The following is an 87520-nucleotide window of genomic DNA, read 5'->3' on the forward strand; positions in this document are numbered from 1 at the left end:
CGCCATTGGCTGGCCGTTGCGAACTCGAACGCCATGAACAGCCTGCGGCTCGAATGCGCAGGTTTTACAGACTGTTGCCCTGCTCCGAAGCGCCGGGGTTGGAGGCCATCCACCATGGGTTTCGCATACGATGAAACCGCAGCGCAAACAACTGTGCTGTTCCGCTTTCCGACCGTGCCGCTCCGCTTTCCCGTGCGATCATTGCACGCGGATCACAACGGTATCCGCGGCCCCCGTGGCGTCGATCACGGTGAGCCGGGCGAAGCCCGGCCCCGGCGGGTCGATCAGGCGCTGGCGCCGGCTGTCGATGTCCCCGGCTGAGACACCGTTCACAAGGACCGTCAGTGGCAGCACCCCGCCGGCAACCTTGACCGGCAGCGCGGCATTGCGGCCGCCCTCGGATTGATCGACATCGATGCGCGAGCCGTTCAGCGGAAACTGGATATGCGGAGCCTGGTCGCTGCCGCTGCGGACCAGTTCGCCGAGCGGCCGGAAGCGGCGCAGCGGCGGCGGCAGTTTCGCGTTGGAGGCGACCAGCACGCCGCGCGGCGGCTTCGGCAATGCCGCCGGGATTTTGCCGGTGCGCGCAAAGGCGTCGAACAGGATCGGTGCCGCGGCGGTGCGGCCGACCAGACCCGGCACCGGCGCGCCGTCGGGACGGCCGACCCAGACGCCGATCGTGACGCGGCCGTCGAAGCCGACCGACCAGGCATCGCGATAGCCGTAGCTCGTACCGGTCTTGAACGCGATCCGGTTGTGCACGCCGTTCTCCGGCGGCGGCGTGCCGAGCAGGACGTTGCCGACCTGCCAGGCCGCAGCCTGATCCATCAGCCGCATCGTGTCGCGGCCGTCATTGGCCTGCATGATCTCGCGCAGCGGCTTGGTCGCGCCAAGCCGCGCCAGGCCGGAATAGAGCTGGGCGAGATCCTGCAACGTGATGCCGACACCGCCGAGACCCATCGCAAGGCCCGGTGCCTCGTCCTTCGGCAACACGAGACTGGTGCCGGCCTGCTTCAGCCGCGACGACAGCCGGCTGGCACCGACGCGGTCGAGCAGCGCGATCGCCGGCACGTTCAGCGACAATTGCAGCGCCTTGCGGATCGGCACCGTGCCCTGAAACGTCATGTCGAAATTTTCCGGCGCGTAGGTGCCGAAGCGGATCGGCCGATCCTCGATCAGGCTGTCGGGATGGACAAAGCCATCCTCGAAGGCAAGGCCATAGATGAACGGCTTCAAGGTCGAGCCCGGCGAGCGCACGGCGCGCGTCATGTCGACCTGCCCGGCCCGCCGCTCGTCGAAATAATCCGCCGAGCCGACGCGCGCGAGCACATCGCCCGTCTCATTGTCGACCACGACGATCGCAACCGAGACGTCAGGCCCCTGCGCGATGGCGCGGTCGCGCGCCAGCGCCTCCAGGTTCCGTTGCAGCGTGGCGTCGAGCGTCAGCTTGATGACGGGCGCATCCTTCATCGTCGCGATCGCCTGATCGGACGAATGCGGCGCCAGGATCGGAATCTGCTTGCGCATCTTCGGCACCGCCGTCGCCGTGGCCTGCGCGGCATCGTCCTTCGACACCACGCCATCCTCGACCATGCGCTCGAGCACGCGGTCGCGGGCGGCGTGGGCGGCGTCCGGGTAACGGTCGAGCCGCCGCCGCTCCGGCGATTGCGGCAGCGCCACCAGCAGCGCGGCTTCGGCGAGCGACAGCCGCTTCGGCTCCTTGCCGAAATAGGCGATCGAGGCGGCGCGGATGCCTTCGAGATTGCCGCCGAACGGCGCCAGCGCAAGATAGATATCGAGGATCTGGTCTTTCGAAAGCTGCCGCTCCAGTTCGACCGCGCGCACCATCTGCCGCAGCTTTGCGTAGACCGAGCGCTGGTGGCGCGGCTCGATCAGCCGCGCCAGCTGCATCGTGATCGTCGAACCGCCCGAGACGATATGGCCGCTCGTGAGCAGCTGGAATGCGGCGCGCGACAGCGCCAGCGGATCGATGCCGTGATGCTCATAGAAGCGCTTGTCCTCATAGGCGAACAAGAGCTTCAGATAGGTGGGATCGACGGACGTCTTGGCGTCGACCGGCAGCCGCCAGCGCCCGTCCGCCATCGCATAGGCGCGGAGCAGCTTGCCGTTGCGATCGATCACCGTGGTCGAGACCTGCTGGGCCTTGTCGAGCGGCAGCGGCCCGAGCGACACGACCCAGGCGGCGAAGGCGCCGGCTGCGCACAGCGTCGCGACGGCACAGATCGCAAGGACCGTCTTGATCCGTGGCCAGCGCGATCCGCGTACCGGTGCTGTCCTCAACGTTCCGTTCATTTCGCCGGCTTCACCTCAACCGCACCGGTTCCGCCGCGGCCATAGCGCGAGGGATTGTACATGTCCTCGACATAGGCCTGCGGCAGCACATATTTCCCCGGCGACACCGCGCGCACGACATAGGCGACCGTGAACACCGACTTGTCGTTGGCGCCCCGGTCGATCGCCGCCGTGAAGCGGTCATCGCGGAACTCGGTGTTCTTCGGCTCGACGCCGTCCTCGATCCAACCGAGCGTGCCGGAGTCGCCCGACGACACCAGGTTCGGGTTGTCGATCTCGAGCCCGGCCGGCAGATAGTCGGCCACCATGATGTGCCCAAACTCCGGTTTTGCTTCCGTGACCTTCAGGACAACCGCGAAGCGGTCATTCTGTTTCGCCTTGGCGACATCGGCCGGCTTGCCATCGAGCGTGAAATAGCTGCGCTCGATCTTGAAACCGTTGGAGGCCGCCGGCTCCGGCGTGACCGGCGAGCCCGACACCGAGATCACCGCCTGCACCGGTGCGTCTCCGGTATTAGTGATCCTGAGCGGCTGCCCGGTCATCTCCTCGGCCTTGTAGCTGCGATAGACCGCGGTCTTGACCGGCTGGCCGTTGATGTCGAGCGCCAGCGTTTCCTTGGCGAGCGCCCGCGCCGCCAGCACCATCCACGCATTTTCCTGCGTCGAGGTGTAGGGCGACAGTCCCCGCGCCGCCTCGACCCGCAGCACGGCCTGCGTCAGCGTGGTGCGCGGTGCATTGCCCTCGCCCGCGAGCGAGACCAGCGCAGCAGCGTCGCGCAATGCCGAGCCGTAGTCGACCCGGCCGAACTCGATCACGGGTTTCGGGTTCAGCGCATCGAGCGCGGCACCATAGACCCGCTCGGCCCTCGCCTTGTCGCCCACCAGCGCCAGCGCCGCGGCAAGCTGCGCCTTGGAGATCGGCGTCGCCAGATTGTTCAGCTTGGTGTCGGCAAGATAGCGCAGATCACCGATCGGTGCTGCGCCGTTGCGCGCGAGCACGTAGAGGCCGTAGGCCAGATCGCGGCCGCCGTCCTTCTCCGGCTCGTTGGCATTGACCACCGAGTTCCTGACGCGGTCGAGCGCGTTCTTGAACAGCACGTCCGGCACCGCAAAGCCCTTTTCGCGGGCCCGGGTCAGGAAGTCTGTGACGTAGGCATCGAGCCAGGCGTCGTCGCCGCCCGCCGACCACAGGCCAAACGAGCCGTTGGACCCTTGTCGAGCGAGGAGCCGTTCGATCGCGTCGCGGATGCGCTGGTCGACCGCGGTGTCCATCGCGAGATGGGCGCCGGCGGCGAGATCGTTGACATAGAGCAGCGGCAGCGCGCGGCTCGTGATCTGCTCGGAGCAGCCATAGGGATAGCGATCGAGCGCCTTCAGAATGCTCGCGGCATCGAGCGCGGTCGACAGGCTCGCCGAGACCGACACGCTGCCGGTGCCCGGCACGAGATCGGAGAACATGTCCGAGGTCAGTGTCAGGCTCTCGCCCTTCGCCAGCGTGCGGATCGAGCGGCGCGCCAGCACTTGCGTCGCCGGCTTGACGTCGAGCGCATAATGCCGCGCCAGCGTCAGCCCGTTCGGCCCGGAGATGTCGACGTCGAACTCGGCGCGTCCGGCGCCGCCGGCCTCGAGGCCCAGCGACAGCGAGGAGCGCTGCTTGGCGGCGAGCTTCACCGTCGTGGTCGAATTGCCGGAAGCCTTGATCGGGCCGCTCGCCTTGACGCTGATGGCGTAGTTGCCGGCTGCGCCTTCGACATTGTCGATATCCATGCTGATGGTGCCCTTGTCACCGGTCAGCAGGAAGCGCGGCAATGTCGCGGTCACCACCACGGGATCGCGCACGATCACGTCAACATTGGCGCGGCCAACCTTGGTTGCGCTCCACGCCACCGCCATCACCCGCGCGGTACCGGCGAATTCCGGGATGTCGAAGCTCACCTCGGCAGTCCCGTCAGGCCCGACCGTGACGATGCCGGAATAGAGCGCGAGCGGCTTCTGCGTCGGCGGCGAGCCCTGCAGCTCGGCGCCGGCGGAGTCGCCGCCGCTGCGGATCTGGCCGCGGGTGCCCTGCATGCCGTCGATCAGCTGGCCGTAGAGGTCGCGGATCTCGGCGGTCAGGCGGCGCTGGCCGAGATAGTAGTCGTCCGGCGCCGGCGGCTTGTAATTGGTCAAATTGAGAATGCCGACATCGACCGCGGCCAGCACCACCTTGGCGTCCTCGCCGGGATTGAGCCCACCGAGCTTGACCGGGATCTTCAGCGTCGAGCCCGGCCGCACCAACGCGGGCGGCGACAGTTCGACGGCAAGCGTGCGCGCCTTCTTGTCGATGCCGAACCATTTCAGCCCGATCGCGCGGCCGGGCATGCGCCCGGCGGCGACATCGAGCGGACGACGCAGCGTCGTCATGACATAGGCGCCGGTGCCCCAATCCTTGCCGACGGGGAGCCTGACCTGCTGGGTGCCCTCCCTGACGTCGACGCTTTGGGTGGTCAGCAGCCGATCGCCAAGCACGTAGACCGTCAGCTTGCCTGATGTGCGGGCATTGACCGACACCGTCATGGTGTCGCCCGAGGAATATTCCGGCCTGTCGATCGAGGTCTCCAGCAGATCGGGCGTGTCGGCGCTGCCGTCGGAATACCAGCCGACGTCGAACTGCACTGAAGTAACGGGACCGTCGGCGTCGGTCGATTTCACGTCGAGCCGGTAGCGGCCGGGCTGCGGCTGGAAGGTCAGGCGCATCGGCTTGTCGGCGGCAAGATTGACGTCGCCATCGGCAACGCGGCGGGTCGACTTGACCGGCTCATACTGCCAGGACGAATTCTGCCGGTACCACTGGTAACGCGACTCCAGCTTCAACAGCTCGTAGCGCAGCCCGTTGCGCGGCAGCTGCTTGCCGTCGGGCGCGACGAACACGACGTCGAACTCGGCCTTGTCACCCTCGGCCACGCTCTTGTCGCCGAACAGCGGCTTGACGCCGATCAGCGAGGCCACCGGGGCCACCGGCAGTACGATCTTGCGCTCCACCGAGCGTCCGCCGGTCTCCGCCATGCGGATGTAGATCTGGGCCTCCTGTGGCCGCGTCGAGGTCGGCACCTTCTCGAGCTTCACCGGGAATGTCGCGGCGCCGTTGGCATCGGCCTCCGGCAGGTCCTCGATCGGGGTCCGCTCGTTGCTCGCCGTCTGCTCGTCGTCGACGCCGAACTGATAGCCGGCATAACCGGGCCGGCCGTTCGCCGCGGGCGCCACCAGCATGTCGCCCTCGAGCTGCAGGCCCGAGGCCGGCGCGCCGTAGAGGAAGTGGCCGGAGACCTGAAGTTCCACTGGAACTTCAGCTTTGATCACCTTCTCCTTGCTGGTCAGATCGAATTCGACTCGTTCGGGGATGTAATCCTCGACCATGAAGGTGGTCTCGCCGACCGAGGAGCCCTTCGGATCGGTAAAGACGCGGGCGCGCCAGGTGCCGGTCGGCACCGCCGAATTGAGCGCCACCGCCAGCATGCGGCCGCCGGCGCCCTGGTCGGGCAGCACGGCGCGGCGGAATTCGACGCCGTCGGGGCGCTCGATCACCATGGTCAGCGGCGTCCCGGTCAGAGCATTGCCCTGCCCGTCGCGCAGCAGCGCGGTCAGATAGACGGTCTCGTTGGAGCGGTAGACGCCACGCTCGGCGTAGACGAAGGCGTCCGCGCCGGCCGGGATCGCCCGGCCCGCGACGCCGCGGTCGGTGAGGTCGAACGCATTGGTCTTCAGGCTCAGGAAGGCGTAGTCGGCCTTCTCGCCCATGACAGTCAGCAGCGCCGGCGACAACCCGCCCTCGCCGCGGGCCAGGCCTTGCTCGAACAGCACGTGGCCGGCGGCATCGGTCTTGCGGGTGGCCAGGATCTCGTTGTTGCGGGCGACCAGCTTCACGTCGGCGTTGGCGACCGGTTCGGTCGAAGCCAGTGAGTTGACGAAGACGTGGATACCGTCATTGCCGGAGAAGGCCGACAGGCCCATGTCCGAGACGATGAACCATTGCGTCGCCAGCGTGCCGTCGTCGTCGGTGCCCGGCCCCTTGGCCGCGGCGGTCATGACATAGACACCGGGCTGCAGGTCGCCGAGCGCCTGGTCGACCGGAAACGCCGTGACGACGTCCTGGTTCAGCGTGGTCGCCGTCGCAAGCTCGCCCGACCACACCTTGACGCCGCGCTGGTCGCCGAGATCGGAGAGCTGGTAGCGGCTCAGCGTGCTCTGGAAGTCGCTGTCGATCACCGTGTTGATCAGGTTGCGGTCGCCGATCCGGAAGACGTCGACCTTGACCGCCGGCGTGTTGACGCTGACCACCGGAATACCGCGCTGTCCGGTCCGCGGCAGCACATAGGCCCGCCCGCTGAACCGCACGAACGGCTTGCGGTCGCGGACATAGATGTTGAACTCGGCCGATTTCGGCAGCGTCTCCTTGACGGTCGACGGCAGGCCGGCGCGCAGATTGATGTTGTAGCGCTCGCCGTGCCTCAGCCCGTCGACGCAGAGCTGCTGGCCTTCCGCCGACAAGGCCGGCTTGTCGGTGCCGGCGAGCGCCAGATAGGGCGCGAAGTCGACGCGCTTGGCGAGCTCCTCAGAGAACTGGAAGCAGGCGCGCGGCGAGGCCGCGTCGGAATCGACAGTATAATCGAGCAGCCGGAAACCGTGCTCGTCGCGCATCTTCTCGTACTGGCCGCGGACATCGGCGACCTCGCGCATGTCGAGCGACAGCCGCAGGCTGTCCAGCGCCGGGCGCCACAGCTTGCGCTCGGCAAGCGCTTTGCCGAGCACGGCGAGCGCGTCCGCCTCCTCGCCCGCATTGCCGGCGCGCTGATAGGCGATGTAGGCGGCGGTGGAGGCGCGCTCCATCAGGAACGTCTGTTCGCTGGAGCTCGCCGACCGTATCTGGAAGATCGTCCTGGCGAGGCGCAGCCAGTTGGCGCCGTCCTCCGGCGTGGTCGCCGCGATCTGGCCGAGGATCTGCAGCCCGCCGCGGAAATCATTGCGCCTGAAGGCGGCGTCGGCGTCGATGCGCAGGGTCGCGGCCGATTTGTTGACCGCGCCGGCCTCGCTCTTGATCTGGGCTTCCAACTTGATCGCGGAATCGGCGAGATCGTCGCGCTTGAAGGCCTTGTCCGCGGCCTGGGCGCTCACCAGGGCGAGCAGCAGCGTGGCGCATATCGTGGCGGCACGAACCAATCCGATCATGATGGAGCTCCTGAACGCCCCGCGGTCGAACGCCGCGTTGGGGCCAAAAGTGCGCGAAAAGGTGACGGAGTGAAGGCGCGGACATGAACGGACGAAAACGTCGCAGATCGCATTGCCGACATTCCTTTGACCAGCCCCGGCGGCAGCATCGTGCGGCGCGACGGGCTGGACAGGCCAACGCAGGGCGGGTCCCTGCTCGCCTTTGTCGCTCGACCACAAAAATCGGTTCGGCCGGACTTGGCGGAAAGGCGGATTTTTCATATTGGCGGTGCTACAAGGCCGCCACGGTCCCGTAGCTCAACTGGATAGAGTAGCGGATTTCTACTCCGCGGGTTGCAGGTTCGAATCCTGCCGGGATCGCCAGACGGCTTTTCCTGATAATGATTTCAATGACTTATCGGCACTTTTGCCTAACTTATCGGATGGGTTAGGCAATTTCTTATCGAAACCGTTTTGCAGTTTCGCCATGGCCGCAACGGCCAATTTCTTCTTCGCCGCCTCGCGGCAGTACCGCTCGATTTCGCGGATGTCGGTGTGGCCGGTAATGGACATGATTTCGAGCGCGCTGCATCCCGCCTCGGCCAATCGACGGCATGCGGCCTTGCGGACGCCGTGCGGGCTCGAGCCTTCTGGCAAGCCAGCGTCACCTGCAGCTTCGCTAATCCAACTGGAAAACGCCTTCTCGCTGCGCGCGCGGCCGTACATGGTTGCAATGAAGGCCGGGCCGTCCTTCGGGCAGTCGGCGATGTAGCGCGCCAGATCCGCGTGCACCGGAATGCAAAGCTCAACGTGGCCTTGGCTCTTTTTGGTGCTGATAGCGAACCCGTCTTTCGTGAAGTGCTGCCAGCCAAGCCGCACGGCATCAGAGCGCCTGAGGCCGGTGTGTAGCAGCACTTCGAAGGCAAGTCGCAACGGCGTGCCAACCTTGTGCTGCTTTCTAAATTTGGTGATGTCTTCCTCAGTCCAAGTGCGGTGGCCTTTGGTTTTTAGCTTCACGCGCTTGGCCACAACGACCGGATTGTCGCTGCGCAGGCCAGCCGAAACCGCGTAATCCATCACGGCCTTGAGGCGTTTGCGAAAGTTGGACGCGGCCGAAGGCGTGTCGGCCATCTCGTCAATGATAATGTTGATATTCTTCGGCTGCATGGTGGCAATCGGGCCGTCGCCATGCCTCTCAACGAATCTATTCAGCACGCCGCTGTAAACGTCCTGCGTGCTCTTCGCCAAACCCTTGAATTCAGTTGAGCGGTAATAGCCGTTGACGGCGGCGGCAATAGAGCCAGCCTTGACGCGCCTCACGGCAGGCGTCTCTTCACCGCCCATGGCCGCGCGGTATGCCGTCCAAAATTCCTCGGTGTACAGCGGCGCCGGTAAGGCAAGTTGAGGCTTGCCCGGCCGTCGCAAATAGACACGGGGCTTCCCGTGCCTATCCAGATATTCATTCACATATTTCGGTTTGCGCTGGCGCAATGCTGTTCCCAGTAATCGTTTTCATTGGCGACAGCGGGTGCCTTGCCGTCAAACAAGGAGTCTAGTTCGTGTCGGTCCCACAGCAAAACGCCCAGCATTTGCCTGGGAGCCGGGATTGCGCCCGCCTCTCGCTGCTTATCGAAATGGCTCGGGCTGATGCCGAGATATCGCGCCGCGTCTGTACGGCGTAGGCCGCGAGGGACGATGCCCCCGCGTTGATTATCGTTGGCAGAACTGGGCAAGAGCGTGCCCCTAAGAAAATTGCTCTGCTTACCTCGCCGGCTAAGGCCAGCGCACAGGTGGGTTAGTTGGCCGCTGGAGGCGACTCAGACCACCCATGCCGATTATACCGTACCCGTTCGGGCCACCCCGCTAGCCGACGCCAAGCAGAATGACGCTGTCATCCGATGCCCGCTTCGCCCATGCCGCGCGCGCGTACTCGAGCCGTACCGAGCCATTTGGGTCATGCAGTGCAGCCCATCGGTCGGCATCCTCCGCCGAGCCAACAAGCATATGAAGAGCGCCACCACGGAGCGTCGGATCGCATCCCTCGGCCCGCAGGTGGGCGTAATAGGCGTGTGCGCAAAAAGACGTGGATGGGCCAACGCTCGCGCTAGCATTAAGATTAAGGTCAGACATTCATATTCCCCTGTCGAACCGGCTCATTTGACCGGCCCCGAAACTGTGTTAACACAGATTCTATGAAACGTCAAACCGTGATAACACAGAAAAAGCGCGGACCCGCCCCTACGGGCAAGGGCACGCTCATTGGCGTGCGCATGCAGCCTGACGACTTGTCAGCGATCGACAAATGGATATCAGAGCAAGACGCCGCCCCAACGAGGCCAGAGGCTATCCGCCGGCTGGTTGAGATCGGGCTGAAAAGGGGTAGCTGAACCGGTCGTGGGGATAACAGGGATTGCCGCGCGATCCATGCGGCGTGCACGCTTTCCGTGTGTCAGCTTGCCGACCTGATCCGAAACACACGGGGTGCAAACTTTGGCGTCCTCTCCCAAGGCTTTGAGAGCCTTACGCGCTTGGCTATCGGTCTACCGCATAGACACCCTTCAGAAGGTCGTGGTGCGCCTGGCACCACCAACTTTGGCGGTGATCATGTTCGCGGTGTTCTTCCCGACCGAGTTCGCCAATCATTGGGGTAAGGCTGCATCAGCGGTGCTCGCATGGCTGGTCGTGGCGCCGATAGTCTACGTGTGGATATTTCGTACCCTCCCAGAAGAGCCAAAGCCAGTACTCGGAGGACTTGGACCGTTCTACACTGCTGAGGGGCGCAATAAAGAACGCGCCGAACAGTTGGCGATCAAGCAGCGGATTGATCAACTCTCAGCGCAAATACGGGGGCTCGATACCGAAAGGTCAAAGCTCGATCTCACGACGTCGGATGGGCAAGTACGATTTGGCCAGATCTCAACGAAGATACTTGAGATCGAGGGGCAGTTGGTGACCCTAAAAGCCTCGGTTCGCTCCCTCTATTTTGGATTTACTGGGAGGAACGGCTAATGCCACAGCGAATGGCTGGTCCTTCAGCAAAGAAAAGATGCTGCATAGTTGCCCCACCCAGCTCCCGCGATCTACAGTTGAAGCGGCATAGGGGGAGTTCAATGGGATTTTTTAGACGTAAAGAGACTTGGGAGCGGACGTTCCGGCTGAGGAGCAACCACGGCGCCTCAAAGGGAGTCCTCGCCGTTCTGTTTTGGCTCTGGGGCGTAGTCGGGCTGCTCTTCAACGCCGGCACGCTGTTTGGGCTCACGGGCAGCGTCGGTGTCGGAACGTCGGCCTATCTGGCAGCAACCTGCATGGTGTGGATTGGCGGCATGGTGCTGTTTGGCATCGGCGCCCTACTCGCTCACACAGATTTTGATGGTGAGCGGCCGAGCGAAGGTGACTACGGCGACGTGCGGGTGACAAGGTAAACCTTCCGGAGCCGGTCATGACCTTTGGATTGGGCGAATTCCTGGGGGCGGTTGGCATCGCTGGTGTCCCAGCGGCGCTCGCGCTAACCATGACGGTGGCGACCAAGGCGGGCTACCGATTCTTGAAGGCATGCCTGATCGTCTCAGGAGCGTTCGTAATCATCCCACTGCTCTTCATGCAATGGACTGTGGACTGGGGGCCAACCTATATGAAGGTTCTCGTAAACGCTGCGGTAGCCGCAATCGTGGTGGGCGGGATTTCCTACGGGCTGGAGTGGTTGCGCAAAAAAGAAACATCGGCCAGCGCAGAGACTTCGACATCGCAGCGCGGTCCCACATTGGAGGCCACGAACAATTCAACGATTGACGCTAGCGGAGCCACGATCCCGGGGGATTTGCCATTTCAATTCGGCAAGGCGGACCAGAACTCTCTTCTTTCGATGCCGGGGGCCAAGGTCACCAAGACCGAAAATGGATGGCAGATTACACCACCGGAGAACATTACCTTCGAATTTCCGGCGGCCTCTCCCAAATACGCCGCCATGACACTCCCCGATTTAAAGCGGGAGCTTCTGACAACGGCAAACTCACTTCGATTACTGCAGAACAAATACACTGCTAGTTTCAGGGAAGCGAGGTCAGATACCACGAACTTCCGCAATTTTGCCGACGCCTTTAGAAGCGAATACGAGAAGAACTTCGCTGAACGATCTTTTGCGTTGGCATCGGCCGCTCTGAGCAAGCTCGGGCCGGTCACACTGAGTCAGTCCGCGACGAATGGCGGCGCCGTCGTCTACTACAAGAAATTCGTTGGTCCGACGCCAGCTGGAGATGCCGCCTCATTTTTAGAGGCACTCTCGGAAAAGCTTCCGAAGAGATGACAATTGCACTCCAGATAACCGACTGCTGTTAGATAAATGACGCCCGACGAAGTCAAGAAGCTTCAGTTCGATTCCGCGGTGCGCGAGCATCAGCGAGCAACTGAGTTCGAAAAGGCCGCCAATCAATACGCTGTAGATAGCGGCACCGAGTCGCTAAAAGCAATCTTGCTTGTGAACGGTGGAAGCTGCGTCGCCATGCTCGCGTTTATTGGAACGCTCGCGACCAAATACAGGCCCATCTCCGAATTTGCCTTCCCGCTCATCATGTTCGCAACTGGTGCGGGCTTCGCCGTTTTGGCGAGCGCGGCTGGGTACTTCACAAACCTCTTGATAGTTGGATCATCTCGAGAAATGAACCGGCAATACGTTGAGCCGTTTCTCCGAGATAGTGACAAATCGAAACGACAACGCTTTTGGGGTGAAGTCTTGAGATGGCACGCGGTTGGATTCGCTGCCGCTGGTATTCTCAGTTTTTTTGCCGGACTTTACACAGCTTATTCTGCGTTCCGGCATCTCTGACGTATCCGAAAGGCTAATCCTCGCATTAGAAACACGCGCTATAGTTGCGGAGCGAATCACGGGAAGAGGAAAGATGATTCAATTTGGCAATCCGGCTATTACTGTTCGTGACGAACCTACTGGAATGAAAACCGTCACTGTCTCATTCAAGATCGGTGGAGCATATCCGAACGTGAACGTCACTTTTCAGGATCAAGCAAACCCTACTGAAACGAACGCAGCCGAAAGAACCAGGTTCATTGCTAGGGCGAAGGAACTTCTAACGCAGGCTGCGACTTCCTGCTGATCTGCATTCTTGCGCAACCCAATTTCCAAGACGGCAACCTTGTGAAACAGGTTGCTTTCGAGCATTACCAGAAGCGCTGAGAATGCGAGGCCGCTTGCTGCTCTAGCGCTTCAATTCGCTCCTCCAAATCCATTTAATATCCTCTCTCAAGCCAGAACCCTGCGTGCCTTGGTCATCCTTAACGGCAGCAACAACCCGGCTGGGCAACTCCGCATTCTGCTGCGCCAATGCCTGGTTAATCAGCGCAACGGTCCTCTCGCTTGGCGTCACCCGACGGTGCTTCCAGCGCGTACCTAGCTAGGCGTATGGTGGCAGTTCCACCAGCGTCCCAATCAATCGCAAGAGGGCTTGATGCTCCGGACCCTTCATACCTGCCCGCAAGAACTCGCCGAGTTCAATGTGCGAGAGCCTCCCCCCGGATGGCGCATTCGGCTGATGGATGATGAAAGCGTTTCCGCTGGTCGGCTCCCTCCCCAGAAACCAAGCATCACCGTTAGGACTGCGATAAAGCTCGCGACGTTCCGACATTGATTAGGATTTTCCTTTGTCCGAGGTATTCGCGATTTGAGCGCCTTCGCGAGCTAAACGCTCCGCCTTCAAGCGCTCTCGATTTGCATGGAAGGCATTCTGGGCACTGCTGTACTCTGACATTACAGCGGCGGCCCCGGCTTCTTTGAAGGCTTTTTGAGCGGCGCGTTGCGCTGCCGTCGATTTTTTCCAATCCTGTGTGAGCGTCATGGCTCTCTCCAGTCGTATGCAGGGAGTTTCGTTCCGCCGAGTTTGGCTAGGACATGCGGCAGAGATAGAACCGACCACTCGTGAGGCAAAAGGTTCCTAGGGCTGTGCTATAATGCAGCCGGACCAGGCCGTTCGTTCGGCTCTTCCTATTGCGCTTTTCGACGGTCTTTTTCATCGCGTATGGCGATAGCGCTTCGTTGTTTATCCAAAAGGTAATTCAGAGTGGCTGTAATCGCGCCATCGCTCTTTGCCGCCATTCGCTTACGGAAGTTGACTATCTTCTTGAAGCCAACGAGCACGTGGGAGCGGTAGCTTGTCATATCGGTGCTCGCAAGCCAGGTGAGGAAAGCCATCTATTAAGTTCAGAGGCGGCATCCATCTGACGTGCTTTTCGCAGAAGCTCGTCGCGACGAACGCTGTGAGGCATGCCTTCGGCTTGTTGACGCAAACTGATCGCTTCTTGCGTCAGACGATATTCGAATGTCAATGTTTGCTTGAAACGACGTCGCGTTTCCATGGCGGTGCTCCTGTCCGGTTGGGCGGGAGCGCAAGTTCTCTCGGTCACCGATAGATGCCACAGGCCGGGCGGTGATAGCCCCAATATAGATACTTAATCACGATCAAAACAGGCCTAACAGAAAAACATTCACGTGCTGCGGCAAATTGAGACAGCCAGAAAAGAACCAGCCCACCGCCAACCGCACTTTACCGCCGCAACCGCCCTGCCGGGCGGCTCTGGCTGGGCTAAGCCAACACCCGCCTCGCCTTGGCATCCTTCACCGCTGCAACAACCCGCAATGGCAACTCGGCATTCTGCCGCGCGAGTGCCTGATTGATCAGCGCCACGGTCTTTTCAGAGGCGTCGCCCTGAATCACCACGTCACCAGTCCGCACCGTGACGCTGCCTCCGCCCGCCCCGCCGTTGCGCAGCACATCATTTGGAATGACTTGCGCGCCGCGAGGCAGGTTCAGCAACTCTGGACCGTTCTCGCCAACCAGCGACATGCCGCCAGGCGCGAAGTCTGTACCTGTTGCGAATGCCGGCACTGTTGGGCCGAACCCGCCTATCCCATCCGTCGCATTGCTGGCCTTACCGCCACCTCCGAACAGGCTAAACAGATTGAACCCACCACCAGACGAGCCGCCGAAGGCTGACGACCAAAGATTGTCGGCAGCCATCTGGGCAAGTTTGTCCGCAATCTTGCCGAGCGCGTTGAGGCCGGCAGTCTTGAGCGCGTCCATGGCGGATGCGCCGTTGCGGATCTGGGTTTCGAAATCTACCAAGAAGCCGCTGTTGACCTGTTGGCCGAGTGTTGCCAGATCCTTGATGGTGGCATTGTAACGCAGTCCAGCCGCCTCGGCACTACGCAACGCCTCTGGAATGTCGTTGCCGTAAATGCCCTTGAGTTGGTTGGCGATGGCAAGGTCCTGTGGCGACAGAAACGCAGACTTGGCGCCGAACTGGATGTCAGATGCAACTTTAGCCTTTGCCAACGCATCGGCAGCCTCACCAGCGTCCTGCGCAAGTTCCTGAATTTGGTCCCTGACCTTTTGCGTTACTGGGATGCCGGCCAGTTGGGCAGCATTCAACAGCTGCGCCTCTGCCTTGGCCTCCTCCGTCGCCGCTGCACCTTTGCCCTGCGATTCAACTGCGGCATTGGTGGTGACGATGTACTTGTTTAGAGACTCCGTGGCGCGGTCGTACGCGTCTGCGGCCTCCTCACCATCCTTGCGCTTAGGAAGTTTCGCGGCATTCGGATCCGCATTGTTGGCAGCAGCTGGCCTGGCAGTTGGCAGCGGGATGCCGCTGGGATAGTCAATCTTGGACTGCTGATCGGAAACAGACTTCAACATGTCTGCTGCAAGTTGAGCTTTGGCTCGAATGAGTTCTAGGCCTGCCGCAATTTGAAGATTCTCAGGCTTGCCCGAAGCCTGCAAATTCTCGATCGCGCGCGTGACCTGGTCAACGTCCTGCGGCAGGCCGCGCAAGTCCTTTTGGAGAATGTCTGCTGCATCCGCCCATCTATTGAACGTGTCCTGACCACTACCAGGCTGAACGTTTTGCGACTCGAGCGCCTTCTTCACCAGATCGTTAGCTTTATCAATCAGTCCATCCAGCCACCCGCCGATATCCGCAGTCACCGACTTGAACTGAGCGGCAAGTTGCGCTGATGACTGCTTCCAGGCGCGATCAAACGCAGCAGCTTTCGCGACCGTCGCGCCATCGATCACAGCACCAGCTGCGTCCGCACTCTGCGCGAGCTCTTCAAACGACTGGCTGCCGTTACGAAGCGCCTCAACCCAACCCTGAGACAGGCCGAGCATCTGCGCGGCCTTCGTCTTCTCAGGAATGGAATCGAACCGGTTCAGCAAGTCGCCAGCTATCGTAAGAAGCTGGTTCATGCTGATAATCTGGCCGTTGCGGTCCTTGTACTTGATGTTGTTCGCATCCAGCAGCCGCGTCAGCGAATTCTCGTTTTCCTTGGCGTCCGCCAGAAGGCTCGCAACCTTCTGCAGATCGTTAGCGGCATCGGAGGTAGAAACTCCACCCTGCCCCGCAGCAAACTGGATCTGCTGAAATCGCTCGGCAGTAACGCCAGCGAATTCCGCGTTCTTCTGCAACTCAGCAAGTTGGCTGTTGACGTTGGTGAGCGCTGCCAAGAGCCCACCAACGAGGCCAGTCACGCCAGCGGCGGCAACGCCGAGCGAGGCGAAGCCACCTGCAGTTGGATTAAGGCTGGCAAAGGACTGCTCAATGCGAGCAATCGCTGCATCCGCGATATTGCCAGCCTGATCCATATCGCTTTGGAATTGATCCAGCTTCGCGCCGAGCTGGACTACGAGATCGTTGGACAATTTACTTCCCTTGAATGAGACGTGGAGGCGAGTGCCAGGTTAGCCGACCCGCTATATGATGCTGCTGGCATCGATGATCGGCGACGGATTTTCCGTCGAATTGATGTGCTGATTGCCGATTCCGGTGGGTTGGAAAAACACCTTCCCGGACGAGATTGTCCACAAGCCACTCAGTGACGGCGCCGACATTTGGACCGTATATTCGCCCAACACGTCAGAGAATGCTTTGTAGACAGTGAAAATTCCGGTGCACGTGCCATCGCCATTCTCCACGACGATAGAGGGATCGATTGCATTGGCGGCGACGTGCGCAAACTCGGCGCCAGAATACGTTGCAGGTAGCGGCAGATCGAAGGTTACCGTCGTTCCACTCTGCGAAATCGGAGTCACGATACTGGCGGCCTGGTCTCCAGACTTGAAAACCATGTACGGTTCGTTCAGGCGAACCGTTAAGCTGCTCGTGCCGGTATTCTGGTTTGCGGTGCCGGTCAGCGTACCGACCTGAGCCGTGTACGGCGAGGCAATGAGCGTAGCGGCGCCGAACGGTCCATTGGGGGACGTCGCTTCAGCATAGGCGCCATATGCTTGCGCGAGAGAGGCATTATAAGTGTTGAGCGTAACCACCCAGTGGCCATTCGGGCGCTGATAAACCGAGCTAGGAACGATGCCGCCGGCCTGCCAGGTATCCGCGCCTTGCGTGAACACGTTCCCAGCCTGCACAGTCCAGGTGGAGCAATCGGTGCTAGTGGCCAGCCTCAGGCCGGTCGGAACGCTGTTGGCGCTACGGATCCCGAGAAGCATCTTAAATGGCGTCGGGTCACCCGGAACGACATACAAGGCTGGCCCGATGATGCCATTGGTGGCGCTTAGCGATGTGGCCGTAATGACCGACGTCGGCGAACTGAACGTCACACCGCCATCGAAGCTATCCCAATAGGCGATATCCGTCCAAATCGTGCCGTTGAATCGCATCGCGAAAACACGGGTACGATCGCTGAGTTTGACCGGTGAAGGCTGGGCGACAAGCGTGATGCCGCTTCCCGCATTGCCCGCCAGCGGTCCAATAACGGCGTTCGATGGATTGGCGAAGCCGAACCTGTCGAAGCGCCAGATGTTGTAGTTTCCGCTCGTCCCATTTCCATTCAAAAAATAGAATGGCGACGAGTCTACGGCTTTTTTTTTACGCCTCGCACAATGTACGTTCCGCCGGCCGCGAAGGCTGGACTCGTCCCGCCGTTCCAGACCAAGCGCAGCTTCTGCAGTGCGGCCGTTCCGCCGAGGTAACCGCCCATGACATTCAACTGCACGGGTTGAAGGTCCGTTCCAACTTGATCCATATTGGCTCGGATCAACTTGTTGCCTGACGTGCCATCCGGCCGCGCAAGCCTGATCTTGAGTTGTGCTAATCGACCTGCAGGAAAAAGATTGCTCAGGGGAATATTGCTGCCTGTACCAGCGGCGGAATAGCCATGATAAGTCGTGTCAGCAGTCGTTATGTAGTGACCGGCATAGCTATAGCTGGATGAAAGAAAAGTTGTTCCATCCGTCGAGACCTGCAGGTTCAGACCCGCACCCGAAACGGAACAACCAAAACCGAACAGACCAATTTCGATTTCGTCATAGCCGGAGGGCAGCGCGATATCGAAATTTGCCGTCTGGGGAATGTTGCCCTGGTCAATGACTCGATCGACAACGCTCAACGTATCGAGGGCAGCATCAGCGCTGGCAGATTTAAAAACTGCCTTGCCGGTAGTCGTGCCACCAAGGTTGGTGAGAGCGGTGTCTTTGTTGGCTAGATCGGCAAGGTTATTGGCTGAACTGAGATCCCCAGCACCGGGCTCACCAGCGACGTTGAAGTTCCATGCTGTGCCGGTGCCGCTTCCGCTGAACTTGTCGGCGGTGATGGTGAGCGTGGTGCCGCTATAGGTGACTACGCCCTCAAGCCAACCCGGGCCGCCAGCCGTGGCGGTGGCGCGCACCCGAGCGCCGTTCTGGTACGCAAGGCCAGCCTGCGTGGTGAACGCCTTGGCGCCCGTGCCAATGCTCAGGCTGGTGGTTGACGTGCCGCCGTAGCCTGGCCCGGTTGCACCGGTTGCTCCCGTCGCGCCCGTGTCGCCCTTGCTGGCGAGCAAATCGTAATACGCCGCATTCGGCGGCGCATGACCGGTCGTCGGCGCAGTGACGATATACGCATTGCCAGCGGACGTCAGCACGTCGTTGATGACGTAAGACGTGGCGGGGTTATACGCGCCTTTGTACTGGAAACCCTTATAGGTGCCAGCCGGCACCCACGCGCCGCCCTGCATAACCCAGAGCGCCCCGGTGTCGATTTTCAAGATGCCCTGCCCGTCGTCTGCGGTCATCGCTGGGACGACGTCATTCGGATCGGTGTAGCCCTCGGGCAAGTACCAAAGCAGGCCACTCGAATCGAGTTTGGCAACAAGATCGTTGACGAACTGCATCGCCTGCGCGCCAGCGAAGCGCTGCGGCGAGACCTTCCAGATGGTGTACGCTACGTTGGTTTGCGCTCCGCCGCCCCACGGCGGAATCACGAGGTGGCTCGTGTCGGTCTTATCTGAGATTATCGTTTGAAAGTCAGCGATCTGGAAAACATCGCCCGGCAGAGCGTTGATGTCAGACCAAATAACACCGGCGCCAGTAACAACGGTGCCGTTCGCGGCGACCGAAACGGTGCCGGTCGAGTAACTGGATAAAGCAGTCAACGAGGGAGTCCTGTTTCTAATACGTTCTTGCGCTTCCGAGATCGGCAGCCACGTGCCATCTAATTTTTGCCACACCTTCGCGGTCGCCGGCTGAAACGCGAGCCAACCAGGCGCATCTGGCGGCGGTTCGGTTAGTTCGGGCGGTAGATTGCTGGGATCGATCATTGAAACCTTGGTGTTCATTTGCATCGCCAACTTCGCGTGCTAGAACGCCGCCACGAAAGCGAATGAAGGAAAGTTGCTTTGGCCAAAAAGAAGAAGACTATTCGTCGCTGGACGAAGGACGATGTGAAGACGCTGAAAGCGCTCGCCAAGCAGAAGGCCGGAGTCACCAAAATTGCAAAGAAGCTGAAGCGAACTCCGGCCGCTACAATGGTGAAGGCGTCGCTGCTTCAGATTTCGCTGGATACGCGGGGCTAATCGAGCAAATCGTCTTCTGGCTCTTCCGGCGCCCAATTGACCTTGCTGGCGTCAGTTGGCGTTAGCCCCATGCTGCCGAGACTTAACCGCAACAACCCGAGTGCCTGCACTCCAACGTCCTCGCCCGAAGCAAGGCGAGCACGTACAACCGTGGCGATTTCAACCAAGCCTCGGTGGCTGTAGTTCAGCCAAGGCGCCTCACCTTCAAAGGTGCGCCACACGACGGCCTGTTCCTGGCTCATCCATTTAGGCGGCTTGCCGAGTGGCGCGGCGGTCGGTTCGTTGCGCCTGCGATGACGCTCGGGGTGGACCAGATCTTTCCCCTCCACGAGGGCACGCGCCTTGGGAATTCTAGCTCGTGGCAAATTTACCCCTCAAGTTTTGAAATGGAAATGCGCGTAAAATGGATGGGCGCCGGTTTTTAAAAAGCAAAATCTTTAGACTTTGCGGGTACCCATGGCCTTGTTGATGGGCGCGCGCTGTTGTTCCCGCTCGCGCGCGCCCATCGTGCGCCGCTAAGCGACTGGCGCGACCTTCGGACTGCCAAGCAAGATGGTTGCGGCGACTGCGATCGAAGTACCACCGGCAGACGTCAGCACCGCTCGCAGATACTTCTGACTGCCCAAGTAACCCTGCTTGATGACAGTGTTGGCGACCAGCGTGCCTGGCAGCGCGCCAACCAGAAGGCCTGGCGCGATATCAGAGAAAGTGGTGCCATCTGGCGAGTCCTGAAGCTTTGCGGAAAACGCTCCGGTGACGGCGCCGATACTAACCACAAGTGCTGCTGATTCAAAATTCAGCGTATCGACGCTCGCACCATTAGCACTGGCCGTCAGAACCGATGGCGCAACGGATTGGGCAAAGCCCAGATTTTGGCTAATATCTCTCATCAAATGATTTCCTATTTGTCATATGAATTGGTGGTGGACGCCGTCTTCCCGAACGACGTCCACCTTGTCACGCCGGCAGAAAGGGAACCCGACGCGACGGCTATCTGCGCGCGGAACGCCCCGCGATGTATCGGACAATCGCCTCTTGAGAGTTCTGCGCAGGCTGACGACGCCACTTCGCTGGAGCCATATCGTAGAAAATGCAATTCGGGTCACGCGGCTGCCTGGCTGCGATTTCCGTCTCGGCACGCCTCAGGTCAGCGGCGCGCGACCCGTGCGTCCTGTGGTTCACGACATCGGCCTTAGCATCCGCTTCAAGCTTCATGAGCATCGCCGACATCTGAGCGCGCTCCGTTGGCGTCATAGATTTATATTTGTTCGTCATTTTCAAATCCTACAAATGAAGCAGTTCAATCGGCGCAGGCAATTTCCAGCGCGGCAGATCTTTCTCTGGTGCGTAGCCAAGTTCGATCGCGTGCCTAACCACATCGAACAACGGCGTTCCACCTTCTAGATCGCCGAATATCTCAACGTTGATCGGGCGAATGAATTTTCTATCGATGCCATCGAGGCGCGCCCGGTTGACAAAGTCGTAGTGCGCCAGAATAGATTCTCCGAGTGCCTTGGCGTTCTTCGCGATAGAGGCAGCGATGGACTTGTATTCCTTCGCCCCTACCTCAGCGGCTTGCTTGCTGTATTCCTTTCGCTCCCGCTCGATTTCAATCGACAACAGTTTGCGCGCTTCGGTAATAGCCTCCACCTCCGCACTCACCTCGCGCAATTCTGCGGCTCCATACCAATTTTCGGGCGGCATGGGCGGGTCCAGTTCTTCTTGCGATTGCTCGGGCAACAGTGAACCCAGCAGACTAGCTGCACCCTGATGGCGCAACTTCGGCTGCGGCTTGTGGCGTGGCTGCTGAGCCTGCCAAGCGGCAATAGTTTTATTCTGCTCTACGGTTAGCTCTCGGCCGCGTGGGCCGATCTCGTCGAGGCGCGCCGCAAGCTCCACTTCTTTTTCGAGCAAGCTGGCATAGCGCGGTGAAATAGCGCGGATGGTTTCGATGTTGTCCAAGTGTAGTAACTCCAAGTGTTAGGTCTGAAGGTCCGTGATGAGCGTGCGCAAGGCGTCACCGCTGATAGCAGTGATGCGCGTGGTGGGACTGTTCGTGCGCTCACCAAAGTCGAGCTGCGTTGCGCTGGTGAGGACAGACGCGGCAGCAGGATCGGGTTGGAAAATGACGCTGAGCACGCCTTCAAGGCGAACTCGACCACTAACAGCGTTCTCGAGCCAATCGCCAAACTGCAGGCCGTTACCCTCAAGGCGCTCAATTTCAGTCACGGTCGGCGCAGCGTAGTGCAGCCCGTTGTCCACGACCGCCGCGATCATGATACGCGCCAACTGCCGGTGGCTAAGGTCATGGCGACGGTAGCCGGACGGCACGAGGCCGGCCTCCGTCAGGTTCTGCACCAACCGGAGCACGCGGCGTTGATCGATGCCGAGCCGCACCGCGACAGCCCGACACGCGGGAGATTTTTTCACGCGATTTTCCGAATTTGGATTTTGAAGAGGAAATGAAAGGCGGCAACTTGCTGCGCCGAAAAAGGTGGCAACGCCGGTTAGGCCGGCGCGCCGAAGTCGTCACGTCAGACCACATCACTGCAGCCCCACAGGGGGTAATTGCGGAATCAGTGGCAGATTAGGGACGTGAAAGTCATGGATAAGAGCCGCTCTCACCTATTTTGCTTATAGACAACCCATGGCTGTCCATCCAAAGATTGACCCGTGCGCCCTTTGCGGACGTGGGGTGGTCCCCCACTATCCAAGAAACCCGCGCACAGCCCGTGCCTAGACCGATCAGAAACGAAAGGCCGGCGTGATCAAAAGCGCTGGCCGGGAGTTCGTTGACCCCATGGAGTGATTCCTAGAGGTCGGGAAAGGAAACCACGCGGGGCTATCTGCGGCGTTTCTAGAGCGCCAATGGTAGGCCGGTGCGCTCATGAACGACGGCTTATTCGTTCGGTGAGAGCTGAACCCGTAACCTTTTGGGTACGCGGTGCACTGCTGCCCGGAGGACACGAGATGCGAAAGCAGCTCATCATCCGGTGTTCTATCAAGGTCGACGTCGCTGCCTGCCTCAAGGCGATAGCAGCGATAGTTTACTTTCTGATGTGAACGGGCGGAGACCGGCCTTGTGCTGGTCTCCGCTTTCGCATTGGGACCTATGCCGCCTCGCGATCCGCTGTATCTCGCCTGGCGTACTCCGCCATCAGCTTGACGATCGCGCCATCAACCAGCTTTACGGCCATCCGCTCGCCGGTCTTGGACGACAGACCCAGCTCCTCGCCGATCTCCTCGCTGGTGAGCGTTCCTAGAGCTAGCTCCAAAACGCGACAAACTTCGCGACCAAGCCGACGCTTCATGGTGATATGGTCCATGCGCCTTGCCGCGTCGTCCTGAACGTCTGGCAGTTCATCTGGCACATAGTCCGCAGCGATCTTCGCCTTGTCCTGAGCCGGCCCGCGTGGCTCTGAGAAGGTCTCTTCCAAGGTGCGGTACTTTCCGCGCACCTTGACGGCGACAATCTTGTTTTTGGCGTCATAAAGGATCCGATTGGCCAGCTCAGGGCGACCCTTCTTCCTATCCTCCTCATCAGCCTCGCACGCGGCCATGATTTCATCCGCATCCGGGACTTCCTCGCCAAGCCGGGAGTCGATGCGGCTGATCTCAGCACGGCCAGTATCGTCAACAGGCGCATTGTCGTTGGCGGCATGGAGGCTGCCCTCGGGCAACGACACGCCCTCATCCTCAGCATAGCGCTCCAACGCCTGGATCTCGCGCCAGGCATCAGCGCGCTTCAGCCGGCCGAACGTGGGCCAGTGCTGGTTTCTAAAGCGAACTTCACTGGTGTCGTCTTGGGCGGCGCGCTGCTGGGCCAGAATGGCGCGGTGCTGCTCTGGGGTGCGCGGCTGATTGTCGTTTGCTGGTGTCATGTGTGCTCCGGAGCGACCTAAAAATAAGGTCAAAATTCGCGGGATTTAACGCGTGAGGGGGGACGGCGGTATGCGGTGCGGTGGCGGGAGAGTTTGCGGACACCCGGCTAGGCCGGCTCGGTGCTTACAGCGGCAAACGTGTCGCCAACCACCATGAAGGGCTTGCCGTGCAGATCGCCTGAGTCATTGACCTCGCCCAGTCCGCAAGCAGCGGTGAGCAGGTTAAAATGCGCCTGACCTGCCCTTTGGAGGGCTTCGTTATAGCCCTCCAGCAGAACGGCGACGCGCCCGTGGTCGGTTTGCATTTCAAGCCACTTGTCGCCATCCCGACTTTCCACCGCGCTAGCCATGACAGTCAGCGGAACGCCTCGCGGCACATCGATCTCGATAGCTGATCTTTGGATTTTGCGGGCGTATTCGGCGATCTCGGTTGAGGCCGTTGCAGAGGTGCGTTTCGGCACATCATCCCCCTCATCTTGATACTCGTCCGGATACTCATCGGGCCTTAGTGGTTTGGCCCTCGGCCTCACGCTGCGGTCCGCCTCGTCATACTTCTCGGCAGCCAACCACTTCTCCAGCGGCATCCGGCGCTGGCCAGGTTTTGCGCTTGCGGCCCATGCACTGGCGCGGCCTGCGATATGATCGGCGTCAGGGGTGGCTATGGCCTCAAAGGCGCGCTTGCTGGCCTGCTTGTTGCCGTACCGCCCATAGGCACGCCAGATGCGCTCGAAACCAATTCCCGCCTCGGCCGGCGCCTCAGCGCCCGGCCCGCTGGCGGATACATTACCTACCTGAAGCCGGTCGTAAGCCGGTTCAGGTAGGTAGGATTCGGTCCCCGTTTGGGCACCACTAGATGTTGCTAGTGGTGCCTGTTCAGGGACCGCCCCGGTCCCCGTTTGGGGACCACTATCGTTAGTGGTCCCCATTTTGGCACCACTAACCGATGTCACCCAATTCGGCATGTATTCCGAAGGCCGGGATCCCGCGCCAAGCACGCGTGTGACGTGGCCCCACTCATCGAGCTCGCGGCACGCCTTCACGACGGTCGTCCGCTTCATGCCCGTGGCGTTCTCAATGTATCGGAGGCTAGCGCGGCCATTGCCGTGCTTTTTCCAATATGAATTGATGATAACCCAGCCCGCCTTCATGTGGCGACCGCTGGTGCGCCGGTCAGTGGCTATCGCACCCAACGTCCACCACTGGGACAGCAAGTCGCCGGGCTTGGCGGTGCGCTGGTTAGCGTCGCTCATGCTGACACTCTCCGACCGCCACTGCGGCGCGCGCCAAGCTGTCGGCAACGCTGCGGTCGAAGGTCAGCGAGTGACCGAAAACACGCAGTGAGCCGTCAGTCTTGCGAATAACTGAAACGTCCATCGCCCGAACTCCGGGCGCAATCTCCACGTCGATGGAGGCAAAGCGCCTCCCGCCCGAACATGGGCGCAGATTAAGTATCTTCACTATTCATCCCTGTTTAGGCGACGCGAGAAAGCGCCCCATCAACTGCTGCCTTCACTTCCGTCAGCCACTCGCGCGGCATCTCGGATAGATGCGCTGTCCGCCATTCGGCGTCGTCACGACCAATCAGAACCTTCACGGTCACTGAATCCCCGCCGGCATAGTAGAGATCATCGACGTAAGAGCCGTCCCGCATAACCATCCCGCGTTCCTCTCGCCCATCTGGGTTGGACCAATACTCAACAGTGGGGTTTCTCGAGCCAAATACTAAATAGGCACCACGCGGCGGCCTCAGACAGCGCCCCAGAGCACACAATCCGGGGCCATCGACCGGGAAACCGACCTCCGACCGGGCAGCCCATGGGAGGCCGGTTTCTCGGCCCTGGGCGGCCCGCTTCCCGCAGTCGATCCCGATTAATCAAATGGGAACCTTCCAAGTGCAGAATGATTAACCGAAGTTAATCTTGGAGGCTGAGGAATGTCGGACGAAGACATCGCCCTGCGAGCCGTCAGTGCCGGCCCAAGAGATCCTTGAGGAATATCTCGAACCTCGCCCGCGCTCCAATGAGCGCCTAATCCTTGATCGACTGGTTGAGGTACTGGAGCAACCCAGTCTGATCGTTGCGGTCAATCGAAGTAAGCGAAGCCACAGCTGACCGTGGAACGGGTGCCACTGGCCGCCGGAAGGTTAGGCAGTCGCCAAAAATCGCTATGGGACTCAATGGCGCCCCAGTTGCCTAACCTTGGCGCTAACCCATTGTTTCATCTACATTCTGTCAATCCTGCCGGGATCGCCACCCCACTCCCCGTTCAATGAAACCATTTTCCGGAAGCCGCGAAGCCCGCCGGAAACAAACCCGGCGTAGCGTCCCGGCATTGGACCAAGGGGATTACGTCATGTGGGATTTCATCAACGAGTTGTATCGGGATTTCTGCCTGGCTCGCCTGCAGGAGATGCGGAAGCTCGAGCATCATATCTGATCGGGCAGAGCATTGATGGCGATCAGCCGTTCTCGCCGCACGGCTTGGATCACCCCGACAATCGGACCTTCGCCAGCGCACAAGTAGCCAACATCAGTCCACCACGGGACGCCAGTCCCCGTATGACTACGGGGGCGCTCGAACCCTGGCGCCGGTTTTGCAGACACAAACATGACTGGGATTGCGGGCCCAGATTGGAACAGGGCGCTGCCGGGACAATGCATTTCGAGCCCGGCGGCGTAATTTTTCGGGACAGGCTCACCGCCGTGATCCGAACGGCCTGGCGTCAGTGCCAGGACCGGTCGCTTTGCTTCGCCCCGTTACCTCTCCTGCCTAAAAAAACGACCTTGCGCGCGCACGCTCGTTCGACGCCGATAGATCCACCATTGAGGTGTAGCCGGGACGACGATCAAAAAGGTATCGCCGTTGGTTGATCGTCGTCTTCCTGGCCCGTCGCTCGCGAACGCCGACCGTCGGCAGCAATCAAACCAATCTCTAAGGTTCTCTTAACCACAAGCGAAGGCCGCACGCGGGGTCGTAGGCCGATTGCGCGCCGATCCGCGTTGTCCAGCACCATGCGTACGACAAGCCGTTTGATCGCCTCGGCTCTGTGTGGTGCGGCGGTTCTCGCTGCGCCGCTCGCAGCCGCCAATGCGCAGCAGGTGCAGGCCGGAACGCTTGAGTGTCGTGGCGGACCCGATACCGGGTTCGTCGTGGGTCCGGTGACCAACCTGAATTGCGTGCTGCACGTCGATAGCGCGCCGGACAGTCGTTATGTCGCGGCCATCCGCAATCTCGGTGTTCTGATCGGAGATCAAGAAGTCGCTGTGACCTGGAAGGTGATGGCGCCCGTGCCGTGGCTTGGAAGCGACGATCTCGCCGGCGGCTACGCCCATGCCGACGGCGCCGGCGTCAACGTTCTCGCCGGCGGCACGAATACACCGATCACGTTGCATCCGTTGAACGAGCAGAACGCCCCCTCAACGCCGCCCCTGAAAATCAAGAACCTCGAGATTCGGCCGGTGGACCGCTGGCCCTGAGCGCAGCCGGGTGATGGCTCGCGCGGACGCCAGAATGCACAACGCCGTCCGCTTGAAATACATGCGAACGGCGTTGGCCCTAGCCCCAGGAAGGTGATGCAAAATCCTGACAGCTCCAAGAATGCACACTTTGTGCCAGCGGCGCATGTCCCAAATTGGCTATCACGCGGCATGGCCCAAATGGGCCATTTGGAAACACAGAAACGAAGATAAGTTAGGCACCGAGGCGCCGGCGACGGTGCCTCACGACCAAAGTGTCTACTTGGCCTCAGCGTGGCCCACGCGCTGAGGCCTTTCTTTTTTTGATGTTCGCCGTGTGCCGAAATCAGTCGCCGTCTTTATCATTCAGCGCACGAAACGATTCCGTAGTTCTCCGTGCGTGAACAAAGTTCCGACGGCGATTGAGAGACCGATCGCTTTCTGTTCGTGCGTTGCAGGTTCCAACACTTGCCGTGAGCGCCGGGAGCGCGCTTCGCAATTTCTTAATCCAAGAATGCGTTCTTAGGGGATTGTGAGTGCACGCCTCGGTCGTCGATATAGCAGGGACCGCGATGGACGATTCCGGGATCGTCCTTTTTCCTCGATGAGGATTCGCACGACTCAAACATCAAGCGAGCAATGCGGACGCAGCACGCAGCGATCACGCCGCGCGCGGTCGCTTCAGTGTCACGCCGCCCTCCGATCGCCGGATCAGGACCGCCGCTTGGCTTCGACGTAACGCTTGAAGTTATCCAGGATCGCCTGCCAACCGCCGCGCTGCTGCTCGACCGAATGGGTATCCTCGCTGTCGAAGCTGACCTGCACCTTGACGCCGCCGGTCTCCGGCGTGAATGCGACCTGCGCGCTGCGATCGCCGAACGAATATTCGAGCAGACGGGGCTCCTCGACCCTGGTGTAGGTGCCCGCGAAATCGAACCCCATGCTGCCGTCCTTGGCTTCCATTCGCGACGAGAAGGCGCCGCCGGTGCGCAGGTCGACCGTCGCGGCGGTCGTGTGCCAATCGTCGGAAGCCGCGTTCCACTGCTTGATGTCGTCAGGTGTCGTGTAGGCGCGCCAGACATCCGCGATCGGCGCGGCAACGGTCGTTTCGACGGCAATCTTCATATGTATTCCCTCGTCGCGATGGGGTGAAATTGACGCGCTTCCCGGGCGGCGCCGGACCGCGGCCATTCTATTAGGGCCATAGATGCCTTCGTCAAATGACAACGCCCGGACCATCGGGAACATGAGGAGACCGGAGACGCCATTCAACCAACCAAATGGTGCGTGGCCGCCACAAGAATTTCGTCAGCAATGACCGTGTATGCAAGACGGGTCCAATGCCCGGAGAGCGCGTCATGCGGAACCTGAACACCGTCCTGAGCAAGCTGAATGACCGCCTGCTGCGGCTGGAGGGCGAACTGTTCGTGCTGCGATCGATCGCGCGCGCCGCCCTCACCGCCGGCGACGAGTCAGCCGTCCGCACCCGCAAGCTGCTCGAAGGCGCCAAGCTCGCGCTGTCAGACGAAGCCGAACGGCCGCTGGACGCCGCGACCGGGAAATACGTCGCGGCCGCGATCGCCATGGTCGAAGAGCTGCTTGAGAATCCGCGTGAGGCGGCGCCGCTGTTCAGGGTGATCGACGGCGGCAAGCGGGACGATTAGCGCGCTTGCACCGAGCCTAGCCGGCGTCCGCCACGGCCCTGTCATACGCCTCGATCGTCACCTTTGCCCTGAGAGCAATATCCGCGGCCGTCATGCCCGGCTTGTAGAGGCTGCTACCGAGACCGAAGGCGCGAATGCCCGCCTTCACATACTCGGCGAAACTCTGGTCCGAGACGCCACCGACCGCGGCGATCATCACATCCGGCGGCAGCACGGCGCGGATCGCGGTGATGCCGGCGGCGCCGAGCACGTTGGCCGGAAAGAATTTCAGGCTCGACGCCCCCGCGCGCGCGGCGAGCAGCGCTTCCGTCGGCGAGAACACGCCGGGCATCGTGATCATCGCATGGTCCCGCGCGCGCGCCAGCACCTCGACATCGACATTCGGCGACACCATGAGGCGGCCGCCGACGTCGTGCAGGCGATCGACGTCTGCGGCAGTCAGCACCGTGCCGGCGCCGATCAGAACATCGGCCGGCGCGCGCTTCGCCGCGATCTCGATCGAGCGGAATGGCTCGGGCGAGTTCAGCGGAATCTCGATCGCGGTCATGCCGGCGTCGAGCAGCGCGCTGACGATGCCCGGCGCCTCGTCCGGCTTGACGCCGCGCAGGATCGCGACCAGCGGTCGCTTCATCGGCGGAAACGGAATGCTCATGCGTTGATCCCTCAGTTCTTCCAGATCGCCGCCGCCGCGCCGGCGAGACCACGGCGAACCGCCTCCTCCGCGTCCACGGCATCGAGCGGAATCAAAAGGCATTCGAGCGCCATCTGATAGAGCCGCTGCAACCGGCCCGAGGCAATCAGCGTAACCGGCGCTCCCTGCTTTCGCTCCGCAAGGCCCGCCGCCAGCTCGACGCCGATCAGCGTACCCGAGATCGTCTCACGCGCGGCCTCGGCGCTGCCGCCGAACAACAGCTGCCGCGATCGCACGCGAAACAGCAGATTGGCCGATAGCGCCGGCGCCGCGAAGGCCTCCGCGACGGCCGCGCGGAACGCATCGCCGTCAACCGCCTCCTCTGCGCCGGCGACGGCGTGCGACAGGATGGTGTCGCGCGCGACAGCACTGAACAACTCTCCGGTCATGAAGGTCGCAAAGCGCTCGACCGTTCCACCGCGGACCCTGACCCATTTGGAATGCGTTCCCGGCATGCAGACGAGCGCCTCGCCCGGCGCGTTCAAGCCGAGCGCCCCCAGCAACTGGGTCTCCTCGCCCCGCATGACGTCGGGCGCGGCGGTATCACGCTGCGCAATCCCAGGCAGGATACGGATATCGCGCGCCTGCCCGCCGACTACGACGGCGCCGTTGAGGATGTCCGAGAGATGCGCCGGCGTATCGATATAGCCGGCCTCGACCCAGCCCTGCCGCGCGCCCGCCATGCCGCAGATCACGACCGGCAAGTCGGCCGCCGCGCCCAGCGCATCGAGATGCGATTGCAGCACGGCCGCAAAGCCGGTCCTGGCGGCTGCGGTCATGCCTTCATCGCTGCGCCGCTCACCGAGCACCCTGCCACCGGCACTCATCAGCCAGAGCCGGAAGCTGCTGGTGCCCCAGTCGACCGCGACATAGGAAAGCCCGCTCATCGCGCCCTGTTCCACGCTCTCAGTGTCCGGCGCACCGACGGCGCCGCTGCTCAGACGCGATAAAGGCGATCATCGCCTCACGCAAGGCGGCCCGCTGGCGTGACATCACGAGGCCTCGCCTGGCATCAGATGCGCGGCTGCGATTACCGCGCGCCCTTCAGCGTGCAGGAGGTCGTGCAGGTCGTAACGTTGCCGCGGTCACATTTGATGCAGGCATTGACGCACTGATCCATGACCTTGGGATTGTACTGACTGTAAAGATTGGCCGCACAGCTGTTGGTCGATCCCGTGACCTCCGGGTCGGACCAGCAACCGGACAGTAAAAATGCTGCGGCACTCAAAATGGCGACCTTGCGCATAAGGCCTCCTGCCACGCTCTATCCGAGTAACCTTGATCGGTTAGGTTAAATTCTGGTTTCAATTGCGACCTTATTCGGAAGCAGTATTGCTTATCCACCGGACATTTCCCCAAGGTCCGGGCCCACACCGGCAAGGCCGTCAGGCGACCCCGCCTGGCGGCTTTGTTGCCCAGCAATGCACAAGGATACCAACAAGATGGCCCGAAAGCCGCGGTGGTCGTTCAAGGAGGACCGACGACTGATGGAACTGGCACGCTCCTCAAAGTCGCTGGAGGAGGTCGTGAAGGCGACCGGCCGCTCGCCGGAGCGGATCAAGAAGATGGCCATGCGCCTCGGCCTGTCGATCAAGCCGCGCGGTACCACCAAGAAATAACCTGAAATGCAGCCGCTGCGGCGGCACGGCCGGCGCGCCTTCCAGCGAAATCAGCACCGCCTCGCGTGCGGACAACCCGCCAGAAAAAGGTCTAGAGCTCCGGCGGACAATCGTCCTTCGCCCGCACCGGGATCGCCTTGACCTCGCCCTGCGGCTTGGCCTCAGCCTCCGCCTCGGTCGCCCGGGTGCAGGTGGTCAGCACGAAGGCGACCCGGCTGCATTGCCATTCCGGCCCGAGCGCCGCATTGGACACCGGCTCGGGCGACGCCAGCGTCAGGGATAGATACGCCACCAAAACGGCACCCGCCGCGCCTGCGGCAGCCAGCGCCGCGCCCTTTCCGGACCACAGCTTGGACATCATGGCCTTGGTTCCCGCCGATCTCTGGGAGTCGAGGCAGCCCGCCTGTCCGCGTGTGATCGGAATCACAGCCGGGATCAAACAGTTCAGCCCGAGTCTTTGGGCTTGATTTGGGATCGATATTGCACTGCCGCAAGACGGGGTCAGCGCGCCGGCTCGATCACATTACAGTTGGTCCGGCCGGACATCAGGCAGTCCTGCATTTTGCTCGCCGCCGTCAGGTCATGCGCGAGCCAGAGGCCGACCGCGAGCATGACCGCTGCGACCAGCAGTCCGATCAGCGCGCCCCTTCTGCTGCCTCCGTCGTCGGAGTCGCTCATGCCAGCTTCGGTTCCCGATTGCCACGGTCCGCATCATGACGGTTTGCACGGTTGCGTGCGATCAATTCTGCAACAGTCGCGCAACGAAATGCACGGCCGCGGCCGTCGGCACCGCAATTCCGTTGCGCGCCAGGGGCGACTCGCGAAAGACTACTCGCTGGAGTGGAGCGCGTGTGCGGGGGCGTGCCGATGAGCGAACAAGAAACAACGACGTACAACTATCAGCGTTACAGGCAGTTGCTCTCGGAGGCTGTCGATGAGAGCAGCAGGCTGCGGCTGATCAGCCTGCTGATCGCCGAAAAGGCGCGCGACAGGCTGGAAGCCCAGCGCGCCTCGGACCGGAGCGCGATGACCGCCGAGACGGTCGCCAAGGTCCTGGGTAACGGACGACGCGAGCACCTCCAGCGCGGCTGAACTTTTCAACAGCCCTTGTTCGACAGCCCTTGGTGACCAGCCACTCACCACGCGTCCGCGGGGCGAACGATGGCCGCTTGACGCTGGCTCATATCTCCCTTGCTCCACAGCCATCCGTTCGCCACTGGCAATTTCGTCGCCATTCACTTATTGAAACGCCGAACCAACCCCATCCATCACCCGAACAGAAAGCAGCAAGGCTTCCTCTATGAGTGGCTTCAAGGAACTGGGTTTTGCCGACCGCCAGAAAGCGGCCCTGCAGGCGCGGCAAAACCTCCTCAACAAGTTTCGCTCCCAGCCGGGAGCTGACGATCCCGCTGTGAAGGCACGTGCCGAGGAGCGCGCGGCGATCGCCGACCGCCGCGCCAAGGCCAAGGAAACCCGTGAGGCCGAAAAGGCCGAGCAGAAGCGCCGCGAGGAAGAGGCCGCAGCCGCCGAGGCCGCCCGCATTGCGCGCGAGAAGGAAGAGGAAACCGCCCGCGAGGAGGCGCTACTCGCCGAGCAGAAGGCCAAGCGCGATGCCCGCTACGCGGCACGCAAGGAGCGCGGCAAGAAGAAGCGCTAAGGCGCAACCAGGCCCGCCAGAGCGGCGGGCCTGCGGACAGCGGGCGATGACGGCAGTCAGTTCTTCTTCATGGCGTCGTCTTTCTTCATCATCGCGCCGCCGTCCTTCTTCATGGCGTCGTCCTTCTTCATCATGCCACCGTCCTTCTTCATGGCATCCTTGGACATCGTGTCTTCCTTCTTCATCGCGTCATCCTTGCCCATCTTGTCCTGAGCGAAGGCGGCGGGCGCCAGCGCCAGGCTGAACGAGAGCAGCGCGGCGGAAAGGCCGAGGCGGGTCTTGGTGGTCATGGTGATGATCCCTTGTGTGGTCGAATGTGAGCGCGACGACTTGCCGCTCTCTCCTCGACGCACTTGCGCCGGCCGTCGTTACCTCCAATAACGAATTCTTGAAGCAGCACGGCTGCGGTCGCCCGGCGGCTGGTCGCGCGACGGTTGCGTGACGACGCGGCGTCGCCGCGCATCAGTGTGCACCGCAACAACGGCAAGGCTTGAACGTCAGGACTTGAACGTCAGGACTTGCAGCCCCGTATCGGCTCGCACTATCAGGGCGCCTCGAACTATCAGACTAGAGAATATTCACGCGAAGACCGGCTAAGCTAAAACTCCGCGCCGGCCTAACAGCCACTCAAGAAGCTCTCAGGGGAGAACAATGCTTACACGCCGCCACGTCCTCGCTTCCGCCCTCGCCGCACCCGCCGTCCTGCGGATGGGCATCGGGACCGCGCATGCCGCGACCACGCTGAAGATCTCCCACCAGTTCCCCGGCGGCACCATCGACAAGGGCGACTTCCGCGACCGGCTGTGCAGGATGTTCGCGGCCGAGGTCGCCAAGCGCTCGGGCGGCGAGCTGACCGCCGAGGTCTACCCGAACTCGTCGCTGATCAAGACCAACGCGCAGTTCTCGGCGATGCGCAAGGGCGCGCTCGATCTCAGCCTGTATCCGATGCCTTATGCCGGCGGCGAATTGCCGGAGACCAATATCGGCCTGATGCCGGGCCTCGTCACCACCTACGATCAGGGCCTGCGCTGGAAGAAGGAGCCGGTCGGCAAGGCGCTGACCGACTTCCTCGCCGACAAGGGCATTCTGCTGATTTCCTGGGTCTGGCAGGCCGGCGGCGTCGCCAGCCGCTCCAAGGCGATCGTGGCGCCTGAAGATGCCAAGGGCCTCAAGGTGCGCGGCGGCTCGCGCGAGATGGACATGGTGCTGCAGACCGCCGGCGCCGCCGTGCTGTCGGTGCCCTCGAACGAGCTCTACGCCGCGATGCAGACCGGCGCCTGCGACGCCGGCATCACCTCCTCCACCAGCCTGATCTCGTTCCGCCTCGAGGAGGTCGCGAAAGCGCTGACCTCGGGCGCCGGCGCCTCCTACTGGTTCATGCTGGAGCCGTTGATGATGTCGAAGGCGATCTTCGACAAGCTGCCGAAAAACCAGCAGGACATCATCCTCGCCGTCGGCACCGAGCTCGAGGCGTTCGGCCGCAAGGGGGCGCAGGACGACGATACCGAAGTCGCCAAGGTCTATGAGAAGGCCGGCGCCAAGGTCAGCGCGCTCGATGCAACCATTGTCGGCAAGTGGCGCGACATCGCGCGCGATACCGCGTGGAAGGACTATGGCGCCAAGACCGCGACCGCCGCCAACCTGCTGAAGCTCGCAAGCGACGTCGCCGCATGATGCATGGTCCGGTCCCGGATCAGCCCGAAACCGCAAGCATCGCCGCGGGCAACACGCCCGTGGCCTTGCTTGGGCGCGCGCTGTCCATCTGCAACAACATCATCGTGGCGTTCGCCGCGCTCGCCCTGGTCGCGGCCTGCGTGATCCTGAGCTACAGCGTGCTCGGCCGCGCCCTGTTCCACAGCCCGAACTACTGGCAGGACGAGGCGGCCGTGTTCCTCCTGGTCGGCGCCACCTTCATGACCTCGGCCTATGTGCAGAGCCAGCGCGGCCATGTCAGCATCGAGGCGTTCGTCGGGCTGCTCTCGGCGCGCGCCAACGCCATCAGGCTGTGGCTGGTCGACGTCGCGAGCTTCGCGTTCTGCGCCTTCTTCGCCTGGAAGTCCTGGACCCTGGCGCATGAGGCCTATGTCGACGGCCAGGTATCCAACTCGATGTGGTCGCCGCCGCTGGCCATCCCCTACGTGCTGATGGCGCTGGGCATGACGCTGCTCTGCGTGCAGATCCTCCTGCAAATCATCATTCCGCTGACGGGTGGCGCACGCCGATGACCGTGTTTGGTATTGGTATCTCCTACGGACTTGCCACCCTGTTTGCGATGTTCTCCGGCATGCCGATCGCGTTCGCGCTCGGTGCCGTCGCGGTCGTGTTCATGGCGATCTTCATGCCGGCGGCCTCGCTCGATACGGTGACGCAGAACGTCTACGAGGAGATGGCCTCGATCACGCTGCTGTCGATCCCGCTGTTTATCCTGAAGGGCGCGGCAATCGGCAAATCGCGCGCCGGCCAGGATCTCTATTCGGCGCTGCACGCCTGGCTGCACCGCGTGCCCGGCGGCCTCGGCGTCGCCAACGTGTTCGCCTGCGCCCTGTTCGCGGCGATGGCCGGCTCCTCGCCGGCGACCTGCTCGGCAATTGGTTCGGCCGGCATTCCGGAGATGCGCAAGCGCGGCTATTCCGGCGGCTTTGCCGCGGGGATCATCGCCGCCGGCGGCACGCTCGGCATCCTGCTGCCGCCCTCGATCACGATGATCCTGTTCGCCGTCGCAGCCGAGAAATCGCTGGGACGGCTGTTTCTCGCCGGCATCGGCCCCGGCCTGCTGCTGGTGACGCTGTTCGGTTTCTACGCCGTGTTCCGCTTCCGCAAGGAATACGCCATGGCCCGCGCGGTCTATGACGCGACCGGCAAGGACGCGGCGATCCTTCAGCATGACGAATTCACCATGGCCGAGCGCTTCAGCGCGCTGCCGCGCGTGATCCCGTTCGTGCTGCTGCTGACCGGCGTGATGATCGCGCTCTACGGCGGCTACGCCACGCCATCGGAAACCGCCGGCCTCGGCGGCCTCCTGGCGCTCGGGCTGATCGCCGTGATCTACAGCGTGTGGACACCCAGCGACCTGTCGCCGATCCTGAAATCGACCATCCGCGAGTCCACCATGCTGATGCTGATCATCGGCATGTCACTGCTCTATTCCTATGTGATGAGCTACCTGCATATCTCGCAGTCGGCGGCGGAAGCGATCGTCGCAATGCACCTGCCGCGCTGGGAGCTCTTGTTTGCGATCCTCGTGATGGTGATCGTGCTCGGCTTCTTCCTGCCGCCGGTCTCGATCATCCTGATGACCGCGCCGATCATCCTGCCGCCGCTCCGTGCGGCCGAGTTCGACATCATCTGGTTCGGCGTCGTCATGACCATCGTGATGGAGATGGGCCTGATCCATCCGCCGGTCGGCCTCAACATCTTCGTCATCCGCAACGTCGCGCCCGACATTCCCTTGAGCGAGGTGATCTGGGGCACGCTGCCGTTCGTGCTGCTGATGATGTTCGCAGTGCTGTTACTCTGCTTCTTTCCGCAGATCTCGACCTGGCTGCCGAATCTGATCATGGGGCCGGACGGCGGGCGCTAGACCGTTTTCGCGCAGGGGGACGCGGCAAGACGAGAGTTTCAGGCCGCCTCCTGCTCGCGTTCCGCGAGCGCCTTCTCGATCCGGCGGACCAGCAACGCCGTCGGACGCCCCTCGCGCTGTAGCCGGCGGAGTTCGTTCCACAGCCTGATGATTTCGCGGTCTCGCTCGGCGTCCATGGCGGCACTCTCCCGGAGCGCGCCAATATGAACGAAACGAGAACGAAACTCAAGGCCCCGAGATCAAGACGCAGTCGCTCGTGCAGGAACCGGAGCGACGCGGCGCGATTGGTTCCTTCATGAAAATGGCCAAGGCAATTCGCAAGCAGGCGCAGACCGCGGAGCGGGTTGCATTGACGACGGCCGACGCACTTGTCGCCAACCAGATGCGCTCCCTCGCCCGCGCCTTCAGGAGCCAGGCCGATATCCTGAAGAGGAAAGAGAAGAAAAAGAAGAAGTGAGACGCGCCTGCGGTCGCGGCTCAGGGATAGCCATCACCCGGCGTGTCGACCTCGACCACGTCGATCCGCGACGTGGACCTGCCCTTGCGTAGCTTCTCGTAGGACGTCTCCGCGCTCAGGCAGAACAGCGTCCTGCGGTCCGCGCCTCCGAGCGCGCAGGCAAGCGCGCGGCGGCCGGACAGCGTGATGCGCTCACGCTCCACACCGGTGCGATCGATCCGGACAAAAGCATCCTCCGTAAAAGACGCGACCCAGGTCGCCCCGTCGGCATCGAGGCAGATGCCGTCGGGGTCGTTGACGCTGCCGAACCGCCCGCGCAGGCTCAGGCCGCCGTCCGGCGCGATGTCGTAATCGGTGAGACCTGCGCCATCCATTTCGGCAACGACGAGCCGGCGATGGTCGGAGGAGACCGCAATGCCGTTGGGAAACCGCAAGCCTTCCGCGACGACGCGCGCACTGCCGTCGGGCGTCACGAGGATGATCCGGCCGAACGCACCGCGGCGCTCCGGCGGCGGCAGGTTGAAGCCGAGATCGCCGACATAGGCGCGTCCCTGCCCGTCGATGATCATGTCGTCGATCGTGCCGGTCGCGACCTCGGAGAGATCGGCATAGAGGGACAGTGCTCCATCGGAAAACCGCAGCAGCCGCTTCCTGAACATCGTCAGCACGACGATGTCGCCATCAGGCAGGACGCCGAGCCCGCACGGCGTGTCGTCGGTCAGCGCGGCATGCTCCTGCAACTCGCCCGATGGGCTGATGCTCAGAAGCGTCCGCGCCATGCAATCGACGAACCAGAGCCGCCGGCGATGCCAGCGCGGGCCTTCGAAATAGCGGCCGCCGTCGAGGATGGTTCTGAGGCGTGCCGTCATGGCGCACCGGCTGGCGAAAAGTGATCTGTCAGTGACATCGGCAGCCCCCACGCGTGCTCGCAACGACGATACAACTCACGAGGAACCGGTCAAAGCACGGTGCTGCCTGTCCGTTTCCGCCCGTAAAAACCCCGGTTCCCGCGGGTTCCACACGCCATATTCCATATTTCGCCGCGTTTTCCCTGTTGAGTTGCAGCTGCATTAACACTCGAGAATCGAGGGTAGTGATAATCTGCGGCGGTTGTGCCGCCGTATGACGCGTTCTGTTGTGCCTCATGGTTTCTCAGGGGGGACCAGGGAATGAACCGTTGCCTACGTCCGCTGGCGTGTTTCGCCACCGCCGCCGCGCTCGCGCTGCTTCCGGTCCAGGCGACCGCCAAGCCGCATCACCAGCACCAGGCCAAGAGCGGCCACGGGGACAAGAAAGCGCATGGCGGCAAGGCCGCGCGCGAGAGTGCCTCCGGCAAGCGGCGGCACGCCAGACATGGCGCCGATAAACGGAAATCCGCGAAGGCCAAATCCGCTCCTGCCAAATCGGCTGAGAAGGCGCCCGAGCCGGAGAAACCCGCCGGGCCGCAATTGTCGGGCGATCTCGCCACGATCAGGGACGCGATCCTTGCCGCGCGCAGAGGCAAGACCAGCGACGCGACCGACATCCAGGCCAAAATCACCGACCCGGTCGGGCGAAAACTCGTCGAGTGGTATCTGCTGCGCCACTCGGAATCGAGCGCGCCGTTCACCCGCTATGCGGCATTCGTGACGGGCAACCCGGACTGGCCAAGCGTCACGCTGTTGCGCAAGCGCGCCGAAGCGCGGATGTGGCAGGAGCGCAGCGATCCGGCCACCGTGCACGGCTTCACCCTCGATCAGCCGATCAGCGCCAAGGGCAAGTTCGCGCTCGCCCGCACGCTGCTGGCCGAAGGCGACCGCGACGGCGCCACCCGGCTGGTGCGCGAAGCCTGGCGCTCGGAGGAGCTGTCCGATCGCACCGAGAGCGACGCCTATGATGCGTTCAAGGACCTGCTGACGCGCGACGACCATCGCGCACGCATGGACAAGCGGATCGGCGCCAAGGATCTCGCCGGCGCGAGGCGCGCGGCGCAGCGGCTCGGCGGCGACGATCTGGCGATCGTGAAAGCCTGCGGCGCGGTCCGCGGACAATCCAGCAAGGCAGAGGACACACTCAACGATGTGCCGGCCGATGCCCGCCGCGATCTCGGCTACACGCTGTGCCGAATTCAGTGGCTGCTTGCGAAGAACAAGGTCGACGAAGCGGCGCGCGTGACGATCGCGGCTGAGCCCGAGACGATGGCGCAACAGGACACCGACCAGTGGTGGCGCGAGCGCCGCATCCTCTCCCGCAAGCTGCTCGACCAGGGCGAGTACCAGGTGGCCTATGACGTGATCCGGCCCGCAGCGGCGCCGGACAATCCCTATTACCGCTCCGACATGCACTTCATGCGCGGCTGGATCGCGCTGCGTTATCTCAACGACGCCAACACCGCCGCGGCGCACTTCGCGCATATCGACGAGGGCCAGACCAACCCGACCGTGCTGGCGCGCGCCGCCTATTGGCGCGGCCGCGCCGCCGAGGCTCTCGGCAATTCTGCGGCGATGCGGGCCGATTACCAGGCCGCCGCGCGCTACCCGACGGCCTATTACGGTCAGCTCGCGCTGGCCAGGCTCGGCCGTGATGGTGGCGTCGAGCTGCGCGCGCCCTCGCCGGCCGCTAGCGCCGGCAGCATGGCGGCGGATGAGCGCGTCCGCGCCGCCGATATGCTCTATGCGATCGGCGAGCCCGACATCGTGCTCTATTTCGCCGCCGACCTCGCCGAGGAAAGCACCGATGTCGGGATGCTCGAAGCGCTCGGCGAGCTGACCGGCCGCCGCAACGATGCCCGCGCCATGCTGCAGATCGGCAAGATCGCGCTCGCGCGCGGCTTTGCCTTCGACCATTACGCTTTTCCGGTGATCGGCATTCCCAAGCACACGCCGATCGCCCCCGATATCGGGCGCAGCATGACCTACTCGATCGCGCGTACCGAAAGCGCGTTCGACCAGCGCGACAAGTCGGCAGCCAACGCAGTCGGCCTGATGCAGGTGACACCGGAAGCCGGCCGTGACACCGCCAAGCGCTTCGGCGTCAGCTATGACTGGAGCCGGATGGTGTCCGATCCCGTCTACAACACCCAGATGGGCGCAGCCGAGCTCAGCGCGTTGCTGTCGGAATATCGCAACTGCCACATCATGACCTTTGCCGGCTACAACGCCGGCCGCGGCCGCGTTCGCGACTGGATCAAGGCCTATGGCGACCCGCGCGATCCCAAGGTCGATCCGGTCGACTGGGTGGAGCGGATCCCGATCTCCGAGACGCGCAACTACGTCCAGCGCGTGATGGAGAATTTCGCGGTCTACCAGGCACGGTTCGAGGACGCCGGCACGGCGGTCGCCAAGAACGGCGAGCGCGTCGTGACACAGGAGAGCAACGCGGCGCCGGCTGAGGCAATGCCGTCGCAATAATCCAGCGTCGCCCCGGCCTAGTGCGCAATTGCGCACGGGGCCGGGACGACGCGGAGAGAGCGCGGTTCAATCCACCTTCACGTTGGCGGCCTTGATCATCGGCCACCATTTTGCGATTTCCGCCTTCTGCCAGGCGCCGAGTGCATCCGGCGTGAGCTGGTCCTTCGGCGGCATCTGCAAGCCCAAATTCTCGAGCTGCTTCTGCACGGCCGGATCGGCCATCGCTTCGACCGCTGCGGCATTGAGCTTGGCCACGATCTCCTTCGGGGTACCCTTCGGCACCCAGAGGCCGGACCACAGCGTCATGTGGAAGCCCGGCAGGCCGGCCTCGTCGACGGTCGGGACGTCGGGCGCATTCGCGACCCGCTTGGAGTCGGTCACCGCATAGGCGCGGATATTGCCGGCACGGACCTGGTTGATCGAGTTCGAGGTCTGGTCGACGATGATGTCGATCTGGCCGGCGACGAGATCGTTCAGCGCCGGCCCGGTGCCGCGATACGGCACATATTGCAGCTTGGTGCCGGAGACGTTCTCGAAATAGAGCCCGGCGATATGGCTGCCGCTGCCGGCGCCGGCGGTGCCCGCGGTCGGCGGCGCCGACCGCGACTTCAGCCACTCCAGCAATTCCTTCAGCGATTTCGCCGGCACGGCGTTCTTGCTGACGATGATCATCGGGTTGCTCGGCAGCAGCACCACCGGCTCAAGATCGGTGACGAGGTCGTAGCCGAGCTTGTAGATCGCGCCGTTGGCGACATGGGTGCCGAGATGGCCAAACGAGATGGTGTAGCCGTCGGGCGCCGAGCGCACCGCACGGCCGACGCCGATCGAGCCGCCCGCCCCGGTCACGTTCTCGATTAGCAGCACCTCGCCCAGCGACTGCTTCATGCGCTCGCCGAGGATGCGCGCCATCGCATCCGAGGGGCCACCGGCAGCAAACGGCACCACGATGGTGATCGGGTGCGCGGGATAGGTTTCCGCGGAAACGGTCCCCGTCAACGCCAACATCGCCAACACGGCCAGAACCAGCTTCCGCATCACGCTCTCCCTCAATTTTCTTGTTTCCAATTATTTTTGAAGGGCCACCTTTCGACAAGACGGCCCTTCGGATGAGGCGTCAGAACTGCGAGAAGTCGATCGGCTTGTGCCGGTCGAGCGTGCGGGTGATCGGCGGCAGCGGGTATTTCAGGCCGCTGGCGCAGTTGAACAGCATCACGCGGTCGGTCTTGCTGACGCGGCCGTCGGCGAGGCTCTCTTTGTAGGCGGCATAGGTCGCGGCGCCCTCGGGGCACAGCAACAGCCCCTCCTCGCGCGCGACCTCGTTGAGGGCGGCGCTGATCTTGTCGTCGTCGACGGCGATCGCAAAGCCCTTGCTCTCGCGCACCGCACGCAAAATGAGGAAGTCGCCGATCGCCTGCGGCACGCGGATGCCCGAGGCGATGGTGTGGGCGTCCTCCCAGCGCGCGGCATGTTCGGTGCCGGCCTCATAGGCCCGCACCATCGGCGCGCAGCCGGAGGCCTGCACCGCGACCATGCGCGGGCGCTTGCTTCCGATGAAGCCGATCTTCTCGAGCTCGTCGAACGCCTTCCACATGCCGATCAGGCCGGTGCCGCCGCCGGTCGGATAGAAGATCACGTCGGGCACGTCCCAGCCGAGCTGCTCGGCGAGCTCGAGGCCCATGGTCTTCTTGCCCTCGATCCGGTACGGCTCCTTCAGGGTCGAGGTATCGAACCAGCCGACTTTCGCTTTTCCCTCACCGACGATCTTGCCGCAGTCGTCGATATAGCCGTTGACGCGATACACCGTGGCGCCCTGCAGCTCGATCTCGCTGACATTCACTTCCGGCGTGTCTGCCGGGCAGAAGATCGTGGTCTTGATGCCGCAGGAGGTGGCATAGGCCGCCAGCGCCGCGCCGGCATTGCCGTTGGTCGGCATCGCCATGTGCTTGATGCCGAGCGCCTTGCCCATCGACACCGCCATCACGAGGCCGCGTGCCTTGAACGAGCCGGTCGGCAGCCGCCCTTCATCTTTCACAATGATCTCACCGCCGCCAAGCCTGGCGCCGAGCCGCGGCAGCCGGATCAGCGGCGTCGTGACTTCGCCGAGCGAGACGATGTCCTTGCATTTGCGCACCGGCAGCAGCTCGCGGTAGCGCCACAAATCGGCGGGACGCTGGGCCAGCGCATCCTTCGTCAGCGCCTTCTTCACCCCGGCAAGGTCGTAGCGCACCAGCAGCGGCTTGCCGGCCTTGGAGAGGTTGTGCACCTGGTCCGCGGGATAATGATCGCCCTCCATCGCGCATTCGAGATGGGTGACGAAAGTCGGGCGTTCGATGGTGAGGTTGTCGTTGTCTTTCACGAGATTCTGTCCTTCTTGTTCTTCTTGAGTTCTTCCCTGCCGGATCCGTCACCCTGAGGAGCGCGAAGCGCGTCTCGAAGGGCGACGAGCCCGGCTGCTAGGTCTCGGCCGTGCATCCTTCGAGGCTCGCTGCGCTCGCACCTCAGGATGACGGAGCTGAGACTAGATATTCAGCACGCGCCCATAGGCGTCGAGCACTGCTTCCTTCATCATCTCCGACAAGGTCGGATGCGGGAATACGGTGTGCATCAATTCCTCTTCCGTGGTCTCCAGATTCATTGCCACGACATAGCCCTGGATCAGCTCGGTGACCTCGGCGCCGATCATGTGGGCGCCGAGCAGCTGTCCGGTCTTCTTGTCGAAGATCACCTTGACGAGGCCCTGGTCCTCGCCGAGCGCAATCGCCTTGCCGTTGCCGACGAACGGGAAGCGGCCGACCCGGATCTCGCGGCCGCCTTCCTTGGCGTTGGCCTCGGTGAGGCCGACGGAGGCGATCTGCGGATTGCAGTAGGTGCAGCCCGGGATCATCAGCTTGTCCATCGGATGCGGATGCAGGCCCTTGATCGCCTCGATGCAGATCACGCCTTCATGCTCGGCCTTGTGCGCGAGCATCGGCGGCCCCGCGACGTCGCCGATCGCATAGATGCCGGGAACGTTGGTCTTGCCGAGGCCGTCGATCACGACGCAGCCGCGGTCGGTTTTGACGCCAAGCTTCTCCAGCCCGAGATTCTCGATATTGCCGACCACGCCGACCGCCGAAATCACGCGCTCGAATTCCACCGCTTGCGGCTTCTCCTTGCCGTCGTCGATGGTCGCAACCACGCTGTCGGCCTTCTTCTCGAGCTTTGTCACCTTGGTCGAGGTGAGGATCTTGATGCCCTGCTTCTCGAAGCGCTTGCGGGCAAGCCCCGCGATCTCGGCGTCCTCGACGGGCAGGATCTGCGGCAGCACCTCGACCACGGTGACGTCGGCGCCCATGGTGTGGAAGAACGAGGCGAACTCGATGCCGATCGCGCCGGAGCCGACCACCAGCAGCGATTTCGGCATCCGCTCCGGCACCATCGCCTCGAAATAGGTCCAGATCAGCTTCTTGTCGGGCTCGAGCCCGGGCAGCACGCGCGGCCGCGCGCCGGTCGCCACGATGATGTGCTTGGCCTGATAGGTGCCCTCGCCACTGGCGCCCTTCGGCGCCTCGACCGCCGACTTCTTCACCGTGATCTTGCCGGGCGCATCGATCGTGGCGTCGCCCCAGATCACCGTGACCTTGTTCTTCTTCATCAGGAAGCCGACGCCGTCATTGAGGCGCTTCGAGACGCCGCGCGAGCGCTGCACCACCGCCTTTGGATCGAACGAGACGTTGTCGGCCGACAGCCCGTAATCCTTGGCGTGCTGCATGTAGTGATAGATCTCGGCGGAGCGCAGCAGCGCCTTGGTCGGGATGCAGCCCCAGTTCAGGCAGATGCCGCCGAGATAGGATTTCTCGACGATCGCGGTCTTGAAACCGAGCTGCGCGGCGCGGATCGCGGTCACGTAGCCGCCGGGGCCGGAGCCGATGATGATGACGTCAAAGGATGTGTCGGCCATGGCGGCTCCCGTTCAACTCAACGTGTGACGCCGCGGGCGCGGCTTCTTGCGATCAATGACCTGACCAGCCATTCGAGCCCGATCACCAGGGCCATGATGGCCAGGGCCGTCAGCACGATCGGCTGGGCGATGTTCCGCGCCAGCTGTTCGCCGGCGAAGAACGCGGAGTGCAGAAAATCGAACCCGACCGGATTGCAGACCAGCGCGGCCGACAGCAATAGCGAGATCCAGGGCCAGCGCGTGCGAGCCGTGCCGGCCATTCATCCGTACTCCCGCCATACCGCACCGAGGAACACGGACCACGCCAGCGCCAGCACCGCGGCGCCGATCATCATGATCCTGAACTGGATCGTCGATATCAGGTCGCGGTTGACCGCGACCAGCAACGCGACGGCGACGGCCGCGAGCAGGACGTACGGACCGTAGATCGCGTACATGGCGGATGCCCGTCACACCATCATCATCACGGGGTTTTCGATCAGCTGCTTGAAGGCGCCGATCAGCTCGGCGCCGAGCGCGCCGTCGATCGCGCGGTGATCGCACGACAGGGTCACGCTCATCATGTGCGCGATCTCGATCTTGCCGCCGCGCACCACCGGACGTTCCTCCGAGGTGCCGACCGCGAGGATCGAGGCATGCGGCGGATTGATCACGGCGGTGAAGTGGTTGATGCCGTACATGCCGAGATTGGAGACCGCGGTGGTGCCGCCCTGATATTCCTCCGGCTTCAGCTTGCGGGCACGGGCGCGCGCGGCGAAATCCTTCATCTCGTTGGAGATGGTCGAGAGCGTCTTGGTCTCGGCCTTGCGGATGATCGGCGTGATCAGGCCGCCCGGCATCGCCACCGCGACGCCGACGTCGGAATGCTTGTGCTTGAGCATGCCGCCTTCGGTCCAGCTGACGTTGCAGTTCGGAATCTTCTGCAGCGCGACCGCCATCGCCTTGATGACGAAGTCGTTGACCGAGATCTTGTAGAGCGGCTTCTTCTCCTTGTCCTTCGGCGCTGCGGCGTTGATCTCCTCGCGCGCGGCGAGCAGCTTGCCGATGTCGCAGTCGATGGTGAGGTAGAAGTGCGGGACGTTCTGCACCGAGGCGGTGAGACGCTGCGCGATGGTGCGGCGCATGCCGTCATGCGGCACCACCTCGTAGGAGCCCGGCTCGAACAGCGCGAGGATCTGCTTGTCCGACATCGACGGCGCGATGCTCGGTCCTGCGGCGGGCGCGGCCGCCGGCGCCTTCAGGCCCTTGCCGGACTTGGCCTCGTCGACGTCGCGCGCGATGACCCGGCCATGCGGGCCGGTGCCGGTGATGCGGGAAAGATCGATGCCGGCTTCTTTTGCCAGCCGGCGCGCCAGGGGCGATGAGAACACCCGCGCGTGGCCGTTGGCTTGCGCGGCCGGTGCGGCGGCCTGCGGCACCGCTGCCGGCGCTGCGGCCGGCTTCGGCGCGGGCGCCGCCGCCGGTGCGGGAGCCGCCGCAGGCGCGGCCTGGGCGGCGGGCTTCGGCGCCTCGGCGGGTTTTGCGGCCGGTGCGGCGCCCGCTCCGGCGCTGGCCGCCGCCTTCACATCCTCGCCGTCGCCGGCCATGACAGCGATGACGTCGTTGACCGGCACGTCCTGGGTGCCCTCGGGCACCAGGATCTTGGCGATCGTGCCTTCATCGACGGCCTCGACTTCCATCGTCGCCTTGTCGGTCTCGATCTCCGCGATCACGTCGCCGGACTTGACCTTGTCGCCCTCTTTCTTGAGCCACTTGGCGAGGTTGCCCTTTTCCATCGTCGGCGACAGCGCGGGCATGAGAATATTGATCGGCATTGTCAGTGACCTTGTTGCGACCGCGGTTTGGTTTGGCCCATGTCGGTCGGCCGGGCGATTTCGGCTTCGAACATCTCGACGATGCGCGCGAGCGCCTCGTCCTCGGTGTATTCGCTCTCGCGCGCATAGGCGCGCGCGGCGTGACGGGCGATGTCGACCAGCATGAGCCCCCACATGTCCGGCTCCTCGAAAGCGCGCTGGAACGCGATCGACAGGCCGCCATCGACGACGAAGGCGCGCAGCACCTCGATGGCGTCGTCGCGGCCCATCACGTCAGGCGGCAGCGGCTGCTCCTTGGGACCGGCCATCGGCGTTACCGATAGGATACGGCCTTGGCGGCGGCGACCACCTCGGCGACGGAGGGCAGAGCGAGCTTTTCGAGATTGGCAGCGTAAGGCATCGGCACGTCCTTGCCGGAGACGCGCGCCACCGGCGCGTCGAGATAGTCGAAGGCGTGCTCCATGATGCGCGACGCGACCTCGGAGCCGACGCCACTCTGCTGCCAGCCCTCCTCCACCGTCACCGCGCGGCCGGTCTTCTTCACCGAGTTGATGACGGTCTCGGTATCCATCGGACGGATGGTGCGCAGATCGACCACCTCGGCCTCGATGCCTTCCTTGGCGAGTTCGTCGGCAGCCTTCAGCGCATAGGACATGCCCATCGCCCAGGAGACGATGGTGACGTCCTTGCCGGCGCGGGCAATCCGCGCCTTGCCGATCGGCACCACGAAATCATCCAGCTTCGGCACCTCGCCGGTGTGGCCGTACAGCACCTCGTTCTCGAGGAAGATCACCGGATTGGGATCGCGGATCGCGGCCTTGAGCAGGCCCTTGTAATCGGCGGCCGAATACGGCGCGATCACCTTGAGGCCCGGGATCTGCGAGTACCACGCCGCGTAGTCCTGGCTGTGCTGGGCGGCGACGCGCGCGGCGGCGCCGTTCGGGCCGCGGAACACGATCGAGCATCCCATCTGGCCGCCGGACATATAGAGCGTCTTGGCGGCGGAGTTGATGATCTGGTCGATCGCCTGCATGGCGAAGTTGAAGGTCATGAACTCGACGATCGGCTTCAGGCCCGCCATCGCCGCGCCGACGCCGACGCCGGCAAAGCCGTGCTCGGTGATCGGCGTATCGATCACGCGGCGGGCGCCGAATTCCTGCAACAGGCCCTGCGTCACCTTGTAGGCGCCCTGATACTCCGCGACCTCCTCGCCCATGATGAAGACGTCGCCGTCGCGGCGCATCTCCTCGGCCATCGCATCGCGCAGCGCCTCGCGAATGGTCTGCGTGACCATCTCGGTCCCCGCAGGGATTTCCGGATCAGGCAGCGGCTCGGTCGCGGGCGCGGCCGGCGCCTTCGCCGCGGGCTGCGGCGCTTCCGCCTTTGCATCCCCCTTGGCTTCGGCCGGCACGGCCTCGGCGGCCTTCGGCTGCGGCACTGGTGCCGCCGGCGCCTTGGCGAGGTCGGCGGCGCTTTCGCCGTCGACGAGAATGGTGGCGATCGGCGTGTTCACCGCGACGTCCGCGGTGCCTTCCGGAATCAGGATCTTGCCGAGCGTGCCCTCGTCGGTTGCCTCGACCTCCATCGTCGCCTTGTCGGTCTCGATCTCGGCGATGACGTCACCGGACTTGATGGTCTCGCCTTCCTTTTTCAGCCATTTGGCGAGGTTGCCCTTCTCCATGGTGGGCGACAGCGCAGGCATCAGCACTTGAATGGGCATATCGGCTCCCGAAATCGGTCTTGAAATTCGTCTGCGCGGGTGGGGTCAGCGGTAGATGTCGGTGTAGAGCTCGGCCGGATCCGGCTCCGGATCGTGCTGCGCGAAGTCGGCGGCCGCGTTGACGATCTCGCGCACCTGGGCGTCGATCGCCTTCAGGTCCTGCTCGCTGGCGCCCGAGGCCAGCAAGCGGTTGCGCACCTGCTCGATCGGGTCCTGGTCGTGACGCACCTTCTCGACCTCCTCGCGCGTGCGGTACTTGGCCGGATCGGACATCGAGTGGCCGCGGTAGCGGTAGGTCTGCATCTCCAGAATCATCGGACCGTTGCCGCCGCGGCACCAGGCCACGGCCTCATCGGCGGCGGCCTTGACCGCGCGCACGTCCATGCCGTCGACCTGCTTGCCCGGAATGTTGAAGGAGGCGCCGCGCTTGGAGAAGTCCTGCTGGGCCGATGCGCGCGACACCGAGGTGCCCATCGCATAGCGGTTGTTCTCGATCACGTAGATCACCGGCAGCTTCCACAGCTCCGCCATGTTGAAGCTTTCATAGACCTGGCCCTGGTTGGCCGCGCCGTCGCCGAAATAGGTCACGCTGACGTTATCGTTGCCGCGATAGCGGTTGGCGAACGCAAGGCCAGTGCCCAGCGAGACCTGCGCGCCCACGATTCCGTGACCGCCGTAAAAGTGCTTCTCCTTGCTGAACATGTGCATGGAGCCGCCCTTGCCGCGGGAATAGCCGCCGCGGCGTCCGGTCAATTCGGCCATCACGCCCTTGGCTTCCATGTCGCAGGCCAGCATGTGGCCGTGGTCCCGGTAGCCGGTTATGACCTCGTCGCCCGGCTTCAGCGCCATCTGCATGCCGACCACGACCGCTTCCTGGCCGATATAGAGATGGCAGAAACCGCCGATCGCGCCCATGCCGTAGAGTTGACCGGCCTTCTCCTCGAAGCGCCGGATCAGGAGCATGTCCCGCAGTGCCTTGAGCTCCTGCTCCTTGGTGAATTCGGGGGGAGAACCGGCCTTCTCCTGCCCTGATTCTTTTGCGACGCTTTTCTTGGGTGCGGCCATGGCAATTCCGGGTGAGAGAAGTCGGAGAACCCTCTCTAACCCAACTCAAATCGCCTTGGAAGGATTGCGTTCGCCCGATGGAATTTTGCTATGCCGCACTGCAGCGCAGCGCGACATTTTTGTGATAGCGCGCGAGTGATTTTGAAATTTGAGAACGCGTCAGTTCTTGTTGATCCGAACGAGATCACGCGGATTGGCGTAGTCGAGCTGGAAGCGCGCACGCTCGTCCAGCATGTCGGGATCGACCCGGTCCGACCGCAACAGCGACACCCGCTGCTCGCCCTCGGCCCGCTCCTTCTTCAGCCGCGCCAACTCGGAGGTCAGCGCGATGATCTCCTGATCGAGTTCCTGCCGCGCGTTCAAGCCGTATTTGCCGGTGTAGGCGTTGACGCCGAAATAGCCGACCATCAGCGCCGCCAGCGTATAGAGGGCGAGCCCGGTCAGAATCGATTTGAGGCGTGTGCGGGAAACCATGGCCGCGAGCATGCGGCCATGGGGTTAACGAACGCTGAACCAGAGCGTTTTCGAGCGAAGTGGATACCGGTTCGCGTGAACGAAAGCGCGTCAAAACAAGTTCAGAGTCCCGTTCCGATTCAATCGGAACGGGGCTCTTGCTCAGCGGTTCTGCTTTTCGATAAAGGCCGCGAAGGCGTCGAGATACTGCTGCAGCACGCCCTTGAGCGACTCCTTGGTCAGTTCGCCGTTGTCGTCGAAGGCATCGCCGACGCCGTTGAGATAGGCTTCCGGTTGACCGAGGATCGGGCCGGAAATGCCCGGCAGGATGTTCTGCAGGTGCTTCACCGCGCTGACGCCGCCGAGCGGTCCGGGCGAATTGCCGATGATGCCGATCGGCTTGCCGATGAACGAGCTCTTGCCGTAGGGCCGCGAGGCGACGTCGATGGCGTTCTTCAGCACGCCCGGGATCGAGCGGTTGTATTCGGGGGTCACGAACAGCACGCCGTTCGACTTCTGCAGCTTCTCGCGGAAGGCGAGCCAGTCCGCCGGCGGCGCGGCCTCGAGATCCTGGTTGAAGAAGGAAATTTCCTGAAGCGTCGTCACATCGAGCTTCAGCGACGCCGGTGCAAGCTTGGCCAGCGCATTGGCGATCTTGAGCGAGAAGCTCTGCTTGCGGATGCTGCCGACGATGGTGACGATGTTATAGGCCATAGCAAATTTCCCTCGGGTTGCGCGTGAGACTGGTGGCCTTCACCTACCGGCGCACCAAGAAAGATGCAAGTGCATGGATCGTCCAATTCCGGAAACGCAGCGTTTCGCGGAATTGGTCTATGCAAAGCAAAAAGGCCGCCCCTGTCGGGACGGCCCTTGTGTTTCGATCCTCAGCCCTTGTTCGGGTTGATCAGGAATTTCTCGCCGGTCGCGCGCTTGTTGTAGACGGCGATGTTGTCGAGTTGCAGGGTCTCCTGCAACGAGACCACCTTGGTGTAGTGACTGGCGAAAGTCGTCTTCAGTTCGGCCACCACGCGCTGGCGCAGCTTGTTGCCGGCCTCCGGACCGATCTTCATCAGGAACGGGAACAGCAGCCAGCCGCCAACGCCCCAGGCCATGCCGAAGCCGCGCGGCAATTCGATCGAGCGGGTGTCGAGGCTGCCATAGACATAGACCTGCTTGTGCACGTTCGAGCCGTAGCGGCTATAGGCCTTGGCGGTCTTGTTGATCGCGGACTCCATCGCGACCAGGATCTGGCCCGCGAGCTTGCCGCCGCCGATCGCATCGAAGGCGATGGTGGCGCCGGTCTCGACCAGCGCGCCGGTGAGCTTGTCCATGAAATCGGGCGCGGAGGAATCGACGACATGCTTGGCGCCGATCTTGTGCAGGATCTCGGCCTGCTCCTTGTTGCGCACGATGTTGACGAGGCCGATGCCGTCCTTGAGACAGATCTTGTTGAGCATCTGGCCGAGATTGGACGCCGCCGCCGTGTGCACCAGCGCCTTGTGCCCCTCGCGCCGCATCGTCTCGGTCATGCCGAGCGCGGTCAGCGGATTGACGAAGCAGGACGCGCCTTCCGCCGGCGTGGTGCCGTCGGGCAGCGGCAGGCATTCGTTGACGCGCAGCGTGCGGTATTGCGCATACATCGCGCCACCGATCATCGCGACGGTGCGGCCCATCAGCGCTTTCGCCGCATCCGATGAACCGGTCCTGATCACGACGCCGGCACCTTCATTGCCGACCGGCATGGACTCGTCGAGCCGCGCGGCAAGGCCCGGCAATGCCGCTTCCGGCACGCGCGCGGTCACCACGGGCAATTCCTTGCTGCCGGAGACCTTGGCGGCCGACATGTCGGCCGGGCCGATCAGAAGACCGAGGTCGGACGGATTGATCGGGGTCGCCTCGACCCGGACCACGACCTCGTCGGGGCCGGGCTCGGGGGTCGGGACATTGACCAGCGATATCTCGAGCTCGCCATTCTTCTTGAGCAGCGAACGCAGTTGCAGACCGCTCTTGCCGTCGCTCATCCCGACCTCCCGTTTTTGCGTTTGTTGGATCCCGATCAAATTGGGGCGCTACGCCAGCGCCTTCAAGGCCGCCCTGCCCGCGTATTTCGCCTGGGTGCCGAGCTGCTGCTCGATGCGCAGCAGCTGGTTGTACTTGGCGGTGCGGTCGGAGCGTGCCAGCGAGCCGGTCTTGATCTGCCCGCAATTGGTGGCGACCGCGAGATCGGCGATCGTGGAATCCTCGGTCTCGCCGGAGCGGTGCGACATCACGGCGGTGTAGCCGGCCTTGTAGGCCATCTCGATCGCCGCAAGCGTCTCGGTCAGCGTGCCGATCTGGTTGACCTTGACCAGGATCGAATTGGCGCGGCCGTTCTTGATGCCGTCGGCAAGCCGGGTGACGTTGGTGACGAACAGATCGTCGCCGACCAGCTGGCACTTCTTGCCGATCGCATCCGTCAGCTCCTTCCAGCCGTCCATGTCGTCCTCCGACATGCCGTCCTCGATGGTGACGATCGGATAGCGGCCGACGAGATCGGCGAGATACTTCACCTGCTCGGAGCGCGAGCGGGTCTTGTTCTCGCCGCCATAGACGTAGGAGCCTTCCTTGAAGAATTCGGTCGAGGCGCAGTCGAGGCCGAGCACGACGTCGTCGCCCGCCTTGTAGCCGGCCTTGCCGATCGCGTTCATGACGAACTCGAGCGCGGCGTCGGCCGACGGCAGGTTCGGCGCGAAGCCGCCCTCGTCGCCGACATTGGTGTTGTGGCCGGCCTTCTTCAATTCGCCGCGCAGCGTGTGGAAGATTTCCGAACCGCAACGCAGCGCCTCGGCGAACGACGTGGCGCCGACCGGCAGGATCATGAATTCCTGGAAGTCGATCGGGTTGTCGGCATGCACGCCGCCATTGATGATGTTCATCATCGGCACCGGCAGCGTCCGCGCCGAGGTGCCGCCGACATAACGATACAGCGGCATGTCGAAGGATTCGGCGGCGGCCTTGGCGCAGGCCAGCGAGACGCCGAGGATGGCGTTGGCCCCGAGCCGGCTCTTGTTCGGCGTGCCGTCGAGCTCGATCATGATCTGGTCGATCGCGACCTGCTCCTCGACGGCCTGGTCGCTGAGCGCCTCGAAGATCTCGCCGTTGACGGCGGCAACCGCCTTCTCGACGCCCTTGCCGAGGTAACGCGACTTGTCGCCGTCACGCAGTTCCACCGCCTCATGCGCGCCGGTGGACGCGCCCGACGGCACCGCCGCGCGACCGATTGACCCATCCTCCAGCACCACATCGACCTCGACCGTGGGGTTGCCGCGGCTATCAAGGATTTCGCGGCCGATGATGTCGACGATGTCAGTCATGACGTGCTCTTTCTCGATATGGGGTTGGCTGATGCGCCGCGTCATACACGGCGCGCAAGCAAATGTGAACGGCCCGCCCGCCCGGCCCGTCTGACGGTGCAATGTGGTGGGTTTATGCTGTCAGGGATTACCTTCGCGTGCTGGCCCATTGTTTCACGAAGCCGGGATAACGCAATGAACCGTCGCCAGTTTCTCGCCTCCACCACTGCCGCGATTTTGACCACGAGAGCGCAGGCGCAGGATGCCCAGACGCCGTTCCGGGTGAAATATTTCAACGTCGACGCCGGGACCGGCCTGCACGATGTCACTCCGGCGCCCGATGGCACCGTCTGGTTCACGGGCCAGCGCAGCGGTGCGCTGGGCCGGCTCAATCCGCGCGACAGTGCGTTCAAGCTGGTCAGCCTCGGCAAGGGTGCGGCCCCGCACGGCGTCACGATCGGCCCCGACGGCGCGCCGTGGGTAACCGAGGGCGGGCAGAATGCGATCGCCCGCGTCGACCCCGGCGACCACAAGGTGACGCTGTTCCGCCTGCCTGAGAAAGCCGCTGACGCCAATCTCAATACCGGCGTGTTCGACAAGCGCGGCGTCTACTGGTTCACCGGCCAGTCCGGTTTCTACGGCCGGCTCGATCCGAAATCCGGTGAGATGAAGGTGTTCGAGGCACCGCGCGGCGTCGGCCCCTACGGCATCACCGTGACCCCAAACGGCGACATCTGGTACGCCTCGCTTGCCGGCAGCTATATCGCACGGATTGACCTTGCGACCGGCAACGCCAGCGTGGTCCAGCCGCCGACGCCGAAACAGGGCGCGCGACGGGTGTGGTCGGATTCGCGGGGGCGGATCTGGGTCAGCGAGTGGAACAGCGGCAACGTGTCGGTGCACGATCCCGCCGACGGGACGTGGAGGGCCTGGAAGCTGCCCGGCAGCAATCCACGGACCTATGCCGTCTATGTCGACGACAAGGACAAGGTCTGGCTCACCGATTTCTCGGCCAACGCGATCATGCGCTTCGATCCGGTGGGCGCGACCTTCAACGCCTTTCCGAGCGACCGCGCCGGCGCGAATGTCCGGCAACTCGATGGCCGGCCCGGCGAGGTCTGGGGCTGTGAATCCGGCCAAGACCGCTTGGTCCTGATCCAGACTGCCGCGCCCGCGTAGCACCCTGCCCCCGCACGCGGACGGTTGACGAACCGCCCGCTTCCGTTCATTTCGGCCGCTCCCAAAAGGATGAGGCCCATGGCGAAGAAAACCCTGCAACTCGGCCGTGCCGTCGCGTGGCCGGATAGCCCGGACAAGGCGGTGCTCGACCGCGTCCCCAATCCGCAGGCCGGCACGGATTATCTGGTGCGCTTCGCTATCCCGGAATTCACCTCGGTCTGCCCGATCACCGGCCAGCCGGACTTCGCCCATCTGGTGCTCGACTATGTGCCGGGCCGGTGGCTCCTGGAATCTAAGTCGCTGAAACTCTATGCGGCGAGCTTCCGCAATCACGGCGCCTTCCACGAGGATTGCACCGTCATGATCGGGAAGCGCATCGTCGGGGAAATCAAACCGAAATGGCTGCGGATCGGCGGTTACTGGTATCCGCGCGGCGGCATCCCGATCGACGTGTTCTTCCAGACCGGCCGGCTGCCGAAGGGCGTCTGGGTTCCCGATCAGGGCGTCGCGCCCTATCGAGGCCGGGGCTGATCCGGCGTCTCAATAGGCGCTCAGCAGATCGACCTTGGCGTTGGCGAGGATCAGGCGGCGCGCCAGCAGTGCGGAAAGATTGCGCATGATCTTCATCGAAATCTGCGGGTGGAGCTGACGATAGTCGGCAAAGCTGTCGATCGGCAGCTCGAGGCATTTGACCGGCGTGTCCGCCCAGACGTCGGCGCTGCGGTGGCCCTCGATGATCGCCATCTCGCCGAACTCCATCCCCGGCCCGAGAGAGGCAAGCCGCACGCCGCTCGGCAGCTTCACGCTCACCATCCCGCTTTGCAGGAAGAACAACGAATTGGCCGGCTCGCCGGCCACGACGATGCGCTGGCCGGCGTCGTAGCGGCGCGGCGTCGAGAGTTCGGCGAGCGCGGCGATCTCCTCGGGCGCGAGATCGGCCAACAGCGCCTGCTCGCCGAGATGGGCGGTCTCCTTGGTCTCGGTGAAGCCGCCATAGCGGTAGATCAGTTGATCCTCGGCCCATTCAACGGCGTCGTCGAGCAGCGGAAAATGCCGCAACCGCTTCGGCTCTTCGATCTGCGCGCGGATCGTGGCCCAGACCGGCGACGTCGTCTCGACACCGGAGATGATCGTGGTGACACCGGAATTTCCGAGCGTGGCGATTTTCTCAGCCAGTAGCTGGGCGCCGGCTGCCGTGATGTCGGGCACGCGGTGGAAATCTAGGATCAGCAGCGGCGCGCCGGGCGGCTCGCTGGACAGCCGGCGAGTGACGTAGTCGATCGACGCGAAGTTGAGCGCCCCCACCAGCTCGATGACGCGGGTGTCGCTGTGGCGGTCATCGAGGATCTGCTGTTCGTGCGGCTGGCGGCTGCGGCGGGAGGTGATGCCGACGATGTCGTAGTCGGCGATGATGCAGGTGCGGACGTCGCCGCTGCGGTTGAGCATATGCAGATCAAATCGCGCCGACAGCGCCTCGCAAACCTTCAGGCCTCGCACGCTGTTGAAGTGCCCATCGAGCAGCGGCGAAAAGGTGCCGAGCCCCAATTGCGACGGGAGCGCTGCGACGATGCCGCCGCCGACCCCACTCTTGGCGGGCATTCCGACGCGATAGATCCACTCGCCGGCATAGTCGTACATGCCCGAGCTCGTCATCACCGACAGCGTGCGCGCGACGACATGCGGCGTCACCACCTGGACGCCGGTGACCGGATTGACGCCGCGATTGGCGAGCGTTGCGGCCATCACCGCGAGGTCGCGCGCGGTGACGAGAATGGCGCATTGCCGGAAATAGATATCGAGCACGGCATCGACGCCGTCCTGCAGCACGAGGTAGTTGCGCAGCAGCCAGGCGATCGCGCGATTGCGGTTGCCGGTCGCCGTCTCCGACGCATGGACCGCGTCATCGACGTCGAGTTCGCGGCCGGCAAACTGGCCGAGCTTGTCCCGGATGCGCTCGAATGCGGCGCGGCCATCGACCTCGTGGATCAGCCCGGAGCAGGCAATCGCGCCGGCGTTGACCATCGGATTGAACGGCTTGTTGTCGTTGGTCAGCCGGATCGAGTTGAATGCCTCACCGCTCGGCTCGACGCCGATCGCCGACGCGACGCGCGCTTCGCCGACGAGATCGAGGGCCAGCGCAAACACGAACGCCTTCGAAACGGACTGGATGGTGAAAGGAGCGGCGCTGTCGCCGACTTCGTAGACATGGCCATCGATGGTGACGAGGCTGATGCCGAAATGCGCCGGGTTGGCCCGTTTCAGCTCCGGAATGTAGTCGGCGAGCGCGCCGGAATTGTCCGATTTGAATTCTTGGTGGCAGGAGGCCAGAAAACGTTGAAGTGGAGGCTCGGTGCCATATCCCGTTGTCCTGACGTCCGCATTCCCTCGAATAGGCCAGCCAGTCTGGACGTCCACGCTCTCACCTCAAATGGCAAGAAATAAGCAATCCTCATGCCATGCGCGGTCGTCCGAACGCTGCTGCGACATGCGTCATCCTGACGCTGCACCCCGCTTCCCTGCATGTTGTGTCTGCCACGGCCGGTGGGCCCGTGGACGCCTAGGTTGTCTGCGCATCGGCGGGCCTGGTCTGCCGCAGAAACCGCGCGCAGATAAAGCCGAGCACGACCATCACGGCGGCGGCCGAGACCAGCGTCGCGGTCTTGCCGACGTGTTGCAGGCCGAAGCCGTAGGCGATCGGGCCGACGGTCTGGCCCATGAAAAAGAAGAACGAGTGCAGCGACAGCGCGGTGGCGCGCGCCTCGACCGACAGCTCGCTGGCAAACACCTGCAGGCAGCCGTGGATCATGTAGAAGCCGAGGCCCATCACCAGGAGGCCCGCCATCTGCAGCTTCCAGTGCGGCCCGAAGGCGACACCGACCAGTTGGATAGCGACCAGCGTCGCGCCGACGACCATCATGCCCCTCACCCCGATCCACGGCAGCAGGCGCGACACCGTCAGCGTGTAGAGCAATCCGCCGATCGCAAAGCCCGCGATCACGATGCCGGCGATCGACAGCGAGGTCTCGCCGAGCTCGAACAGGAACGAGGCGATGAAGGGAAACAGCCCGAGCACGCAGCAGCCTTCGACGAAGACCGCCGAGTAGCAGATGCGCGCATTCGGATTGGTGAAGATGGTGCGATAGCCGTGGCGAAGCGCCTTCAGGCTGGTGCGCGGCGGACGGTTCAGCGCGGCGCCGCGGAAGCCGGCCGCAACCGCCAGCGCAACGATGATCACGAGGCCGCCGAGCACCGCGAGCACGCCGCGCCAGCCGAGGAAATCGCCGATCAGTCCGGATGCCGTCGCGCCGAGCAGGTTGCCGGTCATCGACCCCGCGAGGGTTCGCCCGATCGCGAGCTGCCGCTTGTCCGGACCGACCAAATCGCTGGTCAGCGACAGCGCCACTGGAAACACGCCGCCCGAGCCGATGCCGGCAAGGATGCGGGTCACGAACAGCATCGGAAACGAGGTCGAGAGCGCACCGAGGATGTTGGCGACGCCGAGCAGTCCGAGGCAGATCGTCATCAGCCGCGCCTTGCCGAACAGGTCGGCAGCGGCGCCGATCGCCGGCTGCACCGCGGCAAAGGTGAAGGCGAACACCGCGGCAAAGCTCGCCGCGGTCGCGATGCTGACGCCGAAATCCTCGGCGACATGCGGCAGCACCGGATCGAGCGCACGCACCGACAGGCTCGCCGCGAAGGTCGCCAGCGTGATCACGTTAAGGGCCGGCGGCATGCCGCTGGTTGCGGTCATGTCGTTGTCCGCCGGTCAGGCCGCCGTCTTCGCCAGCGCGTCGAACTGCATCAGCCGCTTGACGAGGGACTCGAAGTCACGGAGCGGCACCATGTTGGGGCCATCGGACGGCGCGTGATCCGGATCGGGATGGGTCTCGATGAACACGCCGGCGACGCCGACCGCGACCGCGGCCCGCGCCAGCACCGGCACGAATTCGCGCTCGCCGCCCGACGACGTGCCCTTGCCGCCCGGCTGCTGCACCGAATGGGTGGCATCAAAGATGACAGGCGCGCCGGTGGTGCGCGACAAGATCGGCAGCGCGCGCATGTCGGAGACCAGCGTGTTGTAGCCGAACGACGCGCCGCGCTCGGTGACCAGCACATTGGCGTTGCCGGCGCCGGTGATCTTGCTGACCACATTGGCCATGTCCCACGGCGCCAGGAACTGGCCCTTCTTGACATTGACGACCTTGCCGGTCGCGGCCGCGGCCAGCAAGAGATCGGTCTGCCGGCACAGGAAGGCCGGGATCTGCAGCACGTCGACCGCTTGCGCCACATCGGCGCACTGGGTCGCCTCATGCACGTCGGTCAGCACCGGCAAGCCGAGCGAGGACCGGATCTCGGCGAAGATCGGCAGCGCCTGCGCCAAACCGAGGCCGCGCGCCGCCGTCGCACTGGTGCGGTTCGCCTTGTCGAACGAGGTCTTGTACACCAGACCGATCTTAAGCCGGGCCGCGATCTCCTTCAGCGCCGAGGCCACTTCCAACGCATGCGCGCGGCTCTCGAGCTGGCAGGGACCGGCGATAATCGAAATGGGCAACGCATTGCCGAACTTGGTCGATCCGACGGCAACGATCGGCGCAGCGGCTTGCGCGGAAACCTGATTGGTCAAAATGGTGCATCCTTTTGCCGGCGACCATGCAGTCCCGGGCGGGACGGATCAAGCCATCCCGCACGATGAGGGGGTTGCGCTGACGCCGTGGGTGCGCCGTGCTAACACAATCCCGCCCAAACGGCGCCTATAAACTGGCGCGGAACAGATTCCCATGAGGAAGACATGCGCATCCCGCTGATGATCGGAGCCGTCGCCGCCCTGTCGGCGATGTCGAGCCTCGCCTACGGCCAGACCAGCAGCCAGCCCGGGGTCGTCACCAGCGGCGCCACCGGCGTGACCATCAATGGCAAGCCGGCGGCGCGCAGCGGCGATACAACCAGCAATGGCGGCCCGCTCGTCGAGGGCGTGCCCAATGTCCTGATCAACGGCAAGCCGGCGGTGGTCATGGGCGATCGCACGCATTGCGGCGGCAAGACGACCTCCGGCAGCCACGGCGTCTTCATCAACGGCAGGCCGATGGTCCGCGAGGGCGATCAGACGTCCGGCTGCCCGCAATAGCCGCGCCGGTCACTGGGCGCGACGAAGTTTCGTCATCGCGCCCCCTGCGGCCACCGCGTCACTTGACCGACGAAAACGCCGTCGGCACCAGAAGCTGGTTGACGATGTTGAGAACGATCTGGCCGTCCTCCTCGGTCTTGGCGCGCGCGGTGATCCACTCCGGATCGGTCTGGAACGCGGTCCATTTCTTCTCGCGCTCGGCGAGCGATTCCCAGGCCAGCAGATAGGTCAGCTCCTGGTTGGATTCCCCGACCAGCGTCGTGAAGAAGCCGGCCTGCCTGATGCCGTGCTTGTCCCAGAGCTTCAGCGTGATGGTCTCGAAGCGCTTGAGCAGCGCCGGCAGCCGTCCCGGCAGGCAGCGATAGACGCGGGTCTCGTAGATCATAGGCAGTCCTCCCAGATTTGTGTGCGGGCGGTTATAGCCAGCGCCTTCCGGACTGTCTTGAGGGGATGACAACATGGCACCCCTGCTCGCGACAGGCGGCCATTTCCGCAATGTTGTTGCAATGTTACTTGCCTTAAAACCTGTCTTCAGGAGCCGGACCCAAAGGACATGCGGATACTGCTGGTTGAGGACGAGGCCGAAATGGCGGCGGCGCTGTCGCAGGCGCTGAAGAGCTACGACATGGTGGTCGACCACGTGCCGAACCTTGCCGAGGCCGAGGAAGCGATCTGTGCCGACGTGCATGGCGCGGTCCTGCTCGACCGCCAGCTTCCGGACGGCGACGGTCTCACCCTGATCCCGAAGCTGCGCGCCAAGGCCGACGGCGTTCCGATCATCGTGCTGACCGCGCGCGGCGACCTCACCGACCGCATCACCGGCCTCGACAGTGGCGCCGACGACTACCTGGCCAAGCCGTTCGCCGTCGAGGAGCTGCTGGCGCGGCTGCGCGCCGTGCTGCGCCGCCCCGCCGGACTGCAGCTCGAGATCATCAGGGCCGGCCGCGTGGCGTTCGATTGCAGCCATCGCGAGGCCAGCGTCGACGGCCATCCGCTCGAACTGCCGCGGCGCGAGCTGCTGGTGCTGGAGACGCTGCTGCGCCGCATGGGCCGCACCGTGCTGCGCGCGACGCTGGAGGAAGCGGTCTATAATTTTGAGGACGAGATCCAGTCCAACGCGCTCGACGCCCACGTCTCGCGGCTGCGCCGCAAACTCGCGGACGCCAACGCCGGCGTCGAGATCCACAGCATCCGCGGCGTCGGCTATCTCTTGAAGCAAACGTCATGAGCGAACAGGCCGAGCACTATTGCCTGCGCTCGCAACTGAGCTGGCGGCTGGTGACGCTCCAGGCGCTGCTGCTTGCCATGCTGATCGTTTGCCTGATCAGCGCGTTGTGCGCCACCGGCTTCCTGATCGTTCCGCGCGATGAGGATCATGTGATTTCCATCGTGCAGGGCGCGGTCGCACGCGACGGCAAGGGCGAGCTGATCTTGCGCCCGACCGCCGAACTGCAAAAGCTTCGTGACGACACGCCCGACCTCTGGTTCCTGGTGCGCGACCGGCAAGGCCGTTCGCTGACGGAAGGCGCGGTGCCGCCGGAATTCGCCAGGATCGGTGGCGCGCTCGACCAGATCAGCCAGGCGCGGCTCGGCTGGCAGATGTTCGAGGATGATCCGCGCAAGCCGCCGGCGCGGCTGAAGCGCGTCAATTCCGATGCCGGCCCCGTGCAGGTGCTCACTGCGACGCAAGGGCCGATGTCGAGCGTCAAGACCGCGCTCGCCACGACGCTGGCATTCCTCGCCATTGCCCTGCCCGGCCTTTTCCTGATGGCATGCGCCACCTTCATCGCGACGCCGATGGTGGTGAAGCGCGCCTTCGCCGGTCTCGATACCACCGCCGACGAAGCGCGCCGGATCGATTTTCGCCAGCGCGGCAGCCGGCTGTCGGCGGATCATCTGCCGCTAGAGGTCGCGCCGCTGGTGACCGCCATCAACGATGCGCTGAAGCGGCTCGACGACGGCTATTCCCGGCACCAGCGCTTCGTCGCCGACGCAGCCCATGAATTGCGCACGCCGATCGCGATCCTCAACACGCGGCTGGAGTCGCTGCCGCCGGGCCCGGAGAAAACCCGCCTGCTCGAAGACTCGGCGCGGCTTGCGACATTGGCCGAGCAACTGCTCGACATCCAGCGCTTCGACCAGTGCCGCAATCCGTTCGTCCGCGTCGATCTCGTCGCGGTCGCACGCAATGTCGCCGCCGACCTTGCGCCGCTCGCGATCGCGGCCGGCTACGAGCTGTCGCTCGATACTGCGGTCGATCGCGTGGAAACATCCGGCGATCGCGCGGCGCTGGAGCGCGCGCTGACCAATCTGGTGCAGAACGCCATCCAGCATGGCGGCCGCCGCGGCACCATCACCATCCATGTCGGCAGCGCCGCGACGATCGACGTATCGGATGAAGGCGACGGCATTCCCCAGGACCAGCGCACGCGGATCTTCGACCCGTTCTATCGGCTCGCGCCGCTCGACCGCGGCGCCGGCCTCGGCCTCAACATGGTGCGCGAGATCGCAAGGCTGCATGGCGGTCACGTCTCCGTGCTCGACGGACCGAAGGGCGGCGCGTGCTTCCGCCTCACGTTACCGCCGGCGCCGTTCGCGCCGTGATGCCAGAGCGTTTTCGAGCGAAGCCTGTCCTGCACTCGATGCGGGATGGGCACCGGTTCGCGTGAAGAAAACGCGTCAAAACTAGAATCGAGAGCCCCGTTCCGATTCAATCGGAACGACTCTCGCGCAATGTTGTCGCAATGCAGCTCCCGCAAACAAGGCGTCACGCTTCGCATCTGAGTCGAAGCGCCGCGACACTTTGCTGGGAATCCCAATGTCACATGATCTGCTGTCTTTCTTCACGGCGTGGATGGCGGCCCCCGGCCGCGTCGGCGCCATCGCGCCGTCGGGCGCCGCGCTCGCCGAACTCATTACGCGCGACATCACCGCCGACACCGGCCCGGTGCTCGAGCTCGGTCCGGGCACGGGCGCGTTTACCTATCAGCTGTTGAAGCGCGGCGTGCGCCAGCAGGATCTTACGCTGATCGAGTACGGTTCGGATTTCATGCGGCTGTTGCAGCTCCGTTTTCCCGGCGCGCGGGTGCTGTGGATGGACGCGGCGCGCCTCGCCTCGGAGCGGCTCTACGATGGCGCGCCGGTCGGCGCCGTCGTCAGCGGACTGCCGCTGCTCAACATGTCGCCGCGCAAGGTCATCTCGATCGTCGGCGGCGCGTTCAGCTATCTGCGTCCCGGCGGCTCGTTCTATCAATTCACCTACGGCATGCGCTGCCCGGTGCCGCGGCCGATCCTCGACCGGCTCGGCCTACGCGCCACACTGGTCGATCGCGCCCTCCTCAACGTGCCGCCGGCCGCGGTCTACCGGCTGACGCGCCGTCCGCAATACAAGCTGATGACGCGCGACGGCACGCCGGCGGCTGGTGCAAACGTTTCACCGATCAAGAAAGAACGCCGGACCAGCGAGGACTGCGCCGTGTAGCGGCGCAGCTGACGGCCGCTTATCTAGACCAGCCGGCTCTGCTTCGCCGCGGCCTCGATGAACGAGGCAAACAGCGGATGCGGCTCGAACGGCCGCGACTTCAGCTCGGGATGGAACTGGACACCGATGAACCAGGGATGGTCCTCGTACTCCACGATCTCCGGCAGCACGCCGTCGGGCGACATGCCGGAGAAGCGCAGGCCGTGCTGCTCGAGGCGGTCCTTGTAGGCGGTGTTGACCTCGTAGCGATGGCGGTGCCGCTCGGAGATCTCGGTCGCGCCGCCATAGACCTGCGAGACGCGGCTGCCGCGGTTGAGCGCCGCGGGATAGGCCCCGAGCCGCATCGTGCCGCCGAGATCGCCACTCTGCGAGCGCTTCTCGAGCTCGTTGCCGCGCAGCCATTCCGTCATCAAGCCGACCAGCGGCTCCTTGGTCGGGCCGAACTCGGTCGAGTTGGCGTCCTCGATGCCGACCAGATTGCGCGCCGCCTCGATCACCGCCATCTGCATGCCGAAGCAGATACCGAAATACGGCACGTCACGCTCGCGCGCGAACTGCGCCGCGCGGATCTTGCCCTCGGCGCCGCGCTGGCCGAAGCCGCCGGGCACCAGGATGCCGTTGACGTGCTCGAGGAACGGCGCCGGGTCCTCGTTCTCGAATACCTCGCTCTCGATCCAGTCGAGATTGACCTTCACCTTGTTGGCGATGCCGCCGTGCGACAGCGCCTCGATCAGCGATTTGTAGGCATCCTTCATGCCGGTGTATTTGCCGACGATGGCGATCGTCACCGCACCTTCCGGATTGCGGACGCGCTCGTTGATGACGTGCCAGCTCTGCAGCACCGGCGGAATCTTCGCGGTGATGCCGAACGCGGCCAGCACCTCGTCGTCGAGGCCGGCGGCGTGATAGGCCTCCGGCACGGCGTAGATGTTGTCGACGTCGCGCGCCTCGATCACGGCGCTCTCGCGCACGTTACAGAACAGGCCGAGCTTGCGCCGCTCCTCCTTGGGAATCTCGCGGTCGGTGCGGCACAGCAGGATGTCCGGCTGGATGCCGATCGAGCGCAGCTCCTTCACCGAGTGCTGCGTCGGCTTTGTCTTGAGTTCGCCGGCACTTGGAATGTACGGCAGAAGCGTCAGGTGAATGTAGACGGCATGATCGCGCGGCAGCTCGTTCTTGAGCTGGCGGATCGCCTCGAAGAACGGCAAGCCCTCGATGTCGCCGACAGTGCCGCCGATCTCGACCAGCACGAAATCGAACTCGTCGTTACCCGACAGCACGAATTCCTTGATCGCGTTGGTGACGTGCGGGACCACCTGGATGGTGGCGCCGAGATAGTCGCCGCGGCGCTCCTTGGAGATGATGTCCTGATAGATTCGACCGGTCGTGATGTTGTCGGCCTTGGTGGCCGGACGACCGGTGAAGCGCTCGTAATGGCCGAGATCGAGATCGGTCTCGGCGCCGTCGTCGGTCACGAACACTTCGCCGTGCTGATACGGCGACATCGTTCCGGGATCGAGGTTGAGATAGGGATCGAGCTTGCGAAGGCGGACTTTGTAGCCCCTGGCCTGCAGCAGAGCGCCGAGCGCCGCTGAAGCCAGACCCTTGCCGAGCGAGGAGACCACGCCGCCGGTGATGAATATGTACCGCGCCATGGGACTTTACCTTTAATCTGACTCCGGCGATTCGCAAAACGAATCGGCTGTTCCCGGCAAACAATTCGCCGGGCTGTGGGTTGCATCAAACTGGAAGCGATTTCAAAGCATTGATGGGGGTTTCTGATGCAGGATGCCAGCGGGGCATCCTGCATGGCCACCCTGCTTTATTGCGACCGTGGCGCCTGCGGGCCGCTCGGGGCCTGCTGCCCCTGCTGCTCGTCGGCCTTCTTCAGCGAATCGAGGATGCCGCCCGAGGTCGGCGCGTTCATCGGCGTGCCGCCGGCCGGCTGCGTCTGCGCCGGTGCGCCGGTGCCGATGATCGAGCTCGGCTTGCGGTCGTAGCCCGCGTACCAGGACAGGAACAGGCTGGTGATGAAGAAGCCCACCGCGAGGATCGCCGTGGTGCGCGTCAGCAAATTGGCGGTGCCGCGGCTCGACATGAAGCCGGCGCCGCCACCCATGCCAAGGCCGCCGCCTTCGGATTTCTGCAACAGCACGGCGCCGATCATGACGCTGACGATCATGAGATGAATAATGATAACGACAGTCTGCATCGCAAGCCTTCCGTCACAAGCCGCCAAGCGGCCAGACAAACGGCGCTATCGGCTTTACGGGTTTTCGTGAAGTCGCGCCCTGTTACACGATTGCACCGGGCATTGTCACCCCCGAGATAGTCGCACTGTCGATGATCACAAGCCGCGCCGATCGCGGCCCGGCCGGGCCTTGCCCGGAACCGGCGATTTCTATTATAATAGACACATGGATACTTTGGTAGACGATCTGAGCCAACGACTGGCACAGCGGATCAGGCTCGAACGCGATAGCCGCGGCTGGTCGCTGGCCGACCTCGCCGAACGTGCAGGCGTCTCGAAGGCCACGATCAGCAAGATCGAGCGCGCCGAGGTCAGCCCCACCGCGGTCGTGCTGGTGCGCCTCGCCTCGGCTTTCGATCTCACTTTGGCCGGGCTGATGTTGCGCGCCGAAGGCCAGGGCGAACGGCTGTCGCGCGCCGCCGCGCAACCGGTCTGGCGCGATCCGGAAACCGGCTATCTGCGCCGCCAGGTGTTCAGCCGTCCCGACCATCCGGTCGAGCTGGTGCGGGTCGAGCTGCCGCCGAAGCAGACCGTGACCCTGCCCGCCTCCTCCTACGCGCATATCCGCCAACTGGTCTGGGTGCTCAGCGGCAGCCTCGTCATCACCGAAGGCGGCGCACGCCACGTGCTCGCCGCCGGCGATTGCCTCGGTTTTGGCCCGCCGGCCGAGACGACCTTCGCCAACGAGACCAACGTCGGGTGCACCTATGTGGTCACCCTGGCCCGGAGCTGATGCATGTCGCACCTTGCCATCAAGCCGCTCGAGGACGCGCCCGCGATTCGCAGCGCGCTTCGCGAGCTGCTGATCGAGACCGTCGCCGGCGGCGGCTCGGTGAGCTTCATGCATCCGCTGTCGCCGGATGACGCCGATGCATTCTGGCAGGACTCGCTCGGCGCCGCCGCGCGCGGCGAACGCATCGTGCTCGGCGCCTTCACCGGCAATGATCTGATCGGCACCGTGACGCTTCTGCTCAACCTGCCGCCGAACCAGCCGCATCGGGCGGAAATTGCAAAGATGATGACACGCATCGCCCACCGCCATCGCGGCGTGGCGACCGAATTGATGCGCGCGGCCGAGCAGCTTGCGATCGCGCACGGACGCACGCTGCTCGTGCTCGACACCGCCGAAGAGGATGGCGCCGCGCCACTCTACGAACGGCTGGGATTTCAGCTCACCGGCATCATCCCGGACTACGCGCTGAAGCCGCATGGCGGCCTCACCGGGACGATGATCTATTGGAAGCGGATCGGCGCCGCTGCGGCCGCTTAATTCTTCTGTCGAGCAGAGATGCCGATGGCAGCTGGCCTCGCAATACTGCCAATCCCGTCACCCCCGCGCAAAGGCGAAGCCTTTGTCGCTGGAGGAGCGCGTAGCGCGTCTCGAAGGGTCGACGGCCACCGGCCGGGCCGTCGACCCTTCGAGGCTCGCCCAGCGGCGCAATTGCGCCGCAAGGCTCGCACCTCAGGGTGACGGTAAGCGAGCCCAATTCGAGGCACGGCCGCGGCCGCCTAACACCCCGCGGCGATCGCCAAAAAGTCCGACGCCTTCAGGCTGGCGCCGCCGACCAGCGCGCCGTTGACATTGGCGACGGCCATCAGCTCGGCCGCGTTCGACGGCTTGACCGAGCCGCCATAAAGGATCCTGATCCTGTTTCCCTCGCCCTTGAAGCGATCGGTGAGCTGACCTCGGATAAACCTGTGAACTTCCTCGACATCCTTGGCCGTCGGGGTCAGGCCGGTGCCGATCGCCCAGACCGGCTCATAGGCCACGACCAGGTTGGCCGCGGTCGAGCCGTCGGGCAGCGAGCCCGCAAGCTGGGTGCCGCAGACATCGAGCGTCTTGCCGGCGTCGCGCTGCTCGCGGGTCTCGCCGATGCAGACGATCGCGGTCAGCCCGGCGCGCCACACGGCCTCCGCCTTCTGCCGAATCAAGGGATCGGTCTCGCCGTGGTCGGCGCGCCGCTCGGAATGGCCGACGATGATCGCGACCGCGCCGAGATCCTTGAACATCTCCGCCGAGAGATCGCCGGTGTGGGCACCCGATGCCTTGGGGTGGCAATCCTGGGCGCCGACCGCGACCTTCGAGCCGCGCGCCTTGTCGGCAAAGGCCCCGACCAGCGTCGCCGGCGGACAGACCAGGAGATCGGCCTTTCCGGCGACATCGCCGGCGCCTGCCAGCACCGCGTCGAACTCGACAAAAGAGGATTTCAGGCCGTTCATTTTCCAGTTGCCGGCGATCAGCGGCCGGATGGCGTCGGTCATGTCGGATGTCCCATCGTTCAAGCGTGTCCCTGCGCTATCAGAGCCGGGCGGCGACTTCCAGAGCGCGGCTTCGCGCCCACCGTGCGACGCTTCCGCCCGCTCGGCGAAGGTTGCGGGGGCGCTTCGGCCACTTTATGATGGGTTTTCAACCCGGTGACGCCCTGCTGCGGGACAAAAGCCTCGACTTTCGGCTCCCCATTGGGCACGACCCGGTTCCCCTCCTGTAAAACAAGTTGGACCCATGCTTCGAGGAATGCGGAAAGCCTCATCAAACTGGCTCGGCAAGACGATTATGGCCGTGGTGATGGGCGTTTTGATCGTCAGTTTCGGAATTTGGGGCATTGCCGACATTTTCAAGGGGTTTGGCCAGTCGACCTTCGCCAAGGTGGGCGGGACCGAGATTTCGGCCGAGCAGTTCCGCCAGATCTATACCGACCGCCTGCAGCAGCTTGGCCGCCAGTTCGGCCGTCCGTTGACGCCGGACCAGGCGCGCGCCTTCGGCATTGACCGCCAGGTGCTGCAGCAGACGCTTGCGGAAGCCGCGCTGGACGAGGAAGCGCGCCGCATGGGCCTCAATGTGTCCGACGCCGAGGTGCTGCGCGCGATCTACAACGATCCGAACTTCAAGGGCCTCAACAACCAGTTCGACCCGCAGCGCTTCCAGGCCGTGATACGCAACTACGGCTATACCGAAGGCCGCTACATCGCCGAGCAGCGCCGCGTTGGCCTCAGGCGGCAGATCGCCGGCACCATCTCGTCCGGGATCGAGCCGCCGAAATCGCTGGTCGAGGCGCTGACCCGGTTCCAGAACGAGCAGCGTTCGATCGACTACATCACGCTCGGCGCCGCGCAGGCCGGCACCATCGATCCACCCTCGCCCGAGGCGCTCGCCGCCTATTTCGAGGACCACAAGGTCCAGTTCCGCGCGCCCGAATACCGCAAGATCTCCTTCGTCGCCATCACGCCCGAGGAGATCGGCAAGTGGGAAACGGTGTCGGACGAGGACGTCAAAAAGATCTTCGAGGAGCGCAAGGACCGGCTCAGCACGCCGGAGAAGCGCGAGGTCTCGCAGATCGTGTTTCCGGACGCCGGCGAGGCGCAGGCCGCGCGCGCGCGGATTGCGTCGGGCGCGTCGTTTGACGACATCGCCAAGGAACGCAACCTCAATCTGGCCGACGTCAATCTCGGCCTGGTCGCGAAGTCGGCGATCCTCGATCCGGCCGTCGCCGATGCCGCCTTCTCCCTGCCCGCCGGCGAAGTCAGCCAGCCGGTGCAGGGCCGCTTCGGCGTCGCGCTGGTCAAGGTCGGCAAGGTCGAGCCCGGCGTGACCCCGAGCTATGAGAGCCTCGCCCAGCAGGTGAAGAACGAGATCGCCTCCGAGCGCGCCCGCACCAAGGTCGCCGAGCTGCGCGACAAGATGGAAGACGAGCGCGGCGGCGGCGCCAGCGTCGTCGAAGCCGCACAGAAGCTGAAGCTGACCCCCGTCACCATCGACGCGGTCGATCGCTCCGGGCGGCTGCCGAACGGCCAGGTCGCGACCAACATCCCGCGCGGTCTCGACGTGGTGTCGCAGGCCTTCAACAGCGACGTCGGCGTCGACAACGATCCGATCCAGTTCAACGGCGGCTATGTCTGGTACGACGTGCTCGGCATCACGCCGTCGCGCGAGCGCAGCCTCGACGAGGTTCGCGATCAGGTCGAGGCCAAGTGGCGCGAGGACCAGATCTCCACCAAGCTGCGCGCCAAGGCGACCGAGATCGTCCAGAAGCTCGACAGCGGCGCCAAGCTCGCCGACGAAGCCGCCGCTGCCGGCGTCAAGGTCGAAACCGCGGCGAATTTCAACCGCGAGGCCTCGCTGCCCGCCGTGCCGGCCGGCGTGATCGCGGCCGCATTCCGGGCCGCCAAGGACGGCGACGGACAGACATCCGTCGCCGGCGGCAGCCAGTGGGTGGTCTTCCGCGTCACCAACGTGACGGTGCCGCCGGTCGACTTCGCGTCGGATGCGGCCAAGCAGCTCACCGAGGCGCTGCGGCGGTCGCTCAGCGACGAGCAGGTCGCGCAATATGTCACGAAGATCGAGTCCGATATCGGCGTGACCATCAACCAGGCAGCCTTCGCACAGGTGACAGGCGCAAATAATTGAGCATGATCGGGACAGCGCGACGGCGCGCTGCGCGGCGATCAAGCTCCAACAACAGACCCTGAGCCAGCGAATGGACGACCTGAAATCGATCATCGGAAAAGTCGCCACCGGCGCCACGCTGACGCGTGAAGAGGCGGCGTCCGCCTTCGACAGCATGATGTCGGGCGAAGCCACGCCCTCGCAGATGGGCGGGCTATTGATGGCGCTGCGGGTGCGCGGCGAGACCGTCGAGGAGATCACCGGCGCCGTCACCGCGATGCGCGGCAAGATGCTGCCGGTCACCGCGCCGGCGGAGGCCGTCGATATCGTCGGCACCGGCGGCGACGGCTCCGGCTCGGTCAACGTCTCGACCTGCGCGGCCTTCATCGTGGCCGGCGCCGGCGTGCCGGTGGCGAAGCACGGCAACCGCGCATTGTCGTCTCGCTCGGGCGCCGCCGACGTGCTGGCCTCGCTCGGCGTCAAGCTCGATTTGACGCCCGAACAAGTCGGACGCTGCGTCAAGGAAGCCGGCATCGGCTTCATGTTCGCGCCCGCGCATCATCCGGCGATGAAGAATGTCGGTCCGACCCGGGTCGAGCTCGCCACCCGCACCATCTTCAACCTGCTCGGGCCGCTATCGAACCCGGCCGGCGTCAAGCGGCAGATGGTCGGCGTGTTCTCGCGGCAATGGGTGCAGCCGCTGGCGCAGGTGCTGAAGAACCTCGGCTCCGACAAGGTCTGGGTCGTGCACGGCTCCGATGGCCTCGACGAGATCACCCTCACCGGCCCGACCTTCGTTGCGACGCTCGAGAACGGCGAGATCAGGACATCTGAGGTGACGCCCGAGGACGCCGGCCTTGGCCGCGTCGGCGGCGAGGCGCTGAAGGGGGGTGACGCCGATGCCAATGCGATCGCGCTCTCCAGCGTGCTGCAGGGCAAGCCGAGCGCCTATCGCGACGTCGCCCTGCTCAACGCCGCCGCCGCGCTGATCGTGGCCGGCCGCGCCAAGGACCTCAAGGAAGGCGTCGCGATCGGCGCGCAGTCGCTCGACAGCGGCGCTGCCGCCGCGCGGCTGAAGCATCTGGTCGCGGTTTCCAACGGCTGAGAGCGCGGAACATGTCGGACATCCTGACCAAGATCGAGGCCTACAAGCGCGAGGAGATCGCCGCCGCGAAGCGCGCCCATCCGCTCGCCGAGGTCGAGGCGCAGGCCAGATCGGCCTCGGCCCCGCGCGGCTTCGTCCGCGCCCTCAAGGACAAGCATGCGCGCGGCGACTATGCGCTGATCGCTGAAGTGAAGAAGGCCTCGCCTTCGAAGGGTTTGATCCGGGCCGATTTCGATCCGCCCGCGCTCGCGAAAGCCTATGAGGCCGGCGGCGCGGCCTGCCTGTCGGTGCTGACCGACGCGCCCTCGTTCCAGGGCCATCTCGACTTCATGGTCGCTGCCCGCGCCGCAACCAGCCTGCCGGTGCTGCGCAAGGATTTCATGTTCGACACCTACCAGGTGGCGGAAGCGCGCGCCCATGGCGCCGACTGCATCCTGATCATCATGGCCGCGCTCGACGACGCGGCGGCCCTGGAGATCGAGGACGCCGCGCTCGGCTACGGCATGGACGTGCTGGTCGAGATCCACGACCGCGCCGAGCTTGACCGTGCCTTGAAACTTCGCTCGCCGATGATCGGCGTCAACAACCGTAATCTGCGTACCTTCGAGACCACGCTCGCGACCAGCGAGGCGCTGGCGCCGCTGATCCCGCGCGACCGCCTGATGGTCGGCGAGAGCGGCATCTTCACGCCTGACGATCTCGCCCGGCTCGAACGGGTCGGGATGTCGACCTTCCTGGTCGGTGAAAGCCTGATGCGGCAGCAGGACGTTACCGCGGCGACCCGCGCCTTGCTGACGCGGCAGGCCGCCCCGCGCGCCACCGCCACGCGCTGACGCAATGGCGCGGAAGAGCAAGGGCAAGACCAAGGCCGAGCAGTCCGGCCCCGGCACCGCCCTCACCCACATCGACGCCAAGGGCGAGGCGCGCATGGTCGACGTCTCGGCCAAGCCCGCGACCGAGCGGACCGCCGTCGCCGAAGGCCGCGTCGTGATGAGCAAGGCGACGCTGGCGCTGATCGAAACCGGCCAGGCCAAGAAGGGCGACGTGCTGGCGACGGCGCGGATTGCCGGCATCATGGCGGCGAAGCGAACCTCGGAATTGATCCCGCTCTGCCACCCGCTGGCGCTGACCAAGGTCACGATCGACATCACACCCGACGGCAAGCTGCCCGGCTGCATCGTCCGCGCCAGCGTCAAGGTGACGGGGCCGACCGGCGTCGAAATGGAGGCGCTGACCGCAGTCTCGGTCGCATGCCTGACAATCTACGACATGGTCAAGGCGGTCGACCGCGGCATCCGCATCGAGGGCATCCATCTCGTCGAGAAGATCGGCGGCAAGTCCGGGCACTATCGCGCCGGCGCGTGATCGCAACCGATGCGCAAGCGACGGCCTGTCGCGAATGCCCGCAAGGTTTTGTTAACCAATCTCGCTAACCCGCGCTCCATTTCGATTGGATACGACTTTCGCGGGCCGGGGGTGCACGAAACCTACTTCCGGGTGAAACGCCTGGAAGCGATTGCGGCACATGAATCCAAACGGCAGCGCCTCGTTCAACATCACCTCGGTGATCGGCAGCGGTCCGATCCGCTGGCTGATCCTCGGCGGCGCCGTCTTGATGGCCGCGATCGCGATCGGCGCCACGCTGATGGCGGAGAATTTCCGCGATCGCGCACTGCACAACAGCGAGCGCGAGCTCGAGAACACCGTGCTGCTGCTGGCGCGGCATTTCGACCAGCAGCTCGACGATCTCGAGGTCGTCCAGCGCGACCTGATCGCGTTCATGCGCGACAACGCAATCGCGACACTGGAGAATTACAAGCGCCGGATGTCGGCCGCCGACATCCATGCGATGCTCAAATCCAAGATGGACGCGCTGTCCAATGTCGGCAGCCTCAACGTGTTCGACGCCGACGGCGTTCTGATCAACAGCTCGGGCGCGTGGCCGCTGCCGCAGGCCAGCATTGCCGATCGCCCCTACTTCCAGATCTTCAAGTCGAGCCCCTATTCGCCCGACATGCAAGTCGCGCCGGTGGTCAGCCGCGTCACCGGAAACTGGACCACCGTCATCGTCCGCAAGGTCACCGGACCGCATGGCGAATTCCTCGGCGTGGTTGGCCGCGGCATCGAGCCGGCGACCTTCGAGAAGTTCTTCTCCACAGTGGCGCTCGGCGACGGCGCCGCGATCTCGATGCATCATCGCGACGGCACGCTGCTGGCGCGCTATCCCCATGTCGAGGAGCTGATCGGGAGGAACTTCCGCAACGGTCCGGTCAATCAGCAGCAGGTGTTCGAGCTGCCGCAGAGCACGACGCGGCTCGCCAGCCCGGTCGACGGCAAGGACCGCCTCGTGTCGTCGCGGGCACTGACCAAATTCCCGATCGTCGTCGTCGCGACGAGCACCACGGAGGCGGCGCTCGCCAACTGGCGCGAGCAGATCGGCATCCTGATCGCGGTGACCAGCATCTCGGTGCTGGCGATCGCGATCCTGCTGACGCTGGTGGTGCGCAAGCTGGTGCAGCAGCATCGCGCCCAGCAGCAGCGCCTGACGCTGGAGAAGCTCCGGCTCGACACCGCCGTCAACAACATGACGCAGGGGCTGTTGCTGTTCGATGCCGCGCAGCGCCTCGTGATCTGCAACAGGCGCTATATCGAGATGTACGGGTTGTCGGCCGACATCATCAGGCCCGGCTGCAGCTTCCGCGATGTCATCGTGCATCGTCACCGGACCGGCTCGTTCCAGGGCGACGTCGAGCGCTACGTCAATCTCGTGCTGCGCGACGTCGGCATCCGCAACACGATGGTGATCACGACGCCCGACGGGCGCTCGGTTCAGGTCGTCAACGAGCCGCTGGCCGACGGCGGCTGGCTTGCGACCCACGAGGACGTCACCGAGCGCCGCCGTGCCGAGGAGCGCATCACGCATCTCGCCCATTACGATGCACTCACCGACCTGCCGAACCGCGCGCTGTTCCACGAGGAGATCAGGCGCGAGCTGCCGCATGTCACGCCCGACAGCCAGCTTGCCGTGCTCTATATCGACATCGACGAATTCAAGGGCGTCAACGACTCGCTCGGCCACATGGTCGGCGACGAGCTTCTCAAGTCCGTGGCGCGGACGCTGAGCGGCGTGATCGGCGACGGCGATTTCGTCGCCCGCCTCGGCGGCGACGAGTTTGCGATCGTGCAGACCGGGGTGAAGAGCGAGGCCGAGGTCACCGACCTCGTCGCGCGCATCTACGAGGTGATCCGCGCGCCCTATCAATGCCTCGGCCACCAGGTCACGACCGACGCCAGCATCGGCATCGCGCGGGCGCCGAAGGACGGCACCGATCTCGACCAGATCATGAAGAACGCCGACCTTGCGATGTATGCGGCGAAATCGGCCGGCCGGCGCGTCTTCCGCTTCTTCGAGCCGGCGATGGATGCCGACGCCCGCGCCCGCCGCGAGCTCGAGATGGAGCTGCGGCAGACGATCGCCGCCGGCAGCGGGCTCGAAGTGCATTACCAGCCCTGCGTCGACCTGCGCAGCAACGAGATCACCGGCTGCGAGGCGCTGGTGCGCTGGCGTCATCCACAGCGCGGCATGATCTCGCCGGCCGAATTCGTGCCGATCGCCGAAGAGACCGGCCTGATCAACCAGCTCGGCGAATGGGTGCTGATGACGGCCTGCAAGGAAGCCGTGAACTGGCCCGACCACGTCAGGCTCGCCGTCAACGTCTCGCCGGTGCAGTTCCGCAGCGGCACGCTGGCGCTCAAGGTGATCGCGGCGCTTGCATCGTCGGGGCTGTCAGCGAGCCGGCTCGAGCTCGAGATCACCGAGGCGGTGCTGATCCGCGACGACGAGACCGCGCTGGCCGCGCTGCACCAGCTGCGCGCCATCGGCATCAGGATCGCGCTCGACGATTTCGGCACCGGCTATTCGTCGCTGAGCTACCTGAAACGGTTCCCGTTCGACAAGATCAAGATCGACCGCTGCTTCGTCACCGACATCGCCGATCCGCAGGGCTCGGCCGGCATCGTCGAGGCCGTCGTCAACATCGCCGCCGAGCGCAGCATGACGACGACGGCGGAAGGCGTCGAGACCGCGCAGCAGCAGCAATTGCTGCGCGAGCTCGGCTGCTCGGAAATGCAGGGCTATCTGTTCAGCCCGCCGAAACCGGCAGCCCAGATCCGCGAGCTGCTGGCCGGGCATTGCCGCGGCCCCGCCGCGGGAGCGAGCACCGCGCGCCGGCGCAAACCCGTCGCCGGCGCGGCATAAGGCTGCTCGGAAGTCGGGAGCCCGAGGGGCGTCTGCACAATTTCGGAATATTAGAAGAATACCCTGAAATTGCCCGACGTGTCAAATTGGTCGAGCGCCAGCCACCGCGGGCTCCTTTGCATGGGGTTGTTTTCGATATTTTGGCAGCTGCGTAGCCCGGATGGAGCCATCCGGGCTACCGGTTCTAGTTCGGCACCGGCCGCTTCTGCGCGGCCTTGGTGTCGGCGTTCTTGGCATCGGCATTGACGGTGACGCCGCGCAGCTGGTTGAAGGCGGCAGCCAGCGCCTTGTCATTCTTCTCGTCCGGCGGGACGTAGGACTGCGAGCCGGTCTGCTCGGCGCCCTCGGCGGAGAGATGGCCGCGCATCGAGGCCTCGCCCTTGATTTCCGAGCGGGTCTTGAACTCGTCCGGCACGTCCTGCAGCACCTCGATGTCAGGCTTGATGCCGAGCGCCTGGATCGAATGGCCCGACGGGGTGAAATAGCGCGCCGTGGTCAGTGCCAACGCGCCATTGCCGGTGCCGAGCGGAATGATGGTCTGCACCGAGCCCTTGCCGAACGAGCGGGTGCCGATCAGGGTCGCGCGCTTGTGGTCGTGCAGCGCGCCGGCGACGATCTCGGAGGCCGAGGCCGAGCCGCCGTTGATCAGCACGACGAGCGGCTTGCCCTTGGTCATGTCGCCGCCATGCGCGGTGAAGCGCTGGGTTTCCTCGGGATTGCGGCCGCGGGTCGAGACCACCTCGCCGCGCTGCATCAAGGTCGAGGTCACCGAGACCGCCTGGTCGAGCAGGCCGCCGGGATTGTTGCGGAGGTCGACGACGTAGCCGGCGAGCTTGTCCTGCGGGACCTGCTTCTGGATATCGCCGACCGCCTTGCGCAGGCCCTCGGTGGTCTGCTCGTTGAACGAGGTGATCCTGATATAGCCGATGTCGCCGCCCTCGACGTGATACTTCACCGGACGCACGCGGATGACCTCGCGCGTAATCGAGACCTCGATCGGCTTGTCGGCGTCCTTGCGGATGATCTTCAGCCGGATCGAGCTGTTGGGCGCGCCCTTCATCTTGTTGACGGCCTGGTCGAGCGTCATGCCCTGGATCTGGTCGTCGTCGATCGAGGTGATCACGTCGCCCGACATGATGCCGGCGCGCGAGGCCGGCGTGTCGTCGATCGGCGCCACCACCTTGACGAAGCCGTCCTCCATCGTGACCTCGATGCCGAGCCCGCCGAACTCGCCATGCGTGGTCTCCTGCATCTCCGCCCAGCCCTTCTCGTTCATGTAGCGGGAGTGCGGATCGAGCGAGGAGATCATGCCGTTGATCGCGCCCTCGACGAGCTTGGAGTCCTCGGGCTTCTCGACGTAGTCGGTCTTGACCTTCTCGAACACCTCGCCGAACAGATTGAGCTGCGAATAGGTGTTGCTGTTGTCGGAATGCGCGGCGGCGTTGGCGACGGCGAACAGATGCGCGCCCTGCGGCGAGGCCACGAGCAGGGTGAGACACGCGCCCGCGACCGTCCCGAGCAAGAAGCCAACATGTTTGCGCATTATCCGTGATCCCTTCGCTAACGGCCGGCAACGTTTCGCAACATTCGGCCCCACCCCGACGCGGGGCACCACACAACGGCTTTTTGGTCGGATCAAGGCCGCCCTGTCACCGGACCATTACGGTCCTGTCACGGTGCCCGGATCGGCCTCTTGTCAGCCCCCTGTCAGCCTTTCGTCGGCCTTTGGCCCAGTCTCCCGCAACCCGTTCTGCCAGGTCGACGGCTGGGTGCCGAATCCGCGCTTGGCCCGCGTGCCCAGCCAATAGCCGAACTGCGGAGGAACATTGCGGAACGGCCCCTCGACGCCGAGCTTGAGCGCGGCGTCCATCGGCCAGTTCGGGTTATTGAGGATTTCCCGGCCGACTGCGATCAAATCTGCTTGTTTATCACGCAGGATTTGCTCGGCCTGGTCCCCGTGGATGATCAGGCCGACCGCCATGGTCATGATATCGGCATGGGCGCGGACATATTCCGCGAGCGGCACCTGATAGTTGTATTTGATCTCCTTGCCCAGGATCGGCGCCATCTCGCTGATTCCGCCCGATGAGCAGTCGATCACATCGACGCCCTTCGCTTTCAGGATCCTGGAGAGCCGCGCGCTCTGCTCCGGGCCCCAGCCGGCATTGTCCTCGACCGACAGCCGCACGAACAGCGGCTTGTGATCCGGCCAGTGCGCCCGCACCGCCTCGGTGACCTCGATCAGGAAGCGCATCCGGTTGGCTTCCGGGCCGCCATATTGGTCGCTGCGCTGGTTGGAGCGCCCGGAGAGGAATTCGTGCACGAGATAGCCATGGGCGCCGTGCAGTTCCAGCACCTCGAACCCCGCCTGATGCGCGCGTCGTGCCGCCTGCCCCCAGGCCGCGACGAGGTCCTTCACCTCGTGCGTGTCCAGCGCGCGCGGCACCGGCCAGCGCTCGCTATGGGCGATCGCGCTCGGCGCCACCGGCGTCCAGGCATCCCAATCCTCGATCTCGGCGGTGCGTTCGAGCGGACGATCGCCCTCCCAGGGCCGGCTCGCACGCGCCTTGCGGCCGGAATGGCCGAGCTGGATGCCGGCGATCGCGTTCTGCTGCTTGATGAAGCCCACCAGGCGGCTGAGCGGCGCGATGAACTTGTCGTCCCAGATGCCGAGATCGCCGATCGTGCCGCAGCCGCGCCGCTCGACCTTGGTCGATTCGACGATCACGAGACCGGCGCCGCCGGCGGCGAACTTGCCGGCATTCATCAGATGCCAGTCGGTCGGAAAGCCCTTCTCGGCGGAATATTGGTGCATCGGCGGCACCACGATGCGGTTCTTCAGCGTGACGCCGCGGATGGTCATTGGCGAAAACAGCAGCATGTCGGACATCGCTTCCTCATTATGCGTCGTTACCCGGCGCGCGGGACCGATCTTGTGTTTGGCGCGGACGATATACGCACCGCGCGATGGCCGATAGAGGCACGCCGGCGGTCTGGCCGCTCAAACGGATCGCGGCATGGCGGCGCCGAAGCGAGCCGCGGCACGTTCGCCATCCTGTTCCCTCGCGGCGATTTTTCGCCCGCATAGGAAATGATGATCGCGATGCGTGTTGTCCCCCGGCAACCCAGAGGAGGGACACTCATGAGGACCCGCACGATCGCACTGCTCATCGCCGGTGCCATGGCAACCGGCCCGATCCTGGCGCAACACGCGGCTGCCCAGAACCTGCAAAACGAAGCCGACAAGGGCGCCAAGACCCGCAACTCCGGTGAATCCGGCTATGTCGGCGATCAGGACAGGCCCGGCGCGGCCGCAACGCCTCCGGGACGCCCCGATACCGCTGCCGGTTCCCCAGATGCCACGACGTCTCCGAGCGCTCAGAGTTCCGGAACCGGGATCGCCGGCGCGCCGGGCAACAAGAGCGGGCCGCCCGCCAAGCAAGGCACGGTCGGTTCGAACTCGCAAAACCTGCATGTCCAGGAACAGGATCCGTCGAACATCAAGGGACAGCCCGGCAACAAGAGCGGCCCACCCGCAAAGCGCTAGACTGCGCGCCATGCTGACCAGGCGGCCGTAACCCGGGCCGGCAAAGTTCGCTGATCGGCGCAGGTTCGACACGAGCCGTCGAGCGAAATCGTTCCGATCCTATTGAGCGGCCTTCCGGCTCGCGGAGAGGTCGGTCGGGCAATTTGCTCCGCATTCAATCGACTTCTTCTGGTCGGCGACGCGCCATACCAGCAACGCGACCAGAACAATGATGGTGACGGTGAGCTTGGCCAATGCGTCGTGGTTCAATGTCGGCTCCGCAGAACAATCGGCATAACAGGAAAAATCAGCTGCAAGCGGAAATGTGACCCCGGCACCCTTTGGGGCCGAGAGCCGACGCTGGGGGGCGTCCACCGGGCCCGCATTCGATTCTGGCCGGCCGACGTCATGATGGTACGGTCCTGGCGCGGTCCGCAAGCTTCTCAGTCTGCATGGCAGCATGGCACGGCCGGCCGCAGCCTGTTGGAACATTGTCATCGGTGTGCGGTTCACCGGCTGTCCTCTGATTCATTGCCCCAGAGGCACACACCACCACCTGCGGCCCCAGCCGTCACGCTGGGGCCGTAAATCATTGGCGTAGCACGCAGACCACTGTTGGTCGCGGGGTGAGTGCACGATCTCCGAGAATCACAATCGATTTGCGCGGGCGCGCCCGCAAATGACGTAGCCTATACAGGCCAGATCGCGGTCAGAGCTTCGCGAGCCTCGCCGCGCCCGCCGCGATTGCTTCGTTGAAGCTGGTGTCCCAGAATTTTCCAACCTCCGCGCGCGCGTCGAGCACGCCGAGCTTGAGGAAGGTGTCGGCGACCTTCTGGTGCGTCTCCGGCACGTCAGGCGTCACCCCGGCGAGCGCGAAGTCGTCGCTGCGACGGGCGAACTGGTCGAGGATGTCCTGCAACGGCAGATGCGTCTCCGCCACCTGCGCGGCCGCATACACCGGAAAATTCTTGTTGGCGAACGCATAAGCGCGCTGGATCCGCAGCAGCAGATCGCTCACGGCCGCGTGACGCAGCGGATCGTCGACGGCCTTCGGATTGGCGTAGATCGGGAAATTCCCCGAGAGATAGCCGGCGCCGGTCTTGAGCAGCCGCGCGCCCTGCTTGGCGATCGCGAGTTGCCCGTTATAACCGTAGATCGCCCAGGCATCGAGCTTGCCGGAGGCGAACGCCGAATAACCGTCGGACGGCGTCAGATTGATGGCCTCGATATCGCCAAACGCAAGGCCGGCTTCCTCGAGTTGCTTGGCGAGGAAATAATGCGCCGTGGTCGCGCGCACATAGCCGACCCGCTTTCCCTTGAGATCAGGGATCGAATGGATCAGCGCGTCTTTCGCCGCCACCGTGACCTGGATGTTGAGATCCTCATGGGTGACGGCGACGAAGCGCACCTTGGCATTCTGGCGCGCCGCGAACATCGCCGGAATCTCGCTGCCCGAACCGATGTCGAGCGCGTCCCCGTTCAAGGCCTCGATGTGGAGCACACCGTTGTTGAGCTCGTTCCACTCGATCCTGTACGGCGTCTTGTCCTCGCCCGCGGCCTGCAACAGCTGGCGCCAGCCGCCCTTGTAGTAGGCAACGCGCAATGTGACGCCGCTGAGATCGGTGCCGCCCCCCGACCCGGTCTCCGCGCGCGCACCGCCGGTGATCAGACTTCCGGCAAGCACGCCGAGCGCAGAACGTCGCGAAAGCGAAAATGGCGTGGTCACCGGCTTGAGCTCCTGAACAACAGTCACAACTGCTGCGAGCTTAAGAGAAAACCGCCCGATGTATATGAGACGCTATTTCGTTTTTCGCCATGCGCGCGAAAAGCCGTTCCATGGATTGATGGCTGGACGCGGCGATCTGTTTTCCGCCGCCCTGTCGGCCAATTGTAGCCCGGATGAGCGAGCGCGATATCCGGGGTCCCGCCATCGATTTAAGCTGGACCTTACCCGCATGTCGCTTTGCTCATGCGGACTGCTTTCTGCTACTTCGCAACCTCGTACACATCGGGATCGAAGCTCGAGCTCGGATTGGCGAAGGCGTGGCGCAGCGCCGGCGACATCGGCACGTTGTAATTGATACCTTTCGGCGGGGTCGGCGCTTCCAGCCACTTCCTGTACATGACCTCGATCTCGGGGCTCTTGTAGAGCTCCGCCGTGGCGCGGTCGGCGAGCGCCTTGAACGGGGTGTCCTCCCTGCGCAGCATGATGCCGAAGGGCTCTGCCTTCGAGAACGCCTCCTCGCTGATCATGTAGAGCGAAGGCTGCTTCGATCGCGCGATCGCAACGGCAAGCTGGACGTCGTCGAGCGCGTAGGCCTGGGCGCGATCGGTCTCCAGCATCAGGAACGCCTCGGCCTGGTCCTTGGCCGGGAGGACGTTGATGCCGAGCTTGCGTTCGGTGTTGACCTTGATGAGCTGCGTGAGGTTCACCGAGCCCGCAACAGCGGTGACCGACGTGCCCTTGAGATCGTCGATCGTGTTGATGCCTGCGGATTTCTTGGCGGCAAAGCGTGTCGCGCTGAGGAAGTGCGTGTTGGTGAAGGTCACCTGCTTCTGGCGGTCCGCGCTGTTGGTGGTCGCCGAGCAATGCAGATCGATCGTGCCGTTGACCATCAACGGAATGCGGTTCGACGAGGTCACCGGGAGGTAGTCGACGGCGATGTCAGATACGCCGAGCTCCTTCTTCACGGCATCGACGATCTTCAGGCAGATGTCGAGCGCAAAGCCGATCGGCCGCTGATTGTCGTCGAGATAGCTGAAGGGAACGGAAGCCTCCTGAAAGCCGAGCGTGACCTTCTTCGTTTCCTTGATCTTCTGCAGCGTGCCCGACAGCTCCTCGGCTGCCGCGGGGCTTGCGGCGAGCGTGAGAGCGAAGAAGATGGCGGGCAAACGCATCGGCGGCTCCTGTGCGGTGATCAGACGGCGGTGATAGCGCACGCGTGAGCCCGGAGCCAGATGACGGTGTGTCTAGCAGCTATCGCACTTTGCTATGGTCCGCCTGCCAAAGTTGCAGCCGCGCGCATCCCTAGCGCTGCGCCCCGCCCTCGAGCAGGCGGTCGCCGACCAGGCGGACCGCGCCACGGGTCCAGGAATAATCGGCGCCCATCCGCAGGCCGCTGTCGCCGCGTGAGACGACCGCGCCGCTGCGGGCGTCGCGCAGCTGGAAGCCGACCGTGTATTCGGTCCGGCTGACCCGCCTGATCACGCCGATCAGCGATTGATCGGCGCCGAGCTGCTGCGCAATCGCGGCCTCGCAGCCGTCGCAGTCGCGCAGCGCATGTGCCTTGACGGGCTCCGCGGTCGCGCCGCCGGTATCGACCAGGCGGTAGCGGCCCGACTGCGCAAGCCGGTCACGCACGCCCTTCGTGACATCGGCGAGATAGGCTGCATCGGAGCCGGCAAGGCCGGACGCGGTTGCCGCGGAGGTATCCTCGAGCTCGAATTCGAACACCGCAAGCCCGATCGGCGCCGCGGCGGCGGTCTGCGCCGGCGGCAGCGCGGCTGCAAGGGCGCGGCGCACCTCGCGCGACACGAACATCGCCGCGTGGTCCCATGCCTCGTCAGTGTCGCCGCGAAACGTGTAGAGCTTCTCGTAGAGCACCTGGCTCGCGCTGACGTCGATGACCGCCACCTTGGCCCACTGGATCAGCGTGCTCATCTTCTGCACGCCGCCGACAACCTTGATCCGGGCCTCGCCCGCGGGCGCCGTCGATGGCACCAGGCGATAGTACGGCTCCGCGGCGACATCGGCGCGCAGCGTCCGCATCAACGCATCCAGCCGCCTCTGGTGCGCAGCGGTCTGGTCGATCACCTCGCCCGACGTATCAACATAGCCGAAATCGTCGATGCTGACGCCAAGCGGGAACACCGTTGCGGCGCCGGTCTCGGCGCGCAGAGGACAGATTCCGGCCAGCAGGCCGATCAAAGCAACAGAGAGCAGAACGAGACGGGGCTGACGCATGATTGGGGCCTTTCAGCTGCTGGTGCGGGCGGGTCGGTCGCAGCCTAGGCCGGCGGGCCTCCGCGCCGCAGCGGAGTGCCTCCCGCCCGGTGCCGGGAAAATTTCACGACGATGCTCCGCGCCCATAGCGGCGCTTCTCGGCGCCTCCGTTCTGCCGTTTAATGTGCCTGACGGCCCTGCCCGCGATCGCGCACTGAGGCTCGTCTGCGATCTTGAGGATACGCCAATGTGGAATTGGTCCGGAAGCGATCTGAAACTGCGGCTGACGTTGCGCGTGGCGATCGTCTCGACGCTCTGCTTTGCTGTCATCTCCGGCTATTTCCTGATCGAGGCCGACCGCTCGGTGCGCGGGCGGATCGCGGCCGTTGCCGATGTCGCCGCCAAGACGCTGGAGCTGCAGCAGAGCAAGATCCAGTGGCTGAACAATGCGCGTTCCGACTTTCCCGATCTCGACAGCGTTGCCGCTACGGTCATGACGCCGGGACTGTGCATCGCCTTTCGCAGCAATAGCGGCGAGATCAGCCAACGCTTCTGCGGCGGCGCGCAGACTGACACGGCCGCGCCGCCGCTGGCCTTCGCGGCACTCTATCGCCGCCTGTTCGATCCCGGCCGCGAGGCGGTGCGGCAGGTGGTTTCGCGCGGCAACGCCATTGGCGAGGCGGTGGCCTGGACCGATCCGGCGGTGCCGACCGCCGAGGCCTGGCACGATGCCGGCCGGCTGATGGCGGTGTTCATGATCGCACTGCCGCTGCTCTGCGCTTTGGTCTATGCGGCGCTGGCGCGCGCGCTGCGTCCGACGCGGCAAATCCGCGACGGGCTCGAGCGGATCGCCGCAGGCGACCTCGCCGCGCGCCTGCCGCCGTTCGATCTCGCCGAACTGTCGGCGATCGGCGACGTCTTCAACCAACTCGCCGAGCGCCTCTCCGCCGCGCTCTCCGACCGCAACGCGCTGACGCAGAAACTGATCCTGGTGCAGGACGAGGAGCGCCGGCACCTCGCGCGCGAGCTGCATGACGAGTTCGGGCAGTCGCTGGCCGCCATCCGTGCGCTCGCCGCCTCGGCGCGCCAGACCGCGGCGGCGGATTGCCAGCCTTTGCTCGCCGAATGCGACGGCATCGCGCGGACCGCGACCGACATGATGGAGACGTTGCGCGGCGCCCTCTTCCGGCTCCGCCCGCCCGATGTCGACGAACTCGGACTTGCGGCCAGCCTCGAGGGCCTGGTCGCGGGCTGGAACGGCCGCAGCCGGGGACAGCCGCGGTTCGAGATCACCGTATCGGGATCGTTCGAGCGCCTTGCCGCCTCCGTCGGCGCCAATCTCTACCGCATCGTGCAGGAGGCGCTCACCAACGCCGCCAAGCATGCCGGCGCCACGCGCGTGATGCTGCGGCTTGAGATGCGCGAGGCGGCGCCCGGCGGCGACAGCGCGATCGTGCTCGCGATCGACGATGACGGCCAGCCCGGCGATCCACAAGGCGATCCCCAGCTCAAGTCCGGCCTCGGCCTGCTCGGCATGCGCGAACGGGTCGCCGCGCTGGGCGGGCGGCTCAGCTTTGAGACCGGACGGCCGAGCGGCTCTTCGCTCCGCGTCATCGTTCCCGTCGCGGCCAGCCGAGAGGCCGCACCGGTGGAGCGCGCGGCATGAGCCATGCGGCGCGAACCATCATGCTGGTCGACGACCACGCCGTCGTCCGGGAGGGCTACCGGGCGATGCTGCAGAAGCAGCCGGGCCTCTGCGTCGTCGCCGAAGCCTCCGACGGCGTCGAGGCCTACCGCCTCTACAAGGAGACCGGGCCCGACCTCGTCATCATGGACCTGTCGATGCCCGGCATCGGCGGCATCGAGGCCATCCGCCGCCTCCGGCAGTGGGACAGGCGCGCAAAAATCCTGGTGTTCACCATGCACCAGAACGCGGCCTTTGCCGTGCAGGCGATCCGCGCCGGCGCGAGCGGCTATGTCACCAAGACCAGCCCGCCGGAGACGCTGGTGCACGCCGTGATGGATGCGCTGTCGGGCAAGATCGCGATCAGCCCGGATATCGACCACGAGCTCGCGCTCAGCCACCTTGCCGGCGAGAGGAAGGCTGCCGACCTCCTGACCGCGCGGGAATTCGAGGTGCTGCGGATGCTGCTCGCGGAGAACGCCACCGAGGAGATCGCCGAGGCGCTGCACCTCAGCCCGAAGACGGTCGCGAACCTGCATTCCCTGATCAAGGACAAGCTCGGCGTCGGCACGGATATCGAGCTGGTCCGCCTCGCGTTGCGGCAGGGTATCCTGACGCAGACCGACCTCGGCGAACGCTGAGCCTCCGTGGCGGCGCCAGCGAGGCCGCGTACCGGTAAATCGAGCCGCATTTGCCTCCGGGCAAACCGAACATCGAGCCGCATCGTCGAATGGCCGAGTCCCGAGAAAGTCGCGTACCAGGCGTAACAGGAGAGCCTCGATACTGGCGCGCCTGGGACCATAGTCCAGAGACTGGACTACCTTGGTGGCCCTCGTGATGCTAAAGTTCTCGTCATGAAAGGCTATGGATCATTTTGCCCCGTAGCCAAAGCTGCGGAAATTCTCACGGAGCGGTGGACCCCGCTCTTGCTCCGCGAACTGCTGCTGGGGTCCCGCCACTTCAACCAGCTTCGCCGCGGCATTCCACAGATGTCGCCGACCCTCCTCTCCAAGCGCCTGCAAACTCTAGAAGAGGCCGGGCTAGTCTCACGCCAACCAGGTGACAACGGGCATTGGGAGTACCATCCAACCCAGGCGGCCAGGGAAGCCAGGCCAATTATCGATGCAATGGGCTATTGGGGCCACAAATGGGCTCGCAGCCAGCTCACACCGAACGAACTCCACGCGGGCCGGCTCATGTGGAATATGCGCCGTTCGTTCGATCTAAGGCACATTCCATGCGACTTCGTGCTGTACATTGAGATTGCGGACGCTCGGCCGAAGCGCTGGTGGTTTGTTGTGAAGAAGGAGGAAGCCGATCTCTGCTGGGATGACCCCGGCTTCAAGGTCGATATCAGCCTCTATGCGAGTCTGCTGACGCTTGTGCAGATTTTCGTAGACGAGATGCCGCTGCTACGGGCGCGTGAGCTCGGCAAAATCGAGATCGACGGTCCTAAGCATCTTGTGAACAGCATGCGGGCTTGGTTTCCACGTAGCAAATATGCCAGTGAGGCGTCTGCGGCCGCAGGGCAAGTCTTAGCTAGCTGAAAGACACCTCTCCAGTCCACTTTTTGGACTAGTGACCCTGCTTCCCCCAGCTGTAGCGTTTGCGAATGCGCTCATGCGCTGAGCATCTCAGCTAAAGGAGGCAAGGATGAGCCGCCCTTCTCTTCTTTCATACGCCCTGCTTTTGATCTTCACTTGTGCTTGCGTTGGTCATGCAGCAGCAGACCCACTTGCCGACGAACTTTCCTCTGTGGCTGCCAAGTGGGATGCCGCCATCAACAACGCAGACTTCGATGCCCTGCTTCCATTGTATACCGCTGACGGCAGATTGATGCCGCCCGGTGCGCAGCCGGTCACCGGCCCTTTGGCAATCCGTAGTTTCTTTGCCGGGCGGGGAAGAAGCGTCAGAGAGCACAAGGTTGAGCTGGTCGATGTGTTGTCCATGGGAAACTACGCCTACACCACCTCGCATTTCACGGCCACGCTAGTGGTAAATGAGAAGGCGGCGCCAATTTCTGGCAGCACCGTGAGACTGCTTGAACGCCAACCCGACGGGCAGTGGAAGATAAAGTCCCACATTTTCGTCAAGGAATAGATTCGCGGGTGCTACTGCTACGCAGTCAGCCTCCCGGCGACGCCAGCTATGGAACCCTGCCAGCTATGGAACCCTTGCGGGACCGCCGAGGATTGAATAGCCTTCTGCTCGCGATGAGCTCGCAGGCTCATTCGCCCCTCGCGCGACTGGCGAGCTTACGTGGAACTGACCACGGTGAAGCGCGAAGGGTTCTATGGCCGTTCGCCTGGGCAACCCGTTCAGCTGATGATCCAGCGTCTTAGGGAGCCCGGACCATGCCGTCATTCCGCAATGAACTCCACCTCAACGATTCCGAAGTTGCCCTTGCGCTCAAGGGCGAAGAGCGCCGCCAGCAAGACGGCGTCGAGCTGATTCCGTCGGAGAACTACACCTATCCCGAGGTTCTCGAGCTGCTCGGATCGGTGTTCACCAACAAGTATTCCGAGGGCTATCCGGGACGCCGCTATTACGGCGGCCAGGAATTTACCGACCAGATAGAGAACCTTGCCCGACAGCGAGCATGCGCGCTGTTCCGCGCCGAACATGCCAATGTTCAGCCTCTGTCCGGGTCGCCAATGAACCAGGCCGTGTATCTCGGCCTGCTGCAGCCCGGCGATACGATATTGGCGATGGACCTGTCACACGGCGGCCATCTCACCCATGGCGCGCCCGTGTCGCACATGGGGCGGCTCTTCAACTTCGCCCGCTACAAGACGCAGCCGTCAAACGGCGGCGCCATCGATTTCGATGAGCTCCGCGCCATGGCCCGGCACGTCCGTCCGAAGCTGGTGCTGTGCGGCTACAGCTCCTATCCGCGCGATCTGGATTATGCGTCCTTCAAGAGCATCGCCGATGAGGTGGGTGCACTGACCATGGCCGACGTCAGCCATTACGGCGGCCTGATCGCCGGCAACGCCTTGCGCAATCCGCTCGATGCGGGTTTCGACGTGATGACGACGACATCGCACAAAACGCTTCGCGGGCCGCGTGGCGGCATCGTTCTTTGTCGCCGGGAGTTCGCCGGCAAGATTGACGCGTCGGTGTTCCCGGGATTGCAGGGCGGTCCGCACATGAACGTTGTGGCCGGAACCGCGGTCACGCTGAAGAAGGCATCGACGTCCGATTTTCAGGCCTATGCAAGGCTGGTCATGCGCAACGCGAAGGTCCTGGCCGAAGCGTTGATGGAACGCGGCATGACGTTGATCACCGGCGGAACCGACAATCACATGATGGTCGTGGATACGGTGGCCAGCGTCGGCCTGGACGGCGGCGCGGCCGAGAACATCCTCGACGCCGTCGGGATCACCGCAAACAAGCAGATCATTCCCGACGATCCGCGTCCGCCGCTCATGCCGAGCGGCATTCGCCTCGGGACGCCGGCGGCGACCACGCGCGGCATGGGCGAGCCCGAAATGCGCCTCATCGCCGAACTCATTGCGGAATCCCTCCGGTCGAAGGGAGATGCAGCGGTCGTCAAACGACTGAGGTCGAACAGCGTCGAGATGTGCCGCGCTTTCCCCGTTCCGGGGATCGCGCCGCCCTCATAGGCAGCCGACCTGCGTTCCTGTTCCGCGTTCGTCGCGTCGCTCGTCCGGGCGTGCGGCCTGCATGGGCACGTCGTGAAGGTTCCCCGGGAAAGACCGGAACGGAAATCGATGCTGTTCGTTGGACCGCATGATCTCGAAGACGGAGCGTCCAACGCCGTGACCCGGAAAACCTTGCAAGCACGCTCGGAGCAGGCGCTCGTCGTCATCATTCTCAGCACCGGTGCGCTGATCGGTTACCTCGGCCTGGCGCTGTCCAGGCTGTGAGCGCGACGCCCGGCGGGCACCAAGCCGCCGGCAGGCGTCGAGCCGCTTGCTGCCCTGAAAGCTCGCGCGCGTGGCCCGACGCGACAAGCCCCCGCAGCAAAATATAGGGTGCAACGAAGAGCAAAGCTCAGACAAATCATGTCGCGAGAATGCGGATGTTTGACGCACAAGCGACAACACATCCGGCGTCGTCCCGGCGAAGGCCGGCAACTGTTATGTTGGTTTGGTCTGCAGGTAGGGCTTTCGGTCTCGCATCATGGCATTGAGGACCGTCAGCAGCTTCCTGGCGACGGCGATGAGGGCGAGTTTGGCTGGTTTTCCGGCCTGTCGCAGTCGTGCATAGAAGGCCTTGAACGGATCAGCTCTGCGAACTGCGTTGAGGGCCGCCATATAAAGGGCGTCACGAACGCGCTTTCGGCCGCCCGCAATCTTGCGCTTGCCGCGGAAGGCGCCGCTGTCGACGTTGAAGGGAGCAAGGCCAGCGAGCGCTGCGAGTTGTTTCGGTCCGACCCGCCCGAGTTCCGGCATCTGCGCGATGAGCTGCATGCAGGCCACGGGACCCACGCCGGGCAGCGAACGCATTAACTTCGCATCGTCCGCGATCTGCGCTTCGGCTTTAATCAATGCGCTGATGTC

General features: G+C 64.0%; 87 protein-coding genes, 1 tRNA gene, 1 pseudogene and 1 riboswitch (1 of these 90 running past the window's edge). Of the genes and pseudogenes, 37 read left to right on the top strand and 52 right to left on the bottom strand.

Annotated elements, in window-relative coordinates:
• The 3 genes from QJT82_RS18495 to QJT82_RS18505 form a co-directional block, all read right to left on the bottom strand.
• Positions 1-35 carry the 5' portion of a glycosyltransferase family 39 protein gene (locus QJT82_RS18495; protein WP_155258401.1) on the bottom strand. It extends 1630 nt beyond the left edge of the window, so the window shows 35 of its 1665 coding nt (coding positions 1-35); its start codon is at positions 33-35; its stop codon lies off the left edge, out of view.
• Between the two features lie 163 nt (positions 36-198).
• Positions 199-2313: a penicillin-binding protein 1C gene (gene pbpC / locus QJT82_RS18500; protein ID WP_028339749.1), complete on the bottom strand. Its 2115-nt coding sequence runs from the start codon at positions 2311-2313 to the stop codon at positions 199-201.
• Complete coding sequence (locus QJT82_RS18505; RefSeq protein ID WP_028339748.1) at positions 2310-7517, bottom strand: alpha-2-macroglobulin; 5208 nt, start codon at positions 7515-7517, stop codon at positions 2310-2312. Before QJT82_RS18505 ends, pbpC begins: the two co-directional genes overlap by 4 nt.
• A gap of 286 nt (positions 7518-7803) precedes the next feature.
• Between QJT82_RS18505 and QJT82_RS18510 the strand changes: the two genes are divergently transcribed.
• The 6 genes from QJT82_RS18510 (at position 7804) to QJT82_RS18535 (ending at position 12318) form a co-directional block, all read left to right on the top strand.
• Positions 7804-7880 (top strand) — tRNA-Arg (locus tag QJT82_RS18510).
• A gap of 103 nt (positions 7881-7983) precedes the next feature.
• Positions 7984-8268, top strand: a complete 285-nt coding sequence (locus QJT82_RS18515) for a hypothetical protein (protein ID WP_028339747.1) — start codon at positions 7984-7986, stop codon at positions 8266-8268.
• A 1832-nt stretch (positions 8269-10100) separates the two neighbouring features.
• A complete protein-coding gene (locus QJT82_RS18520) occupies positions 10101-10505 on the top strand; it encodes a hypothetical protein (RefSeq protein WP_155258400.1) in 405 nt (134 codons plus the stop codon).
• 101 nt (positions 10506-10606) lie between these two features.
• Positions 10607-10918 (top strand): hypothetical protein, encoded by a 312-nt coding sequence (locus tag QJT82_RS18525; RefSeq protein ID WP_028339744.1) that lies wholly within the window; start codon positions 10607-10609, stop codon positions 10916-10918.
• A gap of 17 nt (positions 10919-10935) precedes the next feature.
• Positions 10936-11799 (top strand): hypothetical protein, encoded by an 864-nt coding sequence (locus QJT82_RS18530; protein WP_028339743.1) that lies wholly within the window; start codon positions 10936-10938, stop codon positions 11797-11799.
• Positions 11800-11835: 36 nt separating this feature from the next.
• A complete protein-coding gene (locus tag QJT82_RS18535; RefSeq protein ID WP_028339742.1) occupies positions 11836-12318 on the top strand; it encodes a hypothetical protein in 483 nt (160 codons plus the stop codon).
• An 817-nt stretch (positions 12319-13135) separates the two neighbouring features.
• Here the strand turns inward: QJT82_RS18535 and QJT82_RS18540 are convergent.
• From QJT82_RS18540 to QJT82_RS18565, 6 genes are all read right to left on the bottom strand, one after another.
• Positions 13136-13342 carry a hypothetical protein gene (locus QJT82_RS18540; protein ID WP_080686682.1) on the bottom strand — a complete coding sequence of 69 codons (207 nt, stop codon included), beginning with the start codon at positions 13340-13342 and terminating at the stop codon, positions 13136-13138.
• 146 nt (positions 13343-13488) lie between these two features.
• Positions 13489-13662 carry a hypothetical protein gene (locus QJT82_RS18545; protein WP_155258399.1) on the bottom strand — a complete coding sequence of 58 codons (174 nt, stop codon included), beginning with the start codon at positions 13660-13662 and terminating at the stop codon, positions 13489-13491.
• The gene (locus tag QJT82_RS18550; protein ID WP_080686681.1) at positions 13659-13859 is read right to left on the bottom strand and encodes a hypothetical protein; all 201 of its coding nucleotides are present in this window, start codon (positions 13857-13859) and stop codon (positions 13659-13661) included. The genes QJT82_RS18545 and QJT82_RS18550 overlap by 4 nt, the downstream gene beginning before the upstream one ends.
• 227 nt (positions 13860-14086) lie before the next feature.
• The gene (locus tag QJT82_RS18555) at positions 14087-16198 is read right to left on the bottom strand and encodes a hypothetical protein (protein WP_028339740.1); all 2112 of its coding nucleotides are present in this window, start codon (positions 16196-16198) and stop codon (positions 14087-14089) included.
• 51 nt (positions 16199-16249) lie between these two features.
• Complete coding sequence (locus QJT82_RS18560; RefSeq protein WP_028339739.1) at positions 16250-17344, bottom strand: hypothetical protein; 1095 nt, start codon at positions 17342-17344, stop codon at positions 16250-16252.
• 20 nt (positions 17345-17364) lie between these two features.
• The gene (locus QJT82_RS18565; protein ID WP_245288679.1) at positions 17365-19104 is read right to left on the bottom strand and encodes a hypothetical protein; all 1740 of its coding nucleotides are present in this window, start codon (positions 19102-19104) and stop codon (positions 17365-17367) included.
• Between the two features lie 60 nt (positions 19105-19164).
• On the opposite strand from QJT82_RS18565, the gene QJT82_RS18570 reads away from it, so the two are divergent.
• Positions 19165-19341, top strand: coding sequence for a hypothetical protein (locus QJT82_RS18570; RefSeq protein WP_196238137.1), 177 nt, complete (start codon positions 19165-19167; stop codon positions 19339-19341).
• Here the strand turns inward: QJT82_RS18570 and QJT82_RS18575 are convergent.
• The 7 genes from QJT82_RS18575 to QJT82_RS18605 all read right to left on the bottom strand — a co-directional run bounded on the left by QJT82_RS18575 (position 19338) and on the right by QJT82_RS18605 (position 24879).
• Positions 19338-19670: a hypothetical protein gene (locus QJT82_RS18575; RefSeq protein WP_245288678.1), complete on the bottom strand. Its 333-nt coding sequence runs from the start codon at positions 19668-19670 to the stop codon at positions 19338-19340. The genes QJT82_RS18570 and QJT82_RS18575 overlap by 4 nt on opposite strands.
• Positions 19671-19856: 186 nt before the next feature.
• Positions 19857-20231, bottom strand: coding sequence for a hypothetical protein (locus tag QJT82_RS18580; RefSeq protein WP_264641818.1), 375 nt, complete (start codon positions 20229-20231; stop codon positions 19857-19859).
• A 394-nt stretch (positions 20232-20625) separates the two neighbouring features.
• On the bottom strand, positions 20626-21303 hold the full coding sequence (locus QJT82_RS18585) for a hypothetical protein (RefSeq protein WP_155258398.1): 678 nt from the start codon (positions 21301-21303) through the stop codon (positions 20626-20628).
• 18 nt (positions 21304-21321) lie between these two features.
• A complete protein-coding gene (locus tag QJT82_RS18590) occupies positions 21322-21771 on the bottom strand; it encodes a hypothetical protein (RefSeq protein ID WP_155258397.1) in 450 nt (149 codons plus the stop codon).
• Positions 21772-22451: 680 nt separating this feature from the next.
• Entirely contained in the window at positions 22452-23222 is a 771-nt protein-coding gene (locus QJT82_RS18595; RefSeq protein ID WP_028339732.1) for a hypothetical protein, read from the bottom strand.
• A gap of 107 nt (positions 23223-23329) precedes the next feature.
• Positions 23330-24472: a hypothetical protein gene (locus QJT82_RS18600; protein WP_028339731.1), complete on the bottom strand. Its 1143-nt coding sequence runs from the start codon at positions 24470-24472 to the stop codon at positions 23330-23332.
• Between the two features lie 221 nt (positions 24473-24693).
• A complete protein-coding gene (locus QJT82_RS18605) occupies positions 24694-24879 on the bottom strand; it encodes a hypothetical protein (protein WP_028339730.1) in 186 nt (61 codons plus the stop codon).
• 1342 nt (positions 24880-26221) lie between these two features.
• On the opposite strand from QJT82_RS18605, the gene QJT82_RS18610 reads away from it, so the two are divergent.
• Positions 26222-26698: a DUF992 domain-containing protein gene (locus tag QJT82_RS18610; protein ID WP_155258396.1), complete on the top strand. Its 477-nt coding sequence runs from the start codon at positions 26222-26224 to the stop codon at positions 26696-26698.
• A gap of 690 nt (positions 26699-27388) precedes the next feature.
• Here the strand turns inward: QJT82_RS18610 and QJT82_RS18615 are convergent.
• On the bottom strand, positions 27389-27802 hold the full coding sequence (locus QJT82_RS18615) for an SRPBCC family protein (protein WP_028339728.1): 414 nt from the start codon (positions 27800-27802) through the stop codon (positions 27389-27391).
• Positions 27803-28035: 233 nt separating this feature from the next.
• Here QJT82_RS18615 and QJT82_RS18620 point away from each other — a divergent pair, with 233 nt between their 5' ends.
• The gene (locus QJT82_RS18620; protein WP_028339727.1) at positions 28036-28341 is read left to right on the top strand and encodes a hypothetical protein; all 306 of its coding nucleotides are present in this window, start codon (positions 28036-28038) and stop codon (positions 28339-28341) included.
• Between the two features lie 16 nt (positions 28342-28357).
• Here the strand turns inward: QJT82_RS18620 and QJT82_RS18625 are convergent, their stop codons facing one another.
• From QJT82_RS18625 to QJT82_RS18635, 3 genes are all read right to left on the bottom strand, one after another.
• A complete protein-coding gene (locus QJT82_RS18625; protein ID WP_028339726.1) occupies positions 28358-28993 on the bottom strand; it encodes a 2-dehydro-3-deoxy-6-phosphogalactonate aldolase in 636 nt (211 codons plus the stop codon).
• Between the two features lie 11 nt (positions 28994-29004).
• Complete coding sequence (locus tag QJT82_RS18630; RefSeq protein ID WP_028339725.1) at positions 29005-29919, bottom strand: 2-dehydro-3-deoxygalactonokinase; 915 nt, start codon at positions 29917-29919, stop codon at positions 29005-29007.
• 143 nt (positions 29920-30062) lie between these two features.
• A complete protein-coding gene (locus tag QJT82_RS18635) occupies positions 30063-30278 on the bottom strand; it encodes a hypothetical protein (RefSeq protein WP_026192800.1) in 216 nt (71 codons plus the stop codon).
• A 196-nt stretch (positions 30279-30474) separates the two neighbouring features.
• Between QJT82_RS18635 and QJT82_RS18640 the strand changes: the two genes are divergently transcribed.
• Complete coding sequence (locus QJT82_RS18640; protein ID WP_167350394.1) at positions 30475-30651, top strand: hypothetical protein; 177 nt, start codon at positions 30475-30477, stop codon at positions 30649-30651.
• A gap of 91 nt (positions 30652-30742) precedes the next feature.
• Here the strand turns inward: QJT82_RS18640 and QJT82_RS18645 are convergent, their stop codons facing one another.
• Entirely contained in the window at positions 30743-31012 is a 270-nt protein-coding gene (locus QJT82_RS18645) for a hypothetical protein (RefSeq protein WP_035631163.1), read from the bottom strand.
• Positions 31013-31152: 140 nt separating this feature from the next.
• Entirely contained in the window at positions 31153-31329 is a 177-nt protein-coding gene (locus QJT82_RS18650) for a hypothetical protein (RefSeq protein WP_196238136.1), read from the bottom strand.
• Positions 31330-31518: 189 nt separating this feature from the next.
• Between QJT82_RS18650 and QJT82_RS18655 the strand changes: the two genes are divergently transcribed.
• Both QJT82_RS18655 and QJT82_RS18660 read left to right on the top strand, forming a co-directional pair.
• Complete coding sequence (locus tag QJT82_RS18655) at positions 31519-31743, top strand: hypothetical protein (RefSeq protein ID WP_028339724.1); 225 nt, start codon at positions 31519-31521, stop codon at positions 31741-31743.
• 208 nt (positions 31744-31951) lie between these two features.
• Positions 31952-32308 carry a DUF6481 family protein gene (locus QJT82_RS18660; RefSeq protein WP_028339723.1) on the top strand — a complete coding sequence of 119 codons (357 nt, stop codon included), beginning with the start codon at positions 31952-31954 and terminating at the stop codon, positions 32306-32308.
• 56 nt (positions 32309-32364) lie between these two features.
• On the opposite strand, the gene QJT82_RS18665 is transcribed toward QJT82_RS18660, so the two are convergent.
• On the bottom strand, positions 32365-32604 hold the full coding sequence (locus QJT82_RS18665; protein WP_028339722.1) for a pentapeptide MXKDX repeat protein: 240 nt from the start codon (positions 32602-32604) through the stop codon (positions 32365-32367).
• A gap of 355 nt (positions 32605-32959) precedes the next feature.
• Here QJT82_RS18665 and dctP point away from each other — a divergent pair, with 355 nt between their 5' ends.
• Genes dctP through QJT82_RS18680 form a run of 3 tightly spaced genes read left to right on the top strand, consistent with a single transcriptional unit; the run spans position 32960 to position 35888 of the window.
• Positions 32960-33982, top strand: a complete 1023-nt coding sequence (dctP, locus tag QJT82_RS18670; RefSeq protein ID WP_028339721.1) for a TRAP transporter substrate-binding protein DctP — start codon at positions 32960-32962, stop codon at positions 33980-33982.
• Positions 33979-34533 carry a TRAP transporter small permease gene (locus tag QJT82_RS18675; RefSeq protein WP_028339720.1) on the top strand — a complete coding sequence of 185 codons (555 nt, stop codon included), beginning with the start codon at positions 33979-33981 and terminating at the stop codon, positions 34531-34533. The genes dctP and QJT82_RS18675 overlap by 4 nt, the downstream gene beginning before the upstream one ends.
• Positions 34530-35888, top strand: coding sequence for a TRAP transporter large permease (locus QJT82_RS18680; RefSeq protein WP_028339719.1), 1359 nt, complete (start codon positions 34530-34532; stop codon positions 35886-35888). The genes QJT82_RS18675 and QJT82_RS18680 overlap by 4 nt, the downstream gene beginning before the upstream one ends.
• 38 nt (positions 35889-35926) lie before the next feature.
• Here the strand turns inward: QJT82_RS18680 and QJT82_RS18685 are convergent, their stop codons facing one another.
• A complete protein-coding gene (locus QJT82_RS18685; protein ID WP_155258394.1) occupies positions 35927-36064 on the bottom strand; it encodes a hypothetical protein in 138 nt (45 codons plus the stop codon).
• Between the two features lie 80 nt (positions 36065-36144).
• Here QJT82_RS18685 and QJT82_RS18690 point away from each other — a divergent pair, with 80 nt between their 5' ends.
• Positions 36145-36345, top strand: a complete 201-nt coding sequence (locus QJT82_RS18690) for a hypothetical protein (protein ID WP_155258393.1) — start codon at positions 36145-36147, stop codon at positions 36343-36345.
• Between the two features lie 20 nt (positions 36346-36365).
• On the opposite strand, the gene QJT82_RS18695 is transcribed toward QJT82_RS18690, so the two are convergent.
• Positions 36366-37214: an SMP-30/gluconolactonase/LRE family protein gene (locus QJT82_RS18695; protein ID WP_028339718.1), complete on the bottom strand. Its 849-nt coding sequence runs from the start codon at positions 37212-37214 to the stop codon at positions 36366-36368.
• Positions 37215-37514: 300 nt separating this feature from the next.
• Here QJT82_RS18695 and QJT82_RS18700 point away from each other — a divergent pair, with 300 nt between their 5' ends.
• Positions 37515-39734: a lytic transglycosylase domain-containing protein gene (locus QJT82_RS18700; protein ID WP_028339717.1), complete on the top strand. Its 2220-nt coding sequence runs from the start codon at positions 37515-37517 to the stop codon at positions 39732-39734.
• 66 nt (positions 39735-39800) lie between these two features.
• On the opposite strand, the gene QJT82_RS18705 is transcribed toward QJT82_RS18700, so the two are convergent.
• From QJT82_RS18705 to eno, 13 genes are all read right to left on the bottom strand, one after another.
• Positions 39801-40769 carry a tripartite tricarboxylate transporter substrate binding protein BugD gene (locus QJT82_RS18705; protein ID WP_028339716.1) on the bottom strand — a complete coding sequence of 323 codons (969 nt, stop codon included), beginning with the start codon at positions 40767-40769 and terminating at the stop codon, positions 39801-39803.
• Positions 40770-40848: 79 nt separating this feature from the next.
• Complete coding sequence (locus tag QJT82_RS18710; RefSeq protein ID WP_028339715.1) at positions 40849-42090, bottom strand: threonine synthase; 1242 nt, start codon at positions 42088-42090, stop codon at positions 40849-40851.
• Between the two features lie 162 nt (positions 42091-42252).
• Positions 42253-43674, bottom strand: coding sequence for a dihydrolipoyl dehydrogenase (gene lpdA / locus QJT82_RS18715; protein ID WP_028339714.1), 1422 nt, complete (start codon positions 43672-43674; stop codon positions 42253-42255).
• A 17-nt stretch (positions 43675-43691) separates the two neighbouring features.
• Complete coding sequence (locus QJT82_RS18720; protein ID WP_028334066.1) at positions 43692-43934, bottom strand: hypothetical protein; 243 nt, start codon at positions 43932-43934, stop codon at positions 43692-43694.
• Positions 43935-44111 carry a hypothetical protein gene (locus QJT82_RS18725; protein WP_162832423.1) on the bottom strand — a complete coding sequence of 59 codons (177 nt, stop codon included), beginning with the start codon at positions 44109-44111 and terminating at the stop codon, positions 43935-43937.
• Between the two features lie 12 nt (positions 44112-44123).
• On the bottom strand, positions 44124-45488 hold the full coding sequence (locus tag QJT82_RS18730) for a pyruvate dehydrogenase complex dihydrolipoamide acetyltransferase (protein ID WP_028339713.1): 1365 nt from the start codon (positions 45486-45488) through the stop codon (positions 44124-44126).
• A 2-nt stretch (positions 45489-45490) separates the two neighbouring features.
• Positions 45491-45796, bottom strand: coding sequence for a DUF5076 domain-containing protein (locus QJT82_RS18735; RefSeq protein WP_018271806.1), 306 nt, complete (start codon positions 45794-45796; stop codon positions 45491-45493).
• Positions 45797-45801: 5 nt separating this feature from the next.
• On the bottom strand, positions 45802-47208 hold the full coding sequence (locus QJT82_RS18740) for a pyruvate dehydrogenase complex E1 component subunit beta (RefSeq protein ID WP_028339712.1): 1407 nt from the start codon (positions 47206-47208) through the stop codon (positions 45802-45804).
• Positions 47209-47253: 45 nt separating this feature from the next.
• The gene (pdhA, locus tag QJT82_RS18745) at positions 47254-48273 is read right to left on the bottom strand and encodes a pyruvate dehydrogenase (acetyl-transferring) E1 component subunit alpha (RefSeq protein ID WP_028339711.1); all 1020 of its coding nucleotides are present in this window, start codon (positions 48271-48273) and stop codon (positions 47254-47256) included.
• A gap of 159 nt (positions 48274-48432) precedes the next feature.
• Positions 48433-48747, bottom strand: a complete 315-nt coding sequence (locus tag QJT82_RS18750; RefSeq protein ID WP_028339710.1) for a septum formation initiator family protein — start codon at positions 48745-48747, stop codon at positions 48433-48435.
• A gap of 141 nt (positions 48748-48888) precedes the next feature.
• Complete coding sequence (locus QJT82_RS18755; RefSeq protein WP_028339709.1) at positions 48889-49440, bottom strand: NADPH-dependent FMN reductase; 552 nt, start codon at positions 49438-49440, stop codon at positions 48889-48891.
• 170 nt (positions 49441-49610) lie between these two features.
• Positions 49611-50747, bottom strand: a complete 1137-nt coding sequence (locus QJT82_RS18760) for a zinc-binding dehydrogenase (protein ID WP_028339708.1) — start codon at positions 50745-50747, stop codon at positions 49611-49613.
• 48 nt (positions 50748-50795) lie between these two features.
• A complete protein-coding gene (eno, locus tag QJT82_RS18765) occupies positions 50796-52079 on the bottom strand; it encodes a phosphopyruvate hydratase (RefSeq protein ID WP_028339707.1) in 1284 nt (427 codons plus the stop codon).
• Between the two features lie 174 nt (positions 52080-52253).
• On the opposite strand from eno, the gene QJT82_RS18770 reads away from it, so the two are divergent.
• A complete protein-coding gene (locus tag QJT82_RS18770; protein WP_028339706.1) occupies positions 52254-53237 on the top strand; it encodes a lyase in 984 nt (327 codons plus the stop codon).
• A 69-nt stretch (positions 53238-53306) separates the two neighbouring features.
• Positions 53307-53768: a preQ(1) synthase gene (gene queF / locus QJT82_RS18775; protein ID WP_155258392.1), complete on the top strand. Its 462-nt coding sequence runs from the start codon at positions 53307-53309 to the stop codon at positions 53766-53768.
• Between the two features lie 9 nt (positions 53769-53777).
• Here the strand turns inward: queF and glsA are convergent, their stop codons facing one another.
• The 3 genes from glsA to kdsA all read right to left on the bottom strand — a co-directional run bounded on the left by glsA (position 53778) and on the right by kdsA (position 57861).
• Positions 53778-55628, bottom strand: a complete 1851-nt coding sequence (gene glsA / locus QJT82_RS18780) for a glutaminase A (RefSeq protein ID WP_028339704.1) — start codon at positions 55626-55628, stop codon at positions 53778-53780.
• A 166-nt stretch (positions 55629-55794) separates the two neighbouring features.
• Positions 55795-56988: an MFS transporter gene (locus QJT82_RS18785; RefSeq protein WP_028339703.1), complete on the bottom strand. Its 1194-nt coding sequence runs from the start codon at positions 56986-56988 to the stop codon at positions 55795-55797.
• Positions 56989-57003: 15 nt separating this feature from the next.
• Entirely contained in the window at positions 57004-57861 is an 858-nt protein-coding gene (gene kdsA, locus QJT82_RS18790; protein ID WP_028339702.1) for a 3-deoxy-8-phosphooctulonate synthase, read from the bottom strand.
• A gap of 165 nt (positions 57862-58026) precedes the next feature.
• Here kdsA and QJT82_RS18795 point away from each other — a divergent pair, with 165 nt between their 5' ends.
• Complete coding sequence (locus QJT82_RS18795) at positions 58027-58362, top strand: PAAR domain-containing protein (protein ID WP_028339701.1); 336 nt, start codon at positions 58027-58029, stop codon at positions 58360-58362.
• 58 nt (positions 58363-58420) lie between these two features.
• Here QJT82_RS18795 and QJT82_RS18800 read toward each other — a convergent pair whose 3' ends face one another.
• Positions 58421-58747, bottom strand: a complete 327-nt coding sequence (locus tag QJT82_RS18800) for an NIPSNAP family protein (protein WP_018271819.1) — start codon at positions 58745-58747, stop codon at positions 58421-58423.
• Positions 58748-58915: 168 nt separating this feature from the next.
• On the opposite strand from QJT82_RS18800, the gene QJT82_RS18805 reads away from it, so the two are divergent.
• The 3 genes from QJT82_RS18805 to QJT82_RS18815 all read left to right on the top strand — a co-directional run bounded on the left by QJT82_RS18805 (position 58916) and on the right by QJT82_RS18815 (position 61843).
• Positions 58916-59590 (top strand): response regulator transcription factor, encoded by a 675-nt coding sequence (locus tag QJT82_RS18805; RefSeq protein ID WP_028339700.1) that lies wholly within the window; start codon positions 58916-58918, stop codon positions 59588-59590.
• On the top strand, positions 59587-60966 hold the full coding sequence (locus QJT82_RS18810; protein WP_028339699.1) for a HAMP domain-containing sensor histidine kinase: 1380 nt from the start codon (positions 59587-59589) through the stop codon (positions 60964-60966). Before QJT82_RS18805 ends, QJT82_RS18810 begins: the two co-directional genes overlap by 4 nt.
• A gap of 214 nt (positions 60967-61180) precedes the next feature.
• On the top strand, positions 61181-61843 hold the full coding sequence (locus QJT82_RS18815) for an rRNA adenine N-6-methyltransferase family protein (protein ID WP_028339698.1): 663 nt from the start codon (positions 61181-61183) through the stop codon (positions 61841-61843).
• A gap of 23 nt (positions 61844-61866) precedes the next feature.
• Here QJT82_RS18815 and QJT82_RS18820 read toward each other — a convergent pair whose 3' ends face one another.
• Positions 61867-63498, bottom strand: coding sequence for a CTP synthase (locus QJT82_RS18820; protein ID WP_028339697.1), 1632 nt, complete (start codon positions 63496-63498; stop codon positions 61867-61869).
• Between the two features lie 167 nt (positions 63499-63665).
• The gene (secG, locus tag QJT82_RS18825; protein ID WP_028339696.1) at positions 63666-64055 is read right to left on the bottom strand and encodes a preprotein translocase subunit SecG; all 390 of its coding nucleotides are present in this window, start codon (positions 64053-64055) and stop codon (positions 63666-63668) included.
• A gap of 205 nt (positions 64056-64260) precedes the next feature.
• Here secG and QJT82_RS18830 point away from each other — a divergent pair, with 205 nt between their 5' ends.
• Positions 64261-64827 (top strand): XRE family transcriptional regulator, encoded by a 567-nt coding sequence (locus QJT82_RS18830; protein WP_028339695.1) that lies wholly within the window; start codon positions 64261-64263, stop codon positions 64825-64827.
• 3 nt (positions 64828-64830) lie between these two features.
• Positions 64831-65364 (top strand): GNAT family N-acetyltransferase, encoded by a 534-nt coding sequence (locus QJT82_RS18835; protein WP_028339694.1) that lies wholly within the window; start codon positions 64831-64833, stop codon positions 65362-65364.
• Positions 65365-65603: 239 nt separating this feature from the next.
• Here the strand turns inward: QJT82_RS18835 and tpiA are convergent, their stop codons facing one another.
• On the bottom strand, positions 65604-66356 hold the full coding sequence (gene tpiA / locus QJT82_RS18840; RefSeq protein ID WP_028339693.1) for a triose-phosphate isomerase: 753 nt from the start codon (positions 66354-66356) through the stop codon (positions 65604-65606).
• A 241-nt stretch (positions 66357-66597) separates the two neighbouring features.
• Between tpiA and QJT82_RS18845 the strand changes: the two genes are divergently transcribed.
• The 5 genes from QJT82_RS18845 to QJT82_RS18865 all read left to right on the top strand — a co-directional run bounded on the left by QJT82_RS18845 (position 66598) and on the right by QJT82_RS18865 (position 73841).
• On the top strand, positions 66598-68499 hold the full coding sequence (locus QJT82_RS18845; RefSeq protein WP_028339692.1) for a peptidylprolyl isomerase: 1902 nt from the start codon (positions 66598-66600) through the stop codon (positions 68497-68499).
• A gap of 70 nt (positions 68500-68569) precedes the next feature.
• Positions 68570-69583, top strand: a complete 1014-nt coding sequence (gene trpD / locus QJT82_RS18850; protein ID WP_028334043.1) for an anthranilate phosphoribosyltransferase — start codon at positions 68570-68572, stop codon at positions 69581-69583.
• Between the two features lie 11 nt (positions 69584-69594).
• Positions 69595-70416 carry an indole-3-glycerol phosphate synthase TrpC gene (gene trpC, locus QJT82_RS18855; protein WP_028339691.1) on the top strand — a complete coding sequence of 274 codons (822 nt, stop codon included), beginning with the start codon at positions 69595-69597 and terminating at the stop codon, positions 70414-70416.
• Positions 70417-70420: 4 nt separating this feature from the next.
• Positions 70421-70948: a cyclic pyranopterin monophosphate synthase MoaC gene (gene moaC, locus QJT82_RS18860; RefSeq protein ID WP_028339690.1), complete on the top strand. Its 528-nt coding sequence runs from the start codon at positions 70421-70423 to the stop codon at positions 70946-70948.
• A 160-nt stretch (positions 70949-71108) separates the two neighbouring features.
• Entirely contained in the window at positions 71109-73841 is a 2733-nt protein-coding gene (locus QJT82_RS18865) for an EAL domain-containing protein (protein ID WP_028339689.1), read from the top strand.
• Between the two features lie 184 nt (positions 73842-74025).
• On the opposite strand, the gene QJT82_RS18870 is transcribed toward QJT82_RS18865, so the two are convergent.
• Positions 74026-75384, bottom strand: a complete 1359-nt coding sequence (locus QJT82_RS18870; protein ID WP_028339688.1) for a S41 family peptidase — start codon at positions 75382-75384, stop codon at positions 74026-74028.
• 153 nt (positions 75385-75537) lie between these two features.
• Positions 75538-76731 (bottom strand): NADH:flavin oxidoreductase/NADH oxidase, encoded by a 1194-nt coding sequence (locus tag QJT82_RS18875; RefSeq protein ID WP_051447774.1) that lies wholly within the window; start codon positions 76729-76731, stop codon positions 75538-75540.
• Between the two features lie 471 nt (positions 76732-77202).
• On the opposite strand from QJT82_RS18875, the pseudogene QJT82_RS18880 reads away from it, so the two are divergent.
• Positions 77203-77388 (top strand): annotated as a pseudogene (locus QJT82_RS18880) (hypothetical protein); the annotation flags it as partial.
• A gap of 99 nt (positions 77389-77487) precedes the next feature.
• Here QJT82_RS18880 and QJT82_RS18885 read toward each other — a convergent pair.
• From QJT82_RS18885 to QJT82_RS18900, 4 genes are all read right to left on the bottom strand, one after another.
• The gene (locus QJT82_RS18885) at positions 77488-77637 is read right to left on the bottom strand and encodes a hypothetical protein (protein ID WP_018271828.1); all 150 of its coding nucleotides are present in this window, start codon (positions 77635-77637) and stop codon (positions 77488-77490) included.
• Between the two features lie 439 nt (positions 77638-78076).
• Positions 78077-79093: an ABC transporter substrate-binding protein gene (locus tag QJT82_RS18890; protein WP_245288677.1), complete on the bottom strand. Its 1017-nt coding sequence runs from the start codon at positions 79091-79093 to the stop codon at positions 78077-78079.
• Between the two features lie 260 nt (positions 79094-79353).
• The gene (locus QJT82_RS18895) at positions 79354-80265 is read right to left on the bottom strand and encodes an amino acid ABC transporter substrate-binding protein (protein ID WP_028339685.1); all 912 of its coding nucleotides are present in this window, start codon (positions 80263-80265) and stop codon (positions 79354-79356) included.
• 130 nt (positions 80266-80395) lie between these two features.
• Positions 80396-81331 carry a DUF3280 domain-containing protein gene (locus QJT82_RS18900; RefSeq protein WP_028339684.1) on the bottom strand — a complete coding sequence of 312 codons (936 nt, stop codon included), beginning with the start codon at positions 81329-81331 and terminating at the stop codon, positions 80396-80398.
• Between the two features lie 226 nt (positions 81332-81557).
• Between QJT82_RS18900 and QJT82_RS18905 the strand changes: the two genes are divergently transcribed.
• From QJT82_RS18905 to QJT82_RS18930, 6 genes are all read left to right on the top strand, one after another.
• Entirely contained in the window at positions 81558-82976 is a 1419-nt protein-coding gene (locus tag QJT82_RS18905) for a histidine kinase (RefSeq protein WP_028339683.1), read from the top strand.
• Positions 82973-83635: a response regulator transcription factor gene (locus QJT82_RS18910; protein ID WP_028339682.1), complete on the top strand. Its 663-nt coding sequence runs from the start codon at positions 82973-82975 to the stop codon at positions 83633-83635. Before QJT82_RS18905 ends, QJT82_RS18910 begins: the two co-directional genes overlap by 4 nt.
• 213 nt (positions 83636-83848) lie before the next feature.
• Positions 83849-84541: a helix-turn-helix domain-containing protein gene (locus QJT82_RS18915; RefSeq protein ID WP_028339681.1), complete on the top strand. Its 693-nt coding sequence runs from the start codon at positions 83849-83851 to the stop codon at positions 84539-84541.
• A 106-nt stretch (positions 84542-84647) separates the two neighbouring features.
• Positions 84648-85094: a DUF4440 domain-containing protein gene (locus QJT82_RS18920; protein ID WP_080686678.1), complete on the top strand. Its 447-nt coding sequence runs from the start codon at positions 84648-84650 to the stop codon at positions 85092-85094.
• Between the two features lie 132 nt (positions 85095-85226).
• A riboswitch (ZMP/ZTP riboswitch) is annotated at positions 85227-85312 on the top strand.
• A 36-nt stretch (positions 85313-85348) separates the two neighbouring features.
• On the top strand, positions 85349-86620 hold the full coding sequence (gene glyA / locus QJT82_RS18925; RefSeq protein ID WP_028339679.1) for a serine hydroxymethyltransferase: 1272 nt from the start codon (positions 85349-85351) through the stop codon (positions 86618-86620).
• 108 nt (positions 86621-86728) lie between these two features.
• Complete coding sequence (locus QJT82_RS18930) at positions 86729-86884, top strand: hypothetical protein (RefSeq protein WP_168855882.1); 156 nt, start codon at positions 86729-86731, stop codon at positions 86882-86884.
• A 213-nt stretch (positions 86885-87097) separates the two neighbouring features.
• On the opposite strand, the gene QJT82_RS18935 is transcribed toward QJT82_RS18930, so the two are convergent.
• On the bottom strand, positions 87098-87520 hold a 423-nt coding region (locus QJT82_RS18935; protein WP_281446652.1), incomplete at its 5' end, for a transposase.

Origin of the sequence: Bradyrhizobium sp. Mp19, from assembly GCF_029952935.1 — a bacterium.
GTDB classification, from domain to species: domain Bacteria; phylum Pseudomonadota; class Alphaproteobacteria; order Rhizobiales; family Xanthobacteraceae; genus Bradyrhizobium; species Bradyrhizobium elkanii.

What these genes read in the sequence shown, in the direction of transcription:
- pbpC (WP_028339749.1), bottom strand. Translation starts at nt 2,313, where the DNA reads ATGAACGGAACGTTGAGGACAGCACCGGTACGCGGATCGCGCTGGCCA.
- QJT82_RS18505 (WP_028339748.1), bottom strand. Translation starts at nt 7,517, where the DNA reads ATGATCGGATTGGTTCGTGCCGCCACGATATGCGCCACGCTGCTGCTC.
- QJT82_RS18515 (WP_028339747.1), top strand. Translation starts at nt 7,984, where the DNA reads ATGGCCGCAACGGCCAATTTCTTCTTCGCCGCCTCGCGGCAGTACCGC.
- QJT82_RS18520 (WP_155258400.1), top strand. Translation starts at nt 10,101, where the DNA reads ATGTTCGCGGTGTTCTTCCCGACCGAGTTCGCCAATCATTGGGGTAAG.
- QJT82_RS18525 (WP_028339744.1), top strand. Translation starts at nt 10,607, where the DNA reads ATGGGATTTTTTAGACGTAAAGAGACTTGGGAGCGGACGTTCCGGCTG.
- QJT82_RS18530 (WP_028339743.1), top strand. Translation starts at nt 10,936, where the DNA reads ATGACCTTTGGATTGGGCGAATTCCTGGGGGCGGTTGGCATCGCTGGT.
- QJT82_RS18535 (WP_028339742.1), top strand. Translation starts at nt 11,836, where the DNA reads ATGACGCCCGACGAAGTCAAGAAGCTTCAGTTCGATTCCGCGGTGCGC.
- QJT82_RS18540 (WP_080686682.1), bottom strand. Translation starts at nt 13,342, where the DNA reads ATGACGCTCACACAGGATTGGAAAAAATCGACGGCAGCGCAACGCGCC.
- QJT82_RS18545 (WP_155258399.1), bottom strand. Translation starts at nt 13,662, where the DNA reads ATGACAAGCTACCGCTCCCACGTGCTCGTTGGCTTCAAGAAGATAGTC.
- QJT82_RS18550 (WP_080686681.1), bottom strand. Translation starts at nt 13,859, where the DNA reads ATGGAAACGCGACGTCGTTTCAAGCAAACATTGACATTCGAATATCGT.
- QJT82_RS18565 (WP_245288679.1), bottom strand. Translation starts at nt 19,104, where the DNA reads ATGAACACCAAGGTTTCAATGATCGATCCCAGCAATCTACCGCCCGAA.
- QJT82_RS18580 (WP_264641818.1), bottom strand. Translation starts at nt 20,231, where the DNA reads ATGAGAGATATTAGCCAAAATCTGGGCTTTGCCCAATCCGTTGCGCCA.
- QJT82_RS18595 (WP_028339732.1), bottom strand. Translation starts at nt 23,222, where the DNA reads ATGACACCAGCAAACGACAATCAGCCGCGCACCCCAGAGCAGCACCGC.
- QJT82_RS18600 (WP_028339731.1), bottom strand. Translation starts at nt 24,472, where the DNA reads ATGAGCGACGCTAACCAGCGCACCGCCAAGCCCGGCGACTTGCTGTCC.
- QJT82_RS18605 (WP_028339730.1), bottom strand. Translation starts at nt 24,879, where the DNA reads ATGGTTATGCGGGACGGCTCTTACGTCGATGATCTCTACTATGCCGGC.
- QJT82_RS18615 (WP_028339728.1), bottom strand. Translation starts at nt 27,802, where the DNA reads ATGAAGATTGCCGTCGAAACGACCGTTGCCGCGCCGATCGCGGATGTC.
- QJT82_RS18620 (WP_028339727.1), top strand. Translation starts at nt 28,036, where the DNA reads ATGCGGAACCTGAACACCGTCCTGAGCAAGCTGAATGACCGCCTGCTG.
- QJT82_RS18625 (WP_028339726.1), bottom strand. Translation starts at nt 28,993, where the DNA reads ATGAGCATTCCGTTTCCGCCGATGAAGCGACCGCTGGTCGCGATCCTG.
- QJT82_RS18630 (WP_028339725.1), bottom strand. Translation starts at nt 29,919, where the DNA reads ATGAGCGGGCTTTCCTATGTCGCGGTCGACTGGGGCACCAGCAGCTTC.
- QJT82_RS18635 (WP_026192800.1), bottom strand. Translation starts at nt 30,278, where the DNA reads ATGCGCAAGGTCGCCATTTTGAGTGCCGCAGCATTTTTACTGTCCGGT.
- QJT82_RS18640 (WP_167350394.1), top strand. Translation starts at nt 30,475, where the DNA reads ATGGCCCGAAAGCCGCGGTGGTCGTTCAAGGAGGACCGACGACTGATG.
- QJT82_RS18645 (WP_035631163.1), bottom strand. Translation starts at nt 31,012, where the DNA reads ATGATGTCCAAGCTGTGGTCCGGAAAGGGCGCGGCGCTGGCTGCCGCA.
- QJT82_RS18650 (WP_196238136.1), bottom strand. Translation starts at nt 31,329, where the DNA reads ATGAGCGACTCCGACGACGGAGGCAGCAGAAGGGGCGCGCTGATCGGA.
- QJT82_RS18655 (WP_028339724.1), top strand. Translation starts at nt 31,519, where the DNA reads ATGAGCGAACAAGAAACAACGACGTACAACTATCAGCGTTACAGGCAG.
- QJT82_RS18660 (WP_028339723.1), top strand. Translation starts at nt 31,952, where the DNA reads ATGAGTGGCTTCAAGGAACTGGGTTTTGCCGACCGCCAGAAAGCGGCC.
- dctP (WP_028339721.1), top strand. Translation starts at nt 32,960, where the DNA reads ATGCTTACACGCCGCCACGTCCTCGCTTCCGCCCTCGCCGCACCCGCC.
- QJT82_RS18675 (WP_028339720.1), top strand. Translation starts at nt 33,979, where the DNA reads ATGATGCATGGTCCGGTCCCGGATCAGCCCGAAACCGCAAGCATCGCC.
- QJT82_RS18680 (WP_028339719.1), top strand. Translation starts at nt 34,530, where the DNA reads ATGACCGTGTTTGGTATTGGTATCTCCTACGGACTTGCCACCCTGTTT.
- QJT82_RS18685 (WP_155258394.1), bottom strand. Translation starts at nt 36,064, where the DNA reads ATGGACGCCGAGCGAGACCGCGAAATCATCAGGCTGTGGAACGAACTC.
- QJT82_RS18695 (WP_028339718.1), bottom strand. Translation starts at nt 37,214, where the DNA reads ATGACGGCACGCCTCAGAACCATCCTCGACGGCGGCCGCTATTTCGAA.
- QJT82_RS18700 (WP_028339717.1), top strand. Translation starts at nt 37,515, where the DNA reads ATGAACCGTTGCCTACGTCCGCTGGCGTGTTTCGCCACCGCCGCCGCG.
- QJT82_RS18705 (WP_028339716.1), bottom strand. Translation starts at nt 40,769, where the DNA reads ATGCGGAAGCTGGTTCTGGCCGTGTTGGCGATGTTGGCGTTGACGGGG.
- lpdA (WP_028339714.1), bottom strand. Translation starts at nt 43,674, where the DNA reads ATGGCCGACACATCCTTTGACGTCATCATCATCGGCTCCGGCCCCGGC.
- QJT82_RS18720 (WP_028334066.1), bottom strand. Translation starts at nt 43,934, where the DNA reads ATGGCCGGCACGGCTCGCACGCGCTGGCCCTGGATCTCGCTATTGCTG.
- QJT82_RS18725 (WP_162832423.1), bottom strand. Translation starts at nt 44,111, where the DNA reads ATGTACGCGATCTACGGTCCGTACGTCCTGCTCGCGGCCGTCGCCGTC.
- QJT82_RS18730 (WP_028339713.1), bottom strand. Translation starts at nt 45,488, where the DNA reads ATGCCGATCAATATTCTCATGCCCGCGCTGTCGCCGACGATGGAAAAG.
- QJT82_RS18735 (WP_018271806.1), bottom strand. Translation starts at nt 45,796, where the DNA reads ATGGCCGGTCCCAAGGAGCAGCCGCTGCCGCCTGACGTGATGGGCCGC.
- QJT82_RS18740 (WP_028339712.1), bottom strand. Translation starts at nt 47,208, where the DNA reads ATGCCCATTCAAGTGCTGATGCCTGCGCTGTCGCCCACCATGGAGAAG.
- pdhA (WP_028339711.1), bottom strand. Translation starts at nt 48,273, where the DNA reads ATGGCCGCACCCAAGAAAAGCGTCGCAAAAGAATCAGGGCAGGAGAAG.
- QJT82_RS18750 (WP_028339710.1), bottom strand. Translation starts at nt 48,747, where the DNA reads ATGGTTTCCCGCACACGCCTCAAATCGATTCTGACCGGGCTCGCCCTC.
- QJT82_RS18755 (WP_028339709.1), bottom strand. Translation starts at nt 49,440, where the DNA reads ATGGCCTATAACATCGTCACCATCGTCGGCAGCATCCGCAAGCAGAGC.
- QJT82_RS18760 (WP_028339708.1), bottom strand. Translation starts at nt 50,747, where the DNA reads ATGAGCGACGGCAAGAGCGGTCTGCAACTGCGTTCGCTGCTCAAGAAG.
- eno (WP_028339707.1), bottom strand. Translation starts at nt 52,079, where the DNA reads ATGACTGACATCGTCGACATCATCGGCCGCGAAATCCTTGATAGCCGC.
- QJT82_RS18770 (WP_028339706.1), top strand. Translation starts at nt 52,254, where the DNA reads ATGAACCGTCGCCAGTTTCTCGCCTCCACCACTGCCGCGATTTTGACC.
- queF (WP_155258392.1), top strand. Translation starts at nt 53,307, where the DNA reads ATGAGGCCCATGGCGAAGAAAACCCTGCAACTCGGCCGTGCCGTCGCG.
- QJT82_RS18785 (WP_028339703.1), bottom strand. Translation starts at nt 56,988, where the DNA reads ATGACCGCAACCAGCGGCATGCCGCCGGCCCTTAACGTGATCACGCTG.
- QJT82_RS18795 (WP_028339701.1), top strand. Translation starts at nt 58,027, where the DNA reads ATGCGCATCCCGCTGATGATCGGAGCCGTCGCCGCCCTGTCGGCGATG.
- QJT82_RS18800 (WP_018271819.1), bottom strand. Translation starts at nt 58,747, where the DNA reads ATGATCTACGAGACCCGCGTCTATCGCTGCCTGCCGGGACGGCTGCCG.
- QJT82_RS18805 (WP_028339700.1), top strand. Translation starts at nt 58,916, where the DNA reads ATGCGGATACTGCTGGTTGAGGACGAGGCCGAAATGGCGGCGGCGCTG.
- QJT82_RS18810 (WP_028339699.1), top strand. Translation starts at nt 59,587, where the DNA reads ATGAGCGAACAGGCCGAGCACTATTGCCTGCGCTCGCAACTGAGCTGG.
- QJT82_RS18815 (WP_028339698.1), top strand. Translation starts at nt 61,181, where the DNA reads ATGTCACATGATCTGCTGTCTTTCTTCACGGCGTGGATGGCGGCCCCC.
- QJT82_RS18820 (WP_028339697.1), bottom strand. Translation starts at nt 63,498, where the DNA reads ATGGCGCGGTACATATTCATCACCGGCGGCGTGGTCTCCTCGCTCGGC.
- secG (WP_028339696.1), bottom strand. Translation starts at nt 64,055, where the DNA reads ATGCAGACTGTCGTTATCATTATTCATCTCATGATCGTCAGCGTCATG.
- QJT82_RS18830 (WP_028339695.1), top strand. Translation starts at nt 64,261, where the DNA reads ATGGATACTTTGGTAGACGATCTGAGCCAACGACTGGCACAGCGGATC.
- QJT82_RS18835 (WP_028339694.1), top strand. Translation starts at nt 64,831, where the DNA reads ATGTCGCACCTTGCCATCAAGCCGCTCGAGGACGCGCCCGCGATTCGC.
- tpiA (WP_028339693.1), bottom strand. Translation starts at nt 66,356, where the DNA reads ATGACCGACGCCATCCGGCCGCTGATCGCCGGCAACTGGAAAATGAAC.
- QJT82_RS18845 (WP_028339692.1), top strand. Translation starts at nt 66,598, where the DNA reads ATGCTTCGAGGAATGCGGAAAGCCTCATCAAACTGGCTCGGCAAGACG.
- trpD (WP_028334043.1), top strand. Translation starts at nt 68,570, where the DNA reads ATGGACGACCTGAAATCGATCATCGGAAAAGTCGCCACCGGCGCCACG.
- trpC (WP_028339691.1), top strand. Translation starts at nt 69,595, where the DNA reads ATGTCGGACATCCTGACCAAGATCGAGGCCTACAAGCGCGAGGAGATC.
- moaC (WP_028339690.1), top strand. Translation starts at nt 70,421, where the DNA reads ATGGCGCGGAAGAGCAAGGGCAAGACCAAGGCCGAGCAGTCCGGCCCC.
- QJT82_RS18865 (WP_028339689.1), top strand. Translation starts at nt 71,109, where the DNA reads ATGAATCCAAACGGCAGCGCCTCGTTCAACATCACCTCGGTGATCGGC.
- QJT82_RS18870 (WP_028339688.1), bottom strand. Translation starts at nt 75,384, where the DNA reads ATGCGCAAACATGTTGGCTTCTTGCTCGGGACGGTCGCGGGCGCGTGT.
- QJT82_RS18875 (WP_051447774.1), bottom strand. Translation starts at nt 76,731, where the DNA reads ATGTCCGACATGCTGCTGTTTTCGCCAATGACCATCCGCGGCGTCACG.
- QJT82_RS18895 (WP_028339685.1), bottom strand. Translation starts at nt 80,265, where the DNA reads ATGCGTTTGCCCGCCATCTTCTTCGCTCTCACGCTCGCCGCAAGCCCC.
- QJT82_RS18900 (WP_028339684.1), bottom strand. Translation starts at nt 81,331, where the DNA reads ATGCGTCAGCCCCGTCTCGTTCTGCTCTCTGTTGCTTTGATCGGCCTG.
- QJT82_RS18905 (WP_028339683.1), top strand. Translation starts at nt 81,558, where the DNA reads ATGTGGAATTGGTCCGGAAGCGATCTGAAACTGCGGCTGACGTTGCGC.
- QJT82_RS18910 (WP_028339682.1), top strand. Translation starts at nt 82,973, where the DNA reads ATGAGCCATGCGGCGCGAACCATCATGCTGGTCGACGACCACGCCGTC.
- QJT82_RS18915 (WP_028339681.1), top strand. Translation starts at nt 83,849, where the DNA reads ATGAAAGGCTATGGATCATTTTGCCCCGTAGCCAAAGCTGCGGAAATT.
- QJT82_RS18920 (WP_080686678.1), top strand. Translation starts at nt 84,648, where the DNA reads ATGAGCCGCCCTTCTCTTCTTTCATACGCCCTGCTTTTGATCTTCACT.
- glyA (WP_028339679.1), top strand. Translation starts at nt 85,349, where the DNA reads ATGCCGTCATTCCGCAATGAACTCCACCTCAACGATTCCGAAGTTGCC.
- QJT82_RS18930 (WP_168855882.1), top strand. Translation starts at nt 86,729, where the DNA reads ATGCTGTTCGTTGGACCGCATGATCTCGAAGACGGAGCGTCCAACGCC.